Here is a 113571-nt window from a genome sequence, read left to right as displayed (position 1 = left end):
AAGCGCGAGAACTCGCTTCCCGGACGTGCCCTTGACCTTGTCGATCGTGGACGTGATCTGCGCGACCAGGTCGGCGCCGCGTTGCTCGACGCCGAAGACCTTGGCGACCTGCTGGATGAACGTCGTCGTCGCGGAGAGGTCCTTGACCGCGGCCCCCTCGGCGGTGTCGCAGGCGACGAGTGACTTCGCGCCGGCCTGGGCGAGCTGGTCGACGCTCGGCGTGCCGTCGAACCCGCCGAAGCTGTAGCTGGAGATACCGACCACGAGGTCCGGCTTGGCGGCGATCACGGCTTCCGCGTTGCCCCGCCCCGGGTCGATGACCTTGATCTTCGCCAGCTTCGCCGCTTCGTCCCCGCTGAAGGCCTTGAAGAAGTCCGGTGCGGCCGTGCCGACGATCTTGTCCTCGACGCCGAGGCGTTCCAGGATCGCGGCGGCGCCACCGTCCATCGTGACCACTCGCTGCGGAACGGCGGCCGGCTGCGGCGGTTCGGGACGCCCCGGCGACGGCGAGGGCCTGCCCGTCGTCATCGACGAAGGCGGCGCGGCAGCGGGCTGGGCCGGATCGGCGCTCCCGCACGCCGACAGTCCGAAAAGGACGGCAGCGGTGGCGGCCGTCCAGCGCAGTGCTCTCACCGTTTCTCCCTCGACGTCACCGGTGCGTTCAGAAGTAGTGGTCGTGCGAAAGAGCGGCTTGGTTCCCGACCGAACGCCAGGACCGCCGTCGGCACCTGAAGACGGGCCGCCCGTTTCCTACCCATGGCGGTGGCAGGCTGACCTCGGACGGGGACCGCATACTGGACTGATGGTCGATCAAGGACAGCTGGCCGAGTACCTGCAGGCGTGCCGGGCGCGGCTGAGCCCGGAGGACGTCGGCCTGCGCACCTACGGCGAGCGGCGCCGGGTGCCGGGCCTGCGCCGGGAAGAGGTCGCGAGTCTCGCCGGGGTGAGCGCGTCCTACTACATCCGGCTCGAACAGGGCCAGTCGGTGAACGCCTCCGACGAAGTCGTCGACGGCATCGCCCGCGCCCTCCGGCTGGACGGCGACGAGCACGAGCACCTGCGGGTCCTGGCGCGGCCGGCCCGTCGCCGCGCCGCGAAGCGCCCGCCGGTCGAGCGCGTCGACGCGGTGACCACGCAGCTGCTGGCCGGGCTGGGCGACGTGCCGGCGATCGTGCTGGGCCGCCGGTCCGACGTGCTGGCGTGGAACCGGCTCGGGCACGCGTTCTTCGCCGGTCACCTCGACTTCGCGGCGCCCGGCCGTCCCGCCGACCGCCCGAACATGGCGCGCCTGGTCTTCCTGGACGCCCACACCCGCGACTTGTATCCGCAGTGGACGTCCAAAGCCCGCGCGGTGGTCGGCAACCTGCGCCTGACGGCGGGCAAGCACCCCGACGACCGGCTGCTGAGCACCCTGATCGGCGAGCTCGTCACGGGCAGCGCCGAGTTCGCCGCCCTGTGGGCCGACCACCGCGTCCTCGCCTGCGCCGCGACGGAGTACCCCATGCGGCACCCGCTCGTCGGCGACCTGACGGTGCACCAGCAGTCCCTCGCGCTCGCCCACGCTCCCGAGCAGACGCTGGTCGTCGTCACCGCCGAGCCGGGCTCGGCCTCGCAGGCCGCGCTCACCCTCCTCGCCGGGGAACGCTTGTTCCGGACGTAACACCGGGGCTACCGGCCCTTCAGGCGTCGAAGACCTCGACGCTGTCGGTGCCACCGGCATACGGCGACCAGCCCGGATCGCCGTGACCGGCGAAGTCCACCCAGGCGCGGTGCACGCGGCGGGCGAGACCCTCCGGCGCCGGTCCGCGGCCGAGCAGGCCGGTGTCGCCGTGCAGCCACGGCTCGTCGGCGAGGTCGAACACGAACGGGAGCTCGACCGTGTGGGTGGCACCGAGCTGCCCGTCCACCGCGGCCGACCGGTGGGCGAAGGAGTACGCGAAGGTGCGGCCGGGGGCCAGTTCGGCGTGCGCCGTGCGCATCTTCGCCGTGCCCCTCCCGAACAACGCGTGCCCGAGGAGAGCCGAGCGCAACTCCCCCGCGGCGGCGTCCGGGTGCAACGCGCGCAGGGTCGCGAGCGCCGCTTCGGGAGCGGACCCGGTCGCCGCGGCGACGTCCAGGACGTCGGTGTCGGTGGACGTGGCGAACTTCCCCTGCGGCACCAGGTAGAGGTGGCCTTCCTCGGTGTTGGTGCCGATGAGCAGCTCGACGTCCCCGGCGGGGCCTTCGGTGAGCGCGTCCGCCGGCTGCACCGGCAGCACCAGGCTGAACGGGCTCAGGCCGGCCAGCGGGTCGGTGGCGGTCGCGGTCTTCAGGTCCACTCCCGCCAGCGCGGGCAGGATGTCCAGGAAGCGGGCGTCCGGGATGCCGGCGAACGCCTCCGCGGTCGGCTCGGTGCCCAGCGCGGTGGCCGCCGCTCCGGTGATCCGGCGCGCCTGCTCCGGCGTGAACGCGCCGGTGCCGCTCCCGCTCTGCATGATCGCCCGCCGGAACAGGCCCTTCGCGGCCGGAGCCGCCAGCAGCGCGGCGACCAGGGTGGCGCCGGCGGACTGGCCGAACACCGTCACGTTGCCGGGGTCGCCGCCGAACACCCCGATGGTGTCGCGCACCCAGCGCAGCGCGGCGAGGACGTCCAGCAGGCCGCGGTTGTCCGGAGCACCGTCCAGGGCGAGGAACCCGGGGATGCCCAGGCGGTAGTTGAGCGTCACCAGGACGACGCCGTCGCGGGCGAAGGCCCGGCCGTCGTAGAGCGCGGCGCCGGTGGACCCGGTGACGAACCCCCCGCCGTGGACGAACACCATGACCGGACGCCGCCGGTCACCCGCTCCCGGGGTGTACACGTCGAGGGTCAGGTACTCCTCGCCGCGGATCCAGCCCGGGCCGAAGTAGGGGCTCAGGTCGAGCCGTCCGAAGTTCCGCACCGGTTGCGGCGCCGAGGGAGACGGGCGGGTGCCGTCGCGGATCCCGGTCCAGCCCGGGTGCGGCGCGGCTTCGGCGAAGCGGCTGGCTCCGGTCGGCGTGCTCGCGTACGGGATGGCGCGGTAGCGTTCGCCGGTCCGCTCACGGGACCCGCGCACCGCGCCGGCCGGGGTGCGGACGATCGGTTCGTGGTGCTGGGACAACGACTTGGTTCCTTTCGGGGGCGCGGTCACGCGATGCGGGGAAAACCCGCCCAGTCCTTGATGGCGAAACGCGTGCCCTGGCGTTCGACCTGCACGCCGCCGGGCCCGGGCAGGTGGGCCGGGAACACGAGCGCGTTCGTCGTCGCGGCGAGCCCGAACAACCGGTGCCGGGTCGCGCGCGCTTCGGCGGGGTCCTCGCAGAAGCAGGAGTTGTTGTCGGGCTCCACGATCTGGTGCGGCGTGTGCACGAGGTCGCCGACGAACAGCGCCCGGTCGCCGCCGGATTCCAGGTGCAGGACCGACGAGCCGGGTGTGTGGCCCGGAGCCAGTTCGAGCGTGAGGTTGCCGTCGATCCGGTGCGAGCCGTCCCACAGCTGGGTCAGCCCGGCGTCGTGCACCGGCACCACGCTGTCTTCGAAGACGTTCTGGTTCCCGCGCCCGAACACGGTCGGGTTGTCGTTCGCGGGGTTCCAGAAGTCGAAGTCCCGGCGCGGGATGAGGTAGGTCGCGTTGGGGAAGGTGGGCACCCACGACCGGCCCTCGAGACGGGTGTTCCAGCCGACGTGGTCGGTGTGCAGGTGCGTGTTGATCACGAGGTCCACGTCTTCCGGCCGGACCCCCGCCGCGGCGAGGTCGCCGAGGAAGCCGCTGTCGCGGTGGGACCAGAACGGGGCGTAGGGCCGCTCCTTGTGGTTGCCGGCACCGGTGTCGACGAGGATGGTCCGGCCCTCGCTGCGCAGCACCCACGTCTGGACCGCGGCGCGGACTTCGTTCGTGTCCGGGTTCCAGAAGTCCGGGGCCAGCCAGTCCCGGTGCCGTTCCCAGGACTCCGGGGTGCTCTCGGGGAAGAATTCGGCGGGGGTCATTTCGACCGAGCCGGAGAACTCCTTGATGCGCGTGACCGTCACGTCGCCCAAGGTGATCTCGTCGGGGGTGGAGTTCACGGGATTTCCTTCGGTTCGCTCGGATTGCCAACGCTTCCCAGCGTGGCGCGAGCGGCGAGGGCGAACCAGATCCGGCCGGTGCTACCCCTCGGACTGTCAGCGGTTGGTGCGCCGACGGTCAGCGGGCCCGGACAGAGTGCTGGTCATCGAGACAGACACCTGACGGAGGATCGATCATGACCAGCACCACCGAAATCCGCGGCGAACTCGACATCGACGGCCGCCGCCTGTCCTACTGGGACTTCGGCGGGCCCGGCCGCCCGCTCCTGGCCCTGCACGGCCACCTCTACGAAGGCCGGACGTGGGAGCAGCTCGCCCGAGCGCTGGCGCCGCGGTGGCGGGTCATCGCACCCGACCAGCGCGGACACGGCGACTCCGACCGCGCCACCTCCTACACCCGCGAGGACTACGTGGCCGACGCGATCGCCGTCCTGGACCACCTGGGCATCGAGCAGGCCGTGACGCTCGGGCACTCCGGCGGCGGCATCACCGCCTTCCAGATCGCCGCCCGCCACCCGGGGCGCGTGCCGGCCATCGTCAACGTCGAGGGCCCGATCCGGGATCTCGACGACGGCCCCAGCGCCCTGTCGTTCGTGCTGTCGATGCCCTACACGGCTCCCAGCCGGCAGGCACTCCTGGACGCCATCGGCCCGCTGGCCCCGATGCTCGGCGACAAGCTGCGCCCCACCGCCGACGGCGGCTGGCGCCTGCCGTTCCACCCGCAGGACACCATCGCCTCAGAGCGGGCGACGCACGGCGATCACTGGGCCGACTGGACCTCGACCGACTGCCCCGCCCTGTTCGTGCTGGCTCGCTCCAGCCAGGTCATCACCCCCGAGCAAGGCCGGGAGGCCGTCGCCCGCCGCGCCAACACCCACCTCGCCGAACTCGACGGCGACCACTTCGTCCACACCACCGACCCCCGGGCTTTCGGCGCCGCCGTCAAGGACTTCCTGGACACCCTCGGCTGACCGCCCGCGATCGTGCCGGCCGGCCAGGGAAGATCTTGTCCCGTTCGGCCCGGTGCCGGGCCCGCGGATCGGTCGTCACTTCGTCTTCACCAGGCCCTTGGCGACCAGGCTCCGCGCGGCGGCGACGATCGCTTCCTCCGGACCGCGCGGCTTCCACCCCAGCAGGCGGCGGGCCTTTTCGTTCGACGTCTTCCGCGCGTAGCCGAGGTCGGAGACGATCTCCCGCATCTGGGCGGAAACCTTGGCGCCGGTCCGCACGACGAGGTCCGGGATCCGCCGCGTCGGGACGTTCGCGGCCGCTTCGCCCAGGCTCTTCCTGATCAGGTCGCCGATCTCCTTCATCGGGACCGCCGGGCCGTTGGAGATCAGGAAGCGCTCTCCGGCCGCCTCCTTCGCCGTCATGGCCAGGATGTGCGCCGCCGCGACGTCCCGCACGTCGACGATCGGGAAGAACAGGTTCGGGTAACCCGGCAGGTCGCCGTCGAGGATGCGCTGGATCAGGTGGTTCGACCCGGAGATGGCGTGGCCCATGATCGGGCCCATGACCGCGACCGGGAGCATCGTGGTCAGCTCCAGCGACCCGCCCTCGGCCTTCACGAAGTCCCACGCGGCGCGCTCGGCGAGGGTCTTGCTCACCCCGTAGGCGTCGACACCCGGACCGTCCACAATGGTCCAGTCGTCGTCGGTGAAGACGTGGTCGTCGTGCGGGTGACCCCAGCCCACGGCGTGGAACGCCGAGGTGAGCACCAGCCGCGACACCCCGGCGTCCCGGGCGGCACGCAGCACCCGCAGCGTGCCCTCGCGGGCCGGAACGATCAGTTCATCCGGGTTTTCGACGTGTCCCGGCTGGACGGGCGAGGCGACGTGCAGGACGAAGTCCACGCCGTCCATCGCGGCCGCCCACCCGGCGTCGTCGGTGAGGTCGGCGGCGACGAAGCTCAACGCGTCGCCGCCGACCATGCCCGCCTCGGTGAGCACGGACCGCACCGCCGCCTCGCGGTGCAGCGACCGGACCGTGGCCCGTACCCGGTAGCCCTGCTCGAGCAGTGGAAGGATGCAGTGGCCGGCGATGAACCCGGAGCCGCCGGTGACCAGGACCAGTTGTTTCGTCATGGCTTCCATGGTTTCCGCGTTCGCGGGAAACAGCCAAGCCCCGTCTTCCCCAGGAGTGACAGGACCAGGCACGACGCGACCGGTTCGCCGGTACCACGACCCCGGCAACGCGATCGCGCGACCGAAGAACGGTCTTACGATTCTTTGCCGGCGTCGCTAATCGCGACGAGGATCGATCGGAACGAGTCGCGAGCTTCTGGAGGCACGTGCGCGAGAAAGCGCCGGCGGGCGATGCGGGCATGGTGGGCGGACGCGTCGTCGGCCCGGTTCTTGCCCTCCTCGGTCAAAACCGCCAAGGCGGCACGGCCATCGCTGGCGTCGCGCTCTCGGCGACACCAACCTCGCCCGGAGAGCTGGTCGACCATCCTGCTCACCCGGCTGTGCGACAAGCCGGTGTTCGCCGCCAGTTCGGTGATGCGCAACGTCGATTCCCCGGCTTCGCGCAAACTGTCGAGAATCGCGAATTCCGACATCGTCAGCCCGCTCGCACGAACCATGTCGTCGTCGATGACCCGGGGCAGCCGCTGCACGACCCGCCCCAGGCTCCGCCAGAGCTCTTGCTCGTCGGCGGCGAGCGACTCCGGCGTTTCGTCCGGGGAACCACCGGCTCCGGCCTTGCGCTGCACTGGATTCCCTTCTCGCCGCCGGCGCGGCGAACACGGGCGCGTCCGCCGCCACCAGGCGCGCGATCGTAGCATCAGGTCACGATCAGGTGTTCGACGCGACACCGCCGGTGATCGTGAGCGGACCGGCGAACACGGTGCCGACGAGCCCGGCGAACACGTCCTTGCCCGCGCCATGATTTTTCCGCCACGCGAAGAATGCCGCGTTCAGCGGGTGACGACGGCGGCGATGTCGAAGAAGTGCGGGTGGAACCCGGACACGCCTTGCCAATACTCCGCGCCGGCGGTGAAACCAGGGCGCCCCAGCAGGTCGCCGAACTCGCCGAAATCGTTCCAGACACCCAGGTTGACGACGCGCTCGCCGTCCAGGCTGCGGTGAAAGTTGACCGCGGCGAGCCCGGGAGTCCCCAGTGAGTCCGGCGCGTGCCGCCGCGCCAGCACCAGCAGCTCCTCCTGCCGGTCCGGGGTCATCGTGAAGACCCCGAAGTGGGCGCGCGCCACGCGTGAGCGCAGGACCTCGGTGACCGGGCCGGGCGCGGTGAAGTCGACGGCGAAAGCACGCGAGTCGACCCGCTGCAGTTCGGGCAGCGCCGGCGCCAGCGACCACGCGTCCGGCACGACGGTCGACGGCTCCCCCGAAGGCCGCCACTGGCTGTAGAGCGCGAGTTCGCCCCGGTGCCCGGCCAGGAGCAGCCCGGCGACGAAGCCTTCGCTCCGGCTCAGTCGTTCCCGCAGGTACGACGTGGCCGCCACGACTTGCGCGTCGCTCACACTCCCCGGGTTTTCGTGTTCCGGATCCTGCAGCACCGTCGACATGTCCCGGTCGAGTGAGGGAGCCCCGATCGCCCCGAACCGCTCGATGACCGTCACGACCGGCGAGTCGGCGTCGATGCGCACCACGGCTTCCGTCGTCTTCGTGTTGCCACTCATCGCGTTTCCTCCTCTACCGCCCCACCACTGGGGCGCACGACCCAACCTACGACTGATTAGGTGCGTGCGCACATAAATAGTATGGTGACGCCGGTCACAAGGAGGTTTTGCACCGATCAGCGCGACTGGTCAGAGCGCCGGCTCAGCGTCGTCTACCTGGTTTGGGACAGGGTCGCGAGGAGCCGCAACTTCTCGTCGCTGTCGCTGTCCTTGTCGGGGTAGTAGACGACGAGGATGACGTCCTCGATCGGGAGCTTGTCCCGGTGCAGGCGCAGTTCGCCGACGACGGGGTGGCGGACGGTGGCCGTGCCTCCGTCGAGGGTGCGGACGTCGTGGCGGGCCCACAACGTGCGGAACCGCTGGCTGGACAGGGCCAGCTCGCCGACCAGCTCGACGAACCGGGGGTCGTCGGTGTCGTCGCCGATGGTGGTGCGCAGCGCGGCGATGAAGTCCGCGGTGGCCTTCGGCCAATCCTGCTGGAAGGCCTGCTCCTCCGGGTCGAGGAGCAGTGAACGCAGCCGGTTCTCGCCGGGCCGCAGGCGCGGCGAAAGGGCGAGCGCCATGGAATTGGCCGCCAGGACGTCGAACGCCCGCCCTTCGACGAACGCCGGGACCGGGAGGTGGGCGAGCAGCTGGTGCACCCGGGGCGGTACGTGCTCGGGCCGTTTGCGGCGCGGCGTCCGGGGACGCGTCGACGCGAGCCCGAGCAGGTACGCCCGCTCGACGTCGTCGAGCTCCAAGACGCGCGCGAGGGATTCGAGGACCTGCGGCGAGGGATTCCTGTCACGTCCTCGTTCCAGCCGCAGGTAGTAGTCGGGGCTGATGCCCGCGAGCAGGGCGACCTCCTCGCGACGCAGGCCGGGCACGCGTCGGTGACCGCCGGGCGGGAGTCCGGCCTGGGCCGGCGAGACCAGTTCCCGGCGGGCGCGGAGGTAGCTGCCGAGCCGGTTGTCCGGCTCCCCGTCTTTCACGTCCCCATCGTAAAACGGTCCGGGAACCGGAGAGGGGGTCCTGTCAGGACCAGGCAAGACGGGGGCTCTGCCTCTCCCCGCGGATGCCGCCGACACTCAGTACGACCGCACGGAAGAGGCGGCGAAGAATCGCCGTCCGCGGGCTCTGACAGGAAGGGAAGGATCTCTCATGGATCTCTCCGGCCGCACCGTTTTCGTCGTCGGCGGCACCTCGGGTATCGGACGAGAGCTGGCCCGCCGGTTCGCCGCGGCGGGCAGCACCGTGGCCGTGGGCGGCCGCCGCCCGGAGGCGCTCGAAGAGCTCGCCGCCGAAGGTTTCGGCACGTTCGGCATCGACGTCACCGACGGCACCTCGGTCGCGTCCGCCCGGGACGCCGTGCTCGCCCGGTACCCCGAGCTGGACACGCTGGTGCTGACGTCGGGCGTCATGCTGCTGGAAGACCTGCGCGATCCCGCGCACTTCGAGGCGGCGCGCACGACGATCGACACCAACCTGGTCGGCACCATCCGGGTCGTCGACGCCTTCACCCCGCACCTGGTCGGGCGGGGCGCCGGCACCTTCGTCACCGTCACCTCCGGCATCGCCTTCCTGCCGTTCCCGCCCATGCCCAGCTACGCCGCCTCGAAGGCGGCGGTGCACGCCTACTCCGAGGCCCTGCGCGCGCAGCTCGACGGCACCGGGGTCGACGTCGTCGAGCTCGTCCCCCCGGCCGTCGCCACCGCGGGCCAGGAGCAGGTGAACCCGCACGCGCTGCCGCTCGACGACTTCGCCACCGAGGTCATGCACCTGCTTTCCGCGGAGCCGACCCCGCACGAGATCCTCGTGCGGGGCGTCCGCATGCACCGCTGGGCCGAACGCGACGGCACCTACGCCGACCTCGTCGCCCAGCGCTCCAAGGCGCTGGCCATGCTTCCCGGTCGCCGGTGACGAGGGCCCGCCGGAAGGCGATCACACCCCCGAAACGGTGGCCACGTCCGAGCCGAACAATGCCGGCGGTGCGGGCGGGGTCTCGAGGAGTGCAGCAATTCTCGAGACCTGCCCGGCAATGCGGGCACTGTGCGCTTCGAACGCCTCCCTCGACTCGAACTCCATCAGGATGAGCACCGCCGGGTGGCCGGCATCCCGCGTCAGGTGCGCCGAGTAGCGCAGGCACCCCGGCTCGGCGCGGATCCGCGGGGCCAGTTCGCGCAGCAGGTCCAGGAGCTCGTTCTCCCGGCCCGGCTTCGGGCGCATGGTGGACATCGTGACCACGGGCTCGACGCGCGAGGTGCCGTCCCGGAGCAGGGCGATCGCCCGGCCGGCTGCCGCCCGGTCGCGCAGCTGGATCTCTCGCCCCGGCAGGCTTCCCGCCGACGCCGCGACGGCGACGGCACCGACCTCGTCCGCGGTGATCCAGCCCGGGCCGGCGTCGGCCGCGAAGCGGGTGCGGACGGGACCGAGCACCAGGGCGAACACGCGGCGATCACCGCCGAGCTCGGCCGTCAGCACCCGCTGCATCATCAGCAGCGCCGACTGTTCCATGCTGACCAAGCCGGCCGTGGGCACCGGCGTCGTCGCGGACTCCCCCACGATCAGGCAGTAGGCGCCCGAGGGACTCAGGTGCGGCACGCACGCCCGCATGACGGCCGCGTGCGCGGTCGCCAGCTCGACGAACGCCGTCCGCCAATCGGACTCACCGATTTCCGTTAGGCGGCGACCCGACCAGAAGCCACCGATCGGGGCGACGACGTCGTCGATGCCGCCGAGGCTGCGCCGCATCTCCGCGGCCAGTCCTTCGGCACCGGCGAAGGACGTGTAGTCGTGCACGACCAGGTGCAGCCGGTCCGTCGCGGCGTCACCGAGCACCCTGCGGAACTCCTCGGCCCGCTGTTCGGTCCGGGTCGGCACGACCACGTCGGCACCGGCGGCCAGGTAGCTCCGGACCGCCCCCTCCCCCACGCCGCCGGTTCCGCCCGGGACCAGCACCCGCCGGCCGGACAGGTCGCGACCGCCGAGCTTGGTGTCATTCGTGGACATCACGGGTCCTCCTCGCGCAAATTCGTTGGGCTTCCCAACGAGTACGAGCCGACCATACACGAACCGTTGGGATGCCCAACGGATATAGTGACGGGGTGGACGAGACGAAGGACGGCACACGCGTTCCGGCAAGGCTGCAAGCGCTGGTCAGCTGGCAGGTGAACAAGGTCTCGACGCTGGGTGCGCGGCTGTTCGCGCGAGGGCTGCCGCTGACCGCCCGGGCCGACTACTCGGTCCTGGCCGCGCTCGACGACGGCGGGCCGCTGAGCCAGGCCGACATCGGCCGCCACCTGAGCTTGGACCGCAACGACGTCAACGGCATCGTCAACCGTCTCGACCGGACCGGCCGGATCCGCCGGGAGACCGATCCCGCCGACCGGCGCCGCAACATCGTGGTCCTCACGGACGCCGGCCTGGCGTACCTGACCGAGATCCAGCAGCACACCGACGCCGTCCAGGACGAGCTGCTGAGCGCCTTGACCGCAACCGAACGCCGGCAGCTGCAGGCGTTGCTCACCAAGGTCCTCGACGGTCACGCACCGCAACCGGCGTGACGGGGAACCGCACGGGTGAACACCGGCTTGCCCGGCGGCGGGTCCAGCGATCCGCCGCCTGGTGACCGACCTGAAGGCGGCGACCGGGCGCGGCACGGCGGAGGCCCTGCTGATCGTCGTCGACCTGCCCTACGCCGCTACCTCGGCGCGGACCGGCCGATCCCGGCGACCGTCGAGGACATCGTCGAGCGCGCCATCCGGGCGGTCCTCACCGCGGAACAGCCGTACCGGGCCGGGATTCCCGGCCACGGGTCCCTCCGCACCCGGCCCGCCGGGGCGTCAGCCCTCCCCGCCGCACCGGCGGGGAGGCGGGGCGGCCGCATCGCCGTTGAACCTCGCCAGCAGCTCGGCGAACGTCCGGATCTCCTCCCGCCCCCAGGATCCGAGCAGCTTGTCCAGCCGCCGGCCGCGGGCCACCCGGACCTCCTCGACCCGGCGGTGCCCCGCCTCGGTCACCCGCACCAGGTACGCCCGGCCGTCGTCCAGGGTCTGGACCCGCGAGACCAACCCCAGCTCCTCCAAGTGCTGGAGCTGACGCGAAACCGTCGGGGCCGTCACGCCGACGTGGCAGGCGAGCTCGGTCGGGCGGCGCGGGCCGCGCTCGGACAGGTGGGCCAGGAGGCGGTACGCCGCCACCTTGAGGTCCGGGTGCACCTCCCGGCCCAGCTGCCCCGACGCCGCCCGGTCCTGGCGGACGAACACCGCGAACTCGCGTTCGAGGCCCGCGATCGTCTCTTCGTCCAGCGTCATCGCGAGCCCTCGGGTACGGCGTTCGGGGTGCGCAGCGGCATCGTCGCGATGATCACCTGGATCAGCGCGAGCAGACCGCCCGCGCCGGAGCTGGTGGCGTCGAGGCGGGAGCAGGAACGCATGGGAACCCCTTCCGGGGAGAGGATCGGCACCCCGCCCCGCCGGATCGCGGCGGGGCCGGGGCACCGGCCGGTGGGTCAGCGGCCGTAGGCTTCGAGCAGCCGCAGCCACACCTCGCTGACGGTGGGAAAAGCCGGGACCGCGTGCCAGAGCCGGTCCAGCGGCACCTCGCCGGCGACCGCGATGGTCGCCGCGTGGATCATCTCGGCCACGTCCGGGCCGGCGAGGGTGAAGCCGACGATCACCTTGCGGTCCTCGTCGACGACCATCCGGGCGTGCCCGCGGTAGCCCTCGGCGTGCAGGGCGGAGCCGGCGGTCGCGGCCAGGTCGTAGTCGACGACCCGGGTGCGCAGGCCGGCGGCTTCCGCGTTGGCCGCGGTGAGGCCGACCGAAGCGATCTCCGGGTCGGTGAAGACGACCTGCGGGACCGCGCGCTCGTCGGCGGTCGCCGCGTGGCGGCCCCAGGGGGCGTCGTCGACGGGCTCTCCCTTCGCGCGGGCCACGATGACGTCGCCGGCCACCCGGGCCTGGTACTTGCCCTGGTGGGTCAGCAGGACGCGCCGGTTGACGTCGCCGGCGGCGTAGAGCCAGCCGTCACCGACGGGGTTGCCGTCCTCGCCGAGGACCCGCATCGTGCCGTCGACCGCGAGCCAGGCGCCCGGCTTCAGCCCGATGCCGTCCAGACCGAGGTCCTGGGTGTTCGGGGTGCGGCCGATCGCGACGAGCAACTCGTCGGCTTCGATCTGCTCGCCGTCGGTGAGCGTGATCGACACCGTGCCGTCGTCGTTGCGCTTGACCGATCCGGCTTCGGCGCCGATGCGAACCGAAACTCCCTTGTCTCGCAACGATGCCGCGACCTGCTCGCCGACGAACGGTTCGTTGAGGTGCAGCACGCCGTCGCGGGCCAGCATCGTCACCGACGACCCCAGCTGACTGAACGCAGTCGCCATTTCCGAGGCCACCACCCCACCGCCGATGACGGCGAGCCGGGCCGGGACCTCCTTGGCCGCAACGGTTTCGCGGCTCGTCCACGGCTTCGCGTCGCGCAGGCCTTCGATGTCCGGGACCAGCGCGCCGCTGCCGGTGGCGACGACGACCGCGTGCCGCGCGGTCAGCGTCGTGGTGGTGCCGTCGGCGGCGGTCACCTCGACGACCCGGTCGCCGCTGATCCGGCCGTGCCCGCGCAGCAGCGGGACGCCGACCGAGTCCAGCCAGGCCACCTGGCCCTCGTCGTCCCAGTCCGAGGCGAAGGCGTCGCGGCGGCGGAGGACGGCGGCCACGTCGAGCTCGCCGGTCACCGCTTCCCGCGCGCCGGGTACCTGGCGGGCGCCACGCAGCGCCGCGCCGCTGCGCAGCAGTGCCTTGGTCGGCATGCAGGCCCAGTAGGAGCACTCGCCGCCGACCAGTTCGCGCTCGACGATCGCGGCGGTCAGACCGCCCTGCACCACCCGGTCGGCCACGTTCTCCCCGACCGGGCCGGCGCCGATGACGACGACGTCGTAGGTGGTCACGTCAGTTCCCCTTCGCGGCGCGGCCGAGGCGGATCGCCGAGACGAGGAAGAAGATCCCGCCGAGGACGGCGTACCCGGCCACCCCGGACAGCGCCGGGTCCGCCGCGGAGGCGCCGATGACGAAGTTGGCGCCGGCCAGCACGGAGATGCCGCCGCTGAGGATCATCGGCCACTGACCGCCCATCTTGCGGCGGGAGACGCCGACGACCAGCTGGACGAGACCGGCCACGATCGCCCAGGCACCCCACACCCGCAGCACGGCCGGGATGCCCGACGTGGCGGCGACCGCGATGCCGATGGTGGCGAGCGAGCTGATCGCCATGTTCACGTACAGGCCGGTCACCGAGCCGCCGCTCTTCGCCGAGCGCGCGTCCACGACGGCCGCACCGACGTCGAACAGCGGGTACAGGACGACCAGGACGACGCCGGCCGCCCCCAAGCCCGACTTGGTCGTCAGGAACACCAGGGCCGCCCACACGATGGCGAACGCGAACCGCACGAAGTACAACCGGCGCAGCGCCGGAGCGAACCCACCGACGGCGGCGGGCGAGTCGACTGTAGTCACCATGAACCCTTTCACAAGACCGAACGTTCTATCTCATCTCAGCTTGGCGGCCGGGCCGCGCAATGTCAAGACAGATCGTTCTATCCAGAGTCTTACGTCCGGTACTCGTCGACGGGCAGCGGGTGGTCGACCGGCACGACCCGGGAGTGGACCGCGGTCAGGCAGCCGGGGCAGCACAGCTGCCGGAAGACGATCTCCGCGTCGACGTACTCCAGCGGGTCGTGCCAGATGTGCGGGCCCGCCTCGGTGGGCGCCGCGTCCCGGCGGACGAGCCCGGCGACGAACGCTCCCCCGGCGAGGGGCCCGATTCCGGTTCCACAGTGGACACACGTCACCGTGCCGTCGGCCGGCACCGCCAGGTTGTCGTCCAGCCGGCGCATCCCGCCCGGATCCGGTGTGCCGATCGGCTTGAGCGCGGCGCCCGGCGAACGGCGGCGTCGCAGCTTCTCACGAACCTGCTCGGTCGCGGTCGCGTCCACCTCGCCACCGCTGAGCACGACGCCGTAGACGTCTCGCGCGGCAGCGACCGACACGCGGACCTGCCGCACGTCCTCACGAACGCTGTCGGGCGCGCGCAGCAGCGGATCGCCGTACCCGCCGCCGGCCTGCCAGTGCAGGTAGAGCGCGTCGCCGGGGCCGAGGTCCGACTCGCCTTCGCAGGGCAGGACCTCGATCTCCCCGCCCAGCTCGTCCAGGTGGCCGGGGATGGTGACCGCCTGGGCGAGCTGGGGTTCGTTGACCCCGCGCACGACGAGGTCGAGCTGGGAGTTGCCGGGGTAGCCGCCGGCGAGGCCGACGTTCTGGTTCGCCACCTTGCCGGTGCCGGACACGACCAGGGACATCGTGCCGTGCTGGTCGGGGTGCTGGACGTAGCAGACCGAGCCGCTCATCCCGCCGCGCTGCCGGCCCGGGCCGCCGGAGTCGGTCTGCTCGCGGCGCCACAGCGCGACGAGCGGGTAGAGGTACTCGGTCATTTCGACGTCCGGTGCCCGCGCGGACGGGATGATCAACCGGCCGCCGGTGTCGACGCCGTCGTGGTGCACCTGCGCGCCGTAGCCGCCGGCCATGACGTCGAAGATCGGGGACACGAAACCCTTGCTGCCGCCACCGCGGGTGTCCACACCGGACACGACGCACAGGTCCGTGGTGCCGTTGCAGATGGACTGCACGTCGGTGCGGTGGTCCGGTTCGGCGTCCAGCATCTTGGCCAGCACTTCGGCGACGAGGTTGCCCGACCCCCACGCCGGGCCGAACGGGCCCTTGCCGACCGCGGCCGGGAAGGACGCGTTGGTGATCGTGTCCTCGTCGGTGACGATCTCGAAACAGCGCATCAACCCACCCGCCGCCCACGGGATGTCCCCGGCCAGCAGGGGAAGCATCGTGAAGACGATGCCCGCGCGCAGCCCCGGGTAGGGGCAGTTGATGATGCCGGTCTGCCCGGCGGTGCCGCGGAAGTCGAAGACGAGCTTGTCGGCTTCCTTCGTCATCGCGACCTTGATGGCGTGCAGGCCGCGGTCGCCGGTGTGCGCCTGCTCCTGGTAGCCGACCGCGTTCCACGTGCCGTCGGGCAGCGTCTGGAGCTTGGCCCGCAGCCGGCGTTCGGCGTCGTCCGTCATCCGGCTCATCACCGACTTGACGGTGTCGGCGCCGTACTTGGTGATCAGCCGCAGGATCTGCTCGGCCGCGTTCTTGTTGGCGGCGATCTTCGCGCGCAGGTCGAGACCGACCAGGTGCGGCAGCCGCGACCGGCGGACCCACGCGTCGGCGACATCACGCTGCAGCACGCCCCCGCGGACCACCTTCATCGGCGGCGTCGGCACGGCCTCACCGAAGACGTCCTGCGCGGACGGGCTGAACGAACCCGGCCGCGGCCCGCCGAGGTCGACCTGGTGCGCGATGGCCGTGGTCCAGCCGAACAGCTTGCCGTCGTGGAAGACCGGCGCGAGGATCGCGGCGTCGTTCTGGTGCAGCCCGCCGCCGATCCACGGGTCGTTGCACAGGAACATGTCGCCCTCGGCGATGCCGGGGTTGTCGCTGCGATTGCGCAACGTCCAGGTGATGGCCAGGTCCATCGAGCCGATCAGGCCGATGTTGTAGGTACCGACCTGGACCTGCTCGCCCAGTTCGTCGCAGATGGAGAAGTTGAAGTCGTTGGACTCGGTGACGACGTGCGAGCCCGACATGCGCCGCAGCGTCTCCCCCATCTCCTGGGTGATCGCCCAGAGCCGGTGCCGGACGACCTCGTACGTCAAAGCGTCGACGTCGGTGTCGCCGATCTGGTGCAGTGGCAAGGAAGGCGAGATCTGGCGCAGCAGCTCTTCGCGCGGCATCGGGCGGCTGGTGAACTCGTCCGCACCGGGGATTCGGGAAGTCATGGTGTCCTCACTGGTAGCGCAGCACGAGGTTGCCGAGGTGGTCGACGCGGCCGGTGACGCCGTCGGGGACCACGACCACCGTGGTCGGGACATCGACGATGGCGGGCCCGGCGAGTTCGTGGCCCGCCCGCAGCCGCGCGTAGTCGTAGACGGGGGTCAGCACGTAACCGAGCTGCGAGTCGAGGCAGACGGAACGCTCGCCGAGCAGGGCCTCCCGCGGGTCCGGGCCGTCGGCTCGCGGGACTTCCGGCAGCTCGATCGGGAACCCGAGGCCGGCCTTGGCGCGCATGCGGTACGTGATCGCCTGCACGCCGGCTTCGCGGTAGCCGGCGCCGCTGCCGTTGATGCGCTCGTACTGCTCCTCGAAGCGCTCGAGGACCTCGTCGCCGGTGCGCTCGGTGAACTTCGCGTCCGGGACGGCCGTCGCGAGCTCGGTGACCTGCATCGAGTACCGCAGGTCGATCTCGCGGTGCAGCGAGACGTCGTGGAACTTCACCTTCTGCCGGTCCAGCGCGCGCTGCAGATCTGCCTCCAGCCGGGCGAAGTGCGCTTCGAGCACGGTGTGGTCGACCGGGAACGACGAGGGATCGGACAGCTCCGCGCTCAGCGCGACGTCTGAGGCCGCCAGCCCGTAGGCCGAGAAGGCGGACGCGACCGGTCCCAGCGGCACGACGACCTCGCTCACGCCGAGGTCCGAGCAGTACCCGGCGCAGTGCGCGGGTCCCGCTCCCCCGAAGGCGTAGGCGACGAAGTCGCGCGAGTCGTAGCCGGCCTGCACGACGGCCCGGCGCAGCAGGTCGCCCGCCTGCGCGTTCTGCACCTCGTGGATGGCGATGGCGGCTTCCTCGACGGTGAGGCCGAGCGGTTCGGCGACGTGCTCGCGGATCGCCTCGCGCGCCAGGTCCAGCCGCAGCGGCTTGCGGCCGCCGAGCAGCCCGCGCTCGCTCAGGATGCCGAGAACCAGGTTGGCGTCGGTGTTCGTGGGCCGTGTTCCGCCGTTTCCGTAACAGGCCGGGCCGGGGACGGCTTCGGCGCTCTGCGGCCCCAGCCGCAGATTACCGCCCTCGTCCACGGACGCGAGCGCGCCGCCGCCGGACCCGATGGTGTGCACGCGGATCGTCGCCGCGTTGATCGGGAACTGGTTGACGATCGAGCCCGGCGCCATCACCGGCTCGCCGTCGACGATCAGGCCGGCGAGGAACGTCGTGCCGCCGACGTCGGTGGTGATGACGTTGCGGTGGCCCAGCTGCCCGGCCAGGCGCATCCCGCCGATCACCCCGCCCGACAGCACGGACCCGACCGTGGTGATCGCGTGCTCGGGCGCCCGGTCCGCGGTGATCGTGCCGCCCTCGCTCTGCATGACCAGCAGCGGCCCCTTGAGCCCGCCCTCCTCGAGCTGTTTCTGCAGGGGCAGCAGGTAAGTACGCAACCGCGGGCCCACCTGGGCGTTCATGATCGTCGTGGAAGTGCGCGCGAATTCGCGGATGCGCGGGCTGACCTCCGAAGACAGCGTGACGTACATGTCCGGCGCGATGGCGTGGATCAGCTCGCGGACGCGCTGCTCGTGGACGCCGTTCTTGAACGACCACAGCAGGCAGACGGCGATCGCCTCGACCCCTTGGTCCACAAGGGACTGTGCGACGTGACGCACCTCTTCTTCATCCAGGGGTACCAGGACCTTCCCGGCGTGGTCGATCCGCTCGGTGACCTCCAGGGCGCGGTACTTCGGGATCAGCGGCGCGGGCTTGCGCCGGCGCAGCGTGTCCTGGATTTCGTGGGCCGAGCGGCCGAGGGTGCGACCTTCGGCGTTCATGATGTAGATCGAGTCGCGGTGGCCCTTGGTGGCGATCAGGCCGACGTCCGCGACCTGGCCCTGGACCAGCGCGTTGATCGACGCGGTCGTGCCGTGGGCGATGTAGTCGGTCTGCGACAGCAGTTCGCCGACGCCGAGGCCGAGCTCGTCCGCGAGGTCCTCGATCGCGCGCATGACGCCGACCTCGCGGTGGGGCGGGGTCGTCGGCGTCTTGGCCGACACGATCCGGCCGGCACCGTCGGAGGCGACCGCGTCGGTGAACGTGCCGCCGACGTCGATGCCCAGTGCGTATGGCATGGCGTTTCTCCTGTGGTTCCTAGACCTGGTGGGCGGGGACGCGCCCGGTGACGGTGTGCAGGACGTCGCCGGGCCGGGCGTCCGCGCCGCCCAGCCAGGCGACGTGCTGGTCCGGGCGCACGAGCAGCAGCGCGGCCGGGTACCGGCCGGGCAGGTCGACGACGGTGAGCGGGATCCCGAGGTCACGGGCGGCGAGGGTCCACGGCGTCACACCGGCGTTCGGGTCGCCGCGCAGCAGGGTGAAGCCGGGGCCGAGCACGTCGAACACCGGGCGGCCGTCGTCGAGCCAGGTGTGCGGCAGCCGGAACCCGGGCCGCGCGCAATCCTGGTAGTCCCCCATGGTGATCTCGGCCGGGTCTTCGCCGCCGACCACCAGCGGCGAACGCGCGTAGTGGTAGCCGAAGCTGAAGCCGTCGGGGGAATACCGCCGTGGCTCGGTCACGGCCAGCCGCCCGGCGAACTCCGCGCGGGCCCGTTCACCCTCGGGGCCGGCCAGGTGGATGTCCGGCGAGACGTCCGCGAACGACGTGCGGGCCTGGGCGCCCACCGCGGCGGCGAACTGCTCGCCGACCGGCTTGCGCTCGACCTCGTAGGCGTCCAGCAGCTCCGGCGGGGCCCACCCGTGGTGGACGGCGGCCAGCATCCAGCCCAGCGTCGCCGCGTCCTGGATGCCGGCGTTCATGCCGAACCCGCCGACCGGGATCCAGATGTGGGCGGCGTCGCCGGCCAGGAAGACGCGCCCGGCGCGGTACCGCTGGGCGACCAGCCGGCGGCCGGTCCAGCGCACCACGCCGAGCACCTCGTGTTCGACGTCCTCGCCGACCGACTCCCGCAGCAGCTGTTCGGGGTCTTCGCCCTCGGTGTCGTGGCCGGGGGCGAAGGCGACGTGGTTGAGCCACAGCTCTTCGCCGTCGATGGCGATCAGCGAAGCGATCCGGCGGCCGTAGGTCCAGTACGTCCAGGCCCGGTCGCGGGCGGCGAGCCGGCCCAGCTCGGGCGAGCGGACGAAGGTGGAGACGAACCGCTGGATCGCGTCGACGCCTTCGTAGCGGATGCCCAGTTGCCGGCGGACGGTGCTGTGGGCGCCGTCGCAGCCGACGACGTACGCGCAGCGCAGGGTCCGCTGCTTCCCCGCGGTCTCCACGACGGCCTCGACGTGGTCGTTGTGCTGTCGCAGCTCGACCAGCCGGGTGCCGCGTTCGAGGGTCAGCCCGGGCAGCCTCCGCGCGTGCTGCTCCAGGATGGGCTCGAGGTACAGCTGCGAGATGCGGTGCTGCGGCTCCGGGGTGGGCCAGTCTTCCCGGCCTTCTCCCGCCAGGACGTCGTGCGCGGACGGCAGGTCGATCCGGAAGATCTCCTCGCCGGTCAGCGTCGTGCGGTACTGGATGGACGTCGGGTAGTCGGCGGGCAGGCCGGCGCGGCGGATCTCGTCGGCGAGCCCGAGCCGCCGGAAGATCTCCATCGACCGCGCGGACGTCGTGTTGCACCGGGGGTTGACCGGCCGCTCGCCGGTCGCCTCGACGACGCGGCAGGCGACGCCGCGCTGGGCCAGGTCGATGGCGAGGGTCAGGCCGGCCGGGCCGGCTCCGACGATCAGGATCTCGGTCATGCGCTCAGGAACTCCCCTACCAGCTTGGTGAACTCGTCCGGCCGGTCGACGTGGATCCAGTGCCCGGCGCCCGCGACGACGTGCAGGTGCCCGTCGGGTAACGCTTCGGCCAGGCGCTCGGAGACCGCGACCGGCTGGACCCGGTCGCGCTCGCCGTGCAGCGCGAGCACCGGCGTGGTGATCTTGGCGAGGTCGACCGGTGGTGGCCCGCCGGCGGTGTCGGCGAACATCGCGCGGAACGCACCCTCCGCGGCGGGCCGGAGCGCATGCTTGAGCCGAAGCTCGGTGAGTTCGGCCAGGAGTTCTTCGTGGCCGCTCTCGTCGGCGACCAGCCGGCCGAGTGTGGCCCGCATGGACGCTCGCGTCGGCTTGTCGTAGAAAGGAACCGCGGTGGGCGGCGGGCCGGTTCCGGCGCCACCCATGACCACGGCGCGCTCGACGCGGTGCGGGGCCACGGCCAGGAGGGCCAGCGCCGCGGCCCCGCCCGCCGCCGAGTTGCCGACCAGGTGCACGCGGTCCAGGCCGTGGTGGTCGAGCAGGTCCAGCACCTGCCGGGCCCGGGCGATCGCCCAGGCGTGCGGCCCCCGGAGCCCGGCCGTGCCGGCGATCCGCGAGCCGAACCCGAGCAGATCCGGGGCGAGGCACGGGAAGTCCGCCGCGAACCGGGACCGCACGCCCGCCCAGTTGGTCGCGGCGTCGACGCCCGGCCCGCCGCCGTGGAGCAGCACGAGGGTGGGCACTTCCGTCCTCCTTTGTGGATCGTACGTCGAGCCGGTCGTCACGGCAGCCGCGACGACGTCAGGGCGATCACCCGCGGCGCGGCGAGAGCACCACCGACCGGAACCCGCGTCGGGTCGAACTCGGTCATGCTTCCGCCACTACGCTTTCGACCGGCCGGCCCGCCGGTTTCCGCCCGAACCGGGCCAGCAGCAGCGTCGCAGCGGCGCCGATGACGCCGGGGATCGCGAAGAAGCGGAACATCGAGGCCGGCGCCCAGCCCGACTGCAGCAGGAACCCGGCGAGCAGGGGCGCCAGGACGGCACCGAGCCGGCTCACGGCGACCGCCATGCCGAGCGCGGTCGCGCGGGCTTCGGCCGGGTACAGGTCCGGCACGATGACGTTGATCCCGGTGACCGTGCCGTTGAGGAACAACCCGACGAGCACCGCCACGACCAGCGCGATCGCCAGCGTGCCGAGCGAGAAGGAGAACAGGATGAGCGCGAGGGCGCCGATGCCGAAGTAGGCCGCGGTCAGCCGCCGCGGGCCGACCTTCGACACCAGCAGTCCCAACAGGACCGCGCCCGTCACGCCGCCGAGGCTGAGCAGGACGCCGCCGCTGATGCCCTGCTGACTGGACATCCCCGCCTTCAGCAGCAAGCTGGGCGTCCACGAACTGGCGAAGTAGAACATCAGCTGCGCCGAGACGAAAGCCACCCAGACCAGGACGGTGCGGAGGGCGTTGCGGCCGCGGAAGAGTGCGTCGAGGGCCATTTTGGCCGACGCCGGCCGCGCCGCGGGCAGCTCGGTCACCGGGGTGCGGCCGATCGAGACGAGGATCCGGTTGAGCTTCTCCAGCGCCTGGCGGGGGCGGCGGGCGACGAGGAAGTCCATCGACTCCGGCAGGAACCGCAGCGCCACCGCGAAGAGCAGCGCCGTGACGATCGCGCCGAACACGAAGACCGAGCGCCAGCCGAACGAGCCCAGCAGGATGCTCGACGCGATTCCGGCGATCACCGAACCCAGGCCGTAGCCCGTGGTGATCAGCGCGACCACCAGCCCCCGGCGCCGGTGGTTCGCGTACTCGGAGGTGAGCACCGGCAGGCTGGCCGCCATCGCGCCCACGGCCGCCCCGGTCACCGCCCGGAAGGCGAGCAGCTGGCCGAAGTCCTGCGCCGCGGCGGCGGCCACCATGCCCAGCGACGCCAGGGCGAGACAGGCAAGGGTGAGCCGGCGGCGGCCGACGCGGTCGGCGAGCGGGGCGAGGAAGAGCCCGCCGATCGCCATGCCGGCCAGGCCGCCGCTGAGCAGCACACCGACCCCGGACGGGGACAGGCTCCACTCCCGGGTGATCGAAGGGCCGACGAACGACGTGACCAGGAGGTCGAACCCGTCGACCAGGTTGATCACGAGGCAGAGCGCGACGGCTCTCACCTGGGCGCGGCTCATCGGTGAGTTCTTCACCTGTTCAAGGACGTTCAAGGGAAACCTCGCTTCGTTACGGCGGTCGGTCACGCCCCCCGGGGAAGCTATGTATGTAGCGCTCACTCTACAACTTCGGAGATGCGTTGGCTACCGCTCGAATCCACAGTGGCCGGTGCGCCCGACTCGTTGTGTAGAGCGCTCAGTACACAGCGCACCGCAACGAAGGCTCACCCGGTCTCCAAGACCGAACGTGCCGTCTCGGAACTACTTCGCTGCCGAGTCCAATCGGAACCGAAGGATTCCGTCGACGCCCTGGAGGAACGTGTCGCCGACCTGAACCGGGTCCGAAAGGCAGCCGGACGCCATCGCGCCGTCCCGCAGCATCACGAAGTGCCGCGCCGCGGGCTCCGGCGGCGTGTCGCCGACCTGCGCGAGCAGGTCCGTGACGGTGCCGAGGAACCACTCGCGGTGGGCGAGCACGGCCTGGTGCACGGGGTGCGCCGGGTCCGGGTACTCCGCCACGGCGTTGAGGAAGGCGCAGCCGCGGAAGTGCGCCAGGCGGATGCTCCCGGCGATCGACTGCGCGATGGCCCGCAGGGCGTCGACCGCGGGCAGGTCACCGGCGAGGATCTTCTCGAAGCCCGCGCGCTCCATCTCGTGGGCGCCGTTCAGGTAGGCGACGACGAGATCTTCCTTGCCGGGGAAGTGCCGGTACAGCGTGGCGCGGGTGACCTGCGCTTCGGCGACGATCCGGTCGATCCCGACGGAGTGCAGACCCTCGGCGTAGAAGATCCGCGTGGCCGTCTCGAGCAGCCTCGACCGCGCTTCGGAGACCCGCCCTCGAGTGTTGTGCACCATCCGTCCCATGGTAGCAGAGAGAACGTTCAGTATCGCGGTGCGAGCCGCCCCGCGATACTCATGGCTTCGGGGCGGCGAACGGGTTGGCGTCCGCGTGGTGGTGCCCCCACTCGTCCGAGCGCCCGAAGTCGTGCGGGACCCAGTCGTCGCCGACTTCGATGCCGCCGCAGCCGATCTCCAGGTGGAACCCGCTGGGGTTGCGCACGTAGAAGGAGATCGCCTTGTCGTTCATGTGCCGGCCGAGGCTGATCGAGATCGGCACGCCGTGGGCCCGGGCCCGGTCGTACGCCCGCCCGACGTCGTCGAGCGAGCCGTGGTCGAACTCGAGGTGGTGGATCGACGCGGTGTCCGCGCTCGCGAGGGCGATGCTGTGGTGCGTCCGGTTGCAGCGGAAGAAGAACAGGCCGGGCGCGCGGTAGTCGGTCAGCTGGAACTCGAGCACCGACTCGTAGAGCTCGCGCAGCTCCGCGAGCTTGGGACTGGCCAGCACCAGGTGCCCCAGGCCGGTGACGCCGGGCCCACCGGCCGGGCGCTCGACGCCGAGGCGCACCTTGGCTTCCCCGACCGCCAGCTCGACGCGGTAGCCGACCGGGTCGGTGAACCAGCGCAGCCGGGTGGCACCGCGGAGTTCCCGGTCCTCCGCGGTCGCCTCCGCGACGGCGAACCCGGCGCCGGTGAGCCGCTCGGTCAGCCGGTCGAGCTCCCGCGGCGAGTCGACGATCCAGCCCAGCTCGCGCGGACGGTCCACTGTGGACGGGTGAAGTGCGAGGCGGTACTTGAACTCGTCGAGTTCGGCGAGGGCGATCTCGTCGGTGCCGGACTTGGCGTGGGTGACGCCGACGCCCAGCGTGCGCCCGAGCAGGTCGGTCCAGGCCTCGACGTCGGTGACCTCGAGACCGACGTAGCCCAGCTTCTTGATCCCCACGGTGTCATCCCTCCGCCGCGGCGGCCGCGCCGCCCTGCAGGAACTCGCGGACGATGTGGTTGAACTCGGCCGCGCGCTCGTACTGGACCCAGTGCCGGCAGTGCGGCAGCACCCGCAGCTCCGCGTCCGGGATGCCGTCGAGGATCTTGGGCGCCCAGGTCAGCGGCACGGTTTGGTCCTCCCGGCCCCACACGAGCAGCGTCGGGGCGGCGATGCGCCTCAGATCCGGCGTCAGATCACCGAAGTCCGGCGGGATCGGCAGCTCGGGGTGGGCCCGCAGGCTCGACTCGTACCGCTCGTCGACGAGCGCGTCGGTCGCGAGTGACTCGTCGTACACCATCAACCGCACGAACTCGGCCATCGCCTCGCGCGACGGTTTTTCCGCGGCCATGTAACCGAAAAGGCGCTCGAGCCCGGCGGGCCACGGCGGTGCGTCCGGTGGCAGCACCCCGCCCGGCGCCATGAGCACGAGCCGGTTCACGCGTTCCGGGTACTGCATCGCGATCCGCATGGCCACGGCCCCGCCGTAGGAGTTGCCGACCAGGTGGGCCCGCTCGATCCCGAGCGCCGTCATCGCCCGGCTGACCCGCTCGGCAGCGTGGAAGATCAACGGCTCGTCCGTCGCCGGCCGCGGGGACCCGCCCCAGCCCGGCAGGTCGACCACGACGTTCCGGTGGTCGGCGAAGGCGGGCAGGTTCCCGCCGAAGTTGCTCATCCCGGTGGCGCCGGGCCCCGAGCCGTGCAGCCACACGACCGCGCTGCCCGAACCGGTCTCGGTGTAGGCCAGCCGCGCGTCGCCGACGTCCAAAGTGCTCGTCACCGCACCACCCCGTTCGTTGTATGTAGCGCTCACTATACAACGGGCGGCGACGCAAGCAAGGTCGATCGAACCGTGGGTCAGCGCTTGCGCTTCGCCGTCCGCTGGTCCGCCAGGCCGCGGACCAACGCGACGAACGGCGGCACCTGCGAGCGGTAGCTCACGCCGTCGAAGCTGTTGGTCACCGAAAGGCCGTCGGTCAGCGCCCGCCCGAGGACGGCCAGCTCCTGGACCAGGGCTTCGTTGTTCTTGCCGCCGCTGGGCGCGAAGATCGGGGTGAGCGCGGCCACCCAGGAGGCGTGGGCGTAGTCGCGGATGCGGCGCACCGTCGCCCGCACGGCCTCGGCGTCCTTCTGCGGGCCGACGCTGATGGCGACCAGCAGCTGCAGGTAGTCCGGCCGCCGGTCCAGGGAGTCGCAAGCCGCGGTGAACCACGCTTCGAGCCGCTCGAGGGGCGCCAGCTCGTCGAACGACGACGGGTTCGGGAACAGCGCGTGCAGCTCGTCGAATGTCCGATCCAGCAACGCCGCCAGGACGCCCAGCTTGTTGCCGAAGTGGTAGTAGATCGAGCTCGGCGGCAGTCCGGACTGGGCGCTCAAGTCCGAAATGGCCATGCCGTCGTAGCCCTTTTCCCCGACGAGGGCACGAGCCGCGTTCAGGATGACCTCTTGACTGGTCAAGCCGGCGGCCGTCGCCGCGGAGTCCCTCGCCATCCGGCCATGATAGGTCCGCGCCGGGCCGGTGTTCCCCACCGACCCGGCCGGCGGCCTCAGGCGACGGTCGCGTCGACGGTCACCGGGATGTTGCCGCGCGTCGCGTTGGAGTACGGGCAGATCGCGTGGGCGCCTTCGACGAGCTGGTCGGCCGTCGCCTGGTCCACACCGGACAGTTCGGCGTGCAGCGCCGCGCTGAGACTGAATCCCCCTTCCGGAGTCGCGTGCACCTGCACCTCCGCGACGACGGCGGAGTCGGTGACCTCCACCTTCCGCTGCGCCGCGACGGCCTTCAGCGCCGAGTGGAAGCAGGAGGCCCAGCCCGCCGCGAACAGCTGCTCCGGGTTGGTCGCCCCGCCGGGACCGCCCATTTCCTCGGGAATGGCCAGGGAGAGGTCGAGCAGGCCGTCGTCGGTCCGCGCCCGCCCTCCCGCGCGGCCGTCGCCGGTCGAGGTGGCGATGCCGAGGTACAGGGGCTTGGTCATGCCGGGGTCCTTTTTCGATCGCGAGCCGGTGTCGCGATACCGAACGTTCTATCACGCTCCACTATGCGAGGACGTTCCCGACATGTCAAGACCGAACGTTCTATCTTGATTGTGACGCCGGAGCGCGGGGCGTGTCCTGGTTGAACATCAGCCACCACTGGTGGCCCACCCATCCCGGGTGCTTCTCCCCCATGATCGTGAAGATCTCGAGGTCGCTTCGGTCGCTGGCGACCAGCCGGCTGAAGTCCTCGATGTACCGGCGGTTTTCGTCGATCGCCACGGGGAGGTCCGGCGCTCCGGTCTTCTTGTGCCCGCCGACGACGTGCGCCGGCGCCAGCGCCGCCAACCGGTCGAGGGCTTCGAGCCAGGTGTTCCGGCTGCCTTCGGTCGTGTCGCCGAGGAAGAGGTGGCATTGGGTGAACACGACGTCACCCGCGACGACCAGGTCGAGGGCGGGCACGTGGACCGACGTGGAGTGGTCCAGGTCGGTCCGGCCCTGTTCGATGATCCGCAGCTCCATGTCGTCGACCGGGAGCACCTCCTCGTCGTACGGGGCCGCCACCACGAGGTTCTCCGGGAGCCGGCCGGGCCAGCGTGCCGCGAGTGCCGCGACGACCTTCGGGTTGTCGACGGTCGCCCGCATGAGCTCGACGCTGCCCGGCGTCGCGACGGCCTTCGCCTCGGGGAACCGCTCCGCCAGCACGGACAAGCCGTAGAAGTGGTCGAAGTGCCCGTGGGTGATGTAGATGGTCGTCAAGGTCCGGCCGTGCAGCTCGATCCAGTCGGCGAGCACCGTGGCTTCGGCGACGGTGGCGAGTGCGTCGACGAGCACGGCCTCCCGCGGTCCGTAGACCAGGGTCGCGGTGGACGGGCCCGACGCCCGTGGCTCGCCGGCGGGCGGCTCCCGCGTCACCACCGCGGGTTTGGCCGGAGTCGTGAAAACGCTGAAGCCGTGGGTCGTCGGAGCGAACCGCGCATGATCGGAGCCGGACATGGTGTGCTCTTTCCTGGGGTCGGATGGAGGCGGTACTGCGCTCATTCGGGTAGGAGCGCCAGCGCACCTCGCCACAGCGCGCCGCGGTTCACCCGTCCGGGGTGGAGGCGCACCATGGCGTCGTAGAACCCGCGCGCGGTGGAGTGCTCGCCGAGCAGGCGCCGAGCGTCGAGCAGGTACTGCCGGGTTTCGCCGATCGTGTCGGGCGAGTCCGGCCGGCGAGCGTCTTTGTGGCCGGACACCACGGCGGTGGGCGCCAGGGCCTCGATCTTGTCGAGAGCGGCCAGCCATGCCTCGAGACCGCCGTCGACGATCTCGCTGAGGTACTGGTGGACATTGTTGTAGACGGCGTCGCCCGCGACCACCAATCCGGTGGACGGTGCGTGCAGCACCGTGGTGTCGTCGGTGTCGGTGTGCCCGACTTCGACCGCCAGGAGCCGGTGGCCGCCGAGTTCGATGCCTTCGGCGGGGATGGGCCGAGCTCGCACGGGAGATGGCGGCACCTGGTCCGGGAAGATCGCGTCGAAGCGCTGACCGCGGAACGCGGGATCGGCGTTCTGCCGCATCACGCCGATGGTCCCCGGCGTGGCGTGGACGACCGCGTCGGGGAACTCCTCGAGCAGCGGTCCGGCGGCGAACCAGTGGTCTCCGTGCCCGTGCGTGGCGTAGACGGCGACGAGCCGCTTGCCCGAATCCTTGACCCGGTCCGCGACGGCCCGCGCGTGGTCGAAGGTCAACCCGGGATCGACGACCACCAGCTCTTCGCCGGACCGGATGAACGTGGTCGAGATCGGCGACCAGATGCGGGGCGCACCGTCCGGGTCGGTTTGGTCCGTGTGCTGGGGAATCCCCGGGTGGACGAGAACGTGGTACTCGAGTGGGTCGGACATCATGATCAGCGGTCGGCCTGGGTGGGCCAGCCGACGGCGTCGAAGACGACCAGCGGGTCGAGGTAGTCGCGCCAGTGGACGATCTTCCGGTCCCTGATCGTCAGCACCGAGATGTACCTGTTTCCGTACGGTGCGCCGGTCGCGACCGCTCGGCCGTCCGATGCGTACTCGAGGACGACCACACCCGTCTGCTGATCGTGGTGGACGGCCAGGTCGTAGCAGCGGTCGAGGACGAACATGTCGCCGTAGGGCCGGTACAGCTCGGCGACCGCGGCGCGGCCTTCGACCCGGCGCGGGTAGCCCGGGACGGTGATGACGTATTCGAAGACCGCGTCTTCGGCGACCATGTCGAAGAAGTGCTCGCCGTCGGCCAAGCCGGCGACGCCCTCCTCGATGATGCGGAAGAACGGGTCCAGGGCCTTGAAGTCCCCGAGGTTCTCGACGGTGCTCATCGGTTGTTCTCCTTCCAGACGGATGCGGTGCGGGCGGCGAATTCCTTGAAGCTTCGGGGCGGGCGCCCGGTCACCTTTTCCACGACGTCGTTGGGGCGGGCGCCCCGGCCGGTCGCGATGGTCTCGGTCAGTTCGCGCAGAACCTCGCCGTAGGCGGCGGGCACGCCGTTCGCCACCGCGCCGGCCACCCAGGCTTCGCGATCGAGGTCGACGTGCTTGACGTCCTGCCCGGCCGCGTCGCCGATGATCGCCGCGACGTCGGCGACGGTGAGCGCCTCGGGACCGGTGATGGCGTACTCACCGCCGTTGTGGGCGCGGGGGTCGGCGAGGGTCTCGACCGCGACCGCGGCGATGTCTTCGGCGTCGACGAACGCCTCCGTGCCGTCACCGGTCGGAGCGATGATCGCCCCGTCGACGGGCTTGAGGAACAGGTCGCTGAAGTTCTGCATGAACCACGCCGGCCGCAGGATCGACCAGCCGAGGTCGTCCCGGCCCATCAGATCCAGCTCCACCGCGCGTGGCGCCACGTCCGCGGGCGCCGCCTCGATGCCGTAGGCGCTGAGGTAGGTGACGTGCCGCACGCCCGCGGCCTGCGCCTTGTCGAGGAACGCCGAGACGTCCGCCGCGTAGTCGGTGCGCAGCAGCGGGGAGACGAGGTACAGGCGGTCGACGCCGGCCAGAGCGGGCGCGTGGGTGCCGACGTCGTTCCAGTCGAAGCGGACGTCGGCGCCCGAGCGTGCCGCGGTGCGGACCTGCAGCCCACGGGCGGTCAGGCCGCTCACGGCGCGGGAGCCGGTGCGACCGGTCGCCCCGAGGACCAGCACGAGGGGTGTTGTCTCATTCATGGCTCTAGGCTAAGGACGCCAATCGAGTCATTCAATGTGTAGAACTCTCAATATCCAACGCGATACGCTCACCTCATGGACATCCTGCAGGATCACCTCGCTCGCACCCGCGCGTCGGGTGGCGTCTTCGCCCGCTCGGTGGTCCAGCCTCCGTGGGGACTCCGGCTCCCGGGCACCATCCAGCTCTCCCTCCACACCGTGGTGCAGGGTCGCGCCTGGATCTGGCTCGACGACCCCCGGGCCGCGATGGAAGTCGTCCCGGGTGACCTCTGCCTGATCCGCGGCGGCCCGGAGCACCACGTCGCCCACACGCCCGACCCGGCCGCGTGCCAGCCGCACGAAGAGTTCCTGCGGCGCCACCCCAGCGACGAACGCAGCGACGACCGCGCGGCCACGGTCTTCCTGTGCGGTGCCTACCGTTTCGCCGGCGACGTCGGTCGCAGCCTCATCGACGCCCTGCCGCCCACCTTGCTGCTGCACGCCGCCGCTCACGACCCGCTCCACGACGTCATCGGCTTCCTTTCCCGTGAACTCGGCGCGCCCGCGGCCGGGCACCAGACCGTCCTCGACCGCCTGCTCGACGTCCTGCTGGTCATGGCGATGCGCGCTGCCTACGACCAGAGCCCGACCGCCCCGCGGTGGTACCGGGCCGGTGGCGATCCGCGCCTCGGGCCGGCGCTGCACGCGATCCACGCGCAGGCCGAGCACCCGTGGACGGTGCCCGAACTCGCCTCCCTCAGCGGTATGTCCCGGCCGGCCTTCGCCCGCAACTTCGAACGTTCGCTCGGGCAGGCACCGATGCAGTACCTGACCGACTGGCGCATGACACTCGCCCGGGACCACTTGCGCGGCGAAGAGCTCACCCTCGACCAGATCGCCCGCCGGACCGGCTACACCTCGCCGAACGCCTTCGCCGCCGCTTTCCGCCGCCACCACGGCGTTCCACCCGGTCACTGGAGGCAGGAAGAGCTCAGCTCTGACCCATCCCGCCGCTGACGAACAGTTCGGTGCCACTGACGAAACCGGAGTCCGCACTGGCGAGGAAAAGCACGGACGAAGCGATTTCGGCCGGCTGCCCGATCCGGCCGATCGTGGTGAGCGACACGAGGTGGTCGCGGTGCTCCGGGGTGATCGTCTCGAGCGACGCGGTGTCGATCGACCCCGGGTGCACGACGTTGACGCGGATCCGCCGCTGCGCCAGTTCCGCGCTCCACACCCGCGCGAACGCCGCGAGCGCGTTCTTGCTGGCGGAGTACAACGACGACCCGGGCATCGCCTTCACCGCGGCGGCCGATCCGTTGAGGATGATGGACCCGCCGTCGGTCATCAGCTCCGCCGCCTTCTGCGCGGTGAACACCGTGCCGCGGACGTTGATCCCGAAGATCCGGTCGTAGCTTTCCGCCGTCACCTCGGCGAGCGGTTCCACGAGCGTGCCGGCCGCCGCGCTGGCGAACAGCACGTCGAGCCGTCCTTCTTCGGCGCCGATGGTGTCGAAGAGGCGGCCGATGTCGTCGAGGTTCCCGCCGTCGGCGACGATCCCGCGGCTGCGCGGCCCGAGCCGCTCGACCGCTTCGTCGAGCACGTCCTCGCGGCGGCCGGTGATGTAGACGACGGCTCCTTCGGCGATGAACTCCTCCGCCGTGGCGAACGCCATCCCCGTCGATCCCCCGGTGACGAGAGCGATCTTCCCGTCGAGCTTGCCTGGCATGAATCTCCCTTTCTTCGGTCAGGAGTTCAGCCTGCCTGCCGGGAGCCACCACGACGACCACGCTGCGTGCCGTCCCGGATCACCTTTCCGTGCCACTCCGGCGCCTGGTGTCCCCCGGGCTTTCACCGAACCGGGCCCGGTACTTCCGCGCGAAGTGCTTCGGTTCCCCCGCACCCCAGCGCTCACAGATCGCGGCCACCGAAAGATCCGGTCGCCCGATGAGGTCGGCGCGGCAGCGGTCGAGCCTGCGGGCGCGGATGTAGGCCGCAACGCTCTCACCGGCGCCCGCGAACAGGCGGTACACCGTCCGCCGGGAGACGTGGTGTTCGGCCGCGATCCGGTCCACGTCCAGCTCCGGATCGCGCAGCCGGAGCTCGATGTACGTCTCGACCCGGGTTCGCAGCAGCTCGTCCGCCGCCATCTCGCCGTGCGGCAGCCCGGCCAAGGTGGCCGTCATCAGCTCCCCCGCGGCGTCCGCCGCCGCGGCCAGCGAACCGGGGGTGAGCGAACCAGCCACCCGCAACGTCGCGTCGACGTGCTTGAGCAGCAGGCCACCGGTCCCGTCCAGCGGCCGCGCGCGACCGAGCGAGGCGGTCAGCGTGCTGCGGCGAGGCAAGTGGGCTTCTCCGGCGAACGCCATGATGACGCGGCCGCCTTCGCCGTACTCGACCTCCAGGGTGCCGTCGGAGGTCGCGGTCGTGAACTGCCCCGGGCGCAGGACCGCCTCGGCGTCGGCGTGCCGGACTCGGACGTCCCCGTCCACGGGAGCCAGCAGGTAGTACGCCGGCTCGGCGGTGGCACTGTCGTCCCCGCCGAACTGCCAGCTCTGATCGCCCTTCGCGCCGGCGAAGGTCTCCAGGAACGACGTGCGCGACGTCACGAGCTCCTTGTCGACCCGGTAGTCCGAGCCGCCGGCTCCGATGCGGGCGCGCCAGCCGACCGTGCCACCCGCGACCGGTATCCGGCACGCGTAGAGCTTGCCCTGCTCCGGCGCCCTTCCCTCTTCTCGGAAGTGCTGGAAGGCCACCTCCGGGCGCACCGACACCGACATGGGATCCTCTCGGCCACGACCCCTGCTTCCCACCGGGACCGACTACCCGATGGTAGGTCGGCCGGAAGCCGCGATCAGGTCCTCGCCGTGTGATGTCGCCGGCATCACCGCCGGTTCGCGCAGGTGATGCAGATCGACGTCGCCGGCAACGCCCTGAGCCGGTCCTCGGCGATGGGGCCGCCGCAGCGTTCGCAGGTCTCGTAGGCGCCCGCTCGCAACCGCTCGGCGGCACGGTCGAGCGCCGCGAGGTCGTCCTGGGCCTGGCGCAGCAGCGCCTGCACCTGGGCCCGCTCGAAGGCGATCGTCGCGCCTTCCGGGTCGTGCTCGTCGTCGGCGCTGCTGAACTCCGCCGCCGCCACTATTTCGTCGCGCTGACGGGTCAGGGCCGCCGCCAAGCGCGCGGTCTCGGCTCGGGCCTGCTCGATCAGCTCCGCCGCGGCGCGCTCCTCCATGGTGGAGGACCTTACCTCCACGACCGGGCCGGCGGTGCCGATCAGCGGGTCACCAGGCACGGCCTCTTCGGGTCGAACGTCCACTCAGGACTCAAGTACTGCATCGCGACGGCGTCGTCGCGGGCGCCGAGGCCGTGCTTGAGGTACAGCTCGTGTGCCTCCTCGACTTGCTCCATGTCCAGCTCGACGCCGAGGCCGGGACGGCGGGGCACCGCGATCTCGCCGCCGTCGATGCGCAGCGGGTCGGCGGTGAGGCGCTGCCCGTCCTGCCAGATCCAGTGCGTGTCGATCGCCGTGATCTCGCCCGGGGCCGCCGCCGCGACGTGGGTGAACATCGCCAGCGACACGTCGAAGTGGTTGTTCGAGTGCGAACCCCACGTCAAGCCGAAGTCGTGGCAGAGCTGGGCGACGCGGACCGAGCCCGCCATCGTCCAGAAGTGCGGGTCCGCGAGCGGGATGTCGACCGCGTCGGCGCGGATCGCGTGGCCGAGCTGGCGCCAGTCGGTCGCGATCATGTTCGTCGCGGTGCGCAGGCCGGTCCGGCGGCGGAACTCGGCCATCGTCTCGCGGCCCGAGTAGCCCCGCTCGGCGCCGCACGGGTCTTCGGCGTAGGACAGGACGTCCCGCAGCGCGCGACCGGTGCGGACCGCGTCCTCCAGCAGCCAGCACCCGTTGGGGTCCAGCGTGATCCGCGCTTCCGGGAAGCGGGCGGCGAGCGCGCGGACCGCCTCGGCCTCCTCCTCGGCGGGCAGGACACCGCCCTTGAGCTTGAAGTCGCGGAAGCCGTAGCGGGCCTGCGCGGCCTCGGCGAGTGCGACGACGGCTTCCGGCGTCAACGCCTCCCGGTCGCGCAGGCGCTGCCACGCGTCGCCGGCGTCGTCGCGGCGGTACGGCAGATCCGCCTTCGCGCTGTCCCCGACGTAGAACAGGTATCCCAGCACCGGAACCGCGTCGCGCTGACGGCCGTCGCCGAGCAGGTCGCAGACCGGCACGCCGAGGTGCTGGCCCAGCAGGTCCAGCATCGCCGACTCCAGCGCCGTCACGGCGTGGACCGTGACGCGCAGGTCGAACGTCTGGGCGCCGCGGCCACCCGCGTCGCGGTCGCCGAAGCGGCGCCGGACTTCGTTCAGCACACCGTGGTACTCGCCGACCGGGCGCCCGACGACGAACGGGCGGAAGTCCTCCGCGGTCGTGCGGATGCCTTCGCCGCCCGGCACTTCGCCGACGCCGGTGCGGCCTTCGGAGTCGGTCAGGACGACCAGGGTGCGGGTGAAGAACGGCGCGTGCGCGCCGCTGAGGTTGAGGAGCATGCTGTCGCGGCCGGCGACGGGCACCACCCGCAGGTCGGTCACGACGGGGACAGCGCTGGGCATGGCGGGCCTTTCGGTTCTCAGGCGGGCGGGAGGTGGTCGAGCAGCGCCGTCAGGTCGGCGAGGTCGCGCGCGGACAGGTCCGTCAGCGGCGCGCGAACCGGGCCGGCCGGGTGGCCGGTGGCGGTCAGACCGGCCTTGACGATGCTGACCGCGTACCCGGCCTTGCGGTTGCGGATCTCGGTGTAGGGCAGGACGAACCCGTCCAGCAGGCGGCGGACGTCCTCGCGGCGGCGCTCCCGCACGGCCGCGTAGAAGTCGAGGGCGAACTCGGGCAGGAAGTTGAAGATCGCCGACGAGTACGTCGTGACGCCGAGTTCGAGGTAGGGCAGGGCGAACGTCTCCGCGGTGGGCAGGCCCCCGATGTAGGTGAGGCGGTCGCCGAGCCTGCCGCGCAGCCGGGTGATCGCCTCGACGTCGCCGACACCGTCCTTGAACCCGATCAGCGTGGGGCAGCGCTCGGCGACCCGCGCGACGGTCTCGGCGTCGTAGGCGGCGTTGGCGCGGCTGTAGATCACGACGCCGAGGCCGGTGGCCGCGCAGACGGCTTCGACGTGGGCGGCGAGGCCGTCCTGCGGTGCTTCGGTGAGGTAGGGCGGGAACAGCAGGATGCCGTCGGCGCCGGCTCGTTCGGCCGCCTTCGCGAACTCGACCGCCATCGCCGTGCCGTACCCGGCGGGGGCGATGATCGGGGTGCCGTCCGGCGCGCTGTCGACGGCGGCCCGGACCACCCGGTCCACTTCGGACGGAGTCAGGGAGAAGAACTCCCCCGTGCCGCCGGCGGCGAAGAGCCCGGCGACGTCGTACTTGCCGAGCCAGGCCACGTGCGCGCGGTAGGCGTCCTCGGCGAAGCGGTGCTCGGCGTCGAAGTGCGTGACGGGGAAGGAAAGCAGGCCGGAACCGAGGCGGGCGGCGAGGGTCATGACGTCTCCTCAACGGGCGTGCGGGTGCTGGCGGCGGGTGCCACGACCACGCGGTCGCGGCGGATGAACAGGACGAGCACGGCGGCGAGCAGGCACGCGGCGGCGAGGCCGTAGAGCCCCCAGGTGACCTGCCCGGTCGCCTGCTTGATCAGCCCGAAGCCGTAGGGGGCGACGAACCCGCCGAGGTTGCCCAGCGAGTTGACGACCGCGACGACGGCGGCGAGCGCGACGGGGTGGACGCTGCCCTGCGGGATCGTCCAGAACAGCGGGCTGGCGCTCTTGAACCCCATGGCGGCCACGCAGAGCAGGACCAGGGCGAGCACCGGCGACGCGATCGCGGCCAGGAAGGTCGCCACCCCGGCGACGATCAGGGAGGCGATCAGCAGCGGCTTGCTGCGCCCGGACCGGTCGGACGCGCGGCCGGTGAAGTACATCGCGACGACCGCGCAGATCCAGGGCAGCGACGACAGCAGCCCGACGGTGACGTCGCCGGTGCCGTTGATGCGGCGCACGATCGTCGGGAGCCAGAACGTGTTGGCGTAGATGGACAGCTGGATCGCGAAGTAGATGAGGCAGAACAGCAGCACCTGCGGCTGCACCAGGATCCGCCAGCGCGACACCGAGTCCGACGTCGTCCGGCGGGCGGCGTCTTCACGCTCGATCGCGGCGGTCAGCGCGTCCTTCTCGGCGCCGGTGAGCCACCCGGCGTCCGCGACGCGGCTGTCGAGCCGGGTGTAGGCGAACAGGCCGACGACGATCGAAAGCACGCCTTCGATGAGGAACAGCCACTTCCAGCCGGTGAGCCCGAAGAACCCGTGCATCGACAGCAGCGGACCGGACAGCGGCCCGGAGATCGCCGCGGCCACCGACGAGCCCGCGACGAACAACGCCGTGGCGCGGCCGCGGTGCGACGAGGGCAGCCAGCGGGAGAAGTAGTAGATGATGGCCGGTAAGAAGCCGGCTTCTGCGGCGCCGAGAAGGAACCGCAGGACGTAGAAGGACGTCGGGCCCTGCACGAACATCATGGCCGCCGAGACGACGCCCCAGGACACCATGATCCGGGTCAGCCAGATCTTGGGCCCGTAGCGCTCCATCAGCATGTTGCTGGGGAGCTCGAAAATGGCGTAGGCGATGAAGAACAGGCCGGCGCCGAGCCCGTAGGCGGCCGCGCCGATGCCGACGTCGGCCTCCAGGTGCACCTGGGCGTAACCGATGTTGGCCCGGTTGAGCTGGTTGCAGATCAGCATCACGACGAACAGCGGGACGACGCGGCGGAACACCTTGCCGACCGCGACGGTCAAGTGGTCGTTCTGCGCTGAAGTCATCGAGGACCTCCGGGGGACCGCGGGCCTCGTCGCCCGACTGCACACTGACGTTAAGAGGTCACGTGATGCAGATCCAACACCGATGTGGCATGCCTTGATACCTTCAGTGCATGGAGTTCTCGTTCGCGCAGCTCGAAGGGTTCGTCGCGGTCGCCGAGGAGCAGCACTTCGGCCGCGCCGCCGAGCGGCTGTCGATGACGCAGCCACCGCTGAGCCGGCTCATCCAGAAGCTCGAGCACTCCGTGGGCACGAAGCTGTTCGACCGCGGCACGCGCGGTGCACGGCTGACGCGAGCGGGGGAAGCGTTCCTCGTCGACGCGCGGCGCCTGCTCGCCCTGGCGAGCCGCGCACCGGATCGCGCCCGCCGCGTCGCGGCCGGCGCGGCGGGTTACCTCCGCATCGGGTTCACCGGGGCATCGGTGTTCGGCGTCCTCGACTCGGTGCTCACCGCGATCGCCGAGATGCTCCCGGACGTGCACGTGGAGCTGTCGGAAATGGTGACCAACGACCAGATCGCCGCCCTCGGCCGCGACGAGATCGACCTCGGCCTGGCGCGGCCGCCGTTCGACACCGACGAGTTCGCCTCGCGCCTGGTGCACCGCGAACCGCTGGTGCTGTGCGTGCCGGCCGGGCACCGGCTCACCGGCCTGGCGCGGCCGGTCACCGCGGCCGACCTGGCCAACGAGCCGCTGATCATGTACGCGCCGGACAACGCGCGGTACTTCTACGACCTGGTGATCCGGTTGCTGCCGATCGCCCACCGCAACGTCGTCCACTCGGTCAGCCAGATCCAGACGATGATCTGGCTGGTCGCGGCCCGCCGCGGCGTGGCGTTCGTCCCGGCGTCCGCCACCCGGATGACGATCGACGGCGTCGCGTGGGCCGCCCTGGAGGGTCAGCCGGACGCGCCGGTCGAGCTGCACTTGCTGTGGTCGCGGACCCACACCAACCCGGCTCTCGTCCCGGCTCTGCAAGCGTTGGAAGTCATTTCGAGTCAGCGGGATCCTTGATCCGGCGCTGCCGCCGGTGCGCGGCCATCCGGATCGGGGCGTTCACCGCGCCATCCCCGGTGTAACCGCCGATCCGTTGCACCACCTCGAAGAACACCCGGCCACCCAGCACCACCGTGCAGAAGTGCAGCAGTTCGCCCTCTTCGTCGCGGTCGTAGAGCACCGATTGCTGCCGCAAAGCCGTCAGCAACGCGGGATCCGGTGCCAGGCGGGCGTCGAGGTCGTCGTAGTAGTTGCCCGGGATCTCCAGCAGCGGCGCCCCGAGCTCGCGCATCCGGCGGGCGCTCGCCAGGGCGTCGCCCGTGGCCAAGGCGATGCGTTGGGGCTCGCGTACTCCGGGCGCCCAGTCTCCGCGGCGGAGCAGGGCCGATTCGAGGGCGATGCGGACGCGGCCCGAGTCGTCGGCCACCGTCCGGCTGCGCACCAGCCCGAACGGTGCCGCGAACTCCGTCACCGGCTCCGGCTCGAGGCCGAGGACCGCGCGGTAGAACAGCGCCGCCTCGTCGAAGTGGTCGAACGGCTGGGTCAGGGCCAGGTGGTCGATCCCCGTCACCCCGGCGTCCCCACCGGGCGACGACGTCTCCGTGAAGTCGCCGAGCCAGCCGTCCGAGGTGTCCGCGCCGGTGCGGCAGAAGAACACCGACGTCCCGTCCGGTGCGGCGATCGCCGACAGGTCCGCTTCATCCGCGCCGTGGCTGCGCGGGAGGATCGGCGCGAGCAGCCGCTGGGCGCGCCGGGCCGAGGCGACCGGGTCGGCGCTCTCCACGGCGACCGCGCCGACCGACGCGCCCGCCGACGACCCGGCGCCGTTCAGCAGGATCCGCGCCTCCCCCTGCTGCCACAACCGGACCGGCTTGGAGCGGTGCCGGCCCGTCTCGGTGAAACCCAGACCGCGCAACGCCTTCGCCAGCGCCGGCTCGGTCGCGTCGTCCACCGACAGCTCGACGAACGCGTGGCCGGCCAGCGCCGGTGCGGGCGGCAGCTCGGCGGCCCCGAGCGTCTCCTGCAGGCCGAGCAGCGAGCGCATCGCGTCGACGGCCGCGGGTCCCGGGTCGGCCTGGCGGAAGACGTCGTTGAACACCTCCAGCGACAACGGCCCGCGGTAGCCGGCCGCGAGCACGTTGCGGGTGAACGCCGTCAGGTCGAACGCGCCCTGGCCGGGGAAGAGCCGGTGGTGCCTGCTCCACTGCAGGACGTCCATCTGCAGCCGCGGCGCGTCGGCCAGCTGCAGGAAGAACAGCTTGTCGCCGGGGATCGTGCGGATCGCGGCCGGGTCGCTGCCCCGCGACAGGATGTGGAAGCTGTCCAGGCACAGCCCGAGCGCCGGGTGGGCGGCGCGGCGCACGATGCGCCACGAGTGCTCGTAGGTGTTGACGAACCGGCCCCACGCCAGTGCTTCGTAGGCGATCCGGATGCCCCGCGCCGCCGCGCGTTCGGCGAGCAGGTGCAGCTGCTCGGCGGCGAGGTCGTCGTCGTCGACCGCGTCCGGGGACACCGACGAGCACACCAGCATCGTGTCCGCGCCGAGCTGGTCCATGACGTCGAACTTGAGCTCCGCGCGCCGGAGGTTCCGCGCGAGCACGTCCGGTGGCACCGCTTCGAAGTCGCGGAACGGCTGGTACAGGTCGATCGACAGGCCCAGCTCGGCGCAGTGTTCGCTGATCTCCTTCACCGACCACGACGAGGCGACGAGGTCGTTTTCGAAGATCTCCACCCCGTCGAACCCGGCGCGGGCGGCCGCGGTCAGCTTGTCCTCCAGGGTGCCGGACAGGCAGACCGTGGCGATCGAACGGCGGGTTTCAGTCGAGGGCATCGGCGGGCTGCCTTTCCGGGGAGGTCGTGAGCGCGGCGAAGTGGTCCAGCATCCGCGCGGAGTCGGGTTCGGCGCCGGTGAACAGGCCGAACGCCTCGGCGGCCTGGAACACCGCCATGCGGCCGCCGTCGAGGACACGCGCGCCGAGCGCGCGGGCGGTGCGGACCAGCTCGGTGTCGAGCGGGCGGTAGACGACCTCGGCGACCCACAGGTCCGGGCGCAGCAGCCCGGCGGGCAGCGGCAGGCCCGGGTGGGCGGCCATGCCGGTCGGGGTGGCGTGCACGAGCCCGTCGGCGGTACCGACCGCCGCGTCGAGATCTCTTCCGGCGGCCGCGCGGCCGGCTCCGAACCGGCCGGCGAGGGCGCCGGCCAGTTCCTCGGCCCGGGCGGTGTCGAGGTCGAAGACGTGGACGCGGCCGGCTCCGGCCGTGAGCAGGCCGTGGGCCACCGCCGCGCCGGCCCCGCCCGCGCCGAGCACGACGACCGCGCCGAGGTCGACGCCGGGCAGCCCGGTCCGCAGGCCGCGGGCGAAGCCGGACCAGTCGGTGTTGTGGCCGACCGCGCGGCCGTCCTCGAACACGACGGTGTTGACCGCGGCCAGCGCCGCCGCGTCGGGGGACAGCTCGTCCAGGTGCCCAAGCACGACCTGCTTGCACGGGTGCGTGATGTTCAGCCCGCGGTACCCGGCTTCCCGGGCCGCGGCCAGCATCGGGCCCACGGCGGCGGCCGGGACGTCGTGGTCGTCGAGGTCGAAGCGGGCGTAGACCAGCTCCAGCCCGAGCCGGCGGGCTTCGGCCTCGTGCAGCGGCGGGCTGAGCGACGGTCCGATGCCCGCGCCGATCAGGCCGGTGAGCAGCGTGCCCGGCGTGGCCCGCGCGGCCTGAGCGCGGATCGCCTCGGCGGCTGATGACAAGGTCACGACCACTCCCGTAATGTACGAACTAGTACGTTATTTGTACCGCACGCCGTCGCCGCCGTGAAGAGCCTCCGATCGGCGGCGAAGTCCTACAGTGGGCACATCAGCTGAAGCGAGGAAGGAAGTCCGTGGCAGCACCGACGTCGGGCGAAGTGGCCAACAGCGGACCCGGACGCATCCGCGACGCCGACCGGACCCGCACCGAGATCCTGGACACCGCCGCCCGCGAGTTCGCCGAGAAGGGGTTCGACGGCGCCCGGGTGGACGAGATCGCCGCGAAGACCCGCACCACCAAGCGGATGATCTACTACTACTTCACCAACAAGGACCAGCTGTTCGTCGAGGTGCTCGAACGGGCCTACACGGTCATCCGCTCGCTCGAGCAGAACCTCGACGTCGACCACCTCGACCCCGCCGAGGCGATCCGGCAGCTCGCCGGGCTCACCTTCGACCACCACGAGTCCCACCCGGACTTCGTGCGGCTGGTCAGCATCGAGAACATCCACCGCGCCGAGCACATCGCCCGGTCGACCGCGCTGTCCAACCTGGCCAACCCGGCGCTCGACGTGCTCACCCGCATCCTCGCGCGCGGCCGGGAAGCCGGGCAGTTCCGCGACGACGTCGACGCGCTCGACGTGCACATGGCGATCAGCGCGTTCTGCGTGTTCCGCACGGCGAACCGCCACACGTTCCACGCCATCTTCGGCCGCGACATGCTCGACCCCGCCCACCGCGACCACCACCGGCGGATGGTCGCCGACCTGCTCGTCAGCTACCTGACGACGCGCTGACCTCACGCGATCCGCACGATCCGGTCGGCGACCGGCGGGTACCGGGCGAGCACCTCCGGATCGTGCCCCGGGACGACCAGGCCGGCGCCGGCGAGCTCCCGGACCCGGTCGAACGCGCCGTACACGCCGGTCATCGAGTGCAGCAGCGGTGCCGGGTGGTCGTTTTCGAGGTTCTCGTGGAAGTGACTGGCGTCCGAGGCCAGCACCACCGGACCGGCGGCCGTTTCGACGCGGACGACCTGCATCCCGGCCGTGTGCCCGCCGACCAGGTGGACGCTCAGCCCGGGCACGACTTCGGCGTCCCCGTCGACCAGGTCGGGCCGCAGGTGGTCGAGGACGGCTTCGTCGAGCAGCCACCGTTCCCGCTCGATCCGCTTCGCCCACGGGCCGGTCCAATAGTCCATTTCGGACTGTTGGAGCACGATCCGCACGCCCGGGAAGTCCCCCACCGTGCCGCAGTGGTCGTAGTGCAGGTGCGTGAGGACGAGGTGCCCGACGCTCGCCGGATCGACGCCGAGCGCGGCGAGCAGCCGCACGGGTTCGACGTAGTCCAATCCGGACACTTCGCGAGCCCGTTCGGCGCGGATGCCGGCGTCGACGACCACCGTGTGCTCCGGCGAGACCGCGAGCCAGACGTAGTACGCGGTCGGGTGCGGTTGCGCGGAATCCTCGCCGTAGCCCAGGAAGTGCTCGCCGCGGTACCCCGTCCGCCGGCCGTAGCACAGCGCGTAGACCTCGAACACGCTCACCTCGGGACGCCGGCCTCGCTGCGCTCCGGCGCCGGGTCCTTGAGCCCCAGCCGCGCGGTCGGCACCCGGTAGGTCTCCTTGCCGGTGGCCACGGCGATGACGTTCACCAGGCACAGCGCGGCGGTGAAGACGGCGACGCCCACCCACGCGCCCCGGCCCGTTCCTGTGACGCCCACCGCGATGGTGGGCAGGAACCCGCTGATCGCGAACCCGATCTGGGTCCCGATCGCGGTCCCCGACAGGCGCACCCTGGCCGGGAACATCTCGCCGTAGAACGACGGCCACACGGCGCTCGTGGCGGTGTAGACGATGCCGAACATCCCGATGCCGACGACGAAGATCCAGAGGTAGCTGCCGGCCGCGATGGCGCCGAGGTACGGGAAGATCAGGATCGCGCAGCCGAGCGAACCGGCGACGAAGATCCGCTTGCGCCCGAAGCGGTCGGAGAACTTCGCCCACAACGGGATCGAGACGACGGCGGCGACGTTGGCCAGCACTCCGACCCACAACATGGGCGTCTTGCTCAAGCCCACCGTGTTCACCGCGTAACTGAGCGCGTAGACGGTGAAGATCGTGCTGACGGACGCGATCAACGCGGCCACGACCACGCGCAGGACGTCGGCCCAGTGGTCCCGCAGCAGCACGGCCAGGGGCAGTTTCACGACCTCGCCGCTGGCGACCTCCTCCTGGAACACCGGCGTTTCGTCCAGCGACCGGCGGATGTAGTAGCCGACCAGCACGACGACGGCGCTGAGCCAGAACGGCACCCGCCAGCCCCAGGACAGCAGCGCCTCCTGCGGCAGGGCGGCGACCGGCAGGAAGACCGCCGTCGCCAGGATCTGCCCGGCCTGGGTGCCACTGAGCGTGAAGCTCGTGTAGTAGGCGCGCCGGTGCTCCGGCGCGTGTTCCAGGCTCATCGAGTTCGCGCTGGCCTGCTCGCCGCCGGCGGACAGGCCCTGCAGCAGCCGCAGCACGACCAGCAGGATCGGCGCGGCCACGCCGAGCGTGCCGTAGCCGGGCAGGCAGCCGACGAGCACAGTGGACAGACCCATCAGCAGGAGGGTCGCCAGCAGCACGCGTTTGCGGCCGAACTTGTCGCCGAGGTGGCCCAGCAGCAGCGCCCCGAGCGGCCGGGACACGTAGCCGACGCCGAAGGTCGACAGCGCCAGCAGCGTGCCGGTCGCCGGCGACGAGGCCGGGAAGAAGATCTTGTTGAAGACGAGCGCGGCCGCCGTGCCGTAGATGAAGAAGTCGTAGTACTCGAGGGCGCTGCCGATCCACGCGGCCAGGGCGGCCTTGGCGGGCCGCCCCGCGGGCGGTGCGCTCGCTGCGCCATCCGGACGATCGGTCACGTCGGTCTCCTCCGCGGGTGCGCCATTGCAGTCCAGGTAACTAACCGGTTAGGTATGTACCGTACGGTTAATTAGAGAGATTGAAGGGCGGCGGCGGGCTTGTCAAGTACGGATATCGCCGGACCTTTCGCCGGCGCACCATCCGGCGTATAAGTAACTACCTAGTACGTACGCGCTCCGGCTGGTCCACGTGACTGCGCCAGAAGGGCTGGGTGCCGATGCTCACCGTCGAGCGCGACGCCGCGACCACTCCCCCGGCAAGCCCCGCCGCGGGAGCACATCAGAGCATCTCGACCGCCTGCCTGTCCGGCACCCTCGAGGACAAGCTGTCCGCCGCGGCGGAGGCGGGTTTCCACGGCATCGAGATCTTCGAGAGCGACCTCGTCGCGTCGCCGTGGTCGCCGGCCCAGGTGCGGCGGGAGTGTGCCCGGCTGGGCCTGTCGATCGATCTGTACCAGCCCTTCCGCGACTTCGAGGCCGCGCCACCCGACCTGTTCTCGGCCAACCTGCGCCGGGCGGAGCGCAAGTTCGCCGTGCTGGAGCAGCTGGGCGCGAGCACGATGCTGGTCTGCTCGTCGGTGTCGCCGGACGCGGTCGACGACGACGGCCTCGCCGCCGAGCAGCTGCACGAGCTGGCCCGCCGGGCCGCCGATCGTGGGCTGCGGATCGCCTACGAGGCCTCGGCGTGGGGGCGGTTCGTGCACTCCTGCGCGCACGCGTGGCGGATCGTGCGCGGCGCCGGCCACCCCGCGCTGGGCCTGTGCCTGGACAGCTTCCACGTGCTGTCCGGCGGTGACTCCCTGGCGGCACTTCGCGGTGTTCCCGGCGAGAAGGTGTTCCACGTGCAGCTCGCGGACGCGCCGCGGCTGGGCATGGACGTGCGGGAGTGGAGCCTGCACCACCGGTCGTTCCCCGGCCAGGGCTCGTTCGACCTCACCGCCTTCCTCGACGCGGTGCTCGCGACCGGGTACGCGGGTCCGCTGTCGCTCGAGGTGGTCAACGACGTCCTGCGGCAGACCGACCCGTGGCACGCGGCCGTCGACGCGATGCGTTCCCTGCTCGCCCTGCTGGAGCCGGGGGCCGAGCGGGAATCCGGGATGCCGGCGGCGCCCCGGCTGGCCGGGCACGTGTTCACCGAGCTGGCCGTCGACGAGGTGTCGGGGCCGGCGGTGGCGAGCCTGCTGACGGGGCTCGGGTTCACCCACGCCGGGCAGCACCGGTCCCAGCCCGTCCAGCTGTGGCAGCAGGGCGAAGCCAGGATCCTGCTGAACCACGCACCACAAAGGACAGTAGTGCCGGGGACGGCGTCGATCTGCGCCCTGGCCGTGGAAAGCGACGACCCGGCGACCTCGGCCCGGCGCGCCGAACGGCTGCTCGCGCCCGTGCTCCCCCGCGTCCACCGGCCCGGGGAAGCGGACCTCAGCTCGGTGGCCGCGCCCGACGGGACCGCGATCTTCTTCTGCCGCACCGGCGACGAGCACGGCTGGCTCGGCGACTTCACGCCCACCGGCAACGCGATCGTCTCGGACCTGCTCACCGGCACCGACCACGTCTCGCTCACCGAGTCGGTCGACGACTTCGACCAGACGTCCCTGTTCTACCGGGCGGTCCTCGGCCTGCGGCCCGGCCACACCGTCGAGCTGGACGCGCCGTTCGGGCTGATCCGCAGCCGGGCGGCGAGCGACCCCGCCGACCACGTCCGGATCACCCTCAACACCGCGCCCCTGCGCCGCGGCGACTGGGCGCCCGCCGTGCCGAACCCCCAGCACGTCGCGTTCACCACGGACGACGCCGTCGCCGCCGCGAAGGCGATGCGCGCCCGGAACGCCGCCGTGCTGCCGATCCCCGGGAACTACTACGACGACCTGGACGCCCGCCTCGCCCCGCCACCGGACCTGCTCGCCGAGCTGCGCGAGCACTCCATCCTCTACGACCGCGACGAGCACGGCGAGTACCTGCACTTCTACACCGAAATCGCCGGCTCGCGGGTGTTCTTCGAAGTGGTGCAACGTCTCGGCCGCTACCGCGGGTACGGCACGGCCGGCACGCCCGTTCGCATGGCGGCGCACCGCAGGTGCCGGCTCCGCACGCTCCGGGAAGCGCGGGAACCACGACACCGGCACGACTATTCGCTGGCCCACCTGACGGCGTTGCCGCTGTCCCCACCGGAACTCGTGGACGCCGCGGCGAACGCCGGCTACCGCTACGTCGGCCTGCGCCTGACTCGCGTGACTCCCCAGGAACCGCACTACCCCCTGGCGACCGACCCGGCTCTCCTGCGCTCGACCAAGGCGCGGCTCGCGGCCACCGGCGTCGACGTCCTGGACATCGAACTGGCCCGCATCGGCCCGGACGACGAGCCGCGTGACTTCCTGCGCGTGCTGGAGGCCGGCGCCGAACTCGGCGCGCGGCTCGTCATCACGCAACTGCCCGACCCGGACCCGGTCCGCAAGGTCGACCACTTCACCGAGCTGTGCGACCTCGCGAGGCCGCTCGGCCTGACCCTCGACCTCGAGTTCCCGTCCTGGACCGAGACGGCCGACCTCGCCGAGGCGGTCCGCGTGCTGCGCGCGGCGGACCGGCCCAACGCCGGCCTCCTGATCGACGTGCTGCACTTCGCCCGGTCGGGTTCGAGTGTCGCCGAACTGCGGACCCTGCCGCGGGAGTGGTTCCACTTCGCCCACGTCTGCGACGCGCCGGCGGAGATCCCCGCCGGCACGGCCGAGGTCATCCACACCGCGCGCTTCCAGCGCCTGTTCCCCGGCGAGGGCGGCCTGGACGTGGCCGGCATCCTCGCCGCGCTTCCGCCGGACATCCCGTACGCCCTGGAGATCCCGCGCGCGACGCTCGTCGCCCAGGTCGGCGCCGGCGAGCACGCCCGGCTGGCGCTCGCCGCCGCCCGCCGTCACCTCGCGTCGCTGACGCGCTTCGACAGGTCCTAGCGAGGGCGTCGGTTGCGGGCGTGCTGCGCGGCCAGGGAGCCGAAGACCAGTCCCGCCCCGATCTGACACCCGGCGCCGGGGTACTCGGAGGCGGTCATCGACGCCGCGTCGTTGCCGCACGCGTACAACCCGGGAATCGGCTCGCCTCGGTCGTCGAGGACTTCGGCGGTAGCGCTCGTGCGCAGGCCCAAGGCTGTCGCCAACGGGGTCGGCACCACGGCGATCGCGTAGAACGGCGGCTTCTCGATGACCGTCGCGACTGTCTCCTTCAGACCTGCCGGGTCGACGCCGATCGCTTGCGCCAGCTCCTCGACGGTCTGTCCACAGTGGATATACTTGTCACTGATGTATCGACGGAGCACCGCCGGACGGGCGTGCGGACGGACCATCCCCAAGCCGTACCGCTTCAGCGTGCGCGCGTCGAGCACCAGCCACGCCGGAATCGCGTCCCGCGTCGCGTACATCGCCCGGACGAAACGGTGGTACGACACCGACTCGTCCACGAACCTCGCACCCGCCGCGTTCACGGCCACGATGCCCGGTTTCGCGCGGTCCCAGATGTGCGGGAACACCACCGTCGACCCGTCCGGCCGGCGGCCGATCGAACTGGGGAACCACAACGCGTTGTCGCCACGGGGTTCGGCCAAGGCAGCGCCGACGGACCGAGCCAGCGCGAACGTGTCTCCCGTGGCGCCTTCGGCCGCCGGGGTGAACTGCGGTACCGGCGAGGGCAGATACCGGGAGCGCAGCTCGGGGTTCGCGGGAAAGCCGCCACCGGCCAGGACGACGCCGTGGCGGGCGGTGATCCGGACCGTCCGGCCGCGGCAGGACACGACGGCACCGGTCACGCCGTGAGCGCCGTCGGTCAGCAACTCCGTTGTGCGGGCGGTGAACCAGACGTCGCCGCCTCGGCGGGTCAGCTGGTCGTAGAGGGCGGCGACGAGCGCGTTGCCCATCGTCAGGCGGGTTCCCCGACGGTGGCGGAGCCGGTCGCGTGCCCAGCGCGCGCCGAGGCGAAGTGCCACGGCCCCGCCGCGGGCCGAGCCGTCGAAGACCTTCACGAGCTGATCGGCTTCGAGCCTGCGCAGCATGAGGGTCCCGCCGAACAGTGCGAACTCGCGCACCGGCCAGCGAACCCGCTCGAACCGCCCGCGTGCCAGCCGCCTGCCGTCGAACGCGTACGGCTCGAGCGCCCGGCCGACGCCGGAGCCGGGCAGCTCCGGGTGGTAGTCGACCACGCTCGCCGAGTGCCAGAAGCCGATGCCCATCTTTTCGAGGTGGTCGATCACCTCCGGTCCCCGCCTCAAAAACTCCTCCCGCAGTTCGCGGGGCGCGCGGTCGCCGACGAGCGTGTCGAGGTACCGGCGGGCCTCCTCCGTGTCGGTCGCCGGGTCGGGTTGGCGCCGGTGGCCGGGGATCCACGCGGTCCCCGCCGAGTAGGCGCTGGTTCCGCCGAGCCACTCCGTCTTTTCCAGCACCAGCACGGAAAGCCCCTCGCCGGCTGCGACGACGGCGGCCGCCAGGCCCGCCGCGCCGGAACCCAGGACGAGGAGATCCGTCTCGTGGCCGGTCACGATCCGGCGGCGAGCACCGTCGGCAGGATCGACGTCGGCATCGGTCCCTTGTTGCGCCGGCCCTGGGTCGTCTCTTCCCAGGCGTGGGCGAGGATTCCGACGCTGCGGCTCAGCACGAACAGCCCCCGCGCGAGCGGGGGCGGGAACCCCAGCTCGGCGTAGATCACCGCGGTGGCGCCGTCGATGTTCATCGGCACCGGCTTGGCCCGCCCCTCGTTCAGCAGCGTTTCGATCGCGAGCGCCGCGCGCAGGTGCTTGCCCTCGACGACGCCGTCGGCGACGGCTTCGTCCACAAGGGACAGCAGCGGGTCGCGGCGCGGGTCGCGCGGGTGGAAGCGGTGGCCGAAGCCGGGCAGGTAGCGGCTGCGCTTCCGGAACTCCGCCACGACCGCCTCGGTGGCCGCCTTCAGCGTTTCGCCGGTGGCTTCGCGCTCGACGATCGCCGACAGCAGCTCCACGCACTGCTGGCCGGCGCCGCCGTGCGAGTCGCCCAGCGCGTTCACCCCGGACGCCATCGCGTTGTTGAGGCCGACCCCGCAGGTCGCGGTCATCCGGGCGATCGCGATGGACGGGGCCTGCGGGCCGTGGTCGACCGAAGCGACCATCGCGGCCTCGAGCAGCGCGGCTTCCCGGGGCCGGGGACTCGTTCCGCGCACCATCAACCAGATCGTGGCGACGAAGCCGTGGGAGCCGATCAGGTCCTGCACGGGGATCCCGCGCAGTTCGACCACCCCGGGTGCCATCCGGCAGATCCCGGTGGCCCACCAGTCCGCGACGCTTGCTTCGCTGTCCATGTCAGTCCTTGTCCGCGGGCGTGAACGACGGTTCCGGTGCCGGCCGGGGGATGGCGGAGCCGCTGTTCCACCGGCGGGCGAGCTCGGCCGCTTCGTCGTTGTGCTCCCCCAGCAGCGGCGGCCGCGTTGCCGGGCGCAGCGGCTCGCCGTCGAGCAGGACGCCGTTTCCGCTGGCGCGCAGCGTCCGCTCGGCCTGGCCGGGAAACGGGAGTTCGGTGAAGAAGCCGCGGTGGTCGAGCTGTTCGGACTCCAGCGCCTGCGGCACGGTGAGGATCCGGGCGGCAGGCACGCCCGCGTCGGAGAGCAGCCGCTCCCATTCGAGTGCGGGCTTCGCGCTCAACGCCTCGTTCAGCTCGGCGTCGAGGTCCGCCCGGTGGGCCTTGCGGTCTTCACGGTCGGCGAAGCGGGCGTCCGTCACGAGGTCCGGGCGCCCGACCAGCGTGCACAACGTCACGAACTGCTCCTGCCGGTTCGCCGCGATGTTCAGCGGCCCGTCCGCGGCGAAGAACGTGCCCGACGGCGCGGCCGTCGCGTTGTCCCGGCCCATCGGGACCGGTTCGACGCCGCTGATGACGTAGTTCGACACCGCCCAGCCCATCGCCGAAATGGACGCTTCGAGCATCGACAGGTCCAGGAAGCACCCTTCCCCCGTGCGGTCGCGGCCGACCAGCGCCGCCGAAACGGCCAGCGCGGCCATGAGACCGCCGACCGTGTCCGACACGGGGAACCCCACGCGCAGCGGCGCCGTTTCGGGCGTCCCGGTCACGCTCATCATGCCGGACAGGCCCTGGATGATCTGGTCGTAGGCCGGCGCCTGGCTCAGCGGGCCGCTCTGCCCGAACCCCGAGATCGCGCAGTACACCAGCCCGGGATTGAGGGCTCGCAACCGGTTCCAGCCGAACCCCAGCCGATCGAGCACGCCCGCCCGGTAGTTCTCGAGGACGACGTCCGCCCCGCGGACCAGGTCCTCGAACAGCTCCTGCTGACCGGCGTCCTTGAGGTCGAGCTCGATCGACTTCTTGCCGGCGTTCTGCGCCAGGAACGACGCGCCGATGCCGGCCCGGTTCAGGACCGCGTCCGGCCCCAGGTTCCGGGCGAGGTCACCCGAACCCGGCAGCTCGACCTTGACCACCTCGGCGCCGAACAGCATCAGCTGGTAGCTGCAGTACGGTCCGGCGAGGACGTTGGTCAGGTCGAGCACCCGGATACCGCGAAGCGGTCTTTTCGTCATTCCCTCTCCTTGCACCAGAAGACGAACCCCGGCCGGCGTCAGCCGGCGAACGGATGGTCGAACCCCCGCTCGCTCATCCGCGAAGCGGACTCGGTGAGGTCGGCGACGAACTCGGCGACCCGGTCTTCGGAGAAGCGGACGGTGGGGCCGCTCAGCGACAACGCGGCGGCGACGGACCCGCTCTTGCCGAGCACCGGGACCGCCACCGCGGACAGTCCCGCCTCGCGTTCGCCGTGACTCACCGCGAACCCCTGTTCGGCCGCCTCGGTCAGTCCTTTGTGGAGGTTGTCCGCATGGTCCGCGCCGTAGGGGGAACTGCGTGCGATCCTCTTCAGCAAAGCAGGAGAAGCGTCCCGGAGCAAGACCTTCGACGAAGCACCGCCCCACAGCGGCAGCTCGTCGCCCACGCGCACCACGTGCCGCAGCGGCTGCGGGCTTTCCTGCTGGGCCACGCAAACCCGGTACATGTCCCGCAGGACGTAGAGGTTCACCGTCTCCCGCTGACGGTCCCCCAGCTCGCGCATCAGCTGCTTCATCTCCGCCGGCAGCTCCCAGGTCTGCCGCGCGAGGTGCGCCCACCGCCACAGACCGGGCCCGGCCATGTAGCCCTTGCTCGTCGACCACAGCAGCCCGTTGAGCTCCAGCGTCTGCGCCAGCCGGATCGCCGTCGTCTTCGCGAGACCGGTCGCCTTCACGATGTCGGAGATCGTCACGGTCGGCCGCTCGTCGGTGAGCAGGCCGAGGATGTCCAGTGCACGCTGGACACTCCGCACGCCTCCTTCGCCGGACGAGCCGTCGCGCTCCTCGGCCCCGTCAGCCTTCATCTCTCTGCACACCCTTCGTCGCGTTGCGGTCCCCGGCCGGCGGACCCGTTCGCAACAGTTTCAGATCCCGCTCTTGCCACCGGCAGGCGGCTGACCGTACGTTACACGGAGTCCGCAGAGCGGTCCAGATGTGCCGTTTGATGGTTCACAAGGGAGTGTGGCGGTGCTGGAGCGAATCCTCGAAGCCGCGAAATCCGATACCCCGATCGAGGCCGCCGCGTTCGTCGCCGGCCAGTGGTCCCGCGACGGGTCACCGGCCGAGCGCATCGGCCCCTACCTGCGAAAAGTCGTCACCACGTCGTTCACCGCGGACGAGCACCAGGTCGCCGGGGCGGTCCGGTACGCCGCCGCTTCCGCGCCGGTCGTCGCCCGCCTCGCGCCGGCCACCCGCGCGGCGATCCTCGACCGGGCTTCGCGGCTCGCCGAAGACCACCGGGACGACATCGCCCGGCTGATCGCCCTCGAACTCGGGAAGCCGCTCAAGGACGGCCGGGGCGAGCTCGACCGCGTCGCCGACACCTTCGCCGTCTGCGCCGCCGAAACCCGCCGCATCGGCGGCGAGAACCTGCCCGTCGCCGGCTGGGAACGCGGGGTCGGCAACACCGCACTGACCTACCGCGCCCCGGCCGGGGTGGCCCTCGCGATCACCCCGTTCAACGCGCCGGCGAACCTGCTCGCCCACAAGCTCGGCGCCTCCTTCGCCGCGGGCAACACCACGCTCGTCAAAGCTCCGCCCCAGGCACCCGCCACGACTGCGGCCGTGGTGGCGCTCCTGCTGGAAGCGGGCCTGCCACCGGAAGCGGTGCAGCTGCTGCACGGCGGCGGTGACGTCGGCGCCGCTTTGTGCGCGGCGCGCGAAGTCGCGGTCATCAGCTTCACCGGCAGCGCCGAGACCGGCAACGCGGTCGCTCGCGCGGCCGGCGCGAAACGGCTGGTGCTGGAACTCGGCGGCAACGCCGCGACGCTGGTGTGCGCGGACGCCGACCTCGCCCTCGCCGCCAAGACTTGCGCCCGCACCGGCTACAGCAACTCCGGCCAGAGCTGCATCTCCGTCCAGCGGGTCTACGTCCACCGCAGCCGTTTCGACGACTTCCTCACCGCGTTCCGCACCGAGGTCGCGGGCCTGAAGGTCGGCGATCCCCTGGACGAGACCACGGACGTCGGCTCGATGGTCGACGAGGACGCCGCGGCCCGCGTCGAGAAGTGGACCGCCGAAGCGGCGGCCGGCGGCGCGCGGGTGCTGCTGGGCGGCACCCGCGACGGCGCGACCCTGCTGCCCACCATCGTCGCCGACCCCGCGCCGGACGCGACCGTCGTCGTCGAGGAGGTGTTCGGCGCCCTGGTCGCCGTGCTGCCCTTCGACGACCTCGCCACCGTGATCGACTCGTGCAACGCCAGCCGGTTCGGCCTGCAGGCCGGCATCTTCACCCGGGACATCGGCACGATCTTCACCGCGTGGCGCGAACTCCAAGTCGGTGGGCTGATCGTCAACGGCTCGTCCAACTTCCGGCTCGACCACGTGCCCTTCGGCGGGGTCAAGGACTCCGGCTTCGGCCGCGAGTCCCCCGCGCCCATGATCGACGACTACACCGTCGTCAAGACCCTCGTGCTGCGCAACCTGTCCGTCTGGGGCGAGCAGTGACCGACAAGAGGAGCCCGACTTCGATGACCCACCCCGCCCCGACCACCACCGCCGCCGCCGCGCTCGTCCGCCAGCTGGAGTCCTACGGCGTCGAGTACGTCTTCGGCCTGTGCGGGCACACCAACATCGCGTTCCTGGACGCCTTGGGCCGCAGCCGCATCGAGTTCGTCATGGCGCGCCACGAACAGGCCGCCGCGCACGCCGCCGACGGCTACGCCCGCGCCACCGGCAAGCCCGGCGTGCTGCTGGTGCACGTCGGCCCCGGCATGATGAACGCGGTCACCGGCGTGGCCACCGCGGCGTTCGACTCGGTGCCGCTCATCACGATCTCCGGCGACATCCCGTCCTACTACCACGGCCGGCACCCGCACCAGGAAGTCAACCTGCACGCCGACGCCGACCAGACGGCCATCTACCGCCCGTTCGTCAAGCGGGCCTGGCACGTGCACCGCGCCGAAGACCTCGGGCGGTTCACCGAACGCGCGTTCTGGACGGCGACCTCGGGCCGGCCCGGCGCCGTCCTGCTCAACGTCCCGATGGACCACTTCTCCCGCGAAGTCCCGCTCGTCGAGTACCCGCTCGTCGCGCACCCGGCGAAACCGGCACTGTCCGAGGGCGACGCTCAGCGGATCGTGCAGGCGCTGGCCGGCGCCGAACGGCCGCTCGTGTACGTCGGCGGCGGCCTCCGTTCGCCGGAAGGACGGGCGGCGCTGCGTGAACTCGTCGAGTACCTGGACATCCCGGTGGCCCATTCCCTGATGGCCAAGGGCACCCTGCCCGACCGCCACCCGCTCGTCATGGGCATGACCGGGTTCTGGGGCCTCGAGCTGACCAACGAGTACACCCGCAAGGCCGACGTCGTCCTCGCGCTCGGGACCCGGTTCGCCGAAACCGACGCCAGCTCGTGGAACTCCGAGTACACCTGGGCGTTCCCGCCGGGCCGGCTGATCCAGATCGACCTCGACGCGGCCGAGATCGGCCGCAACTACCCCGTCGAGATCGGCGCGATCGCGGATGTGAACCACGCCGTCCCGGCCATCACCGCCGCCGTCAAGGACCTGGTGGCCGAACCCGTCGAGCGGGCCGACGTCCGGGAGCAGATCGGCACCGTCCGCGCGGACCTCTTCTCGGCGAGCCAGGAACGCGGTCGCAGCACTGATTTCCCGCTGCGCCCCGAACGGATCCTCGAGGACCTGCGCACGACGCTCCCCGCGGACGCCGTGCTCGTCACCGACGTCGGCTGGAACAAGAACGGCGTCGCCCAGTGCTACGAACTGCCTGAAGAGGGCCGGTTCATCACCCCGGGCGGCGCGTCCACGATGGGCTTCGGCCCAGCCGCCGCGGTCGGTGTCCAGCTGGCCCAGCCCGACCGCGTCGTCGTCGCGCTCGTCGGCGACGGCGGGATGAGCGCCCAGCTCCCCGCGGTGCCCCTGGCCGTCGAGCGGGGCTTGCCCGTGCTGTTCGTCGTGATGAACAACCGGGCGCACGGCACCATCGCGGACCTGCAGGCCCACAACTTCGGCCGGAGCTTCGGCTGCGAGTTCCACGACCGCGACGGCAACCCCTTCTCCCCCGACTTCGCGGCCTTCGGCCGATCCTGCGGCGCCGACGGCTACACCGTCGAACGCCCGGAGGACCTCGCCGCCGCGCTGCGCGAGGCGATCGCGAACCGGCGCCCCGCCGTGCTCGACGTGCCCATGGTCAACGAACCGGTGCCGACCCCGGGGCACTGGAACATCAACGACATCTACCAAGGCGTCTTCGAATGACCCCGCAACCGCACACAACGGAGTGGCACTCATGAACCGATCCGGAACCGGACGTCTGCTGGCCTCGCTGACCCTGCTGGCCGCGGGAGCCGCGGCCGCCTGCAGCGCACCCGGCAGCTCGTCACCGTCCACATCGGACACCAGCGGTCCGGTCAAGATCGCGGTGGTCAACGCCCAGAGCGGCCAGCTCAGCTCGCTCGGCGCGTGGGAGTACAAGGGCGCGAAGCTGGCGGTCGACCAGTGGAACGCCAAGGGCGGTGTCAACGGCCGCAAGATCCAGCTCGACGTCTTCGACGACGCCGGCGACCCGACGGTCGGCACGAACCTGGCGCGCAAGATCTCCAGCGAGGGCTACATCGCGATGATCGGCACCGCCGAGAGCGCGGTCACCGTGGCGATGGCGCCGATCCTGCAGCAGGCGAAGATCCCGAGCATCACCTCCGGGCAGTCGCCGTCGATCATCGCGGTGAAGAGCCCGTTCCAGTTCCTCAACGGGCCGACCAGCACGACGTACGACGAAACGCTCGCGAAGTACCTCGTGGACCAGAAGGGCCAGAAGAACATCGCGTTCATCACGAACAACGGGTCCTACGGCAAGGGTGAGCACGACGCGTTCGGCAAGGCGCTGGCCGCCCGCGGGGTCACGCCGGTCGACGACCAGGTCGTCACGACCGACCAGAAGGACTTCAGCGCCGCGCTGACCTCCATCCGGCAGAAGAACCCGCAGGTGCTGTTCGTCGGGACCGAAGAGGTCGAGGCCGGCCTGATCGTCAAGCAGGCCCGCGAGCTCGGCATCACCGCGACGGTCGCCGGCGCCGCCCCGATGGGCACGACGGTCTACCTCACCACGGCCGGCGCGAGCAACGCCGAAGGCACCGTCGTGAGCAGCCCGTACCTGAGCAACGAAACCAGCGACGCGGCCCGCCAGTTCGGACAGGCCTACAAGGCGGCGTTCAACGAGGACGCGGAACTGCACGGGGCCAAGGCTTACGACGGCACCAGCATCTTCCTGACCGCGCTGAAGACCTCGGGTGGCGCCACCGGTCAGCAGCTGGCCGACGCCATCCGCGGCACCAAGTACCCGGGCCTGCTGGGCGACTTCACGTTCGACCAGACCGGGGTCGGCATCCACGCCACGTCGATCGGTGTCATCACCGGCGGCAAGCTCGTCGCGGCTCCCGCCAGCTGAACCGCCCCGAGGGGGCCGCGCCGTCCCGCGCGGCCCCTTGCCGGTGAAAGGACCCTTCATGCAAGTTCTGCTCCAGACCCTCGTCGGCGGGCTCAGCTTCGGTGCCGTCTACGCCCTCGTCGCGATGGGCTTCTCGATCGTCTACCGCACCATGGGCCTGGTGAACTTCGCCCACGGCCAGGTCGTGATGGTCGGCGCGTACGCGGCGTCGACCTTCTACATGTCCTCACGGCTCCCGTTCTTCCTCGCCATCGTCGTCGCCATGGTGGTCACGGGGCTCATCGCGCTGGTCATGGAGCGCGTGCTGCGTCCCTTGGAGAACAAGGACTTCGACCTCATGCTGATCGGCACGATCGGCTTCGGCGTGGTGCTCGAGGCACTGGCCACGATCATCTGGGGCGCGACCGGCCACGCCGTCCCGACGCCCGTGGACACCGAGCCCCTGGACCTGTTCGGCGTGCGCGTCCGCACCTACAACCTCGTGGTGCTCGCCGTCGCCGCCGCCGCGACCGTCCTGCTCCTGCTGTTCCTGCAGCGCACCAAGCGCGGCGCAGCCATGCAGGCGGTGGCCATGGACCACGAGGCCGCGACCGCCGTCGGCATCCACGTCGGACGCAGCAACGCCATCGCGTTCGCCATCGGCGCGGGTCTCGCCGCCCTCGCCGGCGGCCTGGTCGGGCCGTTGCTGTACGTCAGCCCCACGCTCGGCGGCACGCTCGGCATCAAGGGGTTCGCCGCCGCCATCCTCGGCGGCTTCGGCAACATCGGCGGCGCGATCGCGGGCGGGCTCGTCATCGGCGTGCTCGACTCGTACGCCTCCGGCCAGTTCCAGGGCTATTCGGACCTGGTGGTGTTCCTCGCCTTCACGGTCATCATCATGATCCGGCCCACCGGGTTCTTCGGCGAACGGACGGTGAACCGGGCATGAGTTCCCTTCTCCGCAACAGATCCGCCACGGTCAAAGCGCTCGGCGCCGCCGCGATCGCCGTCGCCGCCTGGTTCCTGCCCTACGGCCTGGACACCTACGGCATCCACGTCGTCAACATCGCCGTGGTCTTCGCGCTGCTGGCCGTCGGCCTCGGCCTGGCCATGGGCGTCGCCGGGCAGATCAACCTCGCCCAGGTCGCGTTCTTCGGCATCGGCTCCTACGCGCTGGCGATCTTCACGACGAACTCGGGTCTCGGGTTCTGGGTTTCGGCCGTGCTCGCCATGCTCGCCACCGCGTTGGCCGGCCTGTTCGTCGGCATTCCCGCGCTACGGGTCCAATCGCACTACCTGGGCATCGTCACCCTCGGGCTCGCACTGGCCTTCACCAACTGGGTCACCAACGCCCAGGTCGCCGGCGGCGCGTCGGGCATCAACGGGATCCCGGCTCCCCCGCTGTTCGGCATCGACCTGACCAACGAGTACCTGTACTACTACTTCGAGCTGATCGTCTTCGGCCTCGCCATCGCGTTCGCGCTCTTCCTCGTCCGGACGGCGCTCGGCCGGCGGCTGCGGGCCATCCGCGACGACTCCCTCGCCGCGGGCGCGGTCGGCGCACCCGTGCCACTGCTGCGGATGACGGCGTTCCTCACCGCGAGCGTCTACGGCGGCGCGGCCGGGGTCCTCTACGCCGGGCTGATCCACTACATCGCCCCCGAGTCCTTCAGCGTGGCCAACATGTTCCTGCTGCTGGCGATGGTCATCATCGGCGGCAGGCAGAGCATCGTCGGCTGCGTGATCGGTGCGATCGCGCTCGCGCTGGTGCGGGAGGCGCTGGTCGACTTCTCCATCTACGCGCAGCTGGGCTACGGCGCCGTCGTGGTGCTGATGGTCGTGTTCGCGCCCACCGGTTTGGCGGGGCTCCCCCAGCGGATCCGGTCGGCGGTCCGGCGTCGACGGCACCGGGCGCCGGGCGTGCTCACCGCGTTCCGCCCGTACGAACCGGCTACCGACACGGCGGCCTCCGGAGCACTCGAGGTTTCCGGGATCAGCAAGCAGTTCCGCGGCCTGCGCGCGCTCGACGGCGTGACGCTGTCGGTGGCGCCCGGGGAGATCCGCGGCATCGTCGGCCCCAACGGGTCCGGCAAGACGACGCTGTTCAACGTCATCAGCGGGATCTACACCGCCGGCGGCGGCACCGCGAGCTTCGACGGGCGGCAGCTGACCGGCCGGCGGCCGCACCAGCTGTCCCGGCAAGGGATGTCGCGGACATTCCAGAACCTGCGGCTGTTCGGGCAGATGACGGTCGAGGAGAACCTCCTGGTGGCCCTCGACCGGACGCCGATGCGCGCGGCGTGGCGGTACGTGGTGTGGCCGATCGGCATCTGGCGGCACGAGCGCCGGCTCCGGCGGGACGCGGCGGAACTGCTCGACCGCTTCGGCTTGACCGACTTCGCCGGCGCGGCCCCCAAGTCGCTCCCCTACGGCATCCAGCGACGCGTCGAACTCGCCAGGGCCATGGCCGCCGGACCCAGCCTGCTGCTGCTCGACGAGCCCGCGGCCGGGCTCAACGGGCAGGAAGTCGGTCAGCTGCAGGAGATCGTGCGGTCCATTCGCGACAGTGGCGTGACGGTCGTCCTGATCGAACACAACATGGGCCTGGTGATGTCCCTGTGCGACCGGGTCACGGTGCTGGCCAGCGGTCGCGTGATCGCCGAGGGCACGCCGGCGGAGGTCGCCGTGCGGCCCGAGGTGATCGAGGCCTACCTGGGTGACTCGTTCAGCACGGCCGAGGTCGTGGAAGCCGTGGAGACGGAGGCACTGCCGTGAACCCTTCGACCGGAGGCGACCTGGTCGTCGAGGACCTCGCCGTGCACTACGGCGGGGTCCAGGCGGTCAGCTCCGTCTCGTTCACCGTCGGCGCCGGCCGCTGCCTCGGCATCATCGGGGCCAACGGCGCGGGGAAGACGTCGACGTTGAAGGCGCTGATGGGCCTGGTGCCGCGCAAGGTGGGCACGCTCCGCCTCGGCGACCGCGACCTGACGAAGGTGAAGCCGAAGGACGTCGTGCGCCACGGCATCGGCTACGTGCGGGAGGGCAGGCACGTGTTCACCGGGCTGACGGTGGAGAAGAACCTGCTGCTCGGCGCTTACTTGCGTTCGTGGAAGGGAAAGACGCGGGAGACGCTGCGGGAGGTGTACGAGATGTTCCCGGTGCTGGGCGAGATGCAGCACCGCCTGGCGGGCGCGTTGTCGGGCGGCCAGCAGCAGATGCTGGCCATCGGGCGCGCGCTGATGTCCGAGCCCCGGCTGGTGCTGCTGGACGAGCCGTCGATGGGCCTGTCGCCGAAGCTGGTCGAGGAGATCCTCGGCACGCTGCAGCGGTTGTCGGCGTCGGGGCTGGGGTTGTTGCTGGTGGAGCAGAACGCGAAGCTGACGTTCGAGGCGACGGAGACGTGCGTGGTCATGGAGAACGGCCGGATCGCGATGACCGGCAGTTCCGCCGAGCTGGCGCACGATCCACTGGTCCGGCAGATCTACCTCGGGTTGTAGGGCCGGCGGTCGAACGCCCGGCCGTGGAGTCCACGGCCGGGCTTGTCACAGTGGTCAAGCGCCTGGCTCGGCCCCCTGGATCCGTTCGACGAGCTCGTCGCGGTACTCCCGCGCCGCCTGGAACTCCGGTTCGTCGCCGGTCGCCCGCTTCAACGCGCCTTCCAGGATCTTCAGCCCTTGGCGTTCGTTGCCGCGCGCATCCGCCTGCCTCGCGGCGTTCTCCATGGCCGCGGCGAGCTTGGTCCGCGCCTCGGGTTCGGTGGTGGCCTTGCTGATCCGGATCCAGTTCCCGCCCGGATCGACGACGGCGAACCCGGTGTACCGGTCGTTGCGCAGCCGCGGCCGGGTCATCCGCGGGATGCCGGAGACGAGCAGTTTCCCGTGCACGGACCGCATCCCCGCCGCGAAGGCCTCGAACAGCGCGCCGATGTCCGGCACGATGACCAGGCAGGTGCTGTACGACTGCGCCGGGTCGTAGCCGTCCATCCCGAAGAAGTGCAGGTTGATGTCTTCCCGCCGCACCGCGACGTGCGGGTTCGGCCGCGTCTGCCGATAGGTGATCTCGAAGCCGAGCATCTGGTAGAAGGACGCGATTTCGTCGATGGAGGGACAGGGCAGGAGCGGGACGGTCAGTTCGTTCGCCATCGCTCGAAGCTAAGCCCGGACGCGCCGAAACGACACGGAGCTATTTGCTCGTGCGAACAGCACAGCGGGCCCGCCCCTCCGGATCGGGGTCCCGGCGAAGTCGCGCCCGGCACACTCCGCGACGGATCCGCCAACGTCTTGAATGAGTCATTCAAGACCTCGGACGTCTTGAATGACTCATTCAAGACGTCCGGGACCCGGTCACCACCAGCGGAGTGGCCGAACATCCGCCACCTTGCCGAGGTCCTGACACCGGGCGAGGTGAACGAGTCCTTCGTTCACGACATCCCTGCCGACACCGGCACTCCGGGAACACCGCCCAGCGCCCCGGCTGCGCCGGAATTCCCCTGCCCACCCCACCGAGCAAACCCCACCCATCCCTGGGGGCTGACCCCGATCCAGTCTATCGGCGCCGACCGACGGAACCAGGTGAACGGCCCTCTCGGCGGCCCGCTTGTCCACATCACAGCGGCGCTGTGGACAACCGAGCGACTACCAGACGAAAAGCCACCCGGAGAGCACGGCGACGCCTCGAACGAGCGTTATGAACGACTCTTTCATGCCGTCCGACGCGCTGAAAGAGTCGTTCATGCCGTCCGGCCCGCCCGCACCTCGCCACGCCGGCCGACGGCGAGAATCGGAAAGCTGCAAGCAGCAGGCACGACTTTGCCGGACCGCCGCCCCTCCGGACGGGGGCCTCGGCAAGCCGGAACGGCGCTCTGCCCGACGGGGCGCTCTGCCCGGAGGGTCGCTCTGCCCGGAACGGCGCTCTGCCCGGCGCGGCGGGGTTCGGCGAAGTTGCCCGACCCGACTCCGGCCCCGCAGCCAGTCGTCTTGAATGAGTCATTCAGGACCTCCCACGCCCTGAATGACTCATTCAAGACAACCTATCCCGCCTGGCCAGGCGCGGCGGCCTCGCAACCCCAACCCGTGCCAAGTGACAACCAGCATCCGAAACGCCCGGCCGAGATACCACCGGCCAGGCGTCCCGACGGGCTCAGCGGCAGAACGGCGCCGCCCCCGCGGCGGACTTGATGCCGTTGGCGATCAGCGTCTGGAAGTACACCGCGCCGTCCGCCGTCGTCGTGTTCGTGAACGCCCAGCTCTCATGACCCAGCGTCGTCACCCACGACCGCCCGCCGTCGTAGTACTGGCACCACGCCACCGGGTGGTTGTCGCCGTGTCCGGGATGCCCCATCGACCCCTTCACGCCCTTGGCCAGTGTCGACTCGTCGACCTTGGCCAAGACCCGCACGTCGCTGGGGAAGGGCACGAGGTTGTACCACTCGTCGGTGAAGGCCCAGCGGTTCGGCAGGCCTTTCGTCGACACGTCGTTGCGGTCCGCCGTCTGCACCACGCCGGGCTGCGCGGGACCGTGGTCGTAGTAGTTCGCCCCGCCCAGCAGACCCTCGTACCACGGCCAGTTGTACTCGGTGCCGAACGCGTTGTGGATGCCGACGAACCCGCCGCCGCCCCGGATGTACTGCCGCAGCGACGTCTGGGCGGAGTCGTCCAGGGCGTCGCGCGTGGTGCTCATGAAGATGACCGCGTTGTACTTGAACAGCGTGCTCGGGCTGGCGAGCTGCGTGACGTCTTCGGTCCAGTCGACGGCGAACCCGTTCTTCTTGCCCAGCTCGACGAGCCCGTTCTGCGCGACGTTCGCCGCCGTCAGCGGCGGGTTCAGCCCCGGCCCGAGCGCCGGCCCCAGGTTCGCGTGGCGCGGCCCGGCGGTGCGCGAGTACACGAGGACCTTGATGCCCTTGCTGACGTCGAAATTGCCCCAGTTGTGGTAGCAACGCTGGTCGAGGCCGCGGCACACGCCGTAGTCGGGGTCGCCGAGCGCCTGGGCGCCCTGCTTTCCCCCGTCGTGCGCCGACGCGGGCATCCCGATCAGGGCGGCCGTGGTCACCGCCGCGGTCACCGCGCTCCCCAGCATCGTCACCAACGTCGTCGATCTCTTCTTCATGGTGGTCCGACCTTTCTACAGCTCGAGCAACCGGCCGTCGGCGGCCACCGACGCACCCGCGGCGGTGACCTCGGCCAGTTCCGGCGCGTCCGGCCGGAGGAGCGGGTTGGTGTTGTTGAGGTGGGTGAACAGGAAGCGCGTTCGCGGCCGGGCGTGGATCAGCGGGAGCTGCTCGCGCACGGCCAGGTGTCCCATGCCCGACGCCGGGCGCGCGGGACCCATCTCGTCCTCGGTGAAGAACGTGCCGTCCAGGACTACGATGTCCGCCTCGTCGATCGCCGTCTCGAACTCCGGGCCCCACGCGGCAAGACCGGGTGCGTAGACGACGGCGCGGCCGCCGGCGTCGAACCGGTACGCGCACACCGCTTCACCCGGCGGCAGCTCGCTCGCGTACCGAGGTCGCTTGGCGCTGAGCACGGTCGCCGTGACTCTCAGGCCGCCGGCCAGCTCGATCGGCTCGCCGTCCCGGACGTCGTGGCGGTGGATCCTCGTGTATCCCGATAGGACAGTGGTCAGGGGGAACGCCGTCGTCAAAGCCTCGTGCACCCACGCGGTGGCGTAGACGTCGAGGGCGGCGGCCTCGCGCAGGCCGAGCAGACCGAGGGTGTGGTCCAGTTCGGCGCTGGTGAACAGGACTCCGCGCACCGGGGTGTCGCGCGTCCCGGCGGGCGGGCGCAGCTCGGGGGTGGCCAGCAGCTGCGCGCGCAGGTCCGGGGAGGCGTTGACGAGGTACCACGCGCTGCCGTCGCCGCTGACCGCCAGACCGTCCTGGGTTCGCGCCCTCCCCGTGTCGCGAGCCGCCTCGCACTCCGGGCAGCCGCAGTTCCACTGGGGAGAGCCGCCGCCGGCCGCGGTGCCGAGGACACGGACCTTCATCGCATCCGCCGGGGTACCGCGGGTTCCGGCACGAGGTCGGCGATCCCGGCCAGCACCAGGTCGTGGTGCTCGGACAGATCGCAGACCGGGTCGGTCACGCCCGCGTCGCCGGTCAGCTGGTAAGCCTGGCACCGGCAGCCGCCGAAGTCGATTTCCTTGAGCGCACAGCCGTTGCAGGGCTCGGGCAGCCACTCGGTGCCGCGGAACTTCCGGAATGCCGGGGACTCGTACCAGATCGTCGCGAGCGGATCCACGCGCACCGACGGGATTTCCAGTCCGGGCAACGTTTCCGCGGCCAGGCAGGGCAGCACGTGCCCGTTGGGCGTGACGGTCAGCTGCCGGGCACCCCAGCCGTAGTTGCACGGCTTGGGCCGGGGGTCGTAGTAGTCGGCCGCGACGTGCACGACCTCGAAGCCATACCGCTCCCGGACTTCGGCGACGTCCCGGGCCGCCCGGTCGACCTGTTCGCGTGTAGGCATGAGCGCCGCGCGGTTGCGCAAAGCCCAGCCGTAGAACTGCGTGTGGGCGAGTTCGAGGCGGTCCGCTCCCAGGCGGGCGGCCAGCTCGGCGATCGCCGGGATGTGCCCGACGTTCGCGCGGTGCAGCACCACGTTGATGGACAGCGGGAGGCCGGCCGCGCGGACGGCTTCGGCGACGACGAGCTTGCGGGCGTGCGCGGCCCGCCCCGCCACCCGATCCGCGGGCGCCGCTTCGGCGTCCTGAATGGACAGCTGGAAGTGGTCGAGGCCGGCGTCGGCGAGCCCGGCGATCCTCGCCGCGTTCAGCGAAATGCCGCTGGTGACCAGATTTGTGTACAACCCGAGCCGGTGCGCCGCGGCGACCAGGTCGGTCAGGTCGCGGCGCAGTCCCGGCTCGCCGCCGGACAGGTGCAGTTGCAGGACGCCGAGGGATCTCGCCTGGGCGAACACGTCCAGCCACGCGCCGGTGTCCAGTTCGTCCCGGTAGCCGGCCAGGTCGAGCGGGTTGGCGCAGTACGTGCACTCCAGCGGGCACCGGTAGGTCAGCTCGGCGAGCAGGCCGAGCGGCACCGGTGAGCGCGGTGACGCCGCTGTCGCGGTGCGCGGCTGGAACACCTGCGCGGGCCGGGCATCCGGCGTCTCCCCCACCAGGCCCCGCCGGTCGAGGTCGGCCAGCGTCCGGAGCACCGACTCGGTGGTCACGCCAGCGTATTCGGTGGCGAGGTCGTCGACGATGTCCGCCACCGAACGCCGGGTGTCGCACCGGGACAGTACGGCCACCGCGGTTTCGTTGAGCAGCAACACACCTTCGGGGAACAGCAGCGCCGATCGGCCGCGGACGGCGTCGAACTCCAGCCGCACCCCGCGGCGCAGCCCCGGCCTGCTGCCGGCTGTCACGCTCATGCGGACCCCGCGTAGTCGACCGCGTCGAGCACCGCCCACAGCACGTCGCACTTGAAAGACAGCGCACGGATCGCGGCGTCCTGCTGCTCGGCGGTGACGCAGTGGTCGAGCACGAGACGCAGGGTCAGCGCGCTGTCCTGCCGCGCCGCGGGGATCCGGCGCTCGAAGTAGGCGAACCCCTCCGGGGCGATCCAGTCGTAGTGCTCTCGCCAGGCGTTCACGCGATCGGTCATGTGCCCCGGCGAGAACACTTCGGTGAGCGCCGCCGCGACGCTCTCGATCCACGGCTTCGTGCGGCAGAAGTGCAGGTACCCGTCGACGGCGAACCGCACGCCGGGCAGGACGTGCCGTTCGTCCAGGACTTCGGCCCTGCTCAGCCCGACCGCTTCCGCCAGGCCCAGCCACTGTTCCAGGCCGCCCTCGCCCGCGTTCGCACCGTCGTGGAAGACGATCCGGTCCACCCAGGCGCGGCGGACGTCCGGCAGCGGGCACGCCGCGATGACCGCGGCGTTCTTCTGCGCCAAGCACTTCTGGTAGTACCAGCGGTTGGCGACCCACCGGCGCAGGTCCGCCGGCGTGCACCCGCCTTCGTGCAGACGGAGGTGGAACGGGTGGTGCGCCCAGTAGCGCTTCTCGAGGCGGAGCAGGGCGTCGGTCAGCTCCGCCCGGCTCAGCGGGCCCGCCACGGCTCGCTCTCGCCGGCGTACGCGGTGACCTCCGGGCGGGTCTCGTAGCACTCGACCACCGGATCCGACCACTGCGGCAGAACCCGGCCTTCGCTTTGCGCCACATCGGTTTCCAGAACAACGGACATACCGGCACTCCTCGTCGAGTCACGGAATCACTGGTCCACACAGCGGTCCATTCGGTCCGCCTAGTGTTCCGCGAACAGTACCCCGGCGCCCGCGCGGCGAACAAGAGGCGAATCCTCTTGTTCCGCACTCGCAGCGGTTCTAGACTCGACCGTCGAGCGGTCCGATAGTACCACTAGATGGACCCCCTTGCTCGCCTTGATCATCTCGTCGCAGCGCGCTTTTCTCAACGAAGAGAGGGACCGACCGATGGATCGACGCAAATTCCTGACCGGCGCGACGGGGGCCGCCGTGGCGGGGACCGTGCTCGCCGCCACGCCCGCCGTCGCGGCGCCGGCCACGGTGGACACCCCGCGCCAGCCGGACGCGTTCGGCAGGCCGGGGCGGGACTTCACCAAGGTGGGCGGCGACCTGGGCAACCAGAACCACACGCCGCTGCGGCAGATCACTCGCCAGAACGTCGACCGCCTCGGCGGTGCGTGGCACGTCAACCTCGAAGGCGGGGACGCCTCGCGCGCGCAGCAGAGCACGATCGTCGCCCAGAACGGCGTCCTCTACGTCCAGACCACGCAGCAGAACGTCTTCGCCGTCGACGGCCGGACGGGCGCCGTGCGCTGGAAGACCAACCTGGGCACCGAAACCACCAACATGCGCGGGGTGGCCCTCGGCCAGGGCAAGGTGTTCTCGACCTCCGGCGCGAACATCCTCTACGCGCTGGACCAGAAGACCGGCGCCGTCGCCTGGAAGACCCAGCTGCTGACCGAGGACGCCTCGCAGGGCACGCCCGAACCGTGCGACCCGGCGAACGGCCAGTGCGGTGGCAGCATCGGCAGTCTCGCCGGCGCGGTCGTCTACTCCGACGGGCTCGTCTACGTGGGCATGCAGGGCAGCACGGCCGGCGCCCGCGGCCGGGCCTACGCCCTCGACGCCGCCACCGGCAAGATCGCCTGGACCTTCTGGGCCGTCCCCGGTCCCGGCGAGTTCGGCCACGACACCTGGGAAGGCGAGTCCTGGAAAACCGGCGGCGCCGTGCCGTGGATCCACCCGGCGGTCGACCCCGAGCTGGGCCTCGTCTACTGGACCTTCGGCAACCCCTACCCGCGCACCAACGGCTCCACGCGCGGCGGCGACAACCTCTTCGCCAACACGATCGTCGCGATCGACGCGAAGACCGGCAAGCGGCGCTGGCACTTCCAGTCCGTGCACCACGACATCTGGGACTACGACAACGTGATGGCGCCGGTCCTGATCGACCTGCGCATCGACGGCAGGCTGCGCAAGGTCGTCGTCTACGGCAGCAAAGTCGGCATGTACTACATCCTCGACCGCACCAACGGGAAACCGATCCAGGGCGTGACCGAGCAACCGGTTCCGCAGGACCCGCGGCACAAGACGTCGCCGACGCAACCCATCCCGGCCGGCGACCCGTTCGTCCCGCAGGAGCCGAGACTCGACAACTCGACGCGTCCGGTGCCCTTCTACCCCACCGGCGGCCTGTTCGCGACGCACTGGGACCGCGCGACAATCATCTTCCCCGGCGCGGGCGGCGGCGCGGACTGGTCCCACGTCTCGTTCAACCCCAACACGGGCTGGGTGTACGTCGGCTACGGCCTCATCAATTCGTCCTATTCGAACACCACGGGTGGCCGCGTCAACACCGCCCGCCCGTACGGCGAATACTTCGCGGGCGGGCTCGCCGCGGTCGACCCGCGCACGAACAAACTGGTGTGGAGCAAGGACAGCGAGTGGTCCCTGGCCCACGGCAACGGCATCCTGACCACCGACGGCGGCGTGATGTTCCAGGGCGGCCCGGACGGCAACCTCCTGGCGATGAACGACGTCGACGGCCGCGAGCTGTGGCGCTTCCAGTGCGGCGCCGGCGTCCACACGAGCCCGATCAGCTACGAGATCGACGGCGACCAGTACCTGGCGGTCTTCGCAGGCGGCAACGGCCTCCCCTACCCCGACATCCCCAAGGGCGACCACCTGTGGGCGTTCAAGCTCGGCGGCAAGGTGGCCCCGGCGCCCGCACCGACACCCCCGTCGAAGCGCAACCAGATCCGCACGGCGGCGGTCACCGCCTCCGTCGCGAAGAACACGGTCACTTTGGGCCGGGTGTGGGACGCCGCCGCGGGAGCACCCGGCGCGGTCGAGAACACGGTGGCCCAGACGGCGATGTCACCGCAGAACCTGACGGTCCCCGTGGGCACGGAGATCACGTTCGTGAACCCACAGGGCAACGCGTTCGCCCACGGCGCGGTCTCGTTCTTCGAGTACGAGTTCGACAGCGGGACTCTGATGCCGGGGCAGTCGTTCAAGCACACGTTCACGAAGAGGGGCGAGTTCTTCTACAACGACCCGATCTTCCCGCAGAACACCGGCAAGATCGTGGTCACCTGAACCTGCCGGAGCGGCGCGACGCGGGACCGCTCCCCGCGTCGCGCGGTCACCCGAGGCTGACGAGCTCACCCGAAACCGGGACCAGCAGGTCCCCGTTCGCGGCGATGGCGAGCGGGCCGGTGATCGGACGGCCGGCCGTCCACGTGCCGCGCGGGCCGTCCTCGTCGAGGAACAGCACGCAGCAGTCTTCGGTCAGGTCGAAGCCGGGCCAGCCGTGGTACTTCGTCCAGCGGTCCCACGTCGGGCTGCACGCGACGGCGACCGGTCCCTCGGGGCCGGCGGCGATGCCGCGCACGTCGGCCGGCACGCGGTGGTGCTGGACCACGGCTCCGGTGTGACCGTCCACTATGGACACCGTCGGGCGCCACTCCCCCACGTCGTCCCGCTCCGGCCAGCCGGGCAGCACGAGCCGGCCGGTGGGCAGGGGCACCACCAGGTCGCCGGGTGGCAGGTGCGCGGGCACCGGACGGAGTCCGCCGCCCGGGTCGAGCACGACGTAGCCGGTGTGCTCCTCACCGTGCACGGGTACCAGGACGCCGCCGTCCGGCAGGCCGGCGAGGGTCCCGGCGATGTCCCCCTCGGGTTCGGCCCGCCACAGCGCGGCGCCGTCCCGGTCGAACGCCCGGACCGCGGCGCGCTCGGCGACGAACAAGGTGTCGTGCCAGACGAACGGCCACGCCGGCGCGGGAACTTCGGCCTCCCACCGCGGCTCGCCGGTCAGCGTGACCGCGCGGAGCACGGGCCCGGCCGCCAGGAACACGAGCGACCCGTCCGCCAGCGGCATCGGCGCGGACCTCGGCGTCATCCGGACCGCCCCGGTGACGGCGCCGGTCCGCTGGTCACGCACTTCGTACCCGTCGGCGCCGGCCGTGACGAGCAGACCGCCGCCGAGCGGCACGCCGACCCCGTCGGCGGTCCAGCGGACCTCGGGGCCGTCCAGGGCGACCACGCCGGTCTCCGTCGTCACGAAACACATCCCGTCCGCCGCCGCCGAAACCCCGACGACGTGCCGGCCCGGCAACGGGACGCGCCACCGCACCTGCCCGGTGCCCGACAACGAGAACGGCGACGTCGTCATCAGAGCCCGAACGCTTCGACGGCGAGGTCGATGTGCTGCTGCTGCACCGGATCGATGGGCGGGACCACGCGGCGCACGGTTCGGGCCCGCAAGTCGGTCAGCACCCGCATCAGCCACCCGAGCGACGCCCTGGCCTGGAAGAACGCGTCCGCCTGCGGGGTCGTGCTGGTGCCGCCCGCGCCCGTGTACGCGCTGCGGAACACGGCTTGCAGGGTGGCCACCTCGGCACGGTTCAGCCTCAGGGTGACGCTGTAGTGCGCCAGCTGCTGCGCGAAGACGCCGACGTCGCGGGACGGCGCGCCGATCGGGTTGCCGCGGGCGTCGATGGACAGGTGCAGGGTCGTGACGTCGATGATGGTGACGCCGTCCCCTGCGTGGAAGAAGTAGTTGCCGGGATGCGCGTCGCCGTGCACCAGCGCCGAACCGCCGGGGTGCGCGCGGAACCCGGCGACCAGCGCGTCGATCCGCGACTGCAGCGCGCCGAGGTCGATCCCGGCGTGGATCAGCTGGTCGCGGAAGCCGGGCAGCTTGCCGCGGCGGTCGAGCACGTCGTCGATGTGCCGCCGCAGGAACGCGTCGGCGACCGCGCCGCCCGACCCCTTCGGCGAAGTGTGCAGCCGGGCGAGCGTGCGCCCGATCCCCGCGACGGCCGTGCTCAGCTCCGCGAACAACTTCGTGCGCTCCGGACCGCGCGGCGTATCGCCGGTCTCCTTCATCATCCCTTCGACGTCCTGGCCCCGCGCCGCGCTCGTCACCACCAGGCCCGCCGTGGTCGGCCGCCGCGACGCCCGCGCGACGCCCAGCGCGGCGACCGCGCGGCCGTCGACGATCCGCACCCGGCCCAGCCGCGCGAGCGCCGACAGCTCCATCGCGAACTGCTCGCGGCTGGGGAAGATTTTCAGCACGCCGAGCAGTGTGCCGCCCGCGTCGAGGATCCGCTGCACCGGCGCGCCCGAGTACCCGCCGCCGACGGGAACCAGCTGCACGTCGCCGGCGGCCCGGACGGCGGTGCGGGCGAACCGCCGCAACGAGCTGGGCGCGGTCGGCACCACCGGCAGCGACGCCATCAGCCGTTCCAGCGCGTCCGGGTCGACGTCCCCGGTCGGCGTCCGCGTCCCCGCCGCCCGCTTGTTCGCCTGGCTGGTGGTGAACCGCAGCCGCGCCCGGGCGGTCGCGGTCCGCGCGCCCGGCTCGTCGAGCTCGTGCTGCTGCCCCTCCTTGAGGGCGGTGCCGTCGGCCAGCAGCTCCCGCCAGTACCGCGGCACCGGGTCGTTCAGGATCTTCGTGGGGTCGTCGCCCCACTCCATGCCGTGGAACTTCAGGGCGATCGTGCGACCGGTCGAGCGCATGATCCGGCGCACCGTGGGCAGCTCGGTTTCGACGAGCACCGACGAGGACAGGAACTGCCGCGCGAAGATATGGATCTCCTTGCGCAGGCTGCCCGCGTACCGCCGGGAGAACGTCACCCACAGCGGGCGGACGAGGGCCCAGTTGTCCAGCAGGACCAAGCCCTCGGTGACGTTGTAGAACTCCTGCGTCTCGAGCGTGACGAACCCGAGGCCGGCCGCGTAGTCGCTGAGGTCGACGCCCTTCGACCAGAGCGCGCCCTGGCCCGGGGCGATCCGCATGCCGCGCATCAGCGTGTCCGCGACGTCCTCGAAGTGGTCCGGCCGGTGGTCGCGCAGGCCCGCGATGACCAGGTACCAGAGGTGGGCGGCCGTCGCGGACGAGAGGTGGATCTTCGCCGCGCCCGCCATCCACTTGGGACGCTCCGGGTGGTCGTAGGGCACCCGGAGATCGACGTCGGTCAGGTGGACGAAGCTGTAGACGACCCGGCCGCGCGCGGTGACCTTCCTGCTGAGCTTGCCTTCGACGACCCACTTCTCGGCGTACTTGCGCGCCTGCGTCTCGCCGAGCCGGACGACCTTCTTGAGGCCGGGCACGGTGGCGCCCATCCGGCCCGGCATGTCGTCGATGGCGAAGTCGAGGCTGTTCGCGGGGCTCGACCCCTTGTAGGCGCGTCGCGCTTCGGACAGGTAGCGGTCGTTCGCCAGGTGCTCGAACTTCGCGCGCGGGTTGATCGCGCCGTCGAAGACGAACAGCACCGCTTCGCCCGCGCCCGGCCGGGTGGCCGCGGTCAGCGTGGTGAGCCGGTAGCGGGACTTGATCGCGGGCAGCCCGCGTCGCACGGCGTCCGGGTCGCCGGACACGCGGTCGGCCAGCCGGCCCGCCTCGTGCAGCGCGGCCATGAGCTTCCGGCGCAGCGCCGGGTCGTCCGGCCGCACCCGGCGGGGTGGCTTGCGGCGATCGGCAGGACGACGGCGGCGCGGCCGGGCCGGCACCCGGGCGTCCGGCCGACGGCGGACGGGACGCCGTGGCTTCGGCAGCTTCGGCTTGAGCTTGGCCCAGAGCTTCTTCACCAGCGCGGCGATCTTGTCGATGACCCAGTCGATCGCGCGGTTCACCGGCCGGGACAGCTTCTGGAAGATCTGGCGGACCTTGCCCGCGATGCCGCCGATGCCGAGCAGCGCGGCGAGCGCGCCGATCAGGACCGGGACGGCGCGGGCGAGGGCGCGTTCGACGAGCGCGGGCACGCCGCCGGTGCCGCCGCGGGCGATCGCGAGGACCGCGTCGAGCACGGCGTTGACGAAGTCGATGATCTGCCGGGCGTTCAGCACGACGAACCGGATGATGTCGATGATCATCTTGCAGGCGCGGATGAACGCCGACGCCGGGTTGAACAGCGACAGGATCCAGGTGATGCCCGCGATGATGATCGTCGGCAGCAGGTAGGACACGAGGTCGTCGATCAGGGTCTTCTTCAGGTCGCCGACGCGGGACTTGACGTCGTCGACCATGCCGAGGATGCCCCGCCGTTTGACCTGTACGAGCACCGGCACGGAGACCTCGGCGGCGGCGACGGCCTTCTCCGGCGCCTTGCGGACCAGCCGGGACCGGATGTTCGGCCACGAGATGCCGAGCAGCGTCGCGATCAGCACCAGGATGCCGGCGATGTCGAACGTCGCCGGCAGCTGGAGACCGGCCGTGGCGGCGGTGCCCAGCAGCCACGCCAGCACGCCCTGTTGCAGGTGCTTGCCCGCGTTGCGGATGAACAGCTTCAGGCCGCCGCCGACGCCGGTGACCAGGTTGCCGAGGAACCCGATCGGGTCCTTCAGGATCGCGCCGATCGCGCTGACCGCCTTGGCCAGCACGCCCATCAGCATCCGGCCGAGCTCGACGATCGCCTTGATCGCGCCGCCGATCGCGTCCGCGGCCTTCGCGACCAGTCCCTTGTTCTTCTCCTTCTCCGCGGCGATCTCGGCGTCGACGGCCTTGACCGCGTCGGTGTACTTCGTGGCGAGCGTGTCGACGAGCTGGGTCCCCTTGTCGTCGACGGTTTCCTTGAGCTGGTCGAACTGGCCGTCGAAGTCGGCGGCGGCCTCCCTGCCGATCGCCTTGAGGTCGGCGGGGAGCTTCTCGACGGCGGTCTGGAGCTCCCCGCGGCCGGTCGCGATCCGGTCCTTGGCGCGGCGCAGCTCGCGTTCCACCAGGTCGGCGATGTCGGAGATGAGCAGACCCATCGCCGTCAGGTAGTGGTCCTTCGCGCTCTCGTAGATGCGGTCGGCTTCCTCCGGCAGGCCCGCGAACAGGTCTCGGCCCCACTTGATCCAGCCGTCCCAGCCGCCGTACCGCTCGTCCTTGTAGCGGCGCATCCCGTCTTCGTGCTCCTGCGTGAACCGGTCCCGGGCGCGCTTCTCCTTCGTGGTGAACTCGTCGTCGACCTTCTTGTCCAGGTCCGTGAGGATCTGCTCGACGTCACCCTTCGTCCGGTCGAAGACCTTCTGCAGGAGGTCGGTGACCTCCTTCCGCTTGTCCTCGTCGGTCTTCTTGGTGCCGGCCTTCCCGGTGCCGACCCGCTTGCCGGTGGCCACCCGGGTCGCGTGGATGCCCGCCATGGCGGCGGAACCGCGGGCCGCCGCGCCGGCCTTCACCTCGCCGACCTCGCGGTGTTCGTCGGCTCGCAGCTTCTTCGGCGCCGTCTCCGCATGGGCGTCCATGGCCTTCTTGTCCTGGACCGCCTTGTCGAAGCCCGGCTCGCGCGAGTTCCGGAACTTCAGCTGCTGTTCGGTGACGTTCGCGTCGGCCAGCTGCTTGCCGACCCGCTCGGGACCGGCGGACAGGTCGGTCGCGGACGGCGGCAGGGTGTCGGGAGCGGCCTGGGCCGGGTCCGGCGTGCCGGGTTTGGCGGGCACCTTGTCCGGCGCCATCGGGACGACCTGCTTGACGTCCGGCGCGGGTTCCGGCGGGGCGGCGGTGGTGTCGGCGATCTCCTTGGCCGAAGCGTCCTTGCCTTCGCCGACCTTGCCGTGCACCTCGTTCTTGATCTCGCCGGCTTTGCCGGACTCGCCGAACTTGTCGGCCTCGTCGAGGTTCTTGGGCGCCTTGTCTGCGACCGCCTTCTTCACGGCTTCGACGAACGCCTTCTTGTCGAACTCCTTGGGCTGCGCGGCGTCCATGTCCTCGGCGTGCGCCGCCTTGCCGCGGGCCTCCTGGTCGTCGGCCGGTGCGGCGGCGGCCGCCTGCGCCGAGTCCGCTTCCGCCGCCGCCGGTGGGTGGCTCGCGCCGACGGTCTTCTTCTTGGCGGCGACGTCCTTCTTCAGCGCCTGGAACTTCGGGTCCGCGCCGGGGGTGCGGGGGCCGGCCGCCTTCTCCTTCGGCGGCTGCTTCTCCGGACGCTCCACTGTGGACTTTTCCGGCTCCGGCTTCCGGTCCGCGGCGGCGGGATTCGCCTTCCGCGCGACCGGGGCAGGCGGCTTCACGGCGGGGGGCGCCTGGCTCGCGACGGCCTGGTTCCCGACCAGCTGCTGCCCGAGCGGCCTGGCCCACGAGCCCGGTTTCGGCTCGCTAACCCGCGGCCGCCCGCCCAGCACCGCCGACACGGCCGCGTTGCCCACCACCGACTGCGCCCGGACGACGCCCGCGGGCCCGGGGTCCCGTGCGCCGCGGGTCTCCGGCCGGCGCGGTGACGCGACGGACGTCGCGGTCGTCGTCACGGCGGTCGACACGGCGGGCGGCCGCGGACCGCGGGCCTTCACGGGGACGGGCATCGGGTCCGAGGATGGCAGAGGGCGCGCGGCGCGGACGTCACCGCGGCGTCACCACGGCGTTCACCCCGTCAGGGTGGCCAGGACGGACTCGATCTCCGCCCGCGCGGGCCCTTCGGCCGTGCCGAGCAGCTCCCGCAGCGGCTCGATCGCCCGGCGCACCCCGAGCGTGCCGGCGGCCCGGACCGCGCGGCGGTCGGCGTGCAGGCGCAGCAGCACGAGGTTCTCGGCGAGGGTGCGGTCACGGCCGGTCAGCGTCTCCAGCCCGTGCGTTCCGAGGTCCGGCTCGGCACCGTCCAGTTCGTCGACGAGCCGGTGCACGGATTCGTTGTCGCAGCGCCAAGTCAGGTCCTCGATCGGCTCCCCCGCCTCCCGCCGGGCGACGATCGCACGCAGCTCGGCGAGCGCTTCGGTCTGCACGGTCGTCAGCGGGGACAGCAGCCGTCCGGTGACGCTCTTGAGCACGTCACCCCAGAGCACTTCGTCGTCCCCCAGCCCGACGAGGGTGAGCAGCACGTCCGCCGCCTCGGACCGCGCGGTGGGATCCGGATCGGCCGACAGCACCTCGTACAGGACTTCCCGGTCCGGGTCGGGGAACTCGGCCAGCAGCCGGACGGCGGCCCCGCGGTCGTAGCCGCTGCCCGCGTGCGCGCGCAGCAACCGGACGAGGGCGGCCTCGCCGGAGAGGTCGCCGAGCTCGAGCAGGGCCCGCGCGGCGGCCACCCGCGTCGCCGCCGGCGCGGCTTCCGAGGTCGCTTCGACGAGGGCCGGAACGGCGCGGAGGCAGCCGGCGTCGGCGAGCGCCGCGGCAGCGCGGCCGTCGCCGGTGGCGAGCTTCGCGACCAGGATGTCCTCGGCCTCGAGCCGCTCTTCGCCGACGAGGTCGAAGAGCGCGCCGACGTCCGGGATCTCGTCGAGGGAGTCCCGCGTGACGGGTGCGGTGACCCCGGCCAGGAACCGCTCGAACGCGGCCGAACGCGCCATCCCCCACACGGTAGTCACCCGGCGCGGCGATCGCCGGGCGGAACCGATCTCCTCGGACGACGTCGTCTGCGCGGTGCTCGCTAGGGAGCGGCCAGAGCGGCTTCGGCGCTGCACGGAAGCTCCATCCGCTGGTCCCGCGCGCTGAGCGACCACACCCGCACCACGCCACCGACCCGGCGGCCCATCATGCAGTCCGTGTCCTCGACACCCGTCCGGGCGAACAGGGCCACGCCGACGTCGGATCCCCGGACCTGGACGACGACCTCCGGCGCGATCCCGGCCAGGTGGGTCTCCGGATCCACCGGGGGCGCGGGCATCCCGGCGCTCAGCGCCGCGCGAACCTCCGGCAGGCCGGCCGTGGCCGGCAGGTGCCCCAGGACGGCTTCGAGCGCCGGGCCGAACGCGGGCGGGATGTCCCGCCTCGGCAGCGGCGGCGGGGTGATCGCGGCGGCGTTCGCCGGGCAGGTGACCCGCGACGGTCCCGACGACGTCCCGTAGTAGTCGAACTCGACGCGGTAGCAGGCGTCGAAGGTGTCCGGGCCGAAGTTCCAGTCCTCGGCGGGTGTCTCGTGGTGGATCCGCCAGACCAGGCGGGCCATCGGATCCCGGGGATCGTCGTGGGGCAGGTCCGTGGCCTCGAGGACGCCGAAGCTCTCGCTGCGCCCCAGCGGCGTGGCCAGCGCGGCGCGGGCGAACCCGGCCGCGTCGGCCTGGCGCGGGTAGCCGATCGCGTCGGCGAGCGTGTCCGACTGCCGGTCCGTCTCGGCGTCGCCCGCAACCGAGGGAACAAGCCAGAAGGACGCGACCAGGCCCGCGCAACCGAGCAGCACGATACTGCGTGAAACCTTCACGGTGCCGAGGTTATCGGCGGCGGATCGCCCGCGCCTGAGTAGTTTCCCCCGCTTTCGGAATCATTCGAGGCAGTGGCTGGTCCCGGCTCGCTGGCTTCGCGGAGCGTGAGAACCTGCGGTGCCGGCGGCTTCGTCCCGTTCAAGGCAACGGAGTTCGGGTAGAGCCCGTCACCGGTCAAGTCTCGCGAGTATGACGAAGACCGCTGTGTGTAGCCGGCCGCGGCGGAGGTGGCTGAGGTGATGCCAACCTTGGTTTCGAGGCGGAGTTGCAATCGATGCCAACACTGGGGCTACCCGTACCCGTCGCGCAAGCACTCGCACGGCCGCTGCGTTCGACTCTGCCCGCAGTACAACCCCCTCACGGGCATCACGGTCACTGGTTGCACGCGAGGTCCGAGCCCGACAAGGAGGACGCAGCGACGCACTCACATGCCGATGAGCGGAGGTTGTCGCTGCTCCGTGACGGTTGAGGCCCCCAGCGAGCCGGCCCTCAGCCGGCTTCAGCCGCGATATCGGTGGCCGGCGAACGCACAAACTCGGCAACCTGCTCGAGCGCAGCGGCAGCCTCCGGCAGAAACGACCAGAACAGATGAAACACGTGCGTGCCCACCGGGTAGAGGTCGAACCGGACGTCCACGCCGTGCTCGGCGGCGTAGTCGACGAAACGGCGGGTCTCGTGCAGCACCGTGTCGCTTGTGCCGGACTGCACCAGCAGCGGCGGCAGGCCGGACAGGTCGGCCTCGAAGACGTTCAGCAACGGATCGGTATGCGGGTGTTCACCGACGTACAGCGAAAGCCACCGCGCTACCGGTGTCCCGTCCGGCGGGTCCACGACGTTGACCGACGGGCACAGCAGCACCGCCCGCCCCGGCTGCGGCAGCCCTTCGCGGGCGAGTTTCACCATGAGCGACACGGCCAGCCCGCCGCCGGCCGAGTCACCGCTGATGACCAGTTCGCTCGGGTCGGCGCCCTGATCGAGCAGCCACCGGTAGGCAACGAAGGCGTCGTCCAGCGCGGCCGGGAACGGGTGCTCCGGCGCGAGCCGGTAGTCCGGCAGCACCACGGTGGCGCCGGTCGCCGCGGCCAGCGCGCCGGCCAGCGGCCGGTATCCGAACGCGGAGCCGGAGATGAATCCACCGCCGTGCAGGTGCAGCAGACGTGGCGGGCCGGCCGCGCCCGCCGACACCACCAGCGCGGACACACCGCCGGCCTGCACCGGCCGGACCCGCGTACCCTCCGGCACCGGGAACTGGGCGTTGAGGGCCTCGTAGGCCTCCCGCATCTGAGGTAAGCCGGGTTTGCCGTCCTCGGCGACCCCGTCCCACAGCTGCGCAACCCGGGCTGCCACCTCGCCGCCGGCCGAGCGGGTCAGGGCGACCGCATCGTCGAGATCGGCCAGGAGCGGCACAGCGGTACCCAGCAGCGCCTCGCCGGCCAGCGTCAGCTCGACGCGGTGGGTCGAGCGCAGCAGAAGCGGACAGCCGATCAGCCGCTCCAGCGCCTGGATCTGCCGGCTGAGCGCCGGTTGCGACACGTAAAGGCGGGCCGCCGCCCGGCCGAAGTTGAGCTCGGTGGCGACGGCGACGAACGCACGCAGGTGCTTGAGCTCGATGGCGTCAGTGGCGGGTAGCGGCCTCAAACCAGGCATGCCGCCGAGTATCTGCCTTCGGCGGTGTCCGTGTCATACCGGCCACGCAAGACGGTGATGCAAGATCGGCCTTTCCCGGACTCGCGGCCGGCGTGGCAGGCTTGGTCGTGGCTGAAGGAACTGGTCAAGGACGCGCGGAGCTGCACCTGCGTGGTGGTGTGGCCCGGGTGCACTGGCCCGCTCGGCTCATCCCCCCGCCGCCGCTGCTGGTGTGGTTCACCGACGGCGGTTCGCCGGCCGCGACCGGGGTCATCGTGGTCTCGGCCGGGCCGCGGGACTTCCCGGCCGCGCGGGAGCTTCTGGAGTGGTCGGCCGCCCACGCCGCCGAGCTGGGCGCGGATCCGGCCCGGCTGCTCCTCGGAGGGGACGGCATCGGAGCCGCCCTCGCCGCAAAGGCCGCCCGCTATGCCCGAAAGCACGGGTGGCCGCCCGTGCTCGAGGTCGGGCGGCACCCACCGGCACTCGAAACCTTGGAAACAAAGGACAATCACATGCGCAAACTGGTGTCGAACTTGTTCGTCTCGCTCGACGGCGTCGTCGAAGCGCCCGACAAGTGGTCCCTCCCCTACTGGAGTGACGAGATCGCCGCGTCCGTCGACGCCGGCATGGCCGCCGCCGACACCATGCTCCTCGGCCGCGTCACCTACGAGGGCTTCGCGGCCGCCTGGCCCGAGCGCACCGTCGCAGACGACGAAGGCGCCGACTTCATGAACAGCGTCCGCAAGTACGTCCTCTCGACGACGCTGTCCGAGGTCACGTGGAGCAACTCGACGCTGCTGCCCGACGACCCCGCAGCGGCCATCCGCGAGCTGAAGGCGGAATCCGGCGGCGACATCATGACCAGCGGCAGCGGGACGACCGTCCGGTGGTTGCTGTCCGAAGGCCTCGTCGACGAGCTGAAGCTGTTGCTGTACCCGGTCGTGGTCGGCACCGGCAAGCGCTTGTTCCCCGCCGACGGCCCGAACTTCCCGCTCGTTCTGAAGACCACCACGGCCTTCGGCAATGGCGTCGTCCAGCTGACCTACGGCCAGATCTGAACAGGTTGAACGTCCGCTCATGCCGCCGAGCGTACGAGCTGTCCGTGCGGGCAACGAACTGTGCCCTCACGTACAGCGCGATGGGCACCTCCGGCACCACCGGCGAGCTCCTAGCCTCGAGGCATGCCGGGAACTCAGTGGCAAAGCCAACACGTTCGGGAAGCTGAGCCGGATCATCGACCCCGGGCCGCTCATAGCAGCGGCCCGCTGGCTCTTCTCGGCCTGCAGCGCGCAGCGGGGAACACTGCGGTCACACAGCTGTTACGCAGTAACACCAGACCAGTGGCCCAGCGTTGTGGTCCGGTGCCCTGCGACTGCACACCGGAGGAGCAAGCCGAAAACGCGGAAACCGCCGTTCAGCGCACGATGGGCGACGGTCATGATTTGTGCGCGCCACGCTTCGCCGGAGACCTCGATCTGGAGGCGTGCTATGACGACGAAGCCCGCCTGACCATGAACGGGATCGGCCAACCAGGAAAGACACAGGTCGAACGAGGCCCCTCGGTGCGAAAGGTGCAGGACGCCCTTGTCGATCTCGGACTCTTGGCGTCAGGAGCGGCCATCGGAAGGTACAACCAGGCAACCTGGAACGCCGTAAAGGCCTTAAAGCGCAGAGAGCACCTGGGATTCGAGAACCTGGGTGATATCGGGCCCGGCACGATGGAGTTCCTGAACACGCACTTCACGCCGCCCTGCCCGCGAACCACGCCCAGCCCGCCGTGTCCTCCGTGCGGAGGTGGCGGTGGTGGCGGAGTGACTCCACCACCACCTTCCCCGACGTGCACAGTTCCCGCCAGTCCGGACATGTCGGGATCAACGTTCAACCCCACCACGAGCGGGCAAGCCGCCGTGGCGGCGCGTCACCCCATCGACGCGTTCACCGCCAATTCGCTGGCCGACGACGCCTTGGCAGCCGCTCGGTCCAGCGGTCTCGCCGGGCTCCACCTCGGGCCGGCGGATGCGTTCCGGCATGCCCTGTGGAACTGCCAGATGGCCAAACGCCTCGGCGCCGCTCGCGCCGAACAATTCGCTACCGCCCACGAGAATGACGGCCCGAGTACGATTGCCTTCGACAACCAGATGGACCTGCACAACAACGCCACCGGGCGATCCCTCGCAGGGGCGCCGGACTGCGCGGCAGCGGTCCGGGCAGCGCTCGCAGCAGGCCAATTGCGCACCATCCGAGGCCCAGCCACCACGCCACGGGCGGTGCCTCCAGTAACTGCCCCATGTCTGGGTGCATCGGACCAACCTTGGCCGTGACAGGACCGTTGGCGACGACGGCAGGAAATCCGAATTCGCCGGGCCGATAACGCGTGTCGCGAGAAAACTGCCATTGTCGGCGCAGACGGCGCCGCACTCTCATGCCGCGATAAGGTCGTCCTTCGAGGTGTGAGCCACAACGGATTGTGCCAGGCGGTGACCCGCGTCGGGACGCAGCACTTCTGCGGGGGCGTCGGATGCCCGCAACTCGGTATGGCCGGGTCGGGCATGAACCAGAGCTTCGAAGTCGGGTGTATGGGATAACCCGCCGGAGTGACGAAGAGGTGGGTTCTGGGTGGGGAACGCCTGCATCCGACGCTCGCGCTGGCTTTCGGGGTCGGCTGGACGCTGGTCGCTGCCGGATGGATCTTACTGGCGTTCGACGGCGACCAAGCCGCCTGGAAGCACTGGATCCAGCTCTCGACGGGCGCGTTACTCGCACCTGTCGCGGCCTACTATTGGGCGCTCTACACGCACCTTCGCCGAGACAACCGACGCTCGTGAGATAGACCCGATCACGACGTGACCCGGGATGACGATGTGAAGGTCACCTGTCCGCACCGCAGTCCGAGTACGCACCCGGCTTGCGGCTGCGCCCATGGCGGCCGGACGACCGGCCGGCGCTGGTCGCGGCGCACCATGATCCGCTACTGCGTCGGCGGCTGGCCACGCCCCCCACACCACTCGGCCACACGCTGATGCAGGTGGCGAGCTCGCGTAGGCGAGGTCGGCTACTGGACAACAGCGGAGGCCCGGGACAAGGCATCGCCACCCGTGCGCTTGGAGTCACATCGAAATGGGCCTTGCACGCGCAGGACCTTGCCTGCCGGGTGGCAGGAAGTGCGGCTACGTCCTGCACGACTTGCTCCCGCCCCGCATGGCCGGCGTTCCCAACCAACGGGCACCGGCACGCACACTGTAGAGACGCGACCGAGGCAGTGCCCCAATCCGTGCAAGCTCATGCTCATGACCGAACATCGCGTTTTGCAGCAGTGGTCAAAGCTGTTGCCGCCCATCGCGGTGTCGGCTCGGTATCTCAGGAGGTCAGGCGTTGACGTACGCCAGCACCGCCAGCACCCGCCGGTGTCCACTGTCGCTCACCGGCAAGCCAAGCTTGCGGAAGATGTTGCCGATGTGCTTGGTCACCGCGCGTTCGGTCACCACCAGCTCGCCGGCGATCGTCAAGTTGTCCAAGCCCTGGGCCATGAGGTGCAGCACCTCCTGCTCGCGCGCCGTCAGGGTTTGGAGCGGGTCGCGCTTGTTCATCAGCTGGGACACCACCTCCGGGTCGAGCGCCGTGCCTCCGGCCGCGACTCGGTCCAGGGCGTCCAGGAACTCCTCGACCCGGCCGACGCGGTCCTTCAGCAGGTATCCGGTGGCCGCCGCGCCCGTCTCCAGGAGTTCCTTCGCGTACGCCTGCTCTACGTATTGGGACAGCACCAGCACCGGCAACCCCGGCAGGTGCTCGCGGGCCTCGATCGCCGCGCGCAGGCCCTCGTCGCGGAAGCTCGGCGGGAGGCGGACGTCGATCACCGCGATGTCCGGCCGGTGCCGCAGCAGCGTCGGCACGATCTCCGGGCCGCTGGTCGCGATTCCGGCGATCTCGTGCCCCGCGCTCTTCACCAGCAGCGAAATCCCCTCGCGCAGGAGGGCGTTGTCCTCGGCGAGCACTATTCGCATGGCAGCAGCACCTCGATCGTCGTTCCTGCGTTCACCGGGCTGTCGATCCGGGCGGTGCCGTCGAGCGCCGCCACCCGGCGGCGGATGCCGGACAGCCCGCTGCCGCGCTCGGCGTCGGCGCCGCCCTGGCCGTCGTCGCGGACCGTGACGCGCAGGCTGTGTCCGTCGCCTTCGACGACGACCTCGGCGTGCCCGGCCGCGCTGTGCTTGGTGACGTTGGTCAGCGACTCCGCCACGACGAAGTACGCCGCCGCCTCGATCGCCGCGGGCGGGCGCGGCAGGTCGTCGGGAACCCGTACGGTCACCGGGATGCGCTGGCCGCCCGCCAGCGCGTGCACCGCGCCGGCGAGCCCGCGGTCGGCGAGGATCGGCGGGTAGATGCCGCGGATGATGCCGCGCAGGGCGCCCAGGGAGTCCTCGATGCCCGTCCGGGCGTCCTTCACCAGCCCGGCCACGGGGTTGTCCGGCTCGGCCGACATCGCGCGCGCGGCGAGCCCGAGCCGCACCGAGACCGCCACCAGCTGCGCCTGGACGCCGTCGTGGAGGTCACGCTCGATGCGGCGCAGCTCGGCGCCGTGCGATTCCAGCGCCTCGGCCCGGGTTTCGGTGAGCCGTTCGACCTGCTGGGCCAGCAGCTCGGTCTCGTTCGGCCCGAGCAGCGACCGCGCGAGCCCCCGCTGGCCGCGCGCGATCAGCGGCACCAGCCACACCACCAGGGCGGCGTAGAGCGCGGCCTGCAGCAGCGGCAGGGTCAGCGCCTCCGGCCACGTCTCGATGACGACGAACATCCCGGTGAAGCTCTCCGGCGGGAACAGCCACCAGTACGCGGGGATCGTCGCGCTCGCCACGATCGCGGGCCACAGCGCGATGCCGAGCAGGCCGAGGAACGTGCCCCCGAGCCCGTGCCCGACCATCCACAGCAGAGCGTGCCAGGTCGCCGGGTCCCGCACCGCGCGCAGAGCGAACCGCTCGCGCTCGAGCCGGGCCAGCCCGCGCACCGGCTTCGCCACCGACGGCGCGAACGGCAGCAGCAGCACCAACAACGGCAGGACGAGCACGCCGGCCAGCGCGGGCAGCGCGGTCTGCAGCCCGGAAGCGAGCACCGCGGTGGCGCGGATGCTGCGGCTGAACGCTGTCCTCATCGAGGCTCCCCGGGGCGGTGGTCGTCGCGACTCTACTGAACCCCCCGAGGGGGTGTAGCTGGCTACACCCCCGGTCCGGGTGCGCGGGCCCGTGTGCCGCGCCCGTCCCGCTCATAGCGTCTTGACCACCGGAAAAACTGGGGAAGGACAACGGCGATGACAGCGATCGCGCACGGGCTCGAGTACGCGGTGCGGATGGACTCGGTGGCCAAGACCTACGGCAAGGGCGACGCCGCAGTCCACGCGCTCAGGGGCATCACGCTCGGCCTGCGGCGCGGGACCTTCACGGCGATCATGGGCCCGTCCGGGTCGGGCAAGAGCACGTTCCTGCACTGCGCCGCCGGGCTGGACCGGCCGACGTCGGGCCGCATCACGCTCGGCGACGTCGAGCTGACCGGACGCCGCGAATCCGAGCTGACCGCGTTGCGGCGTGAACGGATCGGGTTCGTCTTCCAGTCCTACAACCTCCTCGACGCGCTGACGGTCGAGCAGAACATCGTGCTCCCGCTGCGCCTGGGCAACCAGCGGTTCGACCCGGCGTTCCTCGCCGAGATCGTCCGGTCGGTCGAGCTGAACGTCCCGCTCGACCGCCGCCCCAGCAAGCTCTCCGGCGGCCAGCAGCAGCGCGTCGCGATCGCCCGGGCCCTGGTCACCCGGCCCGAGGTGATGTTCCTCGACGAGCCGACGGGCGCGCTGGACACCCGCACCGCGCGGCAGGTGCTCGGCACGCTGCGGCAGGCGGTGGACCGCTCGGGCCAGACGGCGCTGATGGTCACGCACGACCCGGTCGCGGCCTCCTACGCCGACACCGTGGTGTTCCTGGCCGACGGCCGGATCGTCGGCGAGCTGACCGGCGCGACGCCCGAGCGCATCGCCGAGCGCATGACGCACCTCGGGGAGTGGTGATGAGCGTGTTCGCCTTGGCGCGGCGGAACATCCGGGCCCGCAAGGCGACGTTCGCGGCCGCGTTCGTCGCGGTGTTCGCCGGGTCCGCACTGATCACCGCGAGCGGCGTCCTGCTCGACTCCGGTCTCCGCGCCGGGATTCCGCCGCAGCGCTACGCCCCGGCCGCGGTGGTCGTCACCGCGCCGCAGTCGGAGTCCACAGAGGACGGTGTCGGTCAGCGGTTCGCCGAGCGCGTCCCGCTGCCGGTGGCGCGGGCCGGCGAGATCGCCCGCGTGCCCGGGGTCGCCGCGGTGGTGCCCGACGTGAGCGCGACGGTCGTGCTGCGCGGCGGCGGTCCGCTCGTCGTCCACGGCTGGTCCTCGACGCGGCTCGACGCCGTCGCGCTCACCGGGGGCCGGGCGCCGGAACGTCCCGACGAAATCGTTCTCGGCGGCGCGCGCATCGGCGACGTCGTCGACGTCGCGGTGGGCGGGATCGCGTCCCCGTACCGCGTGGTCGGCACCGTCGCGGCGGGGACGGCGTTCTTGACCGACGAGCAGGCCCGCGTCGTCGCCGGCCGGCCGGACGCGGTGGACGCCGTCGCCGTCCTGGCCGAGCCGGGAGTCGACGCGGTCGGTCTCGCCGCGGGGATCGGGCAGGCCGTGCCGGGTGTCGCGACGGCCACCGGCGACGACCGGGCCGGCGCGGAGTTCCTCGACGTCGGCGCGGCGCGGTCGTTCCTGACGCTCGTCGCCGGCTCCTTCGGCGGCACGATGCTGGTGATCGTCCTGCTGGTGGTGGCCAGCACCCTCGGCCTGGCCAACCAGCAGCGCCGCCGCGAGTTCGCCCTGCTGCGGGCGATCGCGGCCGGGCCGGGCCACCTCTACCGCTTGATCGGCATCGAGACGGCGCTGGTGGCCACGGTCGCGGCGGTGCTCGGCGCGCTCCCCGGCGTCGGCCTGAGCCTGCTGCTGCACGGGGTGTTCGTCCGGGTCGGCTCGATCCCCGCGGGGTTCGGGTTCGTCATCGGCCCGCTGCCGGTGCTCGCCGCGGTCGCCGGGTCCGTGCTGGCCGCGGTGGCGGCCGGCCTGATCACCGGCCGCCGAGCGGCGCGGATCAGCCCGGTCGACGCGCTCGGCGAGGCCGCCGTGGAGCCGCCCCGGCTCGGCCGCGGCCGGATCGCCGCGGGCTGGGTGCTCGCGCTCGCCGGAACCGCCGCCGGCATCGCGTTCCCGCTGCTGATCACCGGCACCGCCGGCGCGGCCGGTGCCGCCGGATCGACGTTGCTGCTGGTCACCGCGGTGGCGTTGCTCGGACCACGGCTGCTCACCGCGACCGCGCGGGTGCTGGGCAAGCTCGGGCTGAGCCGTCCGGCGTCCGGGTTCCTCGCCGGGGCCAACACCCGGGCGCGTTCCCGCCGGCTCGGCGCGGCGGCCACCCCGCTGATCATGGGCGTGGCGCTGGCGTCGGTGCAGATCTTCACCCTGACCACGACCGCCGCCGCCGCGCAGCGGCAGACCGAGGCCGGCCTGCGCGCCGACCAGGTGCTCGTGGCCGACGGCGGCATCGCGCCCGCCGTGGCCGACGCCGTCCGCCGGACGCCGGGGGTGACGGCGGCGGTTTCCGTGGTGCACACGCAGGTCCTGGTGACGTCGCGGATGTTCGGCGACCCGATGACCGAGGCCTACGCCGCGCAGGGCGTCACCGCGGAGGGGCTCGGCCGCGTCCTGGACCTCGACGTCCGCCGGGGCGACCTGGCCGGCCTCACCGGCGACGCCGTCGCCCTCAGCGAAGGTGCCGCCGGGACGTTCGGCGTGGACCTGGGCGGGACGGTGGCGATGCGCCTCGGCGACGGCACCCCGCACACCGCCCGCGTCGTCGCGGTCTACGGCAACGGCCTCGGCTACGGCGACCTGACGCTGCCGCACGACGTCGTCGCCGGCCACACCACCAGCGGGCTCGACGACGAGATCCTCGTCGCGGGCAAGGTGGCCGCGTTTCCGGCGTTCCCGGAGGTCCACGTCGCCGACCGGCAGGCGTTCGTGACGGCCCGGAACGACGCGGCGGGCGCGCAGTCCGCGGTGACCCTGGTGCTCAACCTCGTGCTGATCGCGTTCATCGCGATCGCGGTGGTGAACATCCTGGTCCTGGCCACCGCGGCCCGGGTCCGCGAGTTCGCGCTGCTGCGGCTGGTCGGGGCGAAACCGCGCCAGGTCCGCGCCATGACGCGCGGCGAGGCGGCCGTCGTCGTCGTGGCCGCGATCGTGCTGGGGTCGCTGGCCGCGCTGCCGCCGCTGGTCGGCATCAGCCTCGGCCTGACCGGGACGGCGCTGCCCACCGTGCCGCCGCTGGTCCACGCCGGGATCCTCGCGGCCGCCGCCGTCGTCGGCTGGGGCGCGATCGCGATCCCGACCCGGTTCGCGCTGCGCCCGGCCGCCGTCGCCGCGATGCGCGTCGGCGAATGACCGTTCGTGTCCGAGAAAGGAAAGGCATCACCGTGCAAGGGAAAACCGGAGTGCGGGGCCTGATCGCCCGCTACCCGCTCGTCAGCTTCTTCACCCTCGCGTTCGCGTTGAGCTGGATCGCGTGGACGCCGTACGTCCTGGGCCGCAACGGTCTCGGCGTCGAGCCGGAGCTCTCCTTCCCGGAGATCGCGGGCACGACGCAGCTGCTGGGCGTGCTGCCGGGTGCTTACCTCGGCCCGATTCTGGCGGCGTTCCTCGTGACGGCGGCCGCGGAGGGCCGGCCGGGCCTGCGGCGCTGGGCGGGCCGGCTGCTGAAGTGGAACGTGAACTGGCGCTGGTACGTCGGCGCGATCCTCGGCGTCCCGGCGGCCCTGGTCGTGACGGGCGTGGCCCTGAGCGGCGGCGACGTCCACGTCCCGGGCGCGGCCGTGTTCGTGGCATTGGTGCCGGGCCTGGTGTTCCAGATGGTGACGACGGGCCTGGCCGAGGAGCCGGGCTGGCGCGACTTCGCGCTCCCCTACCTGCAGCCGAAGTTCGGGCCGCTGCGCGGAACGCTGCTCCTCGGCCCGCTGTGGGGCCTGTGGCACCTGCCGCTGTTCTTTTCGGAGTGGGGCCACTGGCCGGACGTGACGGTCTGGACGATCGTCGAGTTCGTCGCGACGACGACGCTGTTCAGCATCCTGATGACGTGGGTGTTCAACCGCAGCGGCCAGAGCCTCCCCATCGCGATGCTGGTCCACACGAGCGTGAACAACACGATCTCGATCGCGTGGGCGGACGTGTTCCCGAACGCGTCCGCGGACGACGTCGCTCTGGTTTTCCTGGTGGCGTCGGGCATCGCGGCGGCGGTGGTGCTGGTCGCGACGCGCGGGCGGCTGGGGTACCGGCCCGAGCTCGTGACGCCGCCGACGCCCACGACAACGCTCGCCGGCAGCTGACGACGTCGTGCGTGGGTGAAGTTCCGGCCGGGGCTTCACCCACGCCGGGTCGTTCGTCAGCCGTGGGCGGCGCGGGTCGCGTGCAACGACGCCAAGAGCCGCAGCCGGTCCGCGGCGGCGCTGCTCGGCTCGGCGGTGAACACCAGCATGACCGGCCCCGGGTTGCCGGGCAGCGGGTAGGTGTCCCAGTCCAGGACGAGGTCGCCCACCTCGGGCACCCGGAAGGTCTTGGAACCGCTCACCGACTCGCGCACGTCGTGGCGGGCCCACAACCGCCGGAACTCGGCGCTGCGGATGCTCAGCTCGCCGACGATCGCGGTCGCGCGGGGGTGGGTGGGGTCGGTCGCGACGGCCGCGCGCAGCATGCCGATGTAGTCCAAGGCCTGCTGCTCCCAGTCCGGGCACCTCCGCTGGTCTGTTCGCGTGTCGTCGAACAGCAGCAGGAGCATGTTGAGCCGGTCCGGCGGGTAGTCGCCCGGGTCGCCGAGCAGCGCTTCGGCCATCGGGTTCCAGTCGAGCAGGTCGAGGTGCCGGCCGAGGACGACCGCCGGGGTGTCGGTGACCCGCAGCAGCCGCCGGGTGCCCTCCGGCACCCGCTCCGGCTCGCGGGGCACTCCGGCGGGCGCCGGCCGGCGAGCGGCGCGGCCCAGGGTGAACAGGTGCCGGCGCTCCCCGTCGCCGAGGCCCAACGCGCCGGCGAGCGCCGCCAGGACGTCGTCGGACGCGCGGACTTCGCGGCCCTGCTCGATGCGCTGGTAGTAGTCGGTGCTCAGCCCGGCCAGCAGCGCCAGTTCCTCACGGCGCAACCCGCTGACCTTGCGCCGGCCGCCCGGCTCGAGGCCGACGTCGCGCGGGTGCACCCGGCCGCGCCGGGCGCGCAGGAACTCGCCGAGCTCGCGGGCGTAGGGGTGGGCGCTGGTCATGCCTCCGAGTGTGGCACCTCCGCGGCCGCCGAGGGTGGGTCCCGCAGACCCAGGCACCCGATACCGACCGAGCCGGCCCGGAGCGCTCCTAACGTCGTCGGCACACCGACCCTTCAGGAGCAGCAGATGACCGGATGGACCGCCGACCGCATGCCCGGCCAGCACGGGCGCGTCGCCGTCGTGACCGGCGCGAACTCGGGCCTCGGCCTGGTCACCGCCACCGAACTGGCCCGCCGCGGCGCGCACGTCGTGCTCGCCGTCCGCGACACCGACGCCGGCGAGCGAGCCGCGCGCCGGATCGACGGGGCCACGGAGGTGCGCGAGCTGGACCTAGCCCGCCTCGGCTCGGTGCGCGCGTTCGCCGCGAAGCTGGCCGCCGACCACCCGGCGATCGACCTGCTGGTCAACAACGCCGGGGTCGTCCTGCTCGGCCCGCGCCGCACCTCCGCCGACGGCTTCGAGCTGCAGTTCGCCACCAACATGCTGGGCCACTTCGCCCTCACCGGCCTGCTGCTCGCCAACCTGGCGTCGGCGCCGGCCGCCCGCGTGGTCAGCCTCAGCTCGATCACCCACAAGAACGCCCACCTCGACTTCGACGACCTGCAGTACGAACGGGGCTACCGCGCCGCCACCGCGTACGGCAGGTCCAAGCTCGCCGCCACGGTCTTCGGTCTCGAGCTGGACCGCCGCCTGCGGTCGGCCGGATCGCCGGTCATCAGCGTGCTGGCCCACCCCGGTCTCACCCGCACCAACCTGACCCCGCGCGCCTGGGAACACCGTGGCCGGGCCGGAAAGCTGATCGCGCGGGTCGGCCTGCTGGCCACCCAGCCGGTCGAGCGGGGCACGCTGCCGCAGCTGTACGCCGCGACCGCGCCGGGCGTCCGCGGCGGTCAGTTCTTCGGTCCGTCCGGACTCGGCGAGACCCGCGGCCGCGTCACCGAAGCCCGGCTCAGCAAGGAAGCGGCCGACCCGGCGATCGGCCGGAGGCTCTGGGCCGCGGCCGAGGAATCGACCGGCACCAGCTACCTCTGAGTCCGGCGTTCAGAGGAGAGCCACGCCCATGGCACCGGCAGGCACGGCGGTCGAATGCCCGGAAACGAGGGCGGGCCGGTCCGTCCGATCGGAGCCGACGGCGAGAGCCCGCGCCACGCACCGCCAACGACGTCGCCGCGATCGTCAGCGACTGGTGCAGGCAGGTGGCCGCGCCGCGGACCGGCTTTCCACCGGGCCGCGACCCGCGGCCGCATTCACCCCGCGCGGTTAACCGTCCGCTAACCGGGAATGCAGGCCGCGGACACCCCAGCCACCACGGAGGAAATCTTGTTCCGTCACACGAAGCTGCTCCAGTTCGAAGCCAAACCCGAAAAGCCCGACCCCGTCTACGCCCACAAGCTGCAGGAACTCATCGGCGGCGCCTACGGCGAAATGACCGTCACCATGCAATACCTGTTCCAAGGCTGGAACTGCCGCATCGAAGGCAAGTACAAAGACCTCATCATGGACACCGCGACCGAAGAGATCGGGCACGTCGAAATGCTCGCCACCATGGTCGCACGCCTGCTCGAAGGCGCCCCCGCCACCATGACCGCCGAAGCCGTCAAAGACCCCGTCATGGCCGCGGTCATCGGCGGAATGGACCCCCAGCAAGCCATCGTCGCCGGCGGCGGCGCCCTGCCCGCCGACAGCAACGGCACCCCCTGGAACGGCAAGTACATCGTCGCCTCCGGCAACCTGCTCGCCGACTTCCGCGCCAACGCCGCCGCCGAAGCACAAGGCCGCCTCCAAACCGCCCGCCTCTACAACATGACCGACGACCCCGGCGTCAAAGCCATGCTCAAGTTCAACCTCGCCCGCGACACCGTGCACCAGAAGCAGTGGCTCGCCGCGATCGAAGAACTCAAAGCCGACGGCCTGGAAGAGGAAATCGCCCCCAACGCCCTCCTCGACGAAGAGGACCAGACCCACAACCACACGATCTGGCGCCTCTCCGACGGCCCGGACGGCGCCAAGGGCACCAGCTGGACGACCGACGCGGGGATCGAGTACCTGATGGACCCCGAACCCCTCGGCGGCCCCGGCACCGCACCCAAGCCCGACCCCGCCCTCTACGGCACCTACGCCCCGCTGCAGGACGCCAAGGGCACCGCGAAGGGCAAGGCCAAGGCGGTCAAGAACAAGCTGACCTGACCGGACGCCGGCAACGCCGACTCCTTCCGCCGCGTGGTCTCCTGATGCCGGCCGGCTCCCGTCCCGAACCGGAACGGGAGCCGGCCGGGCACGAGGAACCGCCGGCCCGTGCCCGCTCGACGAAGTGAACCGTTTCGCGGATCGCCCCGCTGGGTAGTCGCCTGGGGTCGCGGGAGGTGGACGGTGGGCATCTCGTTCGAACCGGAACGCCTGGAGATCGTGCGTTCGGAGACAAGTACCGGCATCGCGGCCTTGGCGCTGTCGGGAGAACTGGACGCCGGTACGGCGCCGAAGCTCTCCAGCGCCGTCGTCCGGGCGCTGGCAGAAGAGCGCGAAGTACTCATCCTGGACCTGACCGGGCTGTCGTTCGTGTCCGTGGCCGGGGCACGTTCGATCCGGCTCACCCACGACGCGGCCGGAGCGACCCGGCTGCGGATCGTGACCGGCGGCAGCCGCGCGGCGGAGCACCTGCTGCGGGCGACCGGGTTCGCGGCCGTGCTGGACTGCTACCCGACTCGGTCCGCCGCGCTGAGCGCGGGCAGCCGGAAGTCGTTCGTGAGCCAGGCGAACGCCAGCTGGAACGTCGACCGCTGACAGCCTCCGCACCCATTCGGAAGTCCGCCGGCCGCTCGACGGAAATGTCCTGACCGCGATTACGACCTCCGATTCCGGGGTATTTGCGCAGTCCGCGTTACCGATCACCAGACCACCGAGGACCAGCATGCCCGAGCCGACCCCGTCCGAGCCCCTGCCGGCGGAACTGCGTGCGCTGGCCGCCGACGCCGAAGCGCTCGCGACCCGGACCGCGGAGGTGGCCGCCCGGCTGCAGACGGCCCCCGACGGCCACCTGCAGCGCCTCGCCCGGCCCATCGCGAAAGCGACCCACGACCTGAGCGACTACACCGACGAAGTCGCCCGGACGGCGGAAGACCTGGCCCGGGTCCGGGTGTCCCGCGACCCCGACCTGTGCGACGTTCCCTGGGGAGTCTGCCCGGCCCACGGCACCACGGTGCGCGCGAGCGGAAACCGCGCCTGGTGCACCGATCCCGCCTGCACCCACGAGTGGGACTACGACCGGCTCCACACCCCGTGCGCCGAGCCGGCCGTCGCGGTCGTCACCGACGAAGACGGCGCCACCGGCAAGATGTGCCGAGCCCACGCGCGCGACGCAGCCGACCGGCTGGTCGGCTGCACCGTCTCCTACCTGGAGCACCGGACCTCGAGCAGCTGACGCCCGGCCCGGTCGGACACGACGGCCACCGGCGGCCGGACCGCTCTCGCCGGCGTCTCCGCGCGGGCCGTACGACGCTCGCGCCACCACCCGGTTCGGCTCGACCAGCGGGTGGCCTACAGCTGGGCGGCCCCGCCGTCCACGGGGATCTCGGCGCCGGTGGTGAACGTCGCGTCGAAGGCGAGGTAGGCCACCGTGGCCGCGACCTCGGCCGGCTCGCCGAATCGCTGCATCGGGTTCTGCGCGGCCATCTCGGCCCTGGTCCGCTCGGCGACGTCCGGCGGCAGCGTCGCGTCGAGGATGCCGGTGGCGATCGGGCCCGGGCTGACGGCGTTGACGCGGACCCGGCGGGGCAGCAGTTCCCGCGCCAGGGACCGGGTCATCGACCGCAACGCCGCCTTCGTCGCGGCGTAGGCGCTGATCAGGTCGAGCCCCTTGACGTTCGCCACCGACGTCGTGAGCACGACACCGGCGCCCTCGCGCAGCAGCGGCGCCAGCTTCTGCACGGTGAAGTACGGGCCCTTGGTGTTCACGGCGAACAGCTCGTCGTACCGAGCTTCCGGCATCGACTCGAACGGCGCGAACGCGGTCACGCCCGCGTTGACGAACACCGCGTCCACCGCGTCGAACTGCCCGCGAACCACCCGCGCCAGCTCCTCGACGTCGGCCATGGACGCGGAATCGCTGCGCACGGCCGTCGCCCGCTCCCCCAGCCGCCGCCGCGCCGATTCGAGCTTCTCCTTGTCGCGTCCGGTGATCAGCACCCGCGCGCCGCGGGCCGCCAGCAGCTCCGCGGTCGCCAGGCCGAGCCCGCTGCTGCCGCCGGTGATCACGACGTTCTTTCCCTCGTAAGCGTTCATACCCCGAGTCAACTGCCGGTCCCGCCACCGCGTCCAAGTCCTGGTCCGCATGCCGCCATACCCCCGGCGCATGGCGCGTACGCTCGAGGTGTGGATCTCGATCTGCGGCTGGTCCGGTACTTCACGGTGGTGGCGGAGCACGGCAACATCGGCCGCGCCGCCACGGCCCTGCACCTCGCCCAGCCGTCGCTGAGCCGCCAGATCCAGCGGCTCGAGCACCAGCTCGGCGTGCGGCTGTTCGTCCGGACGCCCCAGGGCACCAGCCTCACCTCGGCGGGCGAGGCGTTCCTGCCGCGCGCCCACGCCGTCCTCGGGGCTGTCGACGACGCCGTGACCGTCGCCCGCGCCGCCGACCCGCCGCGTGAGATCACCATCGGCTACGTCGAAGGCTTGATCATCACCCCCGCGGTGCGGGCTTTGCGCCACCGCCACCCCGACGCGCGCATCCGGACGCGGCTGCTGCGCTGGCACGACACCCACGCGTTGCCCGAAGGCCGGGTCGACGCCCTGGTCGCTCGCGAACCACTGCCGTTCCCCGCGGCGGTGACGCCGCTGTACGAGGAGCCCCGCGTGCTGCTGGTTCCCACCACGCACCGCCTGGCGGGCAAGGAAGTCGTCTCCGTGGCCGATCTGGGTGACGAGGAGCTGGTGGAGTGCGCGGTGACGCCGACGCTCTGGAGCACCCCGAAGGACGGCTCACCGCCGCCCGCCCCGGACGACAGCTTCGAGGACAAACTGGAGCTGGTGGCGTCGGGAAGCGGCGTGGCGGTCCTGCCGGCCGGGGACCACCGTCATCGGCTGCGCGAGGACGTCACGGCGATCCCGGTCGAGGGCTTCGAGCCCTGCCGGGTCGTGGTGGCGTCGCGGACACGGGACCCGAACCCGCTGGTGGCACGATTCCGCGAGACCGCGCGGCTGCTAGCGCCGCCGGCGGCGTAGCCCGCGATCGCCACCGACCCGGTACGGATGATCGGTCGAGAGCCGCCGCTGTCCGCTGGCGGCCGGGCCCGTCCCGGTCGTGCGGGCTACGCCGGGTTCTCCGCGACGGCGAGGTAGTCCGTGTAGATCTGCGGCGAACCGGAAAACGACGCCAGCTTCTTCCACTCCTCGTACATCTGCTTGGTGTCGCGGTGGGCGGCCGCGAACTCCGCGGCCTCGCCGGTGGCGATGTCGGGCTCGGGGTAGAAGACGTCCAGCGCGTCCAGGCTCGCGATCTCCATCATCATCACGTACTGGTCGAGGCGGTTGCCCCGCTCGCCCTTGAGCACGTGGAACCGCCAGTCCGGGTAGTCGTCGATCCGGTGGTGGTTCTCGGCGATGAAGCGGTCGAACATCTCCTCGGTCACGCCGGCGCGCAACGCCAGGTTGTGGATCCCGATGACCCGGGCGACGGGCTCCTCCCCCGGGCGGTCGCGGTAGCGGGGGCCGGGCGTGACCGTGCTCCGCGGGTTGTCGGCCAGCAGCCGGTAGTCGGTGAACAACGTCGGCAGCTCACCGAACGTGCCCAGCCGCCGCCACCGCGCCAGCACCGCCTCCGCCTCCGGGTGCCCCGCCCAGAACGACCGGGCCTGCTCGGTCTGCTCACCCCGGGCCGTGACGTAGCGGTCGCGCTGCTCGGCGCTGTCGATCTCGTACAACATCAGGTACTGCCCGGTCCGCTCGCCGCGCAACCCGCGCAGCAGAGTCCACCGCCACCCCGGGTACAACGGCAGGTGAACACCTTCACCACGCACGAAGGTCTCGAACTCCTCCGGCGTGACACCAGCCTCCGTGTCGATGGCGATGTACTGGAAGGTGAACACCGACGAGCGTCCCATTGCGCGTCCAATCCTCGGGCTGGGAAAGGGACCGCGCGTCCGACGAGCACGACTCCCCTGCACCACATCCTGCCCGCTCCGGAGCAACGGGGCCCGCGAGCGTCGGCCGCGACCGGGCCGAGGCAGGTCGCCGGACTACCGGCCGTCGACTTGCCCCTCATGTCGACCACATGTATACATGTTGCCTATGAGCAGTCCACAGAATGTCGGCACGCGCGGCCCGTCCGCGCAGGACGTCACGTACGGCTGGTTGAAGAAGCACATCTCCGAGCTGTCGCGCGACGGCGGCGTCTTCCTGAGCGAGTCCGAGGTCGCCAAGCAGGCCGGGACGTCGCGGACGCCCGTGCGGGAGGCACTGCTGCGACTGGAGGCCGAGGGGTTCCTCCAGATCGTCCCCAAGAAGGGGGCCTTCATCCCGCCGATCTCCGACAGCGAGATCGAAGCCGTCATGCAGGCGCGTGCCCTCGTCGAGGACTGGTGCATCAAGCGGATCGTGCCCGCCGACGCCGCGCTCGTCGCCGCGCTCGAAAGCCTCGTCGCCGAGCAGGAGGCGGTGATCGACGACCCCGCCGCGTTCATCGAGCTGGACCGCGCCTTCCACCGCCTGCTCGTGCGCCAGGCGGGCAACCCCGTGCTCGCCGAGTTCTACGAATCCCTGCGCGAGCGGCAGATCCGGATGGGCATCCGCGCGGTGGCCAGCGGCGAGAACCGCGCGCGCACCGTCCTCGAGGAGCACACCGCGATCGTGCGGGCGCTGGCCGACGGCGACGCCGGGGACGCGCTCGCCGCGCACCTCTCGAGCACCCTCGCCGTCCTGCGGCTGCCGATCCGCGGTGACCTCGGCGGCGAGCACTCCGTGCGAGGCCTGTCATGAGGGTCGCGCTGGTCCAGGTCGCGAGCCCGGCGGACGAGCCGGTCGCGGAGCGCCGCACCCGGGTCGGCGAGCTGGTGCGCTCGGCCGCCGGCGCCGATCTGGTGGTGCTGCCGGAACTGTGGGCGGCGGGCTACTTCGCTTTCGACGCCTACGAAACCGAGGCCGAACCCTTCGACGGCCCCACCCTCGCGGCGGCTCGAGGCTGGGCGACGGAGCTGGGCGCGCACGTCCACCTCGGCAGCTTCGTCGAGCGGGACACCGACGGACGGCTCTTCAACACCGCCGTGCTGGTGTCGCCGGCGGGCGAGGTCGAGCACGTCTACCGCAAGATCCACGTCTTCGGTTACCGCTCGCGCGAGGCCGAACTGCTCACCCCCGGCGACGGGATCAGCGTCGCCACCACGGAACTCGGCCCGGTCGCCGCGACGACGTGTTACGACCTGCGCTTCCCCGAACTCTGGCGCGGCCTCGCCGACGGCGGCGCGCGGATCGTGGTCGTCCCGGCCGCCTGGCCCGCGGCGCGGCGCGAGCACTGGCGGCTGTTCACCTCCTGCCGGGCGGTGGAGGAGCAGGTCGTGCTCATCGCCTGCAACGCCGTGGGCGTGCAGGGCGGCGTCGAGCTCGGCGGGCACAGCCGCGTCGCCGACCCGTGGGGCACGGTGCTCGCCGAAGCCGGCGAGGAACCCGGGATCACCTGGTGCGACGTCGATCCCGGCGTGGTCGAGCGGGCGAGGGCGGAGTTCCCCGTGCTCGCCGACCGGCGCACCGACCTCACCTTCACGGCGGGCCCCGCGGCCCGCCCCGACCGCACAGCGGGGACACACGCATGACCACTTTGGACCTCACCGTGGCCGGCTCCGGTAAGCGCTTACCGGTTCGGCCGGAGAAGCTGATCGTCGCCGGCTACACCGCCCGTGACGAAGCCGCCGTCGCGCGGCACATCGAGGAGCTGGCCGCCATCGGCGTCCCGCCGCCGCCCGCGGTGCCGATGTTCTACGACCTCGACCCGGCGCTGCTCAGCACCGACACGACCGTGCCGGTCGGCGGCAAGGCGACGTCCGGCGAGGTCGAGCCGGTGCTGATCCGCCACGACGGCACGTACTACCTCGGCGTCGGCTCCGACCACACCGACCGCGAGCTGGAGCGCGACGACATCGCCGCGTCGAAGGCCGCGTGCCCCAAGCCGGTCGGCGGCGCCGTGGTCGAACTCGGCCCCGCGCCGGTGTTCCCGGACTGGGACCAGGCCCAGGCGACGTCCGAAGTGGACGGACGGCCGTACCAGGCGGGCGCGGTGTCGAGCCTGCGGCACCCGGCCGAGCTGCTCGAGCGGATGACCGCGACGATCGGCGACATCGCCGGCGACTTCGTGCTGTTCTGCGGCACGCTCGCGCTGATCGGCGGGGAGTTCGTCCACGGCGACGAGTGGTCGCTGAGCCTGACCCTGCCCGCAGCGGCCCCCCTCACCCACACCTACACGACCACCCCGCGGTAGGAGCCACCATGAGCAAGCCGGAACACGAGTTCTTCCCCGTCACCGACGTCGGGTTCACCGTCTGCCCCGGCGGCGACCCCAAGATCACCGAACGGATCCTGTCCGCCGATAAGGAAAGCGGCGTCGCGACACGGATCCTGCGGTACGAGCCGGGCGCCGACTCCACCCCGATGGGCGTGCAGAAGCACGACTTCTGGGAGGAGGTCTACATCCTCGAAGGCTCGTTCACCGACCTGACGCTGGACAAGACCTTCAGCGCCGGCGAGTACGCCTGCCGCCCGCCGGGCATGCCGCACGGCCCGTGGCGGACCGATGAAGGCGTGCTGACGTTCGAAGTCCGCTACCGGGTGCAGCCGTGAAAACCCGGCGGCTGCTGCCTTTCCTCCTCACCGCCGTGCTGGCCGCCGTCACGGCCTGCGCGACGGCGGCGGGCGACCAGAGCACCTGGAAAGTCGGCGTCCTGCAGTGCTCGACCGACTGCGGCTTCCTGCGGATGGCCGAGGAGAAGGGCTTCTTCGACCGCTACGGCGTCGACGTCGAATTCGTGACGCTGCAGAGCGCGTCGCAGGCGCTGCCCGCGCTGGCCTCCGGCGAGGTGGACGCCGTCGAGCAGAACGCCGGCGCGTTCTTCATCGCCTCCGAGCGCGGGAACCTGGACGCGTCGATCATCGGCTCGACGATGATCGGGCTGCCGTGGGCGATCTACGCGAAGAAGGACATCACCAGCCTCGGGCAGCTCAAGGGCAAGAGCATCGCGATCTCGTCGCCGACGGCGCTGCCCGCGGTGATCGCGAAGGTGATGCTGGCCCGCTCCGGCGTTTCCCCGCAGTCGATGCCGCAGCTCAACGGCGGCGGCAACGCCGACCGCTACCGGGCGGTGGTCGCCGGGACCGTGGACAGCGCTTCCTCGCCCGCCGACTACGTGCCCCGGGCCGCCAAGGACGGCGTGAACGTGCTGGCACTGGCTTCCGACGTCGTGCCGGACTACCCGCGGTACTCGATCATCGCCCGCAACGACCGGCTGGCCGCGAAGCCGAACGCCGCCGCGCGGTACCTGGCCGGGCTGATGGACGGCTTCCGCTACGCCTACGCCCACCCGGACGAAGCGCTGGCGCTCGCGGCGAAGGAAGCCGGGACCACTCCGGACGACCCGTACATCACCTACATGCACGACCTGATCGCCGGCAAGAAGCTCGTGGACCCCGACGCCGGCGTCGCCGAAAAGCGGCTGACCTACCTGTCGAACACGCTCACGAAGTCCGGCCAGCTCAGCAAGCCCGCCGACCTCGCCAAGCTCGTCGACGACCGACCGCAGCGCGAAGCCCTCGCGATGCCGCGCCCCTGAAGGAGAATCCCATGGCCCCCAGCCGAGCGGGCGTGTCGATCGAAGACGTGTCCAAGACCTTCACCGTCCGCGTGGGCAAGCAAGTGCAGCCGGTGCCCGTGCTCGACCACATCTCGCTGCACATCGAACCGGGCGAGATCATCGCCCTCACCGGGCTGAGCGGTTGCGGCAAGACGACGCTGCTGCGCATCCTGCTGGGCCTGGAGAAGGCCGACTCGGGCCGGGTCCTGGTCGACGGCACGGAGATCAAGGGCTGCGGCGAGGACCGCAGCATGGTCTTCCAGAACGCCCAGCTCTTCCCCTGGCGCACCGCGCTGGAGAACGTCGAGTTCGGCCTGGAGGCGCGCGGGGTGCCGAAAGCCGAACGACGGCGGATCGCGCTGGAGAAACTCGAGCTCGTCGGGCTCGGGCACGCCGTCGACCGGCGCCCCGACCAGCTGTCCGGCGGCATGCAGCAGCGGGTCGGGCTGGCCAGGGCGCTGAGCGTCGACCCCGCGGTGCTGCTGATGGACGAGCCGTTCGGCGCGCTCGACGCGCAGACGCGCGAGGGCCTGCAGGCCGAGGTGCTGCGCATCCACGCCGAAACCGGCAAGACGATCGTCTTCGTCACCCACGACCTGGACGAGGCCGTCCTGCTGGCCGACCGCGTCGTCCTGCTGGTTCCCGGCCCCGGCCGGATCGACGAGGTCTTCGACGTCGACCTGCCCCAGCCGCGCACCGACCTGGTGACCGTGCGCGGGCTCACCGAATTCAGCACCAAGCGCTACGAGATCTGGCGCCGCCTCATGACCGGGGCGCCCACGCCGGCCATCGCCAGCTAGCCCCTCCCGGACGGAGCAACAGACGTGACCACCATCGAACAGAGCGCGCCCGCCGCGACCGCGGCCCCGCGCACCCGGCCGTCGTTCGCGCGGCGGCACCGCGCCGGTCTCACCACCACCGCGTCGATCCTCGTCGTGCTGGTGTTCTGGGAGGTCGTCGGGCGGCAGATGAACCCGATCTTCTCCTCCTACCCCACCGCCATCGTGCGGCAGTTCGGCGTCCAGCTGAAGTCCGGGCTGCTCGTCGAGGCGTTGTTCGACAGCCTCCAGCCGCTGCTGCTCGGCTTCTTGGTCGCGGCGCTGATCGGCGTCCCGGTCGGGCTGCTCGTCGGCCGCTACCGCGCCGCGGACGCCGCGCTCGGCGTCTACGTCACCGCCGGCTACGCGATGCCGCTGGTCGCGCTGATCCCGCTGTTCATGCTGTGGTTCGGGCTCGGCTTCACGGTCAAGGTCGTCATCGTCGTGGTGATGACGGTGTTCCCGGTCGTGATCAACACCCGGGCCGGCGTCCGCGCGGTGCCGCGCGCGATGACCGAGGTCGGCACCTCGTTCATGGCGACGGAGTTCGCCGTCATGCGCAAGATCATCCTCCCGGCCACCGTGCCGCACATCATGACCGGCCTGCGCCTGGGCATCGGCCGCGCGGTGATCGCGATCGTCATCGCCGAGTTCTTCACCGCCATCGGCGGGCTCGGCGGCCAGATCATCCTGGCGGGCCAGCGCTTCGACACCGCCGGGCTGTTCGTGCCGGTGATCGTGCTGATGGCGCTCGGCGTCGGGCTCACCCGGCTCGTCGGCTGGCTCGAGACGAAGGTCGCGCCCTGGGCCGACGCCGCCGCCGACCGCGACTGAACCCCTTCTCCGAAAGCGGAACCATGACTGACCGAGGACACATCATCGTCGCCGGCGCGGGCCCGGTGGGCGCCGTCGCCGCGCTCGCCGCCGCCCAGCGCGGCTTCCGCGTGACGCTCGTCGAGCGCGGCGCCGAAATCGACCACGCGCCGCGTGCGGCGACCTTCCACCCTTCGACGCTCGAGCTGATCGACGAAATCGGCGTCATCGACGAGTTCGTCTCGGTGGGCCTGGTCTGCCGGTACTTCGACTTCTGGGACAAGACCACCGAGACCCTGGTGGCCCGCATGGACCACGACAACCTGCGCGACGACACGAAGTTCCCCTACGTGGTGCAGACCGAACAGCACAAGCTCGTCCGGATCGTGCTCGACCGGCTCGAGAAGATGTCCGATGTGGACGTCCGGCTCGGCTGGAGCGTCGGCGAGATCTCGCAGGATTCCGAGCGGGTCGAGGTGTCGATCTCTTCGGGTGACGAGACCGAAGTCCTGACCGGTGACTGGCTCTTCGGCTGCGACGGCGGCCGCAGCACCGTGCGCAAGGCCCTCGGCATCGAGTTCGACGGCTACACCTGGCCCGAGCGGTTCGCGGTGCTCACGACGTCGTACGACTTCGGCACGGAGATGGGCTGCGCCACCCGCAGCTACTTCGCCGACCCGGACCAGTGGGTGAACCTCTTCAAGGTGGCCGGTGACGACCTGCGTGGCCGCTGGCGCGTCGTGTTCGCCGCACGTCCGGACCAGACCGACGAGGAAGCGCTGGGCGACGAGCACGCGGCGCGGGTGATGACGGCGATCCACCCGGACGAGCGGCCGCGGGAACTGCTGCACCGCAACATCTACAACGTCCACCAGCGGGTGGCGGCGGAGTTCCGGCGCGGCCGGGTGTTCCTCGCCGGCGACGCGGCGCACGTCAACAACCCGATCGGCGGCCTCGGCCTGAACTGCGGGGTGCACGACGCCCTGGAGCTGGTGCGCACGCTCGACGCCGGCCCGTCCCTGCTCGATCGCTATGAGCGGCGGCGGCGCACGATCAACATCGAGTTCGTCCAGCAGCAGACCGTCGACAACAAGAAGCGGCTGGAGGAGAAGGACCCCGAGGTCCGCAAGGAACGCCTCGACCGGCTCACCGAGATCAGCGCGGACCGGCAGCTGCAGCGCGCGTTCCTGCGCCGGACGTCGCTGCTCGACTCCGTCGTCCGGTCCGCTGAAATCGCCTGAAGGAGCATCCGTGCGACTCGCCGTACCCGATCTGGTTTCCCCGTCCTACTTCCCCGCCATCGCCGCGATCGACCTGGGCTTGGCCCGCGACGAAGGCCTCGACGTCGAGCTGGAGCTGCTGTACCCGGTGACCGACGCCGCCGAGGCCCTGCGCACCGGCGAGATCGACTTCCTCGCCGGCGCCGCCCACGCCCCGATGCACGCGTTCCCCGGCTGGCGCGGCGTGAAGCTCGTCGCCGCGTTGTCGCGGAACATGTACTGGTTCCTCGTCGTCCGGCCCGATCTGGCCGTGGACCGCGGCGACGTGCGGGCCCTGCGCGGAGTCCGGATCGGTGCGGCGCCGGGTCCGGACCTGGGCCTGCACCGGCTGCTCGCCACCGCGGGCGTCGGCGCCGAGCAGGTCGGGATCGGCCCGGTACCGGCGACCGAAGGAGCGGGCACGTCGTTCGGCCTGGCCGCGGCCCAGGCGCTCTCGGAAGGGTTGATCGACGGGTTCTGGGCCAACGGGATGGGTGCGGAGCTGGCGGTCCGGACCGGAACGGGCAAGGTGGTGCTCGATGCCCGCCGCGGCGACGGCCCGCCGGGCGCCGAGGCGTACACGTTCCCCGCGCTGGCCGTCACCGACCGGACGATCGATCGCCGTCCCGAAGCGGTCGCGGCGATGACCCGGGCCGTCGTCCGCGCCCAGGCGGCGCTGACGGAGAACCCGGACCTCGCCACCGAGGTGGGTGAGCGGCTGTTCCCGGCGCGCGAAGCGACGTTGATCGCCGAACTCGTCCGCCGGGACGCGCCGTTCTACGACTCCCGCATCACCCCGGCAGCCGCGAACGCCCTGGTGGAGTTCGGCCGCGAAGCCGGCCTGCTCGACGCGCCAGTCGACTACGACGCCGTGGTGTCGGAGCGTTTCCGGCACCTCTGGAGCGAACCTTCCAACGCCTGAAGCGCGAGACCCGCCTCGCGTTGAAGCCATCGTCGCCGCGCACATCGAACCGCCGGTCAGGCCGCGGCAGCTCCGGAAAACCACTCCGCCGCGGGTCTCCCGTGCTCAGCCGCGGGACCACCGCTGGTTCGCCGCACCGGTGCAGGGCCAGATCACGAACGGCGTGCCGTCGGCCGTTCCGTGGCCCTTCACGTCGAGGCACTTGCCGGACCCGACGTTGACGACCGCACCACCGGCCTGGACCCGCCACTGCTGCGTGGCCGCGCCCGTGCAGTCGAAGATCTGCACCGCGGTCCCGTCCGCCACCCCGCCGCCCGCCGTCTCCAGGCACTTGGTGTCGAAGACCTTCAGCTGGTTCGTCGTGGTCGACGTCCACGCCTGGTTGCCGCCGTTGTTGCAGCCCCACAACGCGGGCACCGTGCCGTTGTCCTGGTTCGCCGCCGGGACGTCGGCGCACTTGCCCGACTCCGCCGACTTGAGGACGCCCGCGGTGTCGCCGCGGGCCCACTTCTGGTTGGCGCCGCCGGTGCAGTCCCAGAGAACCAGCGCGGTGCCGTTGGTCGTGCCGTGGGCGTTCGCGTCGAGGCACCGGCCGGAGTTGACGACCGAGCCGTCGGCGGCGACCGTCCACTGCTGCGCCGTGGAGGTGCCGCAGTCGTCGATCACGACCGGTGTCCCGGTGGCCGTGCCGCCGGTCAGGCACTTGCTGCCGTAGACCCTCAGCTGCCCGGCCGGGGTCGCGGTCCAGCTCTGGTTGGCTCCGCCGGTGCAGTCCCACAGGGCGAGGGCGGTGCCGTTCGCCTGGCTCGCCGCGGGGACGTCGGCGCAGATCCCCGACTCCTGGCCCTTGAGGATGCCGCCGAAGTCGCCGTCGGCGTTCGGGGTGACGGACACGTTGTCGAAGAGGTTCGTCTGGTAGCCGGCGACACCCACGCCGACGAGCCCGGTGGTGAACGCCGTGTCGGTGACGGTACCGAGCGTCGTGCCGTCGAGGCTCGCGGTGATCCGGTTGCCGCTGAAGCCCAGCTTCACCGTGTGCCAGGTGTTCAAGCCGAGTGCCGCGCGGGACCCGGACGCGAGGGTGGTGAGCACGCCACCGGTGCTGTTCCTGGCGATCGACCACGCGCCGGTGTCGGCGACGCGCAGCTGGTAGGCGGCTTGGTGGCTCTGCGGCCGGTTCTGCGTGTTCGCCCGCCCGAGCAGCGTCACCGTACCGGCCTGCTGCATGTCGACGTCGGCGCTGACGGTGTAGTTGCTCCAGTGCGGATCGCCCACGAGGGTGAAGGCGTCGCTGTCGTCCTGCCAGTTGATCGGCCGCACCGGCGCCACCTGCTGCAGGCACTGCCCGCCGCGGCCGGCGGCGCACGGGCGGACCTCGAACGAGCCCTGCATGTCGGAGAAGTACTTCGCGAGGCTGTGCGTGGGGTAGCTGTCGAAGCTGTCGGCGTACGGCAGGCTCAACGTCCCGGCCGCGGGACCGGTCGCGGTGCCCTTGCCCTGACCGGTGGTCGTGGTGACCGTGTAGATCCGGTTCGGCTGCAGGGTCAGCGAATACTTCCCCGACGACGGCGTGACGTCGGCCTGCCGCACGAAGTGGTCGGCGGAGTTCGACGACGCGAGGTCGGTGGACCAGACGTGCACCGGGCCGCCGTCGAGGTTGCCGGAGACGGTGACGTCGACCGTCTGGGCGGCCGTCGCGCCGGTGGTTTCGTAGATGGTGGAGTAGTCGCTGCCGTTGGTGGACTTCAGCGAGATGTAGCTGCCTCCCGCGCGGTTGCCGCCGAGGTAGCCGCTCGCCGAGCCGGTGAGGAACTTCCAGCCGGGCTGGGTGAACTGGGCGACCTGCGCGTTGGCCCACAGGTTCTCGCCGAGCTGGTAGGCCCCGGACCACGGCGTGTTCGCGGTGGCCAGGCCCACCGTGCTGTAGGGCAGGTTCGAGTACAGCGCGGCGATCAGCGGCCAGTCCATGAAGCCGGTCATCTGGCCGTCGAGGTAGCCGCGGGTGATGGTGCGGATGTAAGCGGCCGAGCCGGTGTTGAAGTCCTGGGAGCCGAATTCGCTGGCCCACAACGGTTTCCCGGTGGCGACGGCGTTCGCGGACGACGCGCAGGTGGTCGCGTCCGAGAGGTAGCCGCACGGGTAGTGGGAGCCGACGACGCCGACGGCGGCGTTGAACCGGCTGTCGGCCAGCATGTCGTCGGCGGTGTTCCAGCCCGTGTCGTCGCCGACGATCTGCACGGCGCCGTAGCCGCGGGCGTTCAGGGCGGCGCGCAGGTTCTCGTACCAGGTCTTGTCGTGGCCGCGTTCGTTCCAGCCGCCGAGGTAGCTGATGGTCAGCCCGTGCCGCTTCGCGCAGTCGAGCCAGGAGAGGTCGTAATCGATCATGTCCTGCGACCAGAAGTTCCCGCCCCCGACCCAGCCCGGCGCCGCCCAGGGCAGCGCGACCAGCTTGATGGCGGGGTTCCGCGCGACGGCCTGTTCGCCGAGCCAGAACTCGTAGCCGGCGTCGCAGTCGATTTCGCCGCGCACGTGCTGGTGGCTCGGTTCGGCGCCGTCGGTGGAGTTCGCGTCCCCGCCGATCTCCAGCTTCAGCAGCTGCACGGCGGCGCCGTAGCCCGGCTTGAACAGGTAGTCGAGGATTTGGGCCCGTTGCGCGGGCGGGTAGTCGATGAGCAGCCGGGAGTTCCCGCCACCACCGCTGATCGCGCCGACACCGTCGAAGGTGCGCCCGGTACTGGTGCCGTCGACGGCGATCGTGGTGGTGGCCGCGCCGGCCGGCACCGCGGTCACCGTCAGCACCGTGGCGGCGAGCAGAGGCGGCAGGAGCAGGCGGAGGAGCCGGTGGAGCGTCGAGTCGCGGCGTTGCGGACGCATGGAAAGGTCTCCTTCGGTGTTCACCGGACCACCAGGTTTGCGTTGCGCTTCCCGTGAGAACAGCACAGTCCTCCTCCCGCAACGCGTCAAGAGGCTCCCACGGCGCTTCCGATGCAGGGCGAGCGCGGCTACCCGCCCAGCGTGACGTGGAAGATCCTTTCGTTGCTGTTGTCCGGGATGCTGTCCTTGTCGCCGTTGTTGGTGGTCGTCAGCCACAGCCCGCCGCCGGGGGCGGGTTCCACCGTGCGCAGCCGGCCGTACGTGCCGTTGAAGTACGCCTGGACGTTCGTCAGGTCGCTACCGCTGATCACCTCGCGGTACATCCGCGTTCCGCGTTCGCAGGCTACGTACAGCACGTCGCGGACGATGGCGATGCCGGAACAGGATCCGTCGGCCGTCGAGTACGTCCGCTTGGGCGCGATGAAGCCCGCCGTGTCGCACGTCCCGGAGGTGCCCTCACACGACGGCCAGCCGTAGTTGCCGCCCCTGGTGATCAGGTTGGTCTCGTCCATCACCGCGTTGCCGAACTCCTGCTCCCACAACCGGCCCTGGGAGTCGAACGCCAGCCCCTGCGGGTTGCGGTGGCCGTAGCTCCACACCGGATTGCCGAACGGGTTGTCCGACGGCACGGTGCCGTCCGGGTTCAGGCGCAGGATCTTTCCGTTGAGGCTGGCCTTGTTCTGGGCGTTGTCGCCGTTCTGGGCGTCACCGGTGCTGGCGTACAGCTTGAAGTCGGGCCCGAAGCGCAGCCGGCCGCCGTTGTGGAACTTGTTGCGCAGCAACCCGCTGAGCAGGACCTGCTCGGTGCCGAGCCGGTCGTTCTCCAGCTTGATCCGCACGATCCGGTTGTCGGTCGGCGAAGTGTGCATGATGTAGAGCCAGTGGTCACTGGAAAAATCAGCCGAGACGGCCAGGCCGAGCAGGCCGCCCTCGCCGTCGGTGTTGTCCACCCCGGGGACCGTGCCCACCGACGTCTTCGCCCCGGTGGCCGGGTCCAGGCGGACGATGTCGTGGGCGTCGCGCCGGGTGTAGAGGATCGTGCCGTCCGGCAGGGTCACCAGGCCCCACGGGATGTCGGTGTCGGTGGCGATCTGCGTCACCGCGCACACCGAGTCGCCGCAGGCCGCGCCCGTGTTCACGGTCGTGGCCGCGCTGGGCGCCGACACGTTCGCCTGGGCGTCCCGCGCGACGACGTAGTACGTGTAGCTCGTGTTCGGCGCCAGTCCACTGTCGACGAACGTGGTCGCGGGCGGGGCGGTGGCCGTCCCGGTGACCGCGCCGACCTTGGCGCCGCCGCGGTAGACGTCGTAGGCGCGCACGCCGATGTCGTCCGTGGCCGCGGTCCAATTCAGAGTTACCGTCGTGCCGGACGCACTACCGGCGAGCTGAGTGGGCGCGCTCGGCGACTGGGTGTCCGGCTGGCACTGCGGTGGCGTGACCGGCACCGTGGCACTGGCCTGCGAGACGTTGCCCGCGGCGTCCCGCGCGTTGACGTACAGGCCCCAGGTCACGCCGCCGACCACGGTCAGGCTGGTCGACAGCGTGGTCACGGACTTCATCAGCTGGCCGTCGTGGTAGACGTCGTAGAACGCGACGCCGGTGTTGTCGGTGGCGGCGTCCCACGAGAACGTGACGGCGTCGCAGACCAGGTCGCTCACCCGGGGGTTGCCCGGCACGCTCGGCGGCTGGGTGTCGCCGAGGGCGGTCCGCCACTTCTGGTTGCCCCCGCCGTTACAGGTGTACAAGCCGACCAGGGTGCTGTTCGCGGTGCCCGCTCCGGTGACGTCCAGGCACAGGCCCGACTGCACGCCCGTGATGGTGCCGTCGGCGTTGATCCGCCACTTCTGGTTCGTCCCGCCGTTGCAGGGATAGATCTGCGCGTCGGCCGGGGACGTGGTGCTCGCCCCGGCGACGTCGAGGCACATCGCGCCGTCGTACACCCGCAGCTCGCCGGCCGCCGTGAACGTCCACGCCTGGTTGTCCTGCCCGATGCAGTCGTAGATGTTGACGCGCGTCTTCGCCGCGGTGCTGTTGCCGACGACGTCCAGGCAGCGTCCGGACGCCACGCCGACCACGGTCGACCCGGTGGCGGCAGCGGCCGCGGCGGGCGCGGTGCCCGCGACGAGGGCGGCGGCGAGCACCGCGGTCAGGACACCCCGGCGCGACCGCCGACGGGAGCTCGAGGAGAACATTCCTTGACCTTTCACTGTAGCCACGAGGATCACGCGTCGAAACGGAAGTGAACCGTGCGGTGGTAGTCGCCGGTGGCGGCGTTCGGCCGGCTCTCCGGGCCCAGCGACGCGACACCGTGGAACTTGTTGCCGATCGGCGCGATGCCGTCGAGCAGCGAGAGGTTACCGGCCGGGTAGGTGACCACGGCGTTCTGCGGGTCCGGGCCCGCCTCCGGGGTGAACAGGCGCAGGAACAGGCCCTCCTCCGCGGCGACCACCGTGACCGCGCCCTCGGTCGTGTCCAGCACCGCCCAGCAGGTCCGGGCGTGGTAGCCCGTGAACTCGGGGTAGGCGAACCCCTTCGCCCCGGTCGCGGTGTCGTTGTACGGCTTGCTCCACACGTCGGGCCGCACACCGCGCAACCGGTTCTTGTAGACGCGGTACGGCCCGTCGCCGAGCCACGTCAGGCCCCGGACGCATCCCTCGGGGTAGTCGAAGTTCACGCCGAGGTGGTCGTGGTCGCCGGTGGCGTGGTACCGGTACTCCAGCCGCAGCCAGCCGTTGGCGTCCAGGCGCCAGCGCACGGACGTCAGGTCGCCGCTGTAGTCGCACTGCACGACCCAGCCGGTGCCGTCGCGGAAGTGGCTGAACGCGGTGAGCGTGGCCGCGCCGCCGGCCGGGGCCGGGCCGTTGCCCAGCGACACCGGCGTGCTGCCGCGGCGCACGCCGGTCAGCCGTCCGTCGGCCTTGCCGATGGTGACCCGGGTGGCCCCGGCGACGAGCACGACGTCGGCGGCCGTCTCGGTCGCGGTGACGCTGCCGGTGGCCGCCGGTTTGACCAGGCGCGCGGCGAAGTCCGGTGCCTTGCGGACGCGCCACGTCCAGCCGGCGACGTCCCGCCCGGTCGCGTCGGTGACGGTCAGCCGCAGCGCGTCGGCGGCGGTCCAGTCGGCGGGCAGGCCGAGCGTCACCGCGCCGGTGGCGCCCGGGGCGATGTCCGGCGCGCCGGCCTGCCCCTGGGCCAGTACCTGGTGGCCGGTTCCCGCCCGGGGCGCGGGGAAACCCAGCAGCTGCCAGGTGAACCGGCACCCCCGGAGGTTCGTGAAGTCGTACCGGTTGACCAGTTTCACGGTCTTGTCGAACGACGCCGGGAAAACCGAGTCGTAGTAGGCGGGGTTGGCCAGCTGGACCGGTGACCAGATGTCCTTGATCGTGAAGAAGCTGCCTTCCTTTTCCCGGTACGGGCCGAGGATGCCGTCGGGGGCGCGGCTGCCGTTGGTGTCGAGGGCGCCCCCACGGTCGTCGCGGACGACGCTTTCGTCGACGAGCGCCCAGATGAACCCGCCCGCCGAGCGCTGGGCGCCGCCCATGAGCTTCCAGTAGTCGTTCAGCCCGGCCCCGGCCCCGCCGTCGTAGAGCCCGTGCAGGAACTCGGTCGGCATGAAGACCGTGGTGCCGGCGGCCTTGCTCGCGGTGCTGCTGTAGGTCTGGTAGTGGCTCGTGTCGACGCCGCCGAACGTCGTCCACGGGTGCAGCACCGCCCGCCGCTGCGGGTCGTACCGCCCGAAGTCGTCGTCCAGCGCGGTGTTCCAGCCGCCCTCGTTCCCGTTGTCCCAGAACAGGATCGACGGGTGGTTGACGTCGCGTTCGACCAGCGCCTTGACCAGCGGTGCGCCGACACCTTCGTCGTAGTCGCGTTGCCAGCCGGTCAGCTCGTCCAGGACGTAGAGCCCGAGTTCGTCGCAGAGGTCGAGGAAGTACGCGTCCGGCGGGTAGTGCGACATCCGGACGGCGTTCATGTTCATGTCCTTCATCAGCCCGATGTCCAGCCGGGCCAGCCGCGGGCTCGACGCGCGGCCGAGCGTCGGCCAGAAGGTGTGCCGGTTCGCTCCTTTGAGGACGATCCGCTTCCCGTTGACGTAGACGCCGTCGCCGGTCCGGACTTCGACCGTGCGGAAGCCGAAGCGTTCGCTGGTGCTGTGCCACGGCTCGCCGGCGGCGCTCGCGAGGGTCAGTTCGACCTGGTGGAGGTTCGGCGTTTCGGCCGTCCACAAGGGAGGCCGGTCCGCGGTGGTCGTCAGGGTCGCGCCGGCCGCCCCGCTCGGGACGGCGACCGAGAAGGCGCCGCCGACGGCCGTGCCGTCCAGCCGGCGCAGCTGCGCGGTCAGCCGGGCCGCCGCGGTCGCCCCCGCGAGCGCGACCTGGGCGGTGAAGGTTCCGTCGGCGCGGGCGTCGATCGCGACGCGGTCGATGCGGGCGGCCGGGTACGCCACCAGCGACACCGGGCGGAAGATCCCGCCGAAGTTCCAGAAGTCGCCGCGGCGCTCGGCGTCGTTCACGGAGTTGTCGGCCGATTCCTTGCTGACGGTCGCTTCCAGGAGGTTCGGCTCGCCGAGGCGCAGCAGGGCCGTCACGTCGTGGCGGAAGCGGTAGAAGCCGCCTTGGTGCACCGGCCCGGCGGAGACGCCGTTGACCCGGACGTCGGCGTCGGTCATGGCGGCCTCGAACACCAGGAAGATCCGGCGGCCGGCCCATGATGCCGGTGGGGTGAACGAATGCCGGTAGTTGCCCTTCTCCGCCGGGACGAGGTCCCCGCCGTAGTGGTAGCTGCCGAAGCCCTGGCACTCCCAGTTGGACGGTGTCGGGATCGTGGCCCACTCCCCCGCGCGCCGGCCGGCGGTGACCTGGAAGTCCCAGTCGACGGTGTGATCGGCGTCGGCGCCGGTGAGGAGCATGGTCTCGGTCACCGGACCGGCGGGCGCCGCACCGGCTTCGCTTGTCGACGAGACGCTGAACGCGGACAGTCCCGCAGTGGCCGCCCCGACCGTGCTGATGGTCAACGCCGTACGGCGGTTGAATTCCACTGAGCCTCCGAAGGACGGGGCATGTGCGATCTGATATATGAGGCACTATACGACATTCCCGGCAAAGCGAGTGGACAGACCGCCGGACAAGCGCGGCGTCCGACACGTGGATGGCGCCACGGACACGGTGCGGCGACACCACTTCCCCGGCCCCGGGTCCGCTGACACGGATGTCGTCCGCTTCCACAGAGGCCCGTCGACCTCGGAGCCGACGGGCCGATTCCGCTGCGCCGGCCGCGGCCGGTTCTGCCCTGAGCAAACGCAGGCTCCGTACACCAGTCAGTGGCGATGGGTCAAGACCACAGCGGTCCGAACTACCTGAAGCGGTTCCGCCATGCGGAGCAGCGAGGCTGCCGCCATCAGCCACGTCTATGATCCTGCGCATGCTGTCACCACTTCGGGGACCAGTCACGCGTATCCTCCACAAACCAACCGCTTAGTAGGCTCGCGGGCACGAGCCCGCTTCTCAACGACGAGGAGGTCCCCGTGACCGATTCCCCTTCCCGTGTCGCCGTGGTCACCGGTGCCGGCCGCGGCATCGGTGCCGCCGTGGCCGCCCGGCTGGCCGATGACGGTTTCGCCGTCGGGCTGCTCGACCTGGACGAGGCCGGTGTCAAGCAGGGCGCCGAGGCCATCGTCGCCAAGGGTGGCAAGGCGGTCGGGGTCGCCCTCGACGTCAGTGACGCCGAGCAGGTCGAAGCCGCCGTCACGCGCGTTGCCGACGAGCTCGGCCCGCCCGTCGTCCTCGTCAACAACGCCGGCATCACCCGCGACAACCTCATCTTCAAGATGACCGAGCAGGACTGGGACTCCGTCCTCGGCGTGCACCTCAAGGGCTCGTTCCTGATGACCCGCGCGGTGCAGAAGTACATGACGCAGGAGAAGTACGGCCGGATCGTCAACCTCTCCAGCACCTCGGCGCTGGGCAACCGCGGCCAGGTCAACTACTCCGCGGCGAAGGCCGGCATGCAGGGGTTCACCAAGACCCTCGCCATCGAGCTGGGCAAGTTCAACGTCACCGCGAACGCCATCGCGCCGGGCTTCATCGCCACCGACATGACCGCCGCGACGGCCGAGCGGATCGGCATGGGCTTCGAGGAGTTCAAGGCCGCCGCCGCGTCGCAGATCCCGGTGCAGCGCGTCGGCACGCCCGACGACATCGCCCACCTCGCGTCCTTCCTGGTCAGCGAGGGTGCCGGGTTCATCTCGGGCCAGGTCGTCTACGCCGCCGGCGGACCGAAGGACTGAGGCCGATGCGCGAATTCGAGAACCTCGACGCCTTCGCCGCCGCGGTCGGCGAGCACCTCGGGTACAGCGAGTGGCTGAAGGTCACCCAGGACCGGGTGAACCTGTTCGCCGACGCCACCGACGACCACCAGTGGATCCACGTCGACGAGCCGATGGCGACCGCGGGCCCGTTCGGCGGCACCATCGCCCACGGCTTCCTGACGCTGTCGCTGCTCTCGGCGTTCGGCCCGAAGATCTACAAGGTCAACGGCATCAAGATGGGCATCAACTACGGCCTCAACAAGGTCCGCTTCCCGCAGCCGGTGAAGGTCGGCTCGAAGGTGCGCGCCGGGGCCGAGCTGGTCGAGGTCACCGACATCCCGGGCGGCAAGCAGGCGGTGTCCAGGTGGACGGTCGAGATCGACGGCGAAGCGAAGCCCGCTTGCGTCGCCGAATGGGTGACGCGGTTCCTCGCGTGAGGCCGCTGAGCAGCGGCACTTTCCCGGGAAAGTGCCGCTGCTCACCACTCTGTACGTCATACCGACTAGTCGGTATGCTCGCCGGATAGAGCTTGAGGAGGCTGGATGAACCCGACCGACCCGCCGGGTCTGAACCTGGACCGCCTGCGCGCCCACCTGGACGCGCACCGGCCCGGCCTGGTCGCCGGACAGCTGTCCGCGGACGTCGTGGAGGGCGGCCGGTCGAACCTCACCTACGTGGTCGGCGACGGCCGCTCGCGCTGGGTGGTGCGCCGCCCGCCGCTCGGGCACGTGCTGCCCACCGCGCACGACATGACCCGCGAGTTCCGGGTGATCTCCGGCCTGCGCGACACCGCCGTGCCGGTGCCCGAGGCGATCCTGCTCTGCGAGGACGCCGACGTCATCGGGGCGCAGTTCTACGTCATGAGCTTCGTCGAGGGCACGCCCTACCGGACCGCGGACGAACTCGCGCAGCTCGGCGGACAACGCACCCGCGCGATCGCCGACGCCCTGGTCGACACGCTCGTCGACCTGCACGCCGTCGACCCGGCCGCGGTCGGGCTCGGCGACTTCGGCCGGCCCGACGGCTTCCTGGAGCGGCAGCTGCGCCGGTGGAAGAAGCAGCTCGACGCCTCGCGCAGCCGCGACCTCGACGGCATCGACGAACTGCACGACCGGCTCGCCGCGGCGGTGCCGGTGTCCGGGAAGCCGTCGATCATCCACGGCGACTACCGCCTCGACAACGTCCTGGTCGACTCCGGCGACAAGATCTCCGCGGTGCTCGACTGGGAGATGTCGACGCTGGGCGACCCGCTGACCGACGTCGCGCTGCTGGTGGCCTACGCCGAGCGGGACAAGGTCTCGCTGCAGTTCGTGTCGAACGCCAGCTCGGCCCCCGGCTACCCGGCGACCGACGAGGTCGTGCGGCGCTACGCCGAACGTTCGGGCCGGGACGTCTCGCAGCTGAACTGGTACGTCAGCTTCGCGTTCTTCAAGCTGGCCGTGATCCTGGAAGGCATCTACTACCGCTACCAAAAGGGCCAGACGGTCGGCGCGGGCTTCGAAGGCGTCGGAGCCGGTGTCCCGCTGCTCATCTCGCACGGCAACGAGATTCTCAAAGAGGAGAAGTAAATGGACTTCGCGTTCGACGAGAAGACCGAGGAGCTGCGCGGGAAGCTCCTCGAGTTCATGGACTCGCACATCCACCCCGCCGAGCCCGTGTTCGAGCAGCAGCTCGCCGAACGCGAAGACCCGTGGGCCATCCCGCCGGTCATGGAAGAGCTGAAGGCCGAGGCCCGCAAGCGCGGCCTGTGGAACTTCTTCCTCCCCGGCGACCACGGCGCCGGCCTGACGAACCTCCAGTACGCGCCGCTCGCGGAGATCACCGGCCGCAGCATCCGGCTGGCGCCGACCGCGCTCAACTGCGCCGCGCCGGACACCGGGAACATGGAAGTGCTGGCCATGTTCGGCAACGACGACCAGCAGAAGCAGTGGCTGGAACCGTTGCTGGCCGGGGAAATCCGGTCCGCGTTCGCGATGACCGAGCCCGACGTCGCCTCCTCCGACGCCCGCAACATCGAGACCGCGATCCGGCGCGACGGCGACGAATACGTCGTCAACGGCCGCAAGTGGTACATCTCCGGCGCGATGAACCCCGCGTGCCGGATCTTCATCGTGATGGGCAAGACCGACCCGGACGGCCCGCCGCACAAGCAGCAGAGCATGATCCTCGTGCCCCGCGACACGCCGGGCCTGACGGTCAAGCGCGGCATGCACGTCTTCGGCTACGACGACAGCGACCACGGCGGCCACGCCGAGGTGCTCTTCGAAGACGTCCGCGTGCCGGTCGAAAACCTCATCGCCGGCGAGGGCGACGGCTTCGCGATCGCCCAGGCCCGCCTCGGCCCGGGCCGGATCCACCACTGCATGCGCGCCATCGGCATGGCCGAGCGCGCGCTGGAGCTCATGTGCAAGCGCGCGATCTCGCGCGAGGCGTTCGGCAAGCCGATCGCGCAGCAGGGCGTCGTGCAGGACTGGATCGCCGAGTCCCGCGTGCGCATCGAACAGCAGCGGCTGCTCGTGCTGAAGACCGCGTGGCTGATGGACACCGTCGGCAACCAGGGCGCGCACACCGAAATCCAGGCCATCAAGATCTCGACGCCGGCCGCGGTCGAGTGGATCCTCGACAAGGCCGTGCAGGTGCACGGCGCCGGCGGCGTCAGCCAGGACTTCCCCCTGGCCGCGATGTGGGCCGGGAACCGCACGCTGCGGCTGGCCGACGGGCCGGACGAGGTCCACAAGCGCTCACTCGCCCGGCGTGAGCTGAAGAAGTACCTCTCGGAGGGCGCCAAGTGACTGTCACCGCTTCGGACCTGGCCGGCCAGGCCCGCGACTTCCTGGCCGCGCACGACCCCGCGTCGACCGACCGCATGGACTTCCTGCGGGCCCGGTTCGACGCCGGGCTCGCGTGGATCCACTTCCCCGCCGGGCTCGGCGGGCAGGACGCGCCGCGCGCGCTGCAGTCCGCTGTGGACGGTGTGTTCACCGAGGCGGGCGCGCCGGACAACAACCCGCGCCGGATCGGCATCGGCCTCGGCATGGCGGCCCCGACCATCCTCGCCTTCGGCACGCCGGAGCAGCGCGAGCGCTACCTGCGTCCACTGTGGACCGGCGAGGAGGTGTGGTGCCAGCTGTTCTCCGAGCCGGGCGCCGGCTCCGACCTGGCCGCGCTGGGCACGCGGGCCGTCCGCGACGGCGACGACTGGATCGTCACCGGCCAGAAGGTCTGGACCTCGGGTGCGCACGAGTCGCAGTGGGCGATCCTGGTGACGCGCACCGACCCGGACGTGCCGAAGCACCAGGGCATGACGTACTTCCTGTGCGACATGACCGCGCCCGGCGTCGAAGTCCGGCCGTTGCGCCAGATCACCGGCGAGGCCGAGTTCAACGAGGTCTTCCTGACCGACGTCCGGATCCCGGACACGCAGCGCCTCGGCGCGGTCGGCGAGGGCTGGAAGGTCGCGCAGACGACGTTGATGAACGAGCGCGTCGCGATCGGCGGGCACGTCCAGCCGCGTGAAGGCGGCCTGATCGGCATCGTCGCGAAGACCTGGCGCGAGCGGCCCGAGCTGCGCACGCCGGAGCTGCGTGACCGGCTGGTGCAGCGCTGGGTCGAGGCGGAAACGCTGCGGCTGGCCGGAACCCGGCTGCGCCAGCAGCTGACGGCGGGCGCGCCCGGGCCGGAGGGTTCGGCCATGAAGGTCGCGTTCTCCGAGCTGAACCAGGCCTTGACCGGCCTGGAGGTCGAACTGCTCGGCGAAGAGGGTCTCGCCTACGACGACTGGACGTTCCGGCGTCCGGCCATTGTGGACTTCACCGGCCGCGAGGCCGGTTACCGCTACCTGCGCGCGAAGGGGAACTCCATCGAGGGCGGCACCTCGGAGGTCCTGCGCAACATCATCGCCGAGCGCGTGCTGGGGCTGCCCTCGGAGCCGCGCGTCGACAAGGACGTCGCCTGGAAGGACCTCCCCCGATGACTGATCTGCTGTATTCGGACGTCGAAGAGGACCTGCGGGCTTCCGTCCGGGACCTGCTTTCGGACAAGGCTTCGGCGGAGGCGGTGCTGGCGCGCATCGAGACGGCTGAGGGCTACGACCTGAAGCTGTGGCGCACGCTGGCCGAAGAGGTCGGCGTGGCCGGGTTGGCGGTGCCCGAGGAGCTGGGCGGGCACGGCGCGTCGGCCCGCGAGGTGGCGGTGGTGGCCGAGGAGCTGGGCCGCAGCGTGGCGCCGGTGCCGTACCTGGGCAGCGTGGTGCTGGCGACGACGGCGCTGGTCCGCGCATCGGCGGGCGAGTTCGTCCGGCAGCTGGCTTCGGGTTCGGCGATCGGCGCGCTGGCGGTGCCGCTGTCGACGGCGCCGGGGGCGGGGTTCCC

The 113571-nt window shown here is 71.4% G+C and carries 100 protein-coding genes and 1 pseudogene (2 of these 101 cut by a window edge); 42 read left to right on the top strand and 59 right to left on the bottom strand.

What is annotated here, in order from left to right; genetic code table 11:
• Positions 1-633, bottom strand: partial view of an ABC transporter substrate-binding protein gene (locus ACIQWX_RS39445; RefSeq protein ID WP_400882404.1) — the 5' portion only. It extends 357 nt beyond the left edge of the window; only the first 633 of its 990 coding nucleotides appear in the window; it begins with the start codon at positions 631-633; the stop codon falls past the left edge of the window.
• A gap of 169 nt (positions 634-802) precedes the next feature.
• On the opposite strand from ACIQWX_RS39445, the gene ACIQWX_RS39440 reads away from it, so the two are divergent.
• Positions 803-1660 carry a helix-turn-helix domain-containing protein gene (locus ACIQWX_RS39440; protein ID WP_400882401.1) on the top strand — a complete coding sequence of 286 codons (858 nt, stop codon included), beginning with the start codon at positions 803-805 and terminating at the stop codon, positions 1658-1660.
• A 19-nt stretch (positions 1661-1679) separates the two neighbouring features.
• Here ACIQWX_RS39440 and ACIQWX_RS39435 read toward each other — a convergent pair whose 3' ends face one another.
• Positions 1680-3119, bottom strand: coding sequence for a carboxylesterase/lipase family protein (locus tag ACIQWX_RS39435; RefSeq protein ID WP_400882397.1), 1440 nt, complete (start codon positions 3117-3119; stop codon positions 1680-1682).
• A gap of 26 nt (positions 3120-3145) precedes the next feature.
• Positions 3146-4063, bottom strand: a complete 918-nt coding sequence (locus ACIQWX_RS39430) for an MBL fold metallo-hydrolase (protein ID WP_400882394.1) — start codon at positions 4061-4063, stop codon at positions 3146-3148.
• A gap of 176 nt (positions 4064-4239) precedes the next feature.
• On the opposite strand from ACIQWX_RS39430, the gene ACIQWX_RS39425 reads away from it, so the two are divergent.
• Positions 4240-5034: an alpha/beta fold hydrolase gene (locus ACIQWX_RS39425; protein ID WP_400882391.1), complete on the top strand. Its 795-nt coding sequence runs from the start codon at positions 4240-4242 to the stop codon at positions 5032-5034.
• A gap of 75 nt (positions 5035-5109) precedes the next feature.
• Here ACIQWX_RS39425 and ACIQWX_RS39420 read toward each other — a convergent pair whose 3' ends face one another.
• From ACIQWX_RS39420 to ACIQWX_RS39405, 4 genes are all read right to left on the bottom strand, one after another.
• Positions 5110-6147: an SDR family oxidoreductase gene (locus tag ACIQWX_RS39420; protein WP_400882388.1), complete on the bottom strand. Its 1038-nt coding sequence runs from the start codon at positions 6145-6147 to the stop codon at positions 5110-5112.
• Positions 6148-6281: 134 nt separating this feature from the next.
• A complete protein-coding gene (locus ACIQWX_RS39415; protein WP_400882385.1) occupies positions 6282-6773 on the bottom strand; it encodes a MarR family winged helix-turn-helix transcriptional regulator in 492 nt (163 codons plus the stop codon).
• A 204-nt stretch (positions 6774-6977) separates the two neighbouring features.
• Positions 6978-7700: a hypothetical protein gene (locus ACIQWX_RS39410; protein WP_400882382.1), complete on the bottom strand. Its 723-nt coding sequence runs from the start codon at positions 7698-7700 to the stop codon at positions 6978-6980.
• A 152-nt stretch (positions 7701-7852) separates the two neighbouring features.
• Complete coding sequence (locus ACIQWX_RS39405) at positions 7853-8671, bottom strand: helix-turn-helix transcriptional regulator (protein ID WP_400882380.1); 819 nt, start codon at positions 8669-8671, stop codon at positions 7853-7855.
• Positions 8672-8840: 169 nt separating this feature from the next.
• On the opposite strand from ACIQWX_RS39405, the gene ACIQWX_RS39400 reads away from it, so the two are divergent.
• A complete protein-coding gene (locus ACIQWX_RS39400; RefSeq protein WP_400882377.1) occupies positions 8841-9599 on the top strand; it encodes an SDR family oxidoreductase in 759 nt (252 codons plus the stop codon).
• Positions 9600-9620: 21 nt separating this feature from the next.
• On the opposite strand, the gene ACIQWX_RS39395 is transcribed toward ACIQWX_RS39400, so the two are convergent.
• The gene (locus tag ACIQWX_RS39395; protein ID WP_400882375.1) at positions 9621-10688 is read right to left on the bottom strand and encodes an SDR family oxidoreductase; all 1068 of its coding nucleotides are present in this window, start codon (positions 10686-10688) and stop codon (positions 9621-9623) included.
• A 95-nt stretch (positions 10689-10783) separates the two neighbouring features.
• Between ACIQWX_RS39395 and ACIQWX_RS39390 the strand changes: the two genes are divergently transcribed.
• The gene (locus tag ACIQWX_RS39390; RefSeq protein WP_400882372.1) at positions 10784-11242 is read left to right on the top strand and encodes a MarR family winged helix-turn-helix transcriptional regulator; all 459 of its coding nucleotides are present in this window, start codon (positions 10784-10786) and stop codon (positions 11240-11242) included.
• A gap of 279 nt (positions 11243-11521) precedes the next feature.
• Here ACIQWX_RS39390 and ACIQWX_RS39385 read toward each other — a convergent pair whose 3' ends face one another.
• From ACIQWX_RS39385 to ACIQWX_RS39300, 18 genes are all read right to left on the bottom strand, one after another.
• The gene (locus ACIQWX_RS39385) at positions 11522-11992 is read right to left on the bottom strand and encodes a MarR family winged helix-turn-helix transcriptional regulator (protein ID WP_400882370.1); all 471 of its coding nucleotides are present in this window, start codon (positions 11990-11992) and stop codon (positions 11522-11524) included.
• Entirely contained in the window at positions 11989-12114 is a 126-nt protein-coding gene (locus ACIQWX_RS39380) for a hypothetical protein (RefSeq protein ID WP_400882367.1), read from the bottom strand. Before ACIQWX_RS39380 ends, ACIQWX_RS39385 begins: the two co-directional genes overlap by 4 nt.
• Positions 12115-12189: 75 nt before the next feature.
• Positions 12190-13623, bottom strand: coding sequence for a dihydrolipoyl dehydrogenase family protein (locus ACIQWX_RS39375; protein WP_400882364.1), 1434 nt, complete (start codon positions 13621-13623; stop codon positions 12190-12192).
• Between the two features lies 1 nt (position 13624).
• Positions 13625-14191 (bottom strand): hypothetical protein, encoded by a 567-nt coding sequence (locus ACIQWX_RS39370; protein WP_400882361.1) that lies wholly within the window; start codon positions 14189-14191, stop codon positions 13625-13627.
• Between the two features lie 89 nt (positions 14192-14280).
• Positions 14281-16563 carry a hydantoinase B/oxoprolinase family protein gene (locus tag ACIQWX_RS39365; protein ID WP_400882359.1) on the bottom strand — a complete coding sequence of 761 codons (2283 nt, stop codon included), beginning with the start codon at positions 16561-16563 and terminating at the stop codon, positions 14281-14283.
• A 7-nt stretch (positions 16564-16570) separates the two neighbouring features.
• Positions 16571-18673 (bottom strand): hydantoinase/oxoprolinase family protein, encoded by a 2103-nt coding sequence (locus ACIQWX_RS39360; RefSeq protein WP_400882356.1) that lies wholly within the window; start codon positions 18671-18673, stop codon positions 16571-16573.
• Between the two features lie 19 nt (positions 18674-18692).
• Positions 18693-20282, bottom strand: coding sequence for an FAD-dependent monooxygenase (locus tag ACIQWX_RS39355; RefSeq protein WP_400882354.1), 1590 nt, complete (start codon positions 20280-20282; stop codon positions 18693-18695).
• Positions 20279-21022, bottom strand: a complete 744-nt coding sequence (locus ACIQWX_RS39350) for an alpha/beta fold hydrolase (protein WP_400882351.1) — start codon at positions 21020-21022, stop codon at positions 20279-20281. The genes ACIQWX_RS39355 and ACIQWX_RS39350 overlap by 4 nt, the downstream gene beginning before the upstream one ends.
• Positions 21023-21146: 124 nt before the next feature.
• Positions 21147-22448, bottom strand: coding sequence for an MFS transporter (locus ACIQWX_RS39345; protein ID WP_400882348.1), 1302 nt, complete (start codon positions 22446-22448; stop codon positions 21147-21149).
• Between the two features lie 240 nt (positions 22449-22688).
• On the bottom strand, positions 22689-23282 hold the full coding sequence (locus tag ACIQWX_RS39340) for a TetR/AcrR family transcriptional regulator (protein ID WP_400882345.1): 594 nt from the start codon (positions 23280-23282) through the stop codon (positions 22689-22691).
• A 58-nt stretch (positions 23283-23340) separates the two neighbouring features.
• Positions 23341-24207 (bottom strand): VOC family protein, encoded by an 867-nt coding sequence (locus ACIQWX_RS39335; RefSeq protein ID WP_400882342.1) that lies wholly within the window; start codon positions 24205-24207, stop codon positions 23341-23343.
• A 4-nt stretch (positions 24208-24211) separates the two neighbouring features.
• Positions 24212-25027, bottom strand: a complete 816-nt coding sequence (locus ACIQWX_RS39330) for an alpha/beta fold hydrolase (RefSeq protein ID WP_400882339.1) — start codon at positions 25025-25027, stop codon at positions 24212-24214.
• A 77-nt stretch (positions 25028-25104) separates the two neighbouring features.
• A complete protein-coding gene (locus ACIQWX_RS39325) occupies positions 25105-25737 on the bottom strand; it encodes a TetR/AcrR family transcriptional regulator (protein ID WP_400882337.1) in 633 nt (210 codons plus the stop codon).
• A gap of 56 nt (positions 25738-25793) precedes the next feature.
• Positions 25794-26222, bottom strand: coding sequence for an organic hydroperoxide resistance protein (locus ACIQWX_RS39320; RefSeq protein ID WP_400882334.1), 429 nt, complete (start codon positions 26220-26222; stop codon positions 25794-25796).
• 100 nt (positions 26223-26322) lie between these two features.
• A complete protein-coding gene (locus ACIQWX_RS39315) occupies positions 26323-27216 on the bottom strand; it encodes an MBL fold metallo-hydrolase (protein WP_400882332.1) in 894 nt (297 codons plus the stop codon).
• 41 nt (positions 27217-27257) lie between these two features.
• The gene (locus ACIQWX_RS39310; protein WP_400882329.1) at positions 27258-28106 is read right to left on the bottom strand and encodes an MBL fold metallo-hydrolase; all 849 of its coding nucleotides are present in this window, start codon (positions 28104-28106) and stop codon (positions 27258-27260) included.
• Positions 28107-28111: 5 nt separating this feature from the next.
• Positions 28112-28558, bottom strand: a complete 447-nt coding sequence (locus tag ACIQWX_RS39305) for a nuclear transport factor 2 family protein (protein ID WP_400882326.1) — start codon at positions 28556-28558, stop codon at positions 28112-28114.
• Complete coding sequence (locus tag ACIQWX_RS39300) at positions 28555-29403, bottom strand: NmrA family NAD(P)-binding protein (RefSeq protein WP_400882323.1); 849 nt, start codon at positions 29401-29403, stop codon at positions 28555-28557. The genes ACIQWX_RS39305 and ACIQWX_RS39300 overlap by 4 nt, the downstream gene beginning before the upstream one ends.
• Positions 29404-29478: 75 nt before the next feature.
• On the opposite strand from ACIQWX_RS39300, the gene ACIQWX_RS39295 reads away from it, so the two are divergent.
• Positions 29479-30399, top strand: a complete 921-nt coding sequence (locus ACIQWX_RS39295; RefSeq protein ID WP_400882320.1) for a cupin domain-containing protein — start codon at positions 29479-29481, stop codon at positions 30397-30399.
• On the opposite strand, the gene ACIQWX_RS39290 is transcribed toward ACIQWX_RS39295, so the two are convergent.
• From ACIQWX_RS39290 to ACIQWX_RS39265, 6 genes are all read right to left on the bottom strand, one after another.
• Positions 30374-31111: an SDR family NAD(P)-dependent oxidoreductase gene (locus ACIQWX_RS39290; RefSeq protein ID WP_400882318.1), complete on the bottom strand. Its 738-nt coding sequence runs from the start codon at positions 31109-31111 to the stop codon at positions 30374-30376. The genes ACIQWX_RS39295 and ACIQWX_RS39290 overlap by 26 nt on opposite strands.
• Positions 31112-31190: 79 nt before the next feature.
• Entirely contained in the window at positions 31191-32162 is a 972-nt protein-coding gene (locus tag ACIQWX_RS39285; RefSeq protein WP_400882315.1) for a helix-turn-helix domain-containing protein, read from the bottom strand.
• Positions 32163-32266: 104 nt separating this feature from the next.
• Positions 32267-32614, bottom strand: coding sequence for a TraR/DksA family transcriptional regulator (locus tag ACIQWX_RS39280; RefSeq protein ID WP_400882312.1), 348 nt, complete (start codon positions 32612-32614; stop codon positions 32267-32269).
• A gap of 41 nt (positions 32615-32655) precedes the next feature.
• The gene (locus ACIQWX_RS39275; protein ID WP_400882309.1) at positions 32656-33987 is read right to left on the bottom strand and encodes an enolase C-terminal domain-like protein; all 1332 of its coding nucleotides are present in this window, start codon (positions 33985-33987) and stop codon (positions 32656-32658) included.
• 17 nt (positions 33988-34004) lie between these two features.
• Positions 34005-34907, bottom strand: a complete 903-nt coding sequence (kdgD, locus tag ACIQWX_RS39270) for a 5-dehydro-4-deoxyglucarate dehydratase (protein WP_400882306.1) — start codon at positions 34905-34907, stop codon at positions 34005-34007.
• The gene (locus tag ACIQWX_RS39265) at positions 34904-36232 is read right to left on the bottom strand and encodes an MFS transporter (RefSeq protein ID WP_400882303.1); all 1329 of its coding nucleotides are present in this window, start codon (positions 36230-36232) and stop codon (positions 34904-34906) included. Before ACIQWX_RS39265 ends, kdgD begins: the two co-directional genes overlap by 4 nt.
• Positions 36233-36342: 110 nt before the next feature.
• Between ACIQWX_RS39265 and ACIQWX_RS39260 the strand changes: the two genes are divergently transcribed.
• The gene (locus ACIQWX_RS39260; RefSeq protein ID WP_400882300.1) at positions 36343-37242 is read left to right on the top strand and encodes a LysR family transcriptional regulator; all 900 of its coding nucleotides are present in this window, start codon (positions 36343-36345) and stop codon (positions 37240-37242) included.
• On the opposite strand, the gene ACIQWX_RS39255 is transcribed toward ACIQWX_RS39260, so the two are convergent.
• Together ACIQWX_RS39255 and ACIQWX_RS39250 are read right to left on the bottom strand one after the other, a co-directional pair.
• On the bottom strand, positions 37217-39055 hold the full coding sequence (locus ACIQWX_RS39255) for a bifunctional sugar phosphate isomerase/epimerase/4-hydroxyphenylpyruvate dioxygenase family protein (protein ID WP_400882297.1): 1839 nt from the start codon (positions 39053-39055) through the stop codon (positions 37217-37219). The two genes, ACIQWX_RS39260 and ACIQWX_RS39255, sit on opposite strands and share 26 nt — an antisense overlap.
• Positions 39042-39968, bottom strand: a complete 927-nt coding sequence (locus tag ACIQWX_RS39250; RefSeq protein ID WP_400883114.1) for a shikimate dehydrogenase — start codon at positions 39966-39968, stop codon at positions 39042-39044. The genes ACIQWX_RS39255 and ACIQWX_RS39250 overlap by 14 nt, the downstream gene beginning before the upstream one ends.
• 131 nt (positions 39969-40099) lie before the next feature.
• On the opposite strand from ACIQWX_RS39250, the gene ACIQWX_RS39245 reads away from it, so the two are divergent.
• A complete protein-coding gene (locus tag ACIQWX_RS39245; RefSeq protein WP_400882295.1) occupies positions 40100-40762 on the top strand; it encodes a TetR/AcrR family transcriptional regulator in 663 nt (220 codons plus the stop codon).
• Between the two features lie 2 nt (positions 40763-40764).
• Here ACIQWX_RS39245 and ACIQWX_RS39240 read toward each other — a convergent pair whose 3' ends face one another.
• Complete coding sequence (locus ACIQWX_RS39240) at positions 40765-41511, bottom strand: N-acyl homoserine lactonase family protein (RefSeq protein WP_400882292.1); 747 nt, start codon at positions 41509-41511, stop codon at positions 40765-40767.
• A complete protein-coding gene (locus ACIQWX_RS39235; RefSeq protein WP_400882289.1) occupies positions 41508-42863 on the bottom strand; it encodes an MFS transporter in 1356 nt (451 codons plus the stop codon). Before ACIQWX_RS39235 ends, ACIQWX_RS39240 begins: the two co-directional genes overlap by 4 nt.
• 218 nt (positions 42864-43081) lie before the next feature.
• Between ACIQWX_RS39235 and ACIQWX_RS39230 the strand changes: the two are divergent.
• Positions 43082-44947, top strand: a pseudogene (locus tag ACIQWX_RS39230) (TIM barrel protein); the annotation flags it as partial.
• The gene (locus ACIQWX_RS39225; RefSeq protein ID WP_400883112.1) at positions 44921-45805 is read left to right on the top strand and encodes a sugar phosphate isomerase/epimerase family protein; all 885 of its coding nucleotides are present in this window, start codon (positions 44921-44923) and stop codon (positions 45803-45805) included. The pseudogene ACIQWX_RS39230 and the gene ACIQWX_RS39225, both read left to right, overlap by 27 nt.
• On the opposite strand, the gene ACIQWX_RS39220 is transcribed toward ACIQWX_RS39225, so the two are convergent.
• Genes ACIQWX_RS39220 through ACIQWX_RS39205 form a run of 4 tightly spaced genes read right to left on the bottom strand, consistent with a single transcriptional unit; the run spans position 45802 to position 50228 of the window.
• On the bottom strand, positions 45802-47379 hold the full coding sequence (locus ACIQWX_RS39220) for an FAD-dependent oxidoreductase (RefSeq protein ID WP_400882286.1): 1578 nt from the start codon (positions 47377-47379) through the stop codon (positions 45802-45804). The two genes, ACIQWX_RS39225 and ACIQWX_RS39220, sit on opposite strands and share 4 nt — an antisense overlap.
• Positions 47376-48173 (bottom strand): citryl-CoA lyase, encoded by a 798-nt coding sequence (locus ACIQWX_RS39215; protein ID WP_400882283.1) that lies wholly within the window; start codon positions 48171-48173, stop codon positions 47376-47378. Before ACIQWX_RS39215 ends, ACIQWX_RS39220 begins: the two co-directional genes overlap by 4 nt.
• Position 48174: 1 nt before the next feature.
• On the bottom strand, positions 48175-49404 hold the full coding sequence (locus ACIQWX_RS39210; RefSeq protein WP_400882280.1) for a CaiB/BaiF CoA transferase family protein: 1230 nt from the start codon (positions 49402-49404) through the stop codon (positions 48175-48177).
• A 38-nt stretch (positions 49405-49442) separates the two neighbouring features.
• Entirely contained in the window at positions 49443-50228 is a 786-nt protein-coding gene (locus tag ACIQWX_RS39205) for an IclR family transcriptional regulator (RefSeq protein WP_400882278.1), read from the bottom strand.
• A gap of 163 nt (positions 50229-50391) precedes the next feature.
• Between ACIQWX_RS39205 and ACIQWX_RS39200 the strand changes: the two genes are divergently transcribed.
• The 6 genes from ACIQWX_RS39200 to ACIQWX_RS39175 are packed head-to-tail and all read left to right on the top strand — an operon-like array spanning position 50392 to position 58304.
• The gene (locus ACIQWX_RS39200) at positions 50392-51870 is read left to right on the top strand and encodes an aldehyde dehydrogenase family protein (RefSeq protein ID WP_400882276.1); all 1479 of its coding nucleotides are present in this window, start codon (positions 50392-50394) and stop codon (positions 51868-51870) included.
• 23 nt (positions 51871-51893) lie between these two features.
• Positions 51894-53639 (top strand): thiamine pyrophosphate-binding protein, encoded by a 1746-nt coding sequence (locus ACIQWX_RS39195; protein ID WP_400882273.1) that lies wholly within the window; start codon positions 51894-51896, stop codon positions 53637-53639.
• Positions 53640-53670: 31 nt separating this feature from the next.
• Positions 53671-54828 carry an ABC transporter substrate-binding protein gene (locus ACIQWX_RS39190; protein WP_400882270.1) on the top strand — a complete coding sequence of 386 codons (1158 nt, stop codon included), beginning with the start codon at positions 53671-53673 and terminating at the stop codon, positions 54826-54828.
• Positions 54829-54886: 58 nt separating this feature from the next.
• Entirely contained in the window at positions 54887-55756 is an 870-nt protein-coding gene (locus ACIQWX_RS39185) for a branched-chain amino acid ABC transporter permease (protein ID WP_400882267.1), read from the top strand.
• Positions 55753-57582, top strand: a complete 1830-nt coding sequence (locus ACIQWX_RS39180) for an ATP-binding cassette domain-containing protein (RefSeq protein ID WP_400882264.1) — start codon at positions 55753-55755, stop codon at positions 57580-57582. Before ACIQWX_RS39185 ends, ACIQWX_RS39180 begins: the two co-directional genes overlap by 4 nt.
• Positions 57579-58304, top strand: coding sequence for an ABC transporter ATP-binding protein (locus ACIQWX_RS39175; protein ID WP_400882261.1), 726 nt, complete (start codon positions 57579-57581; stop codon positions 58302-58304). Before ACIQWX_RS39180 ends, ACIQWX_RS39175 begins: the two co-directional genes overlap by 4 nt.
• A gap of 54 nt (positions 58305-58358) precedes the next feature.
• Here the strand turns inward: ACIQWX_RS39175 and ACIQWX_RS39170 are convergent, their stop codons facing one another.
• The 6 genes from ACIQWX_RS39170 to ACIQWX_RS39145 all read right to left on the bottom strand — a co-directional run bounded on the left by ACIQWX_RS39170 (position 58359) and on the right by ACIQWX_RS39145 (position 63987).
• The gene (locus ACIQWX_RS39170; RefSeq protein WP_400882258.1) at positions 58359-58949 is read right to left on the bottom strand and encodes a hypothetical protein; all 591 of its coding nucleotides are present in this window, start codon (positions 58947-58949) and stop codon (positions 58359-58361) included.
• Between the two features lie 997 nt (positions 58950-59946).
• A complete protein-coding gene (locus ACIQWX_RS39165; protein WP_400882255.1) occupies positions 59947-60915 on the bottom strand; it encodes a ThuA domain-containing protein in 969 nt (322 codons plus the stop codon).
• A gap of 15 nt (positions 60916-60930) precedes the next feature.
• Positions 60931-61791: a pyrroloquinoline quinone biosynthesis protein PqqB gene (pqqB, locus tag ACIQWX_RS39160; RefSeq protein ID WP_400882252.1), complete on the bottom strand. Its 861-nt coding sequence runs from the start codon at positions 61789-61791 to the stop codon at positions 60931-60933.
• Positions 61788-63173 (bottom strand): pyrroloquinoline quinone biosynthesis protein PqqE, encoded by a 1386-nt coding sequence (pqqE, locus tag ACIQWX_RS39155; RefSeq protein ID WP_400882250.1) that lies wholly within the window; start codon positions 63171-63173, stop codon positions 61788-61790. The genes pqqB and pqqE overlap by 4 nt, the downstream gene beginning before the upstream one ends.
• Positions 63170-63859 carry a pyrroloquinoline-quinone synthase PqqC gene (gene pqqC / locus ACIQWX_RS39150; protein ID WP_400882246.1) on the bottom strand — a complete coding sequence of 230 codons (690 nt, stop codon included), beginning with the start codon at positions 63857-63859 and terminating at the stop codon, positions 63170-63172. Before pqqC ends, pqqE begins: the two co-directional genes overlap by 4 nt.
• Positions 63844-63987 (bottom strand): hypothetical protein, encoded by a 144-nt coding sequence (locus ACIQWX_RS39145; protein ID WP_400882244.1) that lies wholly within the window; start codon positions 63985-63987, stop codon positions 63844-63846. The genes pqqC and ACIQWX_RS39145 overlap by 16 nt, the downstream gene beginning before the upstream one ends.
• A 247-nt stretch (positions 63988-64234) precedes the next feature.
• Here ACIQWX_RS39145 and ACIQWX_RS39140 point away from each other — a divergent pair, with 247 nt between their 5' ends.
• Positions 64235-66385 (top strand): PQQ-binding-like beta-propeller repeat protein, encoded by a 2151-nt coding sequence (locus tag ACIQWX_RS39140; protein ID WP_400882241.1) that lies wholly within the window; start codon positions 64235-64237, stop codon positions 66383-66385.
• Between the two features lie 46 nt (positions 66386-66431).
• Here ACIQWX_RS39140 and ACIQWX_RS39135 read toward each other — a convergent pair whose 3' ends face one another.
• From ACIQWX_RS39135 to ACIQWX_RS39115, 5 genes are all read right to left on the bottom strand, one after another.
• On the bottom strand, positions 66432-67463 hold the full coding sequence (locus tag ACIQWX_RS39135; protein ID WP_400882238.1) for a PQQ-binding-like beta-propeller repeat protein: 1032 nt from the start codon (positions 67461-67463) through the stop codon (positions 66432-66434).
• The gene (locus tag ACIQWX_RS39130) at positions 67463-72571 is read right to left on the bottom strand and encodes a phosphotransferase (protein WP_400882235.1); all 5109 of its coding nucleotides are present in this window, start codon (positions 72569-72571) and stop codon (positions 67463-67465) included. Before ACIQWX_RS39130 ends, ACIQWX_RS39135 begins: the two co-directional genes overlap by 1 nt.
• 60 nt (positions 72572-72631) lie before the next feature.
• The gene (locus tag ACIQWX_RS39125) at positions 72632-73552 is read right to left on the bottom strand and encodes a hypothetical protein (protein ID WP_400882232.1); all 921 of its coding nucleotides are present in this window, start codon (positions 73550-73552) and stop codon (positions 72632-72634) included.
• 80 nt (positions 73553-73632) lie between these two features.
• Positions 73633-74403, bottom strand: coding sequence for a hypothetical protein (locus ACIQWX_RS39120; RefSeq protein ID WP_400882229.1), 771 nt, complete (start codon positions 74401-74403; stop codon positions 73633-73635).
• 490 nt (positions 74404-74893) lie between these two features.
• Positions 74894-76051, bottom strand: coding sequence for an alpha/beta hydrolase fold domain-containing protein (locus tag ACIQWX_RS39115; RefSeq protein WP_400882226.1), 1158 nt, complete (start codon positions 76049-76051; stop codon positions 74894-74896).
• Between the two features lie 167 nt (positions 76052-76218).
• On the opposite strand from ACIQWX_RS39115, the gene ACIQWX_RS39110 reads away from it, so the two are divergent.
• From ACIQWX_RS39110 to ACIQWX_RS39100, 3 genes are all read left to right on the top strand, one after another.
• Positions 76219-77088, top strand: a complete 870-nt coding sequence (locus tag ACIQWX_RS39110) for a dihydrofolate reductase family protein (RefSeq protein ID WP_400882224.1) — start codon at positions 76219-76221, stop codon at positions 77086-77088.
• A gap of 123 nt (positions 77089-77211) precedes the next feature.
• Positions 77212-78351, top strand: a complete 1140-nt coding sequence (locus tag ACIQWX_RS39105) for a DUF6973 domain-containing protein (protein WP_400882221.1) — start codon at positions 77212-77214, stop codon at positions 78349-78351.
• A 273-nt stretch (positions 78352-78624) separates the two neighbouring features.
• Positions 78625-78855 carry a hypothetical protein gene (locus tag ACIQWX_RS39100; protein WP_400882218.1) on the top strand — a complete coding sequence of 77 codons (231 nt, stop codon included), beginning with the start codon at positions 78625-78627 and terminating at the stop codon, positions 78853-78855.
• Between the two features lie 540 nt (positions 78856-79395).
• On the opposite strand, the gene ACIQWX_RS39095 is transcribed toward ACIQWX_RS39100, so the two are convergent.
• Together ACIQWX_RS39095 and ACIQWX_RS39090 are read right to left on the bottom strand one after the other, a co-directional pair.
• Positions 79396-80031, bottom strand: coding sequence for a LuxR C-terminal-related transcriptional regulator (locus ACIQWX_RS39095; protein ID WP_400882215.1), 636 nt, complete (start codon positions 80029-80031; stop codon positions 79396-79398).
• Positions 80022-81173: a histidine kinase gene (locus ACIQWX_RS39090; RefSeq protein ID WP_400882212.1), complete on the bottom strand. Its 1152-nt coding sequence runs from the start codon at positions 81171-81173 to the stop codon at positions 80022-80024. Before ACIQWX_RS39090 ends, ACIQWX_RS39095 begins: the two co-directional genes overlap by 10 nt.
• Before the next feature lie 156 nt (positions 81174-81329).
• Here ACIQWX_RS39090 and ACIQWX_RS39085 point away from each other — a divergent pair, with 156 nt between their 5' ends.
• From ACIQWX_RS39085 to ACIQWX_RS39075, 3 genes are read left to right on the top strand one after another with little or no spacing between them, the layout of a single operon-like run.
• Positions 81330-82079, top strand: a complete 750-nt coding sequence (locus tag ACIQWX_RS39085) for an ABC transporter ATP-binding protein (protein ID WP_400882209.1) — start codon at positions 81330-81332, stop codon at positions 82077-82079.
• Complete coding sequence (locus ACIQWX_RS39080) at positions 82079-84523, top strand: FtsX-like permease family protein (RefSeq protein WP_400882206.1); 2445 nt, start codon at positions 82079-82081, stop codon at positions 84521-84523. The genes ACIQWX_RS39085 and ACIQWX_RS39080 overlap by 1 nt, the downstream gene beginning before the upstream one ends.
• A gap of 50 nt (positions 84524-84573) precedes the next feature.
• Entirely contained in the window at positions 84574-85461 is an 888-nt protein-coding gene (locus tag ACIQWX_RS39075; RefSeq protein ID WP_400882203.1) for a type II CAAX prenyl endopeptidase Rce1 family protein, read from the top strand.
• 56 nt (positions 85462-85517) lie between these two features.
• Here the strand turns inward: ACIQWX_RS39075 and ACIQWX_RS39070 are convergent, their stop codons facing one another.
• A complete protein-coding gene (locus tag ACIQWX_RS39070; protein WP_400882200.1) occupies positions 85518-86384 on the bottom strand; it encodes a helix-turn-helix domain-containing protein in 867 nt (288 codons plus the stop codon).
• A gap of 126 nt (positions 86385-86510) precedes the next feature.
• Between ACIQWX_RS39070 and ACIQWX_RS39065 the strand changes: the two genes are divergently transcribed.
• From ACIQWX_RS39065 to ACIQWX_RS39050, 4 genes are all read left to right on the top strand, one after another.
• Positions 86511-87416: an oxidoreductase gene (locus ACIQWX_RS39065; protein WP_400882197.1), complete on the top strand. Its 906-nt coding sequence runs from the start codon at positions 86511-86513 to the stop codon at positions 87414-87416.
• Positions 87417-87704: 288 nt separating this feature from the next.
• A complete protein-coding gene (locus ACIQWX_RS39060; RefSeq protein ID WP_400882194.1) occupies positions 87705-88571 on the top strand; it encodes a manganese catalase family protein in 867 nt (288 codons plus the stop codon).
• 183 nt (positions 88572-88754) lie between these two features.
• The gene (locus tag ACIQWX_RS39055; RefSeq protein ID WP_400882191.1) at positions 88755-89165 is read left to right on the top strand and encodes an STAS domain-containing protein; all 411 of its coding nucleotides are present in this window, start codon (positions 88755-88757) and stop codon (positions 89163-89165) included.
• 127 nt (positions 89166-89292) lie between these two features.
• Positions 89293-89802, top strand: a complete 510-nt coding sequence (locus ACIQWX_RS39050; protein ID WP_400882188.1) for a hypothetical protein — start codon at positions 89293-89295, stop codon at positions 89800-89802.
• Between the two features lie 116 nt (positions 89803-89918).
• On the opposite strand, the gene ACIQWX_RS39045 is transcribed toward ACIQWX_RS39050, so the two are convergent.
• Positions 89919-90662 (bottom strand): SDR family oxidoreductase, encoded by a 744-nt coding sequence (locus ACIQWX_RS39045; RefSeq protein ID WP_400882185.1) that lies wholly within the window; start codon positions 90660-90662, stop codon positions 89919-89921.
• 90 nt (positions 90663-90752) lie between these two features.
• Here ACIQWX_RS39045 and ACIQWX_RS39040 point away from each other — a divergent pair, with 90 nt between their 5' ends.
• Entirely contained in the window at positions 90753-91601 is an 849-nt protein-coding gene (locus tag ACIQWX_RS39040; protein ID WP_400882183.1) for a LysR family transcriptional regulator, read from the top strand.
• An 86-nt stretch (positions 91602-91687) separates the two neighbouring features.
• Here the strand turns inward: ACIQWX_RS39040 and ACIQWX_RS39035 are convergent, their stop codons facing one another.
• Positions 91688-92479, bottom strand: coding sequence for a hypothetical protein (locus ACIQWX_RS39035; protein ID WP_400882180.1), 792 nt, complete (start codon positions 92477-92479; stop codon positions 91688-91690).
• 187 nt (positions 92480-92666) lie between these two features.
• Between ACIQWX_RS39035 and ACIQWX_RS39030 the strand changes: the two genes are divergently transcribed.
• From ACIQWX_RS39030 to ACIQWX_RS38990, 9 genes are read left to right on the top strand one after another with little or no spacing between them, the layout of a single operon-like run.
• Positions 92667-93353: a GntR family transcriptional regulator gene (locus tag ACIQWX_RS39030; RefSeq protein ID WP_400882177.1), complete on the top strand. Its 687-nt coding sequence runs from the start codon at positions 92667-92669 to the stop codon at positions 93351-93353.
• Positions 93350-94183: a carbon-nitrogen family hydrolase gene (locus ACIQWX_RS39025; protein WP_400882174.1), complete on the top strand. Its 834-nt coding sequence runs from the start codon at positions 93350-93352 to the stop codon at positions 94181-94183. Before ACIQWX_RS39030 ends, ACIQWX_RS39025 begins: the two co-directional genes overlap by 4 nt.
• Positions 94180-94845, top strand: a complete 666-nt coding sequence (locus tag ACIQWX_RS39020; RefSeq protein ID WP_400882171.1) for a DUF2848 family protein — start codon at positions 94180-94182, stop codon at positions 94843-94845. The genes ACIQWX_RS39025 and ACIQWX_RS39020 overlap by 4 nt, the downstream gene beginning before the upstream one ends.
• Positions 94846-94853: 8 nt before the next feature.
• A complete protein-coding gene (locus tag ACIQWX_RS39015) occupies positions 94854-95204 on the top strand; it encodes a cupin domain-containing protein (protein WP_400882168.1) in 351 nt (116 codons plus the stop codon).
• Positions 95201-96190 carry an ABC transporter substrate-binding protein gene (locus tag ACIQWX_RS39010; RefSeq protein WP_400882165.1) on the top strand — a complete coding sequence of 330 codons (990 nt, stop codon included), beginning with the start codon at positions 95201-95203 and terminating at the stop codon, positions 96188-96190. Before ACIQWX_RS39015 ends, ACIQWX_RS39010 begins: the two co-directional genes overlap by 4 nt.
• 11 nt (positions 96191-96201) lie before the next feature.
• Positions 96202-97011 carry an ABC transporter ATP-binding protein gene (locus ACIQWX_RS39005; RefSeq protein WP_400882163.1) on the top strand — a complete coding sequence of 270 codons (810 nt, stop codon included), beginning with the start codon at positions 96202-96204 and terminating at the stop codon, positions 97009-97011.
• 24 nt (positions 97012-97035) lie between these two features.
• On the top strand, positions 97036-97863 hold the full coding sequence (locus ACIQWX_RS39000) for an ABC transporter permease (protein ID WP_400882160.1): 828 nt from the start codon (positions 97036-97038) through the stop codon (positions 97861-97863).
• A gap of 23 nt (positions 97864-97886) precedes the next feature.
• The gene (locus ACIQWX_RS38995) at positions 97887-99083 is read left to right on the top strand and encodes an FAD-dependent oxidoreductase (protein ID WP_400882157.1); all 1197 of its coding nucleotides are present in this window, start codon (positions 97887-97889) and stop codon (positions 99081-99083) included.
• Positions 99084-99093: 10 nt separating this feature from the next.
• Entirely contained in the window at positions 99094-100023 is a 930-nt protein-coding gene (locus ACIQWX_RS38990) for an ABC transporter substrate-binding protein (protein ID WP_400882154.1), read from the top strand.
• 105 nt (positions 100024-100128) lie between these two features.
• On the opposite strand, the gene ACIQWX_RS38985 is transcribed toward ACIQWX_RS38990, so the two are convergent.
• From ACIQWX_RS38985 to ACIQWX_RS38975, 3 genes are all read right to left on the bottom strand, one after another.
• Positions 100129-102897: a ricin-type beta-trefoil lectin domain protein gene (locus ACIQWX_RS38985; protein WP_400882151.1), complete on the bottom strand. Its 2769-nt coding sequence runs from the start codon at positions 102895-102897 to the stop codon at positions 100129-100131.
• A gap of 128 nt (positions 102898-103025) precedes the next feature.
• On the bottom strand, positions 103026-105089 hold the full coding sequence (locus tag ACIQWX_RS38980) for a PQQ-dependent sugar dehydrogenase (protein WP_400882148.1): 2064 nt from the start codon (positions 105087-105089) through the stop codon (positions 103026-103028).
• 29 nt (positions 105090-105118) lie between these two features.
• Complete coding sequence (locus ACIQWX_RS38975; RefSeq protein WP_400882146.1) at positions 105119-107908, bottom strand: glycoside hydrolase family 2 TIM barrel-domain containing protein; 2790 nt, start codon at positions 107906-107908, stop codon at positions 105119-105121.
• 510 nt (positions 107909-108418) lie between these two features.
• Between ACIQWX_RS38975 and fabG the strand changes: the two genes are divergently transcribed.
• The 6 genes from fabG to ACIQWX_RS38945 all read left to right on the top strand — a co-directional run.
• On the top strand, positions 108419-109180 hold the full coding sequence (gene fabG / locus ACIQWX_RS38970; protein WP_400882143.1) for a 3-oxoacyl-ACP reductase FabG: 762 nt from the start codon (positions 108419-108421) through the stop codon (positions 109178-109180).
• A gap of 5 nt (positions 109181-109185) precedes the next feature.
• The gene (locus tag ACIQWX_RS38965; RefSeq protein ID WP_400882140.1) at positions 109186-109638 is read left to right on the top strand and encodes a MaoC family dehydratase; all 453 of its coding nucleotides are present in this window, start codon (positions 109186-109188) and stop codon (positions 109636-109638) included.
• Positions 109639-109743: 105 nt separating this feature from the next.
• Positions 109744-110769: a phosphotransferase family protein gene (locus ACIQWX_RS38960; protein WP_400882137.1), complete on the top strand. Its 1026-nt coding sequence runs from the start codon at positions 109744-109746 to the stop codon at positions 110767-110769.
• Positions 110770-111993: an acyl-CoA dehydrogenase family protein gene (locus ACIQWX_RS38955; protein ID WP_400882134.1), complete on the top strand. Its 1224-nt coding sequence runs from the start codon at positions 110770-110772 to the stop codon at positions 111991-111993.
• Entirely contained in the window at positions 111990-113174 is a 1185-nt protein-coding gene (locus ACIQWX_RS38950) for an acyl-CoA dehydrogenase family protein (protein ID WP_400882132.1), read from the top strand. The genes ACIQWX_RS38955 and ACIQWX_RS38950 overlap by 4 nt, the downstream gene beginning before the upstream one ends.
• Positions 113171-113571, top strand: the start of a protein-coding gene (locus ACIQWX_RS38945; protein WP_400882129.1) for an acyl-CoA dehydrogenase family protein. It continues 694 nt past the right edge of the window; 401 of the gene's 1095 nt are visible here — the first part of the coding sequence; its start codon is at positions 113171-113173; the stop codon falls past the right edge of the window. The genes ACIQWX_RS38950 and ACIQWX_RS38945 overlap by 4 nt, the downstream gene beginning before the upstream one ends.

This window comes from Amycolatopsis sp. NPDC098790, from assembly GCF_044759945.1.
GTDB lineage: Bacteria > Actinomycetota > Actinomycetes > Mycobacteriales > Pseudonocardiaceae > Amycolatopsis.
Note: the sequence above shows the minus strand (reverse complement) of the source record. Positions and strands in the feature narration are given on the sequence as shown.

Excerpts from the sequence above, each read along its gene's own strand:
- ACIQWX_RS39360 (WP_400882356.1), bottom strand. The coding sequence starts at position 18,673 with ATGCCATACGCACTGGGCATCGACGTCGGCGGCACGTTCACCGACGCG.
- ACIQWX_RS39165 (WP_400882255.1), bottom strand. The coding sequence starts at position 60,915 with ATGAAGAAGAGATCGACGACGTTGGTGACGATGCTGGGGAGCGCGGTG.
- ACIQWX_RS39185 (WP_400882267.1), top strand. The coding sequence starts at position 54,887 with ATGCAAGTTCTGCTCCAGACCCTCGTCGGCGGGCTCAGCTTCGGTGCC.
- ACIQWX_RS39050 (WP_400882188.1), top strand. The coding sequence starts at position 89,293 with ATGCCCGAGCCGACCCCGTCCGAGCCCCTGCCGGCGGAACTGCGTGCG.
- ACIQWX_RS39085 (WP_400882209.1), top strand. The coding sequence starts at position 81,330 with ATGACAGCGATCGCGCACGGGCTCGAGTACGCGGTGCGGATGGACTCG.
- ACIQWX_RS38965 (WP_400882140.1), top strand. The coding sequence starts at position 109,186 with ATGCGCGAATTCGAGAACCTCGACGCCTTCGCCGCCGCGGTCGGCGAG.
- ACIQWX_RS39030 (WP_400882177.1), top strand. The coding sequence starts at position 92,667 with ATGAGCAGTCCACAGAATGTCGGCACGCGCGGCCCGTCCGCGCAGGAC.
- ACIQWX_RS39420 (WP_400882388.1), bottom strand. The coding sequence starts at position 6,147 with ATGACGAAACAACTGGTCCTGGTCACCGGCGGCTCCGGGTTCATCGCC.
- ACIQWX_RS39320 (WP_400882334.1), bottom strand. The coding sequence starts at position 26,222 with ATGACCAAGCCCCTGTACCTCGGCATCGCCACCTCGACCGGCGACGGC.
- ACIQWX_RS39015 (WP_400882168.1), top strand. The coding sequence starts at position 94,854 with ATGAGCAAGCCGGAACACGAGTTCTTCCCCGTCACCGACGTCGGGTTC.
- ACIQWX_RS39340 (WP_400882345.1), bottom strand. The coding sequence starts at position 23,282 with ATGGTGCACAACACTCGAGGGCGGGTCTCCGAAGCGCGGTCGAGGCTG.
- ACIQWX_RS39380 (WP_400882367.1), bottom strand. The coding sequence starts at position 12,114 with ATGCGTTCCTGCTCCCGCCTCGACGCCACCAGCTCCGGCGCGGGCGGT.
- ACIQWX_RS39345 (WP_400882348.1), bottom strand. The coding sequence starts at position 22,448 with ATGAGCCGCGCCCAGGTGAGAGCCGTCGCGCTCTGCCTCGTGATCAAC.
- ACIQWX_RS39025 (WP_400882174.1), top strand. The coding sequence starts at position 93,350 with ATGAGGGTCGCGCTGGTCCAGGTCGCGAGCCCGGCGGACGAGCCGGTC.
- ACIQWX_RS39045 (WP_400882185.1), bottom strand. The coding sequence starts at position 90,662 with ATGAACGCTTACGAGGGAAAGAACGTCGTGATCACCGGCGGCAGCAGC.
- ACIQWX_RS39020 (WP_400882171.1), top strand. The coding sequence starts at position 94,180 with ATGACCACTTTGGACCTCACCGTGGCCGGCTCCGGTAAGCGCTTACCG.
- ACIQWX_RS39255 (WP_400882297.1), bottom strand. The coding sequence starts at position 39,055 with ATGCCCTCGACTGAAACCCGCCGTTCGATCGCCACGGTCTGCCTGTCC.
- ACIQWX_RS39080 (WP_400882206.1), top strand. The coding sequence starts at position 82,079 with ATGAGCGTGTTCGCCTTGGCGCGGCGGAACATCCGGGCCCGCAAGGCG.
- ACIQWX_RS39285 (WP_400882315.1), bottom strand. The coding sequence starts at position 32,162 with ATGTCGGTGTCGGTGCGCCCGGAGGTGGCCTTCCAGCACTTCCGAGAA.
- ACIQWX_RS39365 (WP_400882359.1), bottom strand. The coding sequence starts at position 16,563 with ATGACTTCCCGAATCCCCGGTGCGGACGAGTTCACCAGCCGCCCGATG.
- ACIQWX_RS39355 (WP_400882354.1), bottom strand. The coding sequence starts at position 20,282 with ATGACCGAGATCCTGATCGTCGGAGCCGGCCCGGCCGGCCTGACCCTC.
- ACIQWX_RS39315 (WP_400882332.1), bottom strand. The coding sequence starts at position 27,216 with ATGTCCGGCTCCGATCATGCGCGGTTCGCTCCGACGACCCACGGCTTC.
- ACIQWX_RS39105 (WP_400882221.1), top strand. The coding sequence starts at position 77,212 with ATGCCGGGAACTCAGTGGCAAAGCCAACACGTTCGGGAAGCTGAGCCG.
- pqqB (WP_400882252.1), bottom strand. The coding sequence starts at position 61,791 with ATGAAGGTCCGTGTCCTCGGCACCGCGGCCGGCGGCGGCTCTCCCCAG.
- ACIQWX_RS39125 (WP_400882232.1), bottom strand. The coding sequence starts at position 73,552 with ATGGCGCGTTCGGCCGCGTTCGAGCGGTTCCTGGCCGGGGTCACCGCA.
- ACIQWX_RS39225 (WP_400883112.1), top strand. The coding sequence starts at position 44,921 with ATGGCGGCGCACCGCAGGTGCCGGCTCCGCACGCTCCGGGAAGCGCGG.
- ACIQWX_RS39035 (WP_400882180.1), bottom strand. The coding sequence starts at position 92,479 with ATGGGACGCTCGTCGGTGTTCACCTTCCAGTACATCGCCATCGACACG.
- ACIQWX_RS39130 (WP_400882235.1), bottom strand. The coding sequence starts at position 72,571 with ATGCCCGTCCCCGTGAAGGCCCGCGGTCCGCGGCCGCCCGCCGTGTCG.
- ACIQWX_RS39280 (WP_400882312.1), bottom strand. The coding sequence starts at position 32,614 with ATGGAGGAGCGCGCCGCGGCGGAGCTGATCGAGCAGGCCCGAGCCGAG.
- ACIQWX_RS38955 (WP_400882134.1), top strand. The coding sequence starts at position 110,770 with ATGGACTTCGCGTTCGACGAGAAGACCGAGGAGCTGCGCGGGAAGCTC.
- pqqE (WP_400882250.1), bottom strand. The coding sequence starts at position 63,173 with ATGAGCGTGACAGCCGGCAGCAGGCCGGGGCTGCGCCGCGGGGTGCGG.
- ACIQWX_RS39070 (WP_400882200.1), bottom strand. The coding sequence starts at position 86,384 with ATGACCAGCGCCCACCCCTACGCCCGCGAGCTCGGCGAGTTCCTGCGC.
- ACIQWX_RS39145 (WP_400882244.1), bottom strand. The coding sequence starts at position 63,987 with ATGTCCGTTGTTCTGGAAACCGATGTGGCGCAAAGCGAAGGCCGGGTT.
- ACIQWX_RS39395 (WP_400882375.1), bottom strand. The coding sequence starts at position 10,688 with ATGTCCACGAATGACACCAAGCTCGGCGGTCGCGACCTGTCCGGCCGG.
- ACIQWX_RS39095 (WP_400882215.1), bottom strand. The coding sequence starts at position 80,031 with ATGCGAATAGTGCTCGCCGAGGACAACGCCCTCCTGCGCGAGGGGATT.
- ACIQWX_RS39205 (WP_400882278.1), bottom strand. The coding sequence starts at position 50,228 with ATGAAGGCTGACGGGGCCGAGGAGCGCGACGGCTCGTCCGGCGAAGGA.
- ACIQWX_RS39410 (WP_400882382.1), bottom strand. The coding sequence starts at position 7,700 with ATGAGTGGCAACACGAAGACGACGGAAGCCGTGGTGCGCATCGACGCC.
- ACIQWX_RS39290 (WP_400882318.1), bottom strand. The coding sequence starts at position 31,111 with ATGCCAGGCAAGCTCGACGGGAAGATCGCTCTCGTCACCGGGGGATCG.
- ACIQWX_RS39295 (WP_400882320.1), top strand. The coding sequence starts at position 29,479 with ATGGACATCCTGCAGGATCACCTCGCTCGCACCCGCGCGTCGGGTGGC.
- ACIQWX_RS39265 (WP_400882303.1), bottom strand. The coding sequence starts at position 36,232 with ATGACTTCAGCGCAGAACGACCACTTGACCGTCGCGGTCGGCAAGGTG.
- ACIQWX_RS39370 (WP_400882361.1), bottom strand. The coding sequence starts at position 14,191 with ATGGTGACTACAGTCGACTCGCCCGCCGCCGTCGGTGGGTTCGCTCCG.
- ACIQWX_RS39065 (WP_400882197.1), top strand. The coding sequence starts at position 86,511 with ATGACCGGATGGACCGCCGACCGCATGCCCGGCCAGCACGGGCGCGTC.
- ACIQWX_RS39275 (WP_400882309.1), bottom strand. The coding sequence starts at position 33,987 with ATGCCCAGCGCTGTCCCCGTCGTGACCGACCTGCGGGTGGTGCCCGTC.
- ACIQWX_RS39260 (WP_400882300.1), top strand. The coding sequence starts at position 36,343 with ATGGAGTTCTCGTTCGCGCAGCTCGAAGGGTTCGTCGCGGTCGCCGAG.
- kdgD (WP_400882306.1), bottom strand. The coding sequence starts at position 34,907 with ATGACCCTCGCCGCCCGCCTCGGTTCCGGCCTGCTTTCCTTCCCCGTC.
- ACIQWX_RS39140 (WP_400882241.1), top strand. The coding sequence starts at position 64,235 with ATGGATCGACGCAAATTCCTGACCGGCGCGACGGGGGCCGCCGTGGCG.
- ACIQWX_RS39440 (WP_400882401.1), top strand. The coding sequence starts at position 803 with ATGGTCGATCAAGGACAGCTGGCCGAGTACCTGCAGGCGTGCCGGGCG.
- ACIQWX_RS39190 (WP_400882270.1), top strand. The coding sequence starts at position 53,671 with ATGAACCGATCCGGAACCGGACGTCTGCTGGCCTCGCTGACCCTGCTG.
- ACIQWX_RS39210 (WP_400882280.1), bottom strand. The coding sequence starts at position 49,404 with ATGACGAAAAGACCGCTTCGCGGTATCCGGGTGCTCGACCTGACCAAC.
- ACIQWX_RS39005 (WP_400882163.1), top strand. The coding sequence starts at position 96,202 with ATGGCCCCCAGCCGAGCGGGCGTGTCGATCGAAGACGTGTCCAAGACC.
- ACIQWX_RS39400 (WP_400882377.1), top strand. The coding sequence starts at position 8,841 with ATGGATCTCTCCGGCCGCACCGTTTTCGTCGTCGGCGGCACCTCGGGT.
- ACIQWX_RS38980 (WP_400882148.1), bottom strand. The coding sequence starts at position 105,089 with ATGTTCTCCTCGAGCTCCCGTCGGCGGTCGCGCCGGGGTGTCCTGACC.
- ACIQWX_RS38960 (WP_400882137.1), top strand. The coding sequence starts at position 109,744 with ATGAACCCGACCGACCCGCCGGGTCTGAACCTGGACCGCCTGCGCGCC.
- ACIQWX_RS39385 (WP_400882370.1), bottom strand. The coding sequence starts at position 11,992 with ATGACGCTGGACGAAGAGACGATCGCGGGCCTCGAACGCGAGTTCGCG.
- ACIQWX_RS39090 (WP_400882212.1), bottom strand. The coding sequence starts at position 81,173 with ATGAGGACAGCGTTCAGCCGCAGCATCCGCGCCACCGCGGTGCTCGCT.
- ACIQWX_RS38995 (WP_400882157.1), top strand. The coding sequence starts at position 97,887 with ATGACTGACCGAGGACACATCATCGTCGCCGGCGCGGGCCCGGTGGGC.
- ACIQWX_RS39170 (WP_400882258.1), bottom strand. The coding sequence starts at position 58,949 with ATGGCGAACGAACTGACCGTCCCGCTCCTGCCCTGTCCCTCCATCGAC.
- ACIQWX_RS39305 (WP_400882326.1), bottom strand. The coding sequence starts at position 28,558 with ATGAGCACCGTCGAGAACCTCGGGGACTTCAAGGCCCTGGACCCGTTC.
- ACIQWX_RS39135 (WP_400882238.1), bottom strand. The coding sequence starts at position 67,463 with ATGACGACGTCGCCGTTCTCGTTGTCGGGCACCGGGCAGGTGCGGTGG.
- ACIQWX_RS39115 (WP_400882226.1), bottom strand. The coding sequence starts at position 76,051 with ATGCCTGGTTTGAGGCCGCTACCCGCCACTGACGCCATCGAGCTCAAG.
- ACIQWX_RS39425 (WP_400882391.1), top strand. The coding sequence starts at position 4,240 with ATGACCAGCACCACCGAAATCCGCGGCGAACTCGACATCGACGGCCGC.
- ACIQWX_RS39310 (WP_400882329.1), bottom strand. The coding sequence starts at position 28,106 with ATGTCCGACCCACTCGAGTACCACGTTCTCGTCCACCCGGGGATTCCC.
- ACIQWX_RS39300 (WP_400882323.1), bottom strand. The coding sequence starts at position 29,403 with ATGAATGAGACAACACCCCTCGTGCTGGTCCTCGGGGCGACCGGTCGC.
- ACIQWX_RS39180 (WP_400882264.1), top strand. The coding sequence starts at position 55,753 with ATGAGTTCCCTTCTCCGCAACAGATCCGCCACGGTCAAAGCGCTCGGC.
- ACIQWX_RS38985 (WP_400882151.1), bottom strand. The coding sequence starts at position 102,897 with ATGCGTCCGCAACGCCGCGACTCGACGCTCCACCGGCTCCTCCGCCTG.
- ACIQWX_RS39195 (WP_400882273.1), top strand. The coding sequence starts at position 51,894 with ATGACCCACCCCGCCCCGACCACCACCGCCGCCGCCGCGCTCGTCCGC.
- ACIQWX_RS39325 (WP_400882337.1), bottom strand. The coding sequence starts at position 25,737 with ATGGCGAGGGACTCCGCGGCGACGGCCGCCGGCTTGACCAGTCAAGAG.
- ACIQWX_RS39215 (WP_400882283.1), bottom strand. The coding sequence starts at position 48,173 with ATGGACAGCGAAGCAAGCGTCGCGGACTGGTGGGCCACCGGGATCTGC.